Source organism: Pseudomonas sp. LBUM1668 (assembly GCF_059695715.1).
The window spans coordinates 2,230,791-2,344,955 of the sequence record NZ_CP166787.1; the positions used below are offsets into that span (position 1 = coordinate 2,230,791).

General features: G+C 60.0%; 106 protein-coding genes and 1 pseudogene (2 of these 107 running past the window's edge). 59 read left to right on the forward strand and 48 right to left on the reverse strand.

The window, feature by feature from the left end:
• A protein-coding gene (locus ACA061_RS10035; protein ID WP_497301350.1) for a cell wall hydrolase crosses the window boundary here: on the forward strand, positions 1 to 48 show its 3' end. 378 nt of this gene lie to the left of the window's left edge; 48 of the gene's 426 nt are visible here — the last part of the coding sequence; its start codon lies beyond the left edge, outside the window; it ends in the stop codon at positions 46 to 48.
• 85 nt (positions 49 to 133) lie between these two features.
• Here ACA061_RS10035 and ACA061_RS10040 read toward each other — a convergent pair whose 3' ends face one another.
• Positions 134 to 598, reverse strand: a complete 465-nt coding sequence (locus tag ACA061_RS10040) for a hypothetical protein (protein WP_497301352.1) — start codon at positions 596 to 598, stop codon at positions 134 to 136.
• 199 nt (positions 599 to 797) lie between these two features.
• The gene (locus ACA061_RS10045) at positions 798 to 1,253 is read right to left on the reverse strand and encodes a hypothetical protein (protein WP_497301353.1); all 456 of its coding nucleotides are present in this window, start codon (positions 1,251 to 1,253) and stop codon (positions 798 to 800) included.
• 202 nt (positions 1,254 to 1,455) lie between these two features.
• Here ACA061_RS10045 and ACA061_RS10050 point away from each other — a divergent pair, with 202 nt between their 5' ends.
• Positions 1,456 to 2,559: a transketolase-like TK C-terminal-containing protein gene (locus ACA061_RS10050; protein ID WP_497301354.1), complete on the forward strand. Its 1,104-nt coding sequence runs from the start codon at positions 1,456 to 1,458 to the stop codon at positions 2,557 to 2,559.
• An 11-nt stretch (positions 2,560 to 2,570) separates the two neighbouring features.
• Here the strand turns inward: ACA061_RS10050 and ACA061_RS10055 are convergent, their stop codons facing one another.
• The gene (locus ACA061_RS10055; protein WP_497301355.1) at positions 2,571 to 3,023 is read right to left on the reverse strand and encodes a MarR family winged helix-turn-helix transcriptional regulator; all 453 of its coding nucleotides are present in this window, start codon (positions 3,021 to 3,023) and stop codon (positions 2,571 to 2,573) included.
• Between the two features lie 173 nt (positions 3,024 to 3,196).
• Between ACA061_RS10055 and aceE the strand changes: the two genes are divergently transcribed.
• The gene (gene aceE / locus ACA061_RS10060; RefSeq protein WP_497301356.1) at positions 3,197 to 5,866 is read left to right on the forward strand and encodes a pyruvate dehydrogenase (acetyl-transferring), homodimeric type; all 2,670 of its coding nucleotides are present in this window, start codon (positions 3,197 to 3,199) and stop codon (positions 5,864 to 5,866) included.
• Positions 5,867 to 6,396: 530 nt separating this feature from the next.
• Here the strand turns inward: aceE and ACA061_RS10065 are convergent.
• The gene (locus ACA061_RS10065) at positions 6,397 to 7,485 is read right to left on the reverse strand and encodes a polyamine ABC transporter substrate-binding protein (RefSeq protein WP_497301357.1); all 1,089 of its coding nucleotides are present in this window, start codon (positions 7,483 to 7,485) and stop codon (positions 6,397 to 6,399) included.
• A 41-nt stretch (positions 7,486 to 7,526) separates the two neighbouring features.
• Positions 7,527 to 8,828, reverse strand: coding sequence for an NAD(P)/FAD-dependent oxidoreductase (locus ACA061_RS10070; RefSeq protein ID WP_497301358.1), 1,302 nt, complete (start codon positions 8,826 to 8,828; stop codon positions 7,527 to 7,529).
• A gap of 135 nt (positions 8,829 to 8,963) precedes the next feature.
• On the opposite strand from ACA061_RS10070, the gene ACA061_RS10075 reads away from it, so the two are divergent.
• Positions 8,964 to 9,881 (forward strand): LysR family transcriptional regulator, encoded by a 918-nt coding sequence (locus tag ACA061_RS10075; protein ID WP_497301359.1) that lies wholly within the window; start codon positions 8,964 to 8,966, stop codon positions 9,879 to 9,881.
• Between the two features lie 260 nt (positions 9,882 to 10,141).
• On the opposite strand, the gene ACA061_RS10080 is transcribed toward ACA061_RS10075, so the two are convergent.
• On the reverse strand, positions 10,142 to 11,578 hold the full coding sequence (locus ACA061_RS10080) for an IS1182 family transposase (protein WP_497301360.1): 1,437 nt from the start codon (positions 11,576 to 11,578) through the stop codon (positions 10,142 to 10,144).
• Between the two features lie 75 nt (positions 11,579 to 11,653).
• Positions 11,654 to 12,115: a hypothetical protein gene (locus tag ACA061_RS10085; RefSeq protein ID WP_497301361.1), complete on the reverse strand. Its 462-nt coding sequence runs from the start codon at positions 12,113 to 12,115 to the stop codon at positions 11,654 to 11,656.
• Positions 12,116 to 12,381: 266 nt separating this feature from the next.
• Between ACA061_RS10085 and ACA061_RS10090 the strand changes: the two genes are divergently transcribed.
• Positions 12,382 to 12,621, forward strand: coding sequence for a hypothetical protein (locus ACA061_RS10090; protein WP_339434227.1), 240 nt, complete (start codon positions 12,382 to 12,384; stop codon positions 12,619 to 12,621).
• A 240-nt stretch (positions 12,622 to 12,861) separates the two neighbouring features.
• Here the strand turns inward: ACA061_RS10090 and ACA061_RS10095 are convergent, their stop codons facing one another.
• The gene (locus ACA061_RS10095; RefSeq protein WP_497301360.1) at positions 12,862 to 14,298 is read right to left on the reverse strand and encodes an IS1182 family transposase; all 1,437 of its coding nucleotides are present in this window, start codon (positions 14,296 to 14,298) and stop codon (positions 12,862 to 12,864) included.
• Positions 14,299 to 14,373: 75 nt separating this feature from the next.
• Entirely contained in the window at positions 14,374 to 14,835 is a 462-nt protein-coding gene (locus ACA061_RS10100) for a hypothetical protein (protein WP_497301361.1), read from the reverse strand.
• A 316-nt stretch (positions 14,836 to 15,151) separates the two neighbouring features.
• Here ACA061_RS10100 and ACA061_RS10105 point away from each other — a divergent pair, with 316 nt between their 5' ends.
• Complete coding sequence (locus ACA061_RS10105) at positions 15,152 to 15,961, forward strand: hypothetical protein (RefSeq protein ID WP_497301362.1); 810 nt, start codon at positions 15,152 to 15,154, stop codon at positions 15,959 to 15,961.
• A 188-nt stretch (positions 15,962 to 16,149) separates the two neighbouring features.
• Here ACA061_RS10105 and ACA061_RS10110 read toward each other — a convergent pair whose 3' ends face one another.
• Positions 16,150 to 16,359 carry a hypothetical protein gene (locus ACA061_RS10110; protein WP_210555498.1) on the reverse strand — a complete coding sequence of 70 codons (210 nt, stop codon included), beginning with the start codon at positions 16,357 to 16,359 and terminating at the stop codon, positions 16,150 to 16,152.
• A gap of 520 nt (positions 16,360 to 16,879) precedes the next feature.
• Between ACA061_RS10110 and ACA061_RS10115 the strand changes: the two genes are divergently transcribed.
• The 7 genes from ACA061_RS10115 to ACA061_RS10145 all read left to right on the forward strand — a co-directional run bounded on the left by ACA061_RS10115 (position 16,880) and on the right by ACA061_RS10145 (position 23,272).
• Positions 16,880 to 17,860 (forward strand): quinone oxidoreductase family protein, encoded by a 981-nt coding sequence (locus ACA061_RS10115; RefSeq protein ID WP_497301363.1) that lies wholly within the window; start codon positions 16,880 to 16,882, stop codon positions 17,858 to 17,860.
• 14 nt (positions 17,861 to 17,874) lie between these two features.
• Positions 17,875 to 18,723 carry a TauD/TfdA dioxygenase family protein gene (locus tag ACA061_RS10120; RefSeq protein WP_150616582.1) on the forward strand — a complete coding sequence of 283 codons (849 nt, stop codon included), beginning with the start codon at positions 17,875 to 17,877 and terminating at the stop codon, positions 18,721 to 18,723.
• An 86-nt stretch (positions 18,724 to 18,809) separates the two neighbouring features.
• Positions 18,810 to 19,862 carry a beta-keto acid cleavage family enzyme gene (locus ACA061_RS10125; RefSeq protein WP_150602347.1) on the forward strand — a complete coding sequence of 351 codons (1,053 nt, stop codon included), beginning with the start codon at positions 18,810 to 18,812 and terminating at the stop codon, positions 19,860 to 19,862.
• 92 nt (positions 19,863 to 19,954) lie between these two features.
• Positions 19,955 to 21,283, forward strand: coding sequence for an MFS transporter (locus tag ACA061_RS10130; RefSeq protein ID WP_210555502.1), 1,329 nt, complete (start codon positions 19,955 to 19,957; stop codon positions 21,281 to 21,283).
• Positions 21,280 to 21,942: a DsbA family oxidoreductase gene (locus ACA061_RS10135; protein ID WP_210701712.1), complete on the forward strand. Its 663-nt coding sequence runs from the start codon at positions 21,280 to 21,282 to the stop codon at positions 21,940 to 21,942. Before ACA061_RS10130 ends, ACA061_RS10135 begins: the two co-directional genes overlap by 4 nt.
• Positions 21,939 to 22,265 carry a Rieske (2Fe-2S) protein gene (locus ACA061_RS10140; RefSeq protein WP_150616579.1) on the forward strand — a complete coding sequence of 109 codons (327 nt, stop codon included), beginning with the start codon at positions 21,939 to 21,941 and terminating at the stop codon, positions 22,263 to 22,265. The genes ACA061_RS10135 and ACA061_RS10140 overlap by 4 nt, the downstream gene beginning before the upstream one ends.
• Positions 22,262 to 23,272, forward strand: a complete 1,011-nt coding sequence (locus ACA061_RS10145; protein WP_210701713.1) for a YeiH family protein — start codon at positions 22,262 to 22,264, stop codon at positions 23,270 to 23,272. Before ACA061_RS10140 ends, ACA061_RS10145 begins: the two co-directional genes overlap by 4 nt.
• 152 nt (positions 23,273 to 23,424) lie before the next feature.
• On the opposite strand, the gene ACA061_RS10150 is transcribed toward ACA061_RS10145, so the two are convergent.
• On the reverse strand, positions 23,425 to 24,474 hold the full coding sequence (locus tag ACA061_RS10150; RefSeq protein ID WP_150616577.1) for an AraC family transcriptional regulator: 1,050 nt from the start codon (positions 24,472 to 24,474) through the stop codon (positions 23,425 to 23,427).
• 355 nt (positions 24,475 to 24,829) lie between these two features.
• On the opposite strand from ACA061_RS10150, the gene ACA061_RS10155 reads away from it, so the two are divergent.
• From ACA061_RS10155 to ACA061_RS10175, 5 genes are all read left to right on the forward strand, one after another.
• A complete protein-coding gene (locus tag ACA061_RS10155) occupies positions 24,830 to 25,396 on the forward strand; it encodes an RBBP9/YdeN family alpha/beta hydrolase (RefSeq protein ID WP_210555506.1) in 567 nt (188 codons plus the stop codon).
• A gap of 127 nt (positions 25,397 to 25,523) precedes the next feature.
• Positions 25,524 to 27,527: a DUF1302 domain-containing protein gene (locus tag ACA061_RS10160; protein ID WP_210555507.1), complete on the forward strand. Its 2,004-nt coding sequence runs from the start codon at positions 25,524 to 25,526 to the stop codon at positions 27,525 to 27,527.
• A gap of 41 nt (positions 27,528 to 27,568) precedes the next feature.
• Positions 27,569 to 28,927 carry a DUF1329 domain-containing protein gene (locus ACA061_RS10165; protein WP_150616574.1) on the forward strand — a complete coding sequence of 453 codons (1,359 nt, stop codon included), beginning with the start codon at positions 27,569 to 27,571 and terminating at the stop codon, positions 28,925 to 28,927.
• A 148-nt stretch (positions 28,928 to 29,075) separates the two neighbouring features.
• Entirely contained in the window at positions 29,076 to 30,149 is a 1,074-nt protein-coding gene (locus ACA061_RS10170; RefSeq protein WP_210555508.1) for a WD40/YVTN/BNR-like repeat-containing protein, read from the forward strand.
• A 31-nt stretch (positions 30,150 to 30,180) separates the two neighbouring features.
• Entirely contained in the window at positions 30,181 to 32,733 is a 2,553-nt protein-coding gene (locus ACA061_RS10175; protein ID WP_497301365.1) for an efflux RND transporter permease subunit, read from the forward strand.
• Here the strand turns inward: ACA061_RS10175 and ACA061_RS10180 are convergent.
• Positions 32,730 to 33,008: a hypothetical protein gene (locus ACA061_RS10180; RefSeq protein WP_210555510.1), complete on the reverse strand. Its 279-nt coding sequence runs from the start codon at positions 33,006 to 33,008 to the stop codon at positions 32,730 to 32,732. The genes ACA061_RS10175 and ACA061_RS10180 overlap by 4 nt on opposite strands.
• Before the next feature lie 153 nt (positions 33,009 to 33,161).
• On the opposite strand from ACA061_RS10180, the gene ACA061_RS10185 reads away from it, so the two are divergent.
• The 3 genes from ACA061_RS10185 (at position 33,162) to ACA061_RS10195 (ending at position 35,966) form a co-directional block, all read left to right on the forward strand.
• Entirely contained in the window at positions 33,162 to 33,491 is a 330-nt protein-coding gene (locus ACA061_RS10185) for a hypothetical protein (protein WP_150616570.1), read from the forward strand.
• An 80-nt stretch (positions 33,492 to 33,571) separates the two neighbouring features.
• Positions 33,572 to 34,036 (forward strand): anti-virulence regulator CigR family protein, encoded by a 465-nt coding sequence (locus ACA061_RS10190; RefSeq protein WP_497301366.1) that lies wholly within the window; start codon positions 33,572 to 33,574, stop codon positions 34,034 to 34,036.
• 118 nt (positions 34,037 to 34,154) lie between these two features.
• Entirely contained in the window at positions 34,155 to 35,966 is a 1,812-nt protein-coding gene (locus ACA061_RS10195; RefSeq protein ID WP_210701719.1) for an ABC transporter ATP-binding protein, read from the forward strand.
• Here the strand turns inward: ACA061_RS10195 and ACA061_RS10200 are convergent.
• From ACA061_RS10200 to ACA061_RS10210, 3 genes are all read right to left on the reverse strand, one after another.
• Entirely contained in the window at positions 35,963 to 36,907 is a 945-nt protein-coding gene (locus ACA061_RS10200; RefSeq protein WP_497301368.1) for an alpha/beta hydrolase, read from the reverse strand. The two genes, ACA061_RS10195 and ACA061_RS10200, sit on opposite strands and share 4 nt — an antisense overlap.
• 112 nt (positions 36,908 to 37,019) lie before the next feature.
• On the reverse strand, positions 37,020 to 38,018 hold the full coding sequence (locus tag ACA061_RS10205) for an NAD(P)H-quinone oxidoreductase (protein WP_497301369.1): 999 nt from the start codon (positions 38,016 to 38,018) through the stop codon (positions 37,020 to 37,022).
• 61 nt (positions 38,019 to 38,079) lie between these two features.
• Positions 38,080 to 39,270 (reverse strand): YbfB/YjiJ family MFS transporter, encoded by a 1,191-nt coding sequence (locus tag ACA061_RS10210; RefSeq protein ID WP_497301371.1) that lies wholly within the window; start codon positions 39,268 to 39,270, stop codon positions 38,080 to 38,082.
• 111 nt (positions 39,271 to 39,381) lie between these two features.
• Between ACA061_RS10210 and ACA061_RS10215 the strand changes: the two genes are divergently transcribed.
• Together ACA061_RS10215 and ACA061_RS10220 are read left to right on the forward strand one after the other, a co-directional pair.
• Complete coding sequence (locus tag ACA061_RS10215; RefSeq protein WP_150616566.1) at positions 39,382 to 40,257, forward strand: LysR family transcriptional regulator; 876 nt, start codon at positions 39,382 to 39,384, stop codon at positions 40,255 to 40,257.
• A 251-nt stretch (positions 40,258 to 40,508) separates the two neighbouring features.
• A complete protein-coding gene (locus ACA061_RS10220; protein WP_150616565.1) occupies positions 40,509 to 40,937 on the forward strand; it encodes a hypothetical protein in 429 nt (142 codons plus the stop codon).
• Between the two features lie 47 nt (positions 40,938 to 40,984).
• Here ACA061_RS10220 and ACA061_RS10225 read toward each other — a convergent pair whose 3' ends face one another.
• Entirely contained in the window at positions 40,985 to 41,707 is a 723-nt protein-coding gene (locus ACA061_RS10225) for a pirin family protein (RefSeq protein ID WP_150616564.1), read from the reverse strand.
• Positions 41,708 to 41,926: 219 nt separating this feature from the next.
• Here ACA061_RS10225 and ACA061_RS10230 point away from each other — a divergent pair, with 219 nt between their 5' ends.
• Together ACA061_RS10230 and ACA061_RS10235 are read left to right on the forward strand one after the other, a co-directional pair.
• Positions 41,927 to 42,877 (forward strand): GlxA family transcriptional regulator, encoded by a 951-nt coding sequence (locus ACA061_RS10230; RefSeq protein WP_150616563.1) that lies wholly within the window; start codon positions 41,927 to 41,929, stop codon positions 42,875 to 42,877.
• A gap of 90 nt (positions 42,878 to 42,967) precedes the next feature.
• Positions 42,968 to 44,437 carry an ATP-binding protein gene (locus ACA061_RS10235; RefSeq protein ID WP_497301376.1) on the forward strand — a complete coding sequence of 490 codons (1,470 nt, stop codon included), beginning with the start codon at positions 42,968 to 42,970 and terminating at the stop codon, positions 44,435 to 44,437.
• Here the strand turns inward: ACA061_RS10235 and ACA061_RS10240 are convergent.
• Together ACA061_RS10240 and ACA061_RS10245 are read right to left on the reverse strand one after the other, a co-directional pair.
• Positions 44,402 to 47,326, reverse strand: coding sequence for an ATP-binding protein (locus ACA061_RS10240; protein ID WP_497301378.1), 2,925 nt, complete (start codon positions 47,324 to 47,326; stop codon positions 44,402 to 44,404). The genes ACA061_RS10235 and ACA061_RS10240 overlap by 36 nt on opposite strands.
• 134 nt (positions 47,327 to 47,460) lie before the next feature.
• Complete coding sequence (locus ACA061_RS10245; RefSeq protein ID WP_150602324.1) at positions 47,461 to 47,892, reverse strand: helix-turn-helix domain-containing protein; 432 nt, start codon at positions 47,890 to 47,892, stop codon at positions 47,461 to 47,463.
• Between ACA061_RS10245 and ACA061_RS10250 the strand changes: the two genes are divergently transcribed.
• The 6 genes from ACA061_RS10250 (at position 47,891) to ycaC (ending at position 52,816) form a co-directional block, all read left to right on the forward strand.
• Positions 47,891 to 48,049, forward strand: coding sequence for a hypothetical protein (locus ACA061_RS10250; RefSeq protein WP_191626412.1), 159 nt, complete (start codon positions 47,891 to 47,893; stop codon positions 48,047 to 48,049). The two genes, ACA061_RS10245 and ACA061_RS10250, sit on opposite strands and share 2 nt — an antisense overlap.
• A gap of 55 nt (positions 48,050 to 48,104) precedes the next feature.
• Positions 48,105 to 49,028, forward strand: coding sequence for a LysR family transcriptional regulator (locus ACA061_RS10255; protein ID WP_497301380.1), 924 nt, complete (start codon positions 48,105 to 48,107; stop codon positions 49,026 to 49,028).
• A 186-nt stretch (positions 49,029 to 49,214) separates the two neighbouring features.
• A complete protein-coding gene (locus ACA061_RS10260) occupies positions 49,215 to 49,631 on the forward strand; it encodes a DoxX family protein (RefSeq protein ID WP_497301382.1) in 417 nt (138 codons plus the stop codon).
• Positions 49,624 to 50,250 (forward strand): antibiotic biosynthesis monooxygenase, encoded by a 627-nt coding sequence (locus tag ACA061_RS10265; protein WP_497301383.1) that lies wholly within the window; start codon positions 49,624 to 49,626, stop codon positions 50,248 to 50,250. Before ACA061_RS10260 ends, ACA061_RS10265 begins: the two co-directional genes overlap by 8 nt.
• A gap of 31 nt (positions 50,251 to 50,281) precedes the next feature.
• On the forward strand, positions 50,282 to 52,120 hold the full coding sequence (locus ACA061_RS10270) for an amidohydrolase (protein ID WP_497301384.1): 1,839 nt from the start codon (positions 50,282 to 50,284) through the stop codon (positions 52,118 to 52,120).
• A 72-nt stretch (positions 52,121 to 52,192) separates the two neighbouring features.
• The gene (gene ycaC, locus ACA061_RS10275) at positions 52,193 to 52,816 is read left to right on the forward strand and encodes an isochorismate family cysteine hydrolase YcaC (RefSeq protein ID WP_150602319.1); all 624 of its coding nucleotides are present in this window, start codon (positions 52,193 to 52,195) and stop codon (positions 52,814 to 52,816) included.
• An 87-nt stretch (positions 52,817 to 52,903) separates the two neighbouring features.
• Here the strand turns inward: ycaC and ACA061_RS10280 are convergent, their stop codons facing one another.
• Entirely contained in the window at positions 52,904 to 54,331 is a 1,428-nt protein-coding gene (locus ACA061_RS10280) for a mechanosensitive ion channel domain-containing protein (protein WP_497301388.1), read from the reverse strand.
• Positions 54,332 to 54,559: 228 nt separating this feature from the next.
• Complete coding sequence (locus ACA061_RS10285) at positions 54,560 to 55,579, reverse strand: alpha/beta hydrolase (protein ID WP_497301390.1); 1,020 nt, start codon at positions 55,577 to 55,579, stop codon at positions 54,560 to 54,562.
• A gap of 132 nt (positions 55,580 to 55,711) precedes the next feature.
• Between ACA061_RS10285 and ACA061_RS10290 the strand changes: the two genes are divergently transcribed.
• On the forward strand, positions 55,712 to 56,611 hold the full coding sequence (locus ACA061_RS10290) for a LysR family transcriptional regulator (RefSeq protein ID WP_497301391.1): 900 nt from the start codon (positions 55,712 to 55,714) through the stop codon (positions 56,609 to 56,611).
• A 126-nt stretch (positions 56,612 to 56,737) separates the two neighbouring features.
• Here ACA061_RS10290 and ACA061_RS10295 read toward each other — a convergent pair whose 3' ends face one another.
• From ACA061_RS10295 to gspG, 3 genes are all read right to left on the reverse strand, one after another.
• Positions 56,738 to 57,250 (reverse strand): hypothetical protein, encoded by a 513-nt coding sequence (locus tag ACA061_RS10295; RefSeq protein WP_497301392.1) that lies wholly within the window; start codon positions 57,248 to 57,250, stop codon positions 56,738 to 56,740.
• A 75-nt stretch (positions 57,251 to 57,325) separates the two neighbouring features.
• Complete coding sequence (locus tag ACA061_RS10300; protein ID WP_497301393.1) at positions 57,326 to 58,513, reverse strand: type II secretion system F family protein; 1,188 nt, start codon at positions 58,511 to 58,513, stop codon at positions 57,326 to 57,328.
• A gap of 14 nt (positions 58,514 to 58,527) precedes the next feature.
• Entirely contained in the window at positions 58,528 to 58,956 is a 429-nt protein-coding gene (gspG, locus tag ACA061_RS10305) for a type II secretion system major pseudopilin GspG (protein ID WP_150602313.1), read from the reverse strand.
• Between the two features lie 205 nt (positions 58,957 to 59,161).
• Between gspG and ACA061_RS10310 the strand changes: the two genes are divergently transcribed.
• The 20 genes from ACA061_RS10310 to ACA061_RS10405 all read left to right on the forward strand — a co-directional run bounded on the left by ACA061_RS10310 (position 59,162) and on the right by ACA061_RS10405 (position 82,085).
• A complete protein-coding gene (locus ACA061_RS10310; RefSeq protein WP_150602312.1) occupies positions 59,162 to 59,770 on the forward strand; it encodes a lytic transglycosylase domain-containing protein in 609 nt (202 codons plus the stop codon).
• Positions 59,771 to 59,972: 202 nt separating this feature from the next.
• The gene (gene mnxG / locus ACA061_RS10315; protein ID WP_497301394.1) at positions 59,973 to 65,810 is read left to right on the forward strand and encodes a manganese-oxidizing multicopper oxidase MnxG; all 5,838 of its coding nucleotides are present in this window, start codon (positions 59,973 to 59,975) and stop codon (positions 65,808 to 65,810) included.
• A gap of 873 nt (positions 65,811 to 66,683) precedes the next feature.
• Positions 66,684 to 68,606 (forward strand): YncE family protein, encoded by a 1,923-nt coding sequence (locus ACA061_RS10320; RefSeq protein WP_497301395.1) that lies wholly within the window; start codon positions 66,684 to 66,686, stop codon positions 68,604 to 68,606.
• 12 nt (positions 68,607 to 68,618) lie between these two features.
• Positions 68,619 to 69,269, forward strand: coding sequence for an SCO family protein (locus ACA061_RS10325; RefSeq protein ID WP_210701735.1), 651 nt, complete (start codon positions 68,619 to 68,621; stop codon positions 69,267 to 69,269).
• Positions 69,266 to 69,886, forward strand: a complete 621-nt coding sequence (locus tag ACA061_RS10330) for an SCO family protein (protein ID WP_339480839.1) — start codon at positions 69,266 to 69,268, stop codon at positions 69,884 to 69,886. The genes ACA061_RS10325 and ACA061_RS10330 overlap by 4 nt, the downstream gene beginning before the upstream one ends.
• Positions 69,887 to 69,895: 9 nt before the next feature.
• Complete coding sequence (locus ACA061_RS10335) at positions 69,896 to 71,446, forward strand: ABC transporter substrate-binding protein (RefSeq protein ID WP_497301398.1); 1,551 nt, start codon at positions 69,896 to 69,898, stop codon at positions 71,444 to 71,446.
• 15 nt (positions 71,447 to 71,461) lie between these two features.
• On the forward strand, positions 71,462 to 72,223 hold the full coding sequence (locus tag ACA061_RS10340) for a SurA N-terminal domain-containing protein (protein WP_497301401.1): 762 nt from the start codon (positions 71,462 to 71,464) through the stop codon (positions 72,221 to 72,223).
• 221 nt (positions 72,224 to 72,444) lie between these two features.
• Positions 72,445 to 72,978, forward strand: a complete 534-nt coding sequence (locus ACA061_RS10345) for a response regulator (RefSeq protein WP_150602305.1) — start codon at positions 72,445 to 72,447, stop codon at positions 72,976 to 72,978.
• Between the two features lie 83 nt (positions 72,979 to 73,061).
• Positions 73,062 to 74,768, forward strand: a complete 1,707-nt coding sequence (locus ACA061_RS10350; protein WP_497301402.1) for a GspE/PulE family protein — start codon at positions 73,062 to 73,064, stop codon at positions 74,766 to 74,768.
• Positions 74,749 to 75,552, forward strand: coding sequence for a hypothetical protein (locus tag ACA061_RS10355; RefSeq protein ID WP_150602303.1), 804 nt, complete (start codon positions 74,749 to 74,751; stop codon positions 75,550 to 75,552). The genes ACA061_RS10350 and ACA061_RS10355 overlap by 20 nt, the downstream gene beginning before the upstream one ends.
• A gap of 1 nt (position 75,553) precedes the next feature.
• Positions 75,554 to 76,099, forward strand: a complete 546-nt coding sequence (locus tag ACA061_RS10360; protein WP_150616546.1) for a PilN domain-containing protein — start codon at positions 75,554 to 75,556, stop codon at positions 76,097 to 76,099.
• Complete coding sequence (locus ACA061_RS10365) at positions 76,086 to 76,634, forward strand: GspMb/PilO family protein (protein WP_497301403.1); 549 nt, start codon at positions 76,086 to 76,088, stop codon at positions 76,632 to 76,634. Before ACA061_RS10360 ends, ACA061_RS10365 begins: the two co-directional genes overlap by 14 nt.
• Complete coding sequence (locus tag ACA061_RS10370) at positions 76,634 to 77,152, forward strand: hypothetical protein (protein ID WP_497301405.1); 519 nt, start codon at positions 76,634 to 76,636, stop codon at positions 77,150 to 77,152. Before ACA061_RS10365 ends, ACA061_RS10370 begins: the two co-directional genes overlap by 1 nt.
• Positions 77,149 to 78,996 carry a secretin GspD/PilQ domain-containing protein gene (locus ACA061_RS10375; RefSeq protein WP_150616543.1) on the forward strand — a complete coding sequence of 616 codons (1,848 nt, stop codon included), beginning with the start codon at positions 77,149 to 77,151 and terminating at the stop codon, positions 78,994 to 78,996. Before ACA061_RS10370 ends, ACA061_RS10375 begins: the two co-directional genes overlap by 4 nt.
• Positions 78,997 to 78,998: 2 nt before the next feature.
• Entirely contained in the window at positions 78,999 to 79,472 is a 474-nt protein-coding gene (locus tag ACA061_RS10380; protein WP_150602298.1) for a type II secretion system protein, read from the forward strand.
• A 5-nt stretch (positions 79,473 to 79,477) separates the two neighbouring features.
• Positions 79,478 to 79,852 carry a type II secretion system protein gene (locus ACA061_RS10385; RefSeq protein ID WP_150594830.1) on the forward strand — a complete coding sequence of 125 codons (375 nt, stop codon included), beginning with the start codon at positions 79,478 to 79,480 and terminating at the stop codon, positions 79,850 to 79,852.
• The gene (locus tag ACA061_RS10390) at positions 79,827 to 80,366 is read left to right on the forward strand and encodes a type II secretion system protein (protein WP_497301407.1); all 540 of its coding nucleotides are present in this window, start codon (positions 79,827 to 79,829) and stop codon (positions 80,364 to 80,366) included. Before ACA061_RS10385 ends, ACA061_RS10390 begins: the two co-directional genes overlap by 26 nt.
• Complete coding sequence (gene csgE, locus ACA061_RS10395) at positions 80,363 to 80,755, forward strand: curli production assembly/transport protein CsgE (protein WP_150602296.1); 393 nt, start codon at positions 80,363 to 80,365, stop codon at positions 80,753 to 80,755. The genes ACA061_RS10390 and csgE overlap by 4 nt, the downstream gene beginning before the upstream one ends.
• Positions 80,752 to 81,183 carry a curli assembly protein CsgF gene (locus ACA061_RS10400; protein WP_150602295.1) on the forward strand — a complete coding sequence of 144 codons (432 nt, stop codon included), beginning with the start codon at positions 80,752 to 80,754 and terminating at the stop codon, positions 81,181 to 81,183. The genes csgE and ACA061_RS10400 overlap by 4 nt, the downstream gene beginning before the upstream one ends.
• A 29-nt stretch (positions 81,184 to 81,212) precedes the next feature.
• On the forward strand, positions 81,213 to 82,085 hold the full coding sequence (locus ACA061_RS10405; protein ID WP_497301409.1) for a CsgG/HfaB family protein: 873 nt from the start codon (positions 81,213 to 81,215) through the stop codon (positions 82,083 to 82,085).
• Positions 82,086 to 82,440: 355 nt separating this feature from the next.
• On the opposite strand, the gene ACA061_RS10410 is transcribed toward ACA061_RS10405, so the two are convergent.
• On the reverse strand, positions 82,441 to 82,686 hold the full coding sequence (locus ACA061_RS10410) for a hypothetical protein (RefSeq protein ID WP_497301412.1): 246 nt from the start codon (positions 82,684 to 82,686) through the stop codon (positions 82,441 to 82,443).
• A 90-nt stretch (positions 82,687 to 82,776) separates the two neighbouring features.
• Between ACA061_RS10410 and ACA061_RS10415 the strand changes: the two genes are divergently transcribed.
• From ACA061_RS10415 to ACA061_RS10425, 3 genes and pseudogenes are all read left to right on the forward strand, one after another.
• A complete protein-coding gene (locus tag ACA061_RS10415) occupies positions 82,777 to 83,493 on the forward strand; it encodes a hypothetical protein (protein ID WP_150616540.1) in 717 nt (238 codons plus the stop codon).
• Positions 83,494 to 84,152: 659 nt separating this feature from the next.
• Entirely contained in the window at positions 84,153 to 84,530 is a 378-nt protein-coding gene (locus ACA061_RS10420; protein ID WP_497301414.1) for a DUF6124 family protein, read from the forward strand.
• Between the two features lie 19 nt (positions 84,531 to 84,549).
• Positions 84,550 to 84,690: pseudogene (locus ACA061_RS10425) on the forward strand (CopG family transcriptional regulator); the annotation flags it as partial.
• Between the two features lie 102 nt (positions 84,691 to 84,792).
• Here the strand turns inward: ACA061_RS10425 and ACA061_RS10430 are convergent.
• The 6 genes from ACA061_RS10430 to ACA061_RS10455 all read right to left on the reverse strand — a co-directional run bounded on the left by ACA061_RS10430 (position 84,793) and on the right by ACA061_RS10455 (position 91,184).
• Positions 84,793 to 85,062, reverse strand: a complete 270-nt coding sequence (locus ACA061_RS10430) for a type II toxin-antitoxin system RelE/ParE family toxin (RefSeq protein ID WP_150602292.1) — start codon at positions 85,060 to 85,062, stop codon at positions 84,793 to 84,795.
• On the reverse strand, positions 85,052 to 85,258 hold the full coding sequence (gene relB / locus ACA061_RS10435; protein WP_150594836.1) for a type II toxin-antitoxin system RelB family antitoxin: 207 nt from the start codon (positions 85,256 to 85,258) through the stop codon (positions 85,052 to 85,054). The genes ACA061_RS10430 and relB overlap by 11 nt, the downstream gene beginning before the upstream one ends.
• Positions 85,259 to 85,561: 303 nt before the next feature.
• Positions 85,562 to 87,013 (reverse strand): curlin, encoded by a 1,452-nt coding sequence (locus ACA061_RS10440; RefSeq protein ID WP_497301415.1) that lies wholly within the window; start codon positions 87,011 to 87,013, stop codon positions 85,562 to 85,564.
• 28 nt (positions 87,014 to 87,041) lie between these two features.
• On the reverse strand, positions 87,042 to 87,506 hold the full coding sequence (locus tag ACA061_RS10445) for a curlin (RefSeq protein ID WP_150602290.1): 465 nt from the start codon (positions 87,504 to 87,506) through the stop codon (positions 87,042 to 87,044).
• 67 nt (positions 87,507 to 87,573) lie between these two features.
• Positions 87,574 to 89,802: an Ig-like domain-containing protein gene (locus ACA061_RS10450; protein WP_497301417.1), complete on the reverse strand. Its 2,229-nt coding sequence runs from the start codon at positions 89,800 to 89,802 to the stop codon at positions 87,574 to 87,576.
• A 35-nt stretch (positions 89,803 to 89,837) separates the two neighbouring features.
• Entirely contained in the window at positions 89,838 to 91,184 is a 1,347-nt protein-coding gene (locus tag ACA061_RS10455; RefSeq protein ID WP_497301419.1) for a hypothetical protein, read from the reverse strand.
• Between the two features lie 376 nt (positions 91,185 to 91,560).
• Here ACA061_RS10455 and ACA061_RS10460 point away from each other — a divergent pair, with 376 nt between their 5' ends.
• From ACA061_RS10460 to ACA061_RS10470, 3 genes are all read left to right on the forward strand, one after another.
• Positions 91,561 to 93,009: a sensor histidine kinase gene (locus ACA061_RS10460; RefSeq protein ID WP_497301420.1), complete on the forward strand. Its 1,449-nt coding sequence runs from the start codon at positions 91,561 to 91,563 to the stop codon at positions 93,007 to 93,009.
• 323 nt (positions 93,010 to 93,332) lie between these two features.
• Positions 93,333 to 94,826: a sensor histidine kinase gene (locus ACA061_RS10465; protein WP_150602495.1), complete on the forward strand. Its 1,494-nt coding sequence runs from the start codon at positions 93,333 to 93,335 to the stop codon at positions 94,824 to 94,826.
• Entirely contained in the window at positions 94,795 to 96,252 is a 1,458-nt protein-coding gene (locus tag ACA061_RS10470; protein WP_497301421.1) for a sigma-54-dependent transcriptional regulator, read from the forward strand. Before ACA061_RS10465 ends, ACA061_RS10470 begins: the two co-directional genes overlap by 32 nt.
• 156 nt (positions 96,253 to 96,408) lie before the next feature.
• On the opposite strand, the gene ACA061_RS10475 is transcribed toward ACA061_RS10470, so the two are convergent.
• The 3 genes from ACA061_RS10475 to ACA061_RS10485 form a co-directional block, all read right to left on the reverse strand.
• A complete protein-coding gene (locus tag ACA061_RS10475) occupies positions 96,409 to 96,756 on the reverse strand; it encodes a hypothetical protein (RefSeq protein WP_210555539.1) in 348 nt (115 codons plus the stop codon).
• A gap of 68 nt (positions 96,757 to 96,824) precedes the next feature.
• Positions 96,825 to 97,133, reverse strand: coding sequence for an addiction module antidote protein (locus ACA061_RS10480; protein WP_150602284.1), 309 nt, complete (start codon positions 97,131 to 97,133; stop codon positions 96,825 to 96,827).
• 2 nt (positions 97,134 to 97,135) lie between these two features.
• Positions 97,136 to 97,429 carry a type II toxin-antitoxin system RelE/ParE family toxin gene (locus ACA061_RS10485; RefSeq protein ID WP_150602283.1) on the reverse strand — a complete coding sequence of 98 codons (294 nt, stop codon included), beginning with the start codon at positions 97,427 to 97,429 and terminating at the stop codon, positions 97,136 to 97,138.
• A gap of 281 nt (positions 97,430 to 97,710) precedes the next feature.
• On the opposite strand from ACA061_RS10485, the gene ACA061_RS10490 reads away from it, so the two are divergent.
• Positions 97,711 to 98,517 (forward strand): class I SAM-dependent methyltransferase, encoded by an 807-nt coding sequence (locus tag ACA061_RS10490; RefSeq protein ID WP_497301422.1) that lies wholly within the window; start codon positions 97,711 to 97,713, stop codon positions 98,515 to 98,517.
• Positions 98,518 to 98,669: 152 nt separating this feature from the next.
• On the opposite strand, the gene ACA061_RS10495 is transcribed toward ACA061_RS10490, so the two are convergent.
• The 15 genes from ACA061_RS10495 to ACA061_RS10565 form a co-directional block, all read right to left on the reverse strand.
• Positions 98,670 to 99,362, reverse strand: coding sequence for an N-acetyltransferase (locus ACA061_RS10495; RefSeq protein WP_497301424.1), 693 nt, complete (start codon positions 99,360 to 99,362; stop codon positions 98,670 to 98,672).
• Positions 99,359 to 100,549: a GNAT family N-acetyltransferase gene (locus ACA061_RS10500; RefSeq protein ID WP_497301426.1), complete on the reverse strand. Its 1,191-nt coding sequence runs from the start codon at positions 100,547 to 100,549 to the stop codon at positions 99,359 to 99,361. The genes ACA061_RS10495 and ACA061_RS10500 overlap by 4 nt, the downstream gene beginning before the upstream one ends.
• Before the next feature lie 4 nt (positions 100,550 to 100,553).
• Positions 100,554 to 101,243: a GNAT family protein gene (locus ACA061_RS10505; protein WP_150616529.1), complete on the reverse strand. Its 690-nt coding sequence runs from the start codon at positions 101,241 to 101,243 to the stop codon at positions 100,554 to 100,556.
• 62 nt (positions 101,244 to 101,305) lie between these two features.
• Positions 101,306 to 103,225, reverse strand: a complete 1,920-nt coding sequence (locus tag ACA061_RS10510) for a hypothetical protein (RefSeq protein ID WP_497301428.1) — start codon at positions 103,223 to 103,225, stop codon at positions 101,306 to 101,308.
• Entirely contained in the window at positions 103,222 to 104,529 is a 1,308-nt protein-coding gene (locus ACA061_RS10515; protein WP_497301429.1) for an oligosaccharide flippase family protein, read from the reverse strand. The genes ACA061_RS10510 and ACA061_RS10515 overlap by 4 nt, the downstream gene beginning before the upstream one ends.
• Positions 104,526 to 105,527, reverse strand: coding sequence for a polysaccharide deacetylase family protein (locus ACA061_RS10520; protein ID WP_150602276.1), 1,002 nt, complete (start codon positions 105,525 to 105,527; stop codon positions 104,526 to 104,528). The genes ACA061_RS10515 and ACA061_RS10520 overlap by 4 nt, the downstream gene beginning before the upstream one ends.
• Positions 105,528 to 105,541: 14 nt before the next feature.
• Positions 105,542 to 106,678, reverse strand: coding sequence for a glycosyltransferase (locus tag ACA061_RS10525; protein WP_497301430.1), 1,137 nt, complete (start codon positions 106,676 to 106,678; stop codon positions 105,542 to 105,544).
• Positions 106,671 to 107,639 carry a glycosyltransferase gene (locus tag ACA061_RS10530; protein WP_210555544.1) on the reverse strand — a complete coding sequence of 323 codons (969 nt, stop codon included), beginning with the start codon at positions 107,637 to 107,639 and terminating at the stop codon, positions 106,671 to 106,673. Before ACA061_RS10530 ends, ACA061_RS10525 begins: the two co-directional genes overlap by 8 nt.
• Positions 107,636 to 109,003 (reverse strand): O-antigen ligase family protein, encoded by a 1,368-nt coding sequence (locus ACA061_RS10535; RefSeq protein ID WP_095188418.1) that lies wholly within the window; start codon positions 109,001 to 109,003, stop codon positions 107,636 to 107,638. Before ACA061_RS10535 ends, ACA061_RS10530 begins: the two co-directional genes overlap by 4 nt.
• Complete coding sequence (locus ACA061_RS10540; protein WP_497301431.1) at positions 109,000 to 110,085, reverse strand: glycosyltransferase family 4 protein; 1,086 nt, start codon at positions 110,083 to 110,085, stop codon at positions 109,000 to 109,002. Before ACA061_RS10540 ends, ACA061_RS10535 begins: the two co-directional genes overlap by 4 nt.
• Before the next feature lie 2 nt (positions 110,086 to 110,087).
• Positions 110,088 to 111,680 (reverse strand): GumC family protein, encoded by a 1,593-nt coding sequence (locus tag ACA061_RS10545; RefSeq protein WP_210555547.1) that lies wholly within the window; start codon positions 111,678 to 111,680, stop codon positions 110,088 to 110,090.
• Between the two features lie 16 nt (positions 111,681 to 111,696).
• Positions 111,697 to 112,719: a polysaccharide biosynthesis/export family protein gene (locus ACA061_RS10550; protein ID WP_150616521.1), complete on the reverse strand. Its 1,023-nt coding sequence runs from the start codon at positions 112,717 to 112,719 to the stop codon at positions 111,697 to 111,699.
• Between the two features lie 21 nt (positions 112,720 to 112,740).
• Positions 112,741 to 113,388 (reverse strand): CpsD/CapB family tyrosine-protein kinase, encoded by a 648-nt coding sequence (locus tag ACA061_RS10555; protein WP_150594859.1) that lies wholly within the window; start codon positions 113,386 to 113,388, stop codon positions 112,741 to 112,743.
• Positions 113,388 to 114,134 (reverse strand): sugar transferase, encoded by a 747-nt coding sequence (locus ACA061_RS10560; protein WP_150602269.1) that lies wholly within the window; start codon positions 114,132 to 114,134, stop codon positions 113,388 to 113,390. The genes ACA061_RS10555 and ACA061_RS10560 overlap by 1 nt, the downstream gene beginning before the upstream one ends.
• Positions 114,135 to 114,152: 18 nt before the next feature.
• A protein-coding gene (locus tag ACA061_RS10565) for an NAD-dependent epimerase (protein WP_210555548.1) crosses the window boundary here: on the reverse strand, positions 114,153 to 114,165 show its end. It continues 1,025 nt past the right edge of the window; the window shows 13 of its 1,038 coding nt (coding positions 1,026–1,038); the start codon falls outside the window, past its right edge; the stop codon is at positions 114,153 to 114,155.

Genomic DNA, 114,165 nt, shown 5'->3' on the forward strand with positions numbered 1-114,165 from the left:
CAGACGCTAAAGCTCGGTTATCACATCTTTTTCAGAGACGTCCCGTAAGCGAGATTTCCTGTAAGAATTTGAATCTAGGTGATATTCCCACGGTATAAGTTACAAATATCGCGTCGATAGATGCGCAGTAAATCTACATAATGACCACAAGCTTTTTAGACTGACATACATACAGCGCATTTCCTTTTGGAATCTCTAGAGCGATTGCGTAAGCTCCCGGTACAAGCGCTGTAGTGTCTAAAACAAAGTTATACCCTGAATTAGTAAGCTCCTTGTTATTATAGGCCTTAGCTACATCAGGACGGTCGATTCGCACAGGGTCCTTGGCAGTTGCTTCGCCTTGTGCGCCAGTTAGGCGTATTTGCAGGTTTTGCGCTGTAACTTGTCTGGCGTCGTCAAATGCCCAGCCCTGAATTTCAACTTTGCCTCGCTTAACATATACAATAGCGTCGGGTTTTCCAGAAATTACATCCACGCTGCATTTATCTGTGCCATTCATAGTTACGGTTTTACTCACAGTGTTGTCGTCGCAGCCTGAAAGAAAGACCGCTGTGAGAGACATAAAGGCTGCCGCACTGATTTTGCTCATGGTTTTCATGTTAACCGTCTAGGCCTGAAAATGGCGCATTCTACGTCAATCCATCCCATTTGTTATCTTTGGCTACGCCTTATTGACGACCTATCCCCTCCGGGATTCTTGCGACTAACAGCCTTGAAAGAGCTTTAATCGTACGTTAGCTCTGTCAGCTAATCGCCTGCGTTGCGTGAGCGCAGTCTGCTTATCCGGATTATGTACGCTATTCTCGCTCCGCCTTCTCATTGAGCAGTCGCTGGTTCTCATGGAGCGGACGGTCACACTGGTCTGCGACCTGCGTGAGGTTCCTGACTTGGCTGAGCAACTCCGTGCTCTCGCTTTGTATGCAGGCAATTTCAGACCTTCGGTCAGCCAGTTGCGAGCGCAGCGCATCTCGCTCGCCGGCAACCTCGTTATTCATCTCCACCAATCTGAAAATTTTGTGCCGAGCCTGGCGCAGTTGTAGGTTCAGCTCCGCAACTTCGTTCTCGTAGAGCAGGGTTTGATGCCGGCAGGTTTCGATTGGCGTTGGGCTTCCGAGCCAATCGTCGGTGTCTTCTATATAGAGGGGGTCCACGGGAATGCCTTGCTGAGTACTGTTTGTATATACAGTAATCGACCCGCGGCGGGTGGACGAGGGTGACGCGACGAGCTGCATTGAGAGGCGGGTGTCGGCCAATTGCAGTCCTTCGCGAGAGGCATTAACCGGCCGAACAAGACGGTCGCACAAGCGCTGCGCACACTGGCTTCCGTCTATAGGGCAATGGGTAAGACGCGTTCATGATGAGACTCCATTCCATGACGATCTAATTGCATTTGCAATCATATTGAGGCGTGCAGTATGGTGCAAGCATGACGGAACGCACGGAGATTTTCGGAATATGATCCGCTTTTCCAGCTTCAGCAAAACACCAGATACCCGCCTTGCCGCTCAGGCCTGCATCGATAAAATCCGAACCCCGGCACAGCAACACACCGCTGGCTTCTCCTCTCCGCTCTACACCATGATCGATATCGCCAACCGACTGGAAAGGGATCCGGGAACGGCCAAGCATGTCTGGGTCATCCGGTCCGACAAGCAGTCTCAAGTCGAGAGCTGTCACACACGTATCAGCGCCTGGCCTCTGCGCTTTAGCCCTACTGCCTGCGCCAGCGAAAAACCATTGTTGTACCTGACCAGTTCTGCGACTTCAGCCGAACTTTACGCACTTTCAAACGAGTCCGCTCGCCGGGGCATTCTGTGCAATGACATAGAAACCCGGCCCTCCCGTTGGCCTAAAGGCGCTCACCCTTGGGTTCCGCTTTGGCTGGCCGCCAACCCGCACTGCCTGCCCTTTGACCCCGCCAGCGGTGCCGAAGCGCACGCCATTGCGCTAGCCGGGTTGCAAAGTTTGTATGTGGAAGGCAATGCCGGCTTCTATTACATGGCGCTTCACGATGAACCCGATGATTTCGTTGCACCCATCAACCACCTTAGTGCAAGCCAAGCCTTCAACGGCATGTACAAACTCAACGAGATTGGTGCAAATGCCGGGCAACCCCGGGTCCGCTTGTTAGGCGCGGGGCTGGCCTTGCGGTCGGTAGCCTCAGCGGCGCAGATGTTGCGTGATGACTGGGGCGTCGAAAGCGAACTCTGGAGCTGCCCCAGCTACACCCGCCTGGCCCGTGATGCAGACAAGGCACAACGCTGGAACCGAATTCATCCTGACATGCCGCGGCGGTCGTCGCATTTGCTCGACTGCCTGAGCGCCGATGATTGCCCGGTGGTAGCTGTGACCGGTTATGCCCAGCATGTCGCCGATCAGATCGGTAGGCATATCCAGGCACGATTCGTGGCGCTCGGCGCGGACTCAACCGAAACATCTTCGGGAAAATCGGTGGATAAACGCTGGATCGTGGCACTCGCTCTGCGAGCCCTGGCCCAGGAAGGTGTTATCCCGCAGGCGTGCGTCGAGCAGGCCATGGGGCGTTATCTGCTGCAATGACAGGACAACGCTCAGCGCGCTCGCCCACTGTTGCGCGCTGCCATTGCGGCCCGCTCAAGCGCGTCACTGAGGAATCGCTGTTGCTCGTCGTCGAACTGCGACAAAAACAACTCGTCCACCGCCCCTTCATAGATCTTCCACATTTTTTTACGCAACACTTTCCCGCTCTCGGTAATGGCGGCATACGCACCACGGCCGTCATCGCTTGCACGGCTGCGTGTGACCAGGCCTTCGATCTCCAGACGGTCCACCAACCGGGTGAGGTTGTAGCGCTCGATCGCCATCACGTCAGCCAATTCGTTCATGCGCCGAGTGCCGTCAGGGCCGCTTTCCAGGCCCCATAACGCGTCGTACCACGCGTAAGCCGGCAGCCCGGCGGCCGCCAGCCGACGCTCGATTTCCCGGATCAGGCAGCGGTGAGCCCTGACGAATCTGAACCAGGTATCCGGATCGCTTGAAGACATGCATCACCCTTTTCATGAAATCTATTTAGTTGCAATTGTAGCGTGCGGCAGGCTAAGTTCTCGCATGTAGTTGCAAATGCAACTACAAAAAATTCTTTAAGGCTGGCATCGACCCAACCCCCTTATTCAGGCACCCAACGACTCGGTGCTGCTGCACTGTTCAGGAGACGACGATGGCACAACAACCCCTGTTTCTCGACGAAGATCCACAAGAAACCCGTGAATGGCTCGAATCCATCGAATCGGTGGCGAGCGTCGAAGGACGTACCCGCGCCCACTATCTGATCGATCAGATGCTGGATTTCGATGCCAGCCGCCATGGTAATTTTTATGGGCGCGTCACCACGCCTTACGTCAACACCATTGCGGTCGACCGTCAGCAGCCCTACCCCGGCGACCTGACGATAGAGCGCCGGATCAATGCTTACATCCGTTGGAACGCTTTGGCCATGGTGCTGCGCGCCGGCAAACATTCGAACGTGGGCGGGCACATCGCTTCCTATGCCTCGGCGGCCATTCTGTACGACGTCGGCTTCGAGCATTTCTTCCGTGGGCGCACCGAGCAGTTTGGTGGCGACATGGTGTATATCCAGGGCCACTCTTCACCGGGCATCTACGGGCGCGCCTATCTGGAAGGTCGCCTGAGCGAAGAACAGCTGGACAACTTCCGCCGCGAGACTGACCGCGACGGTGTCTCGTCATATCCACACCCAAGGCTCATGCCGAACTTCTGGCAATTTCCGACGGTGTCCATGGGGCTTGGTCCGATCACCGCCGCGTACCAGGCCAGGTTCATGCGCTACCTCGAAGACCGTGGCCTGAAAGAACATCAAGGACGCAAAGTCTGGGCGTTCCTAGGTGACGGCGAAATGGACCAGCCGGAATCCCTGGCGGCGATTTCCCTGGCGGGTCGGGAGAAGCTCGACAATATTATTTTTGTCGTCAACTGCAACCTTCAGCGCCTGGACGGACCGGTGCGCGGCAACAGCAAGGTTATTCAGGAATTTGAAAGCCTGTATCGGGCAGCCGGCTGGAACGTTATCAAAGTGATCTGGGGCAGCGGTTGGGATGCCTTGCTGGAGAAGGACACAAGCGGCCTGTTGCGTCAGCGGATGATGGAATGCGTGGACGGCGACTATCAAAACTACAAATCCCAGAACGGCGCTTACGTACGTGAGCATTTTTTTGGCAAATACCCTGAGTTGCTGGAACTGGTCAGCGACCTGAGCGATGAGGACATCTGGAAGCTTTCTCGCGGCGGCCATGACCCGGAAAAAGTCTACAACGCCTACGCCGCCGCCATGCGCCACACCGTAGGGCCGACGGTCATTCTGGCGAAAACGGTAAAAGGCTTCGGCATGGGCGAAGCCGGCGAAGGCCAGAACATCAACCATCAGCTCAAGAAAATGGGTGAGGACGCGGTCAAAGCGTTCCGTGATCGTTTCGCGCTGGACCTCACCGACGATCAACTGGGCGACATGCCCTACCTCAAACCGGCAGCGGACAGTGTCGAGGCCCTTTATCTGCAAGCCAGGCGCACCCAACTGGGCGGTTACGTGCCTGCACGCTTCAGTGCGGTCGAGCCCTTGCAGATCCCACCACTGTCGGCTCTGGACAACCAGCTCCAAGGCACCGGCGAGCGCGAGATTTCCACCACCATGGCGTTTGTGCGCATCCTCGGCACTTTGCTCAAGAACCCGAACATCGGCAAGCTGATCGTGCCCATTGTCCCGGACGAATCACGCACCTTCGGCATGGAAAGCCTGTTCCGTCAGATTGGCATCCATTCCCACGTCGGCCAGTTGTACACACCTCAAGACGCCGGCCAACTGAGTTATTACAAGGAGGCGCGCGATGGGCAGATCATGCAGGAGGGGCTGAACGAGTCCGGCGGCATTTCTTCGTGGATCGCGGCGAGCACTTCGTACAGTACGCACGGCGTTACGACAGTGCCCTTCTACATCTTTTATTCAATGTTCGGCTTCCAGCGTGTCGGCGATCTGGCCTGGGCGGCAGGCGATGCCCGCGCCCGAGGTTTCCTGCTGGGCGCCACGTCCGGCAGGACCACGCTGATGGGCGAAGGCCTGCAACACGACGATGGTCACAGCCATGTACTGTCCTCAACCGTACCGTGCTGCGTGTCCTACGACCCGACTTTCGCCTATGAGCTGGCCGTGATCATCCAGGATGGCATGCGGCGTATGTATGTCGAAAACGAAGACATTTATTACTACATCACGTTGCTGAACGAAAACTACGCCCATCCGCCCATGACCGAAGGTATCGAGCAGGACATTCTTAAAGGCATGTATCTGCTCTCAGCCCCGGCGCAGCCAATCGAAGGCAAGCATGTACAACTGATGGGTTGCGGTTCAATCCTGCAAGAAATCATCGCCGCCGCGCAGTTACTGGAGCAGGACTTCGACGTCAGCAGCGAAGTGTGGAGCGTTACCAGCCTGACCGAACTGCGTCGGGACGGCCAGGACGCCGAACGCTGGAATTTGCTGCACCCTGATGAGGCGCCACGTATCGGTCACGTTGAAAGTTGCCTGCAAGATAAGCAGGGTCCGGTGGTGGTAGCGACTGATTACATGAAGATATTCGCCGACCAGATCCGCCCGTTCGTGCCCATGCGGCGCTTCGTGGCATTAGGCACCGACGGTTTCGGCCAATCGGATACCCGAGAATCGCTGCGCAGGTTTTTCGAAGTGGATCGTCACTTCATCGCGTTGGCGGCCTTGAAAGCGCTCGCCGATGACGGAGGGGTGCCAAGGGAAAAAGTAGCTGAGGCGATTGCGCTTTATGGGATTGACCCGGAGAAACAGAACCCAGCGAAAGTTTGAGTCTTATCTGTTGTAACTGCCTCCCACTGTAAAACGGGAGACGGCTTCTGGCCGCTGCCTTTGCAGCGGCCTTTTTATGGACTCTATTAACCTACCTGCTATTTCTTCGCGCAGATACGAAACTTCAAACCAGCCCCCCCTCAGCCCGGCGATTCGACAGTTTGTTTTTGAGGGGACCTCGGCAAACTCAAGCCAACAGCTCGGTGACCCACCGGGGCCTGCCGGGCGATATCCTGCACCTTCTCCTTGTTTGCGGCCCCTCGCCACAGGCAGAAAACGGCCAAGAGCGGACGGTCGCATTCGACCGCTTACGTCCCTTAGCCGTCATTGCGTCAATGGTTACCATGTGGCAGAAAACGCTCGGAAAACGTTTCTTCACTCGTGGCTGGTCCTGCCTGTAGACGTCGTACCCCATCGGATCTCAGCCAAGGCCGCCAAGTCACTTCTTCAATCACAACCGGAGCCGCTCGGCGGATTATCGTGGGAGTAGGCCAATTCCATCAGGAATTCTATTCCCGCCGATCGCTGCATCACGTCCCACTTGTCACTCGGGTCCATAGCCGGGTGCTCAAGCGCATCCCCGCCAGCGACAAGGTCTTGATCGGGAACAGCGTATCGAGTACCGATTCCGACGGGTAAATCGCCGGATTGTCGCGCAGATCAGGTGTGATGTACTCCAGCGCTGCCGCATTCCCGTTAGGGTACTTCACCGCATTGCTGATGTTGGCGATCACCTTCGGCTCTAACAGGTAGTTCAGGTAGGCATACCCATTCTGCCGGTGCGGAGCCCCCTTGGGCATCACTACCATGTCCACCGCCACGGTCGAGCCTTCACGTGGAATGCTGTAGCCCACATCCACTCCGTTCCCGGCCTGCTTGGCACTGCTCATGGCCTGTAATACGTCGCCACTGAAACCGATAGCCACGCAAATATTGCCGTTGGCCAGGTCGCTCACATACTTGGACTGGTGGAAGTAGCTGATGTAAGGCCGCACCGCCAGCAACGCCGCCTCGGCCTTCTTCAAGTCTTCTGGCTTCTCGCTGTGCGGGTCCAGGCCCAGTGTCTTGAGGGTGATGGATACGATCTGCGTCGGGTTGTCGAGGAAAGCCACGCCACACTGGCTGAGCTTCTGGATGTTTTCCGGTTTGAACAACATATCCCAGGACTGCGTCACCTCGGTGCTGCCGAAGATCGCCTTGATCTTTTCCACGTTATAGCCAATGCCGGTGGTCACCCACATGTACGGCATCGCGTATCGGTTGCCAGGGTCGCTGGCCTCCAGGATTTTCATCAGCTTTGGATCAAGGTTATGCCAGTTGGGCAGTTGGCCGCGGTCCAGCTCCTCAATGGCTCCCGCCTTGATCAGGCGCTGCAGGAAATGGTTAGACGGGCTAGCAAGGTCGTAACCGCTATTGCCGGTCATCAGCTTGGCTTCTGTGGTCTCGTTGCTGTCGATCAGGTCATAGGTGGTCTGGATGCCGGTGCGCCGGGTGAACTCAGCCAGGGTGTCATCGGCTATATAACCGCTCCAGTTGGCGATATTGACCCGCTCTTCAGCATATGCCACACCGGCCAGCAACGCCGAGGACAATAGGGCCATACAAGTATGTTTGATCATGGGTTTGCTCTCTTGTTCTTGTTTGCAAAGTAATTGAAAAATCAGCGTTCGCCCTGGGCGCGGCGCACTTCCCAGGCCATGCGAACGCTGGCGCCGAGGTCGAAAAACGGCCGTGGCGGTAGGTAACCCGGACGGGCCTGGCCAAGCACATCGCTCAGCAAAGCCGAGTCGGCGCCAATAGCCATTTCCACCAACAAGCGGCCCCACAAAGTGCCACGGGCGACACCGGAACCATTGCACCCGGCCACAGCATGCAGGCCGTCCTCGATCCGGGCGAAGTACGGCTCGCCGGAGCGGGTGCCACTGAGGTGGCCTGTCCAGGTGTATTCGAGATCGTGCGCCGCAATGCCAGGGAAGCGCTTTTGCAAGCCCAGCAGGTGCTCGCGCTGGCGCAGCGCGAGGCCCGCGGCATCAATATCGCGTCGGCGGTACTCCACGGTGTTGCGAATCAGCAGTCGGCGCCCTGGCAACAACCGCAAAGTGCAGCCCCCCGCCAAGGTGGACAGCACGCCCCAGCCCTGGTCGTCGAAGACTTGCTGCCAGTGCCCTTCAGTCAGCGGGCGGGTGATGCTGGCGCTCAGCTCAAGCGGGAAGGTACCGCTGCGCTTGAGCCTGACCCTGGGCAGGAACGCACCGACACACACCAGCACCTGGCGGGCCTGCACCTCACCTGCTTCGGTTAGCGCAGTCCAGCCTTTGCCGGGCCGACGGCGCAGGTCGGTGACGGCACTGTGCTCGAAGACTTCCAACTGCTCCGGCAAGCTGTCCGCCAGGCCTTTGACATAGCGCGCCGGTTGCATCAGGCCGTTGCCACCTGCGCAGTGAATGCCGCGGGTATAGAACGACGTGCCGAGCCGCTGCTGCAACGGTTGGCCATCCAGGAACTGCACCCGGGCACCCACGGCGGCCAGCGTTTCCAGGGTCTGCTCGACCTGCTGCAGATGCGCTGGCTGATGCACTGCAAAGTGATAGCCGTTTTCGCTGAGTTCGCAGTCCAGCTTGAGTTCGGCGACGCGCCGACGCACCTCTTCCCCCGCCGCCACGCCAATCCGCGAAGCGATCTGGTAACTGGCGAACCCCGCCGTACCGATCAGCTCACCTGCTCCCGGCAGTTCATGACTGACCACAAACCCGGAATTGCGCGCTGAAGCCCCTTGGGCGACGCGCTGGCGGTCGAGCAATACCACGCGTTGCGAGGGAAAGCGCCGCGCCAGGGTATGGGCAGCCGAGAGGCCGGTGATGCCGCCGCCGATGATCAGCCAGTCGACCTGCTGGACGCCCTCTAGGCGCGCTTTTACCGACGACTCACCGGCCAGGGCGATCCAGCCACAGTGGTTGTTCATTGTCCGTCACTCCTTCACAATCGATGCGCAGGCGTGATTGACCGATTATCCGCAAGCCCGCCATGTGTCTTTAATCTACGGGCATGAGGTCGAGCTTTCTAACGTTATTAATTCATCCGTCTATTCGGAATTTGCATGGATAGAAACTTTCGCGTGCCCTCACTGCAAGCCCTGCAGGCGCTGGTCCGAGTGGCTGATACCCATAGCTTCACCGAAGCCGCCCGCCATTTGCACCTGACTCAGAGCGCGATCAGCCGGCAGATCCAGCAGTTGGAGGAGCACTACCAAACCGTGCTGTTTGATCGAACCAGTCGCAAGGTCGCGCTGACGGAGCACGGCTGCGAGGTGTACAAGGTGGCGGGGGACCTGCTCAAGGCCCTTCGCACATTGGAGCAGCGGCTGGCACCGGCTCCGGACCGCCCTTTCCGCGTCCGTATTTTCGTAACTCTAGCGGTGCGCTGGCTGTTGCCGCGGCTGAGTTCTTTCTATGCGGCGAACCCCGAGCTCACCCTGTCCATCGAGACCGTCAGCGGAGAACTGGTGGACGAAGGCGGTGATTGCGATGCCTATGTGCTGTACCTGCCCGGCGGCCTGGACGATCGCCGGCTGACGCTATTGTTTGACGAATACCTAATCCCGGTGTGCGCCCCGCAGCTAAACGACGGCCGCGCCCCACCCAGTTCGACCGAGGCACTGGCGGGGCATTCGCTGATCCATGGCTCTACCTCACGCTATGAATGGAGCCTGTGGCTGAAGGCGCAACAAGACCCGCCTGGGCGTAGCTACCAGCATCTGCTGTTCAACCTTGACGACCTGGCCCTGGACGCCGCCGCCCGTGGCCTGGGCATCGCCATGACCGACCAGATGCTCGCCCACGACGCGATGGCGCGCGGCGACCTGGTGGTGCCCTTCGGCGAACCGCTAAGGACCGGTGGCGTGTATGCCTTGTGGCTACGGGACAGCGGCGTTGGGCACCCTGCGTGCCAGGCGGTGTTGAAGTGGTTTGAGGAGCAGGTGGAGCAGACGGTGCTGCCGGAAAAGCTTCTACGGTAATAGTTCGGGCGGAGGCCGAGCTGTTGCATGAGCGCCCGCCTGAAGCAGTGCTTGGAAGTAAGCAATTGACCGTCCGCTATGGGTCCAGGCTGTGTGAAAACGCGCTAAATACCTCGAAAACTGAGAGTCGCGAGGGTTGCCTATGGAATCAGCGGGCGGAAGCGCGAATTAGCTTAGTCAGTGACATAGACGTTCGTAATGCCGTTTGGGCCGCGTCAGCGGCCCAAACGGCTTCTAACTGGCAGGCCAAGCGGCTGGGTTCATGCCCTGATCGCCTCAATCAGTCCTGCGATGCCGAAGATGCTCATCATTCGTTTGAGGTTGTAGGCGAGCACATGAAGGCTCATCTCAGTGCTCACCCTCGGCAGGGTTTTCGTCAGGAAGTGGGTACTTCCCATCCAGTACTTGAGCGTTCCGAAAGGATGTTCAACAGTCTGTCGACGAACCCTCATCATCGCTGGATCATGTTCTAGCCGAACCTGTATCGCGTCGACTACAGCCTCATGTTCCCAGCGCTTCACACGGCGCTCCTTACCCGTCGTACATTGCTTTTGCATTGAGCAGGACTGGCAGCCCGAGAAGTAGTAACAATGCAATAACATGCCGTCTTCCATCGACGAATGCCGCCTGGTTAGTAACTGCCCCGCAGGGCATCGATACTCGTCCGACGCCGCAAGATAGATGAAGTCCTGCTTACCAAATCGGCCTTCGGCTTTGCTGCCAGATGTGAGGGGTTTCGGTACGAAGGTAATGATGCCGGCTTGCTCGCAAGCAAGGATTTCCAGACCTTTGTAATAGCCTCGGTCGGCCACCACCGTTAGCGATTCAGCCTCGATTTCTTCACGCGCTTGGTTCGCCATATTGCTCAGTTGCCCACGATCATTACCAACGTTGGTCACCTCATGGGCAACGATCAGATGGTGTTTGTCGTCGACAGCTGTTTGTACGTTGTAGCCAACCGTTCCGGTGCCTCGGCCGCTCGTAGCCATTGAGCGTGCATCTGGGTCTGTGAGGGAGATCTGCTGGTCTGGACTTTCGTGGAGCTGCGCCTCGATGTCCTTGAGTTTCTGCATCTGCTTTTTCAGTGTTTCTATCTTTTCTTTAAGCCGCTCTGCTTTGGCCTCGGCCACTTCGGGCGTTGCCCGATCCGCCGAATCCATCGCCGCCAGATATCGATCAATGCTCTGCTCGATCTGCTGCATGCGTGCCTTCACCTTGCCCTGAGTGAAGTTGCGGTCGCGATTATTGACGGCTTTGAATTTGCTGCCGTCGATGGCGATGATCGATTGGGAGAAGAGATTGAGGTTGCGACAAAGAACTACGAACTGGCGGCATACGCTGCGAATGGCTTTGCCGTTGTCTTTGCGAAAGTCGGCAATGGTTTTGAAGTCCGGAGCCAAACGCCCCGTTAGCCACATTAACTCGACGTTGCGCTCGGCCTCACGCTCAAGCCGGCGGCTGGACTGAATCCGATTGAAATAGCCGTAGATATAGATCTTTAGCAAGACCGCTGGATGATAGGCCGGACGACCCGTTGCAGCAGGATCAACACCTTCAAATCCAAGTGCCCCCAAGTCGAGTTCATCGACGAAAACGTCGACCACTCGGACTGGATTTTCTTCGGTTACGTAATCGTCCAAGCACTCCGGCAGCAGAGTCACTTGCGTCCGGGCCTCGCCTTCAATGAATCGCTTCATGATCGCCCCCCGATACGATCTAGACGATCAGAAGCTTAGATCATCCTCGCTGTATTTCGGCTTTTGGCCTTAAAGCTAAGCTTGCTTTTCATCTGGATTGAGGACATTGCCGGTGGGGATTGGACATAAATTGGCGAGCTGGGGAACAATGGATTTACCCATGCAATTGACTGCCGCAAAGTATTTACGGCCGCTTGAATGGGACAACCTTGCGTGACATTCGCAACAATACTCGTCGTGGTATTGGCCATCAGGTTTGAAAAATAGTTTGGCCTCGTTGAGGTCGGTTATTAAAAATCCTTCAGATTTCAAAATTTGTTCAAAACGATCACGTAATGAAGAGAGGGCGGTGGGAAGGTGGGGATGACTGCGAAGCTCCTTCGGGTATGGGGTCGCACTCAGTAGATCCACCGTCGCGATAGGCTCCCCGGTTACTTTGAGCGCTTGCAACAGATGTGGGTGTACGTACGACAGACCGCTGGCAGCGTGATGCGCAATACTTTGACAGACACTACTGAGGCGGCGACGGGAAGGCATTCATTCTTCCTGATTTGGTTTGCGAGCTGCGTCGAGCTGCTGGATTCCTAGAGACTATATGGTGCCTCAAAACCTGGACAAATGCCCCCATGGCCGAATCGTTATAAAAATGTGTTTTCACACAGCCTGGGTCGATTGCAGCCCTTCGTTACAGGCAGCAATCGGCCAGAAGCAGCCTCTGTGTCCGACGCGCAATTACCGGCCGAGAGTGGCCATTCGATCTACTTTCCGGACACCATAAAGACGGGCAGAAACGAGCTATGAGTATGAAACATGAACTTTGGCTGGAACCCGATGGTTGCCAGACTTTCTGCCTGGCAGGTATTCACGGTGATGACGCGCGCAATCTACTTTCAGCAAACTCCCAACTGATCTGGACAGTCGAAGCTGACAGTCACTTCGAGGCGATGACCAAATACTATTCCTTCATGGAATGGGGTGAATACCAGACAGACTTCCCCGAGCATGACCAAATGTCCTACGCAGAGCTAGGATGGGATGAGTAACGGGGGCCAAGCGATAGGACAAGCAGCCGCGTTTTGAGCTCTAGACCCAACGTCCGCATTGGGTCCAGGCTGTGTGAAAACGCGCTAAATACCTCGAAAACTGAGAGTCGCGAGGGTTGCCTATGGAATCAGCGGGCGGAAGCGCGAATTAGCTTAGTCAGTGACATAGACGTTCGTAATGCCGTTTGGGCCGCGTCAGCGGCCCAAACGGCTTCTAACTGGCAGGCCAAGCGGCTGGGTTCATGCCCTGATCGCCTCAATCAGTCCTGCGATGCCGAAGATGCTCATCATTCGTTTGAGGTTGTAGGCGAGCACATGAAGGCTCATCTCAGTGCTCACCCTCGGCAGGGTTTTCGTCAGGAAGTGGGTACTTCCCATCCAGTACTTGAGCGTTCCGAAAGGATGTTCAACAGTCTGTCGACGAACCCTCATCATCGCTGGATCATGTTCTAGCCGAACCTGTATCGCGTCGACTACAGCCTCATGTTCCCAGCGCTTCACACGGCGCTCCTTACCCGTCGTACATTGCTTTTGCATTGAGCAGGACTGGCAGCCCGAGAAGTAGTAACAATGCAATAACATGCCGTCTTCCATCGACGAATGCCGCCTGGTTAGTAACTGCCCCGCAGGGCATCGATACTCGTCCGACGCCGCAAGATAGATGAAGTCCTGCTTACCAAATCGGCCTTCGGCTTTGCTGCCAGATGTGAGGGGTTTCGGTACGAAGGTAATGATGCCGGCTTGCTCGCAAGCAAGGATTTCCAGACCTTTGTAATAGCCTCGGTCGGCCACCACCGTTAGCGATTCAGCCTCGATTTCTTCACGCGCTTGGTTCGCCATATTGCTCAGTTGCCCACGATCATTACCAACGTTGGTCACCTCATGGGCAACGATCAGATGGTGTTTGTCGTCGACAGCTGTTTGTACGTTGTAGCCAACCGTTCCGGTGCCTCGGCCGCTCGTAGCCATTGAGCGTGCATCTGGGTCTGTGAGGGAGATCTGCTGGTCTGGACTTTCGTGGAGCTGCGCCTCGATGTCCTTGAGTTTCTGCATCTGCTTTTTCAGTGTTTCTATCTTTTCTTTAAGCCGCTCTGCTTTGGCCTCGGCCACTTCGGGCGTTGCCCGATCCGCCGAATCCATCGCCGCCAGATATCGATCAATGCTCTGCTCGATCTGCTGCATGCGTGCCTTCACCTTGCCCTGAGTGAAGTTGCGGTCGCGATTATTGACGGCTTTGAATTTGCTGCCGTCGATGGCGATGATCGATTGGGAGAAGAGATTGAGGTTGCGACAAAGAACTACGAACTGGCGGCATACGCTGCGAATGGCTTTGCCGTTGTCTTTGCGAAAGTCGGCAATGGTTTTGAAGTCCGGAGCCAAACGCCCCGTTAGCCACATTAACTCGACGTTGCGCTCGGCCTCACGCTCAAGCCGGCGGCTGGACTGAATCCGATTGAAATAGCCGTAGATATAGATCTTTAGCAAGACCGCTGGATGATAGGCCGGACGACCCGTTGCAGCAGGATCAACACCTTCAAATCCAAGTGCCCCCAAGTCGAGTTCATCGACGAAAACGTCGACCACTCGGACTGGATTTTCTTCGGTTACGTAATCGTCCAAGCACTCCGGCAGCAGAGTCACTTGCGTCCGGGCCTCGCCTTCAATGAATCGCTTCATGATCGCCCCCCGATACGATCTAGACGATCAGAAGCTTAGATCATCCTCGCTGTATTTCGGCTTTTGGCCTTAAAGCTAAGCTTGCTTTTCATCTGGATTGAGGACATTGCCGGTGGGGATTGGACATAAATTGGCGAGCTGGGGAACAATGGATTTACCCATGCAATTGACTGCCGCAAAGTATTTACGGCCGCTTGAATGGGACAACCTTGCGTGACATTCGCAACAATACTCGTCGTGGTATTGGCCATCAGGTTTGAAAAATAGTTTGGCCTCGTTGAGGTCGGTTATTAAAAATCCTTCAGATTTCAAAATTTGTTCAAAACGATCACGTAATGAAGAGAGGGCGGTGGGAAGGTGGGGATGACTGCGAAGCTCCTTCGGGTATGGGGTCGCACTCAGTAGATCCACCGTCGCGATAGGCTCCCCGGTTACTTTGAGCGCTTGCAACAGATGTGGGTGTACGTACGACAGACCGCTGGCAGCGTGATGCGCAATACTTTGACAGACACTACTGAGGCGGCGACGGGAAGGCATTCATTCTTCCTGATTTGGTTTGCGAGCTGCGTCGAGCTGCTGGATTCCTAGAGACTATATGGTGCCTCAAAACCTGGACAAATGCCCCCATGGCCGAATCGTTATAAAAATGTGTTTTCACACAGCCTGGGTCTATTGCAGCCCTTCGTGACAGGCAGCAATCGGCCAAAAGCAGCCACTGGATGGAGCAACGAAAAATGCGAGCTAAGATTGCTTCTACTGTGTAATTTGGCAACAGCCTCAGCCCGTCACCAATGGCTGCGCTCGCTAGGGCAAGCGATCAATACCGCCAAGCAAATGCATTCAAGGAGGCTGCATGAAAGAACTCCCAATTCTATTCTGCGCTTCGGTAGTGCGTGCGATCCTGAGCGGTCAAAAGACTGTGATTCGTAGTGCGGTGAAGCACGATCCGGTAAACGTGATCGCGCTCCTCGATCGATTCGATAAGCCCAAGTTTAAATTTGGACTGTGCCTCACGGACCACAACGTTATCAACAAGCACTACTCATGCCCGTATGGGACGCCGGGAGACCGACTATGGGTACGCGAGACCTGGGCTGACGCGAACATAAATGGGGCGCCTGTTTTGGCTTATCGGGCCGATGGAGACATTCGCGATCTGATGGAAGAGGAAAGCTTCCTCAATGACAGCGGTGCGTTTAACTACGATGACCCACGATCCAGGCCATACCAGTTCTGTTGCTGTGTCGATGACTTGATGACTGGTGCGGAAGCCCGCTGGCGCCCACCCGCCCATATGCCGCGCTGGGCCAGCCGAATTCTGCTGGAGATAACCGACGTCCGCGTTGAGAGACTGCAAGATATCAGCGAAGAGCAGGTGGCCGCCGAAGGTATCGGCATGTCAAGTGGTCAGCATTCCCTAGGAACATCTCAAACCAGGCACCAAAGTAAGTTGGCGGCAGTCCATGATTTTTCCGGACTATGGGACTCCAGCAATGGCGCTGGTGCCTGGGACTCAAATCCATGGGTCTGGGTCGCAGAGTTCGAGCGGGTGATGCATGATCCCCCTCGCTTGGCGCTCCTACGTATACTGCTACAAGGGGCCGCGATGAATATAACCGTCCCATCGACCACTGAGAGGAGCCCGGGGGGGGGCGGCAACTGATGGGTCGGACATCTCAATAGTAGCTCACCCCGCCAACCACTTTAGGACGGGAACTGCGAAAACTGCAACTGGCGAGGTGAACGAACAAACCATAGCTCACACCCGCTCAACGTGCCTCTTTCACAAATGAATGACAGCTATGAGTCGGTTACTGCCATTCGTGACAGGCAGAAATTGGCTGATAGCAGTTAGTCGGGCGTCATCAAAACCGCTAGCGTCATCTTGATGAATTCTTCGTTCTTGTCGATTACCCATAGTGCGCCGCGGACGTTCTCCGCGACGTCGGCAGATCCGCGCTGTTCGACCCAGTTCGTCAATTCCATGATGGCGGCTTCGAGCGCGAGTTGGTTTTCGTTGATCTTGAAGAGTAGGGAAGGGAGCAGATCAGAGTTCGGCATTTTGGTTTCCTCCGTGGACGAAACCAGAGTAGCAGGGAGATTGATTGTTGGCAGAACGCCGGGGAGAGCGCCAAATAGGCGCGGGGACTTTTTCGGGGATTCGTAAATTTCAGTGAAGGTCAGTGCGGCACCGTTTGCAGCGAGCGCCGATAGAAGACTCAACAAATACTGGGGTTTCATCCCGTTTTCAAGCATGGGGTGCTAGGGGTCGAGTGTTCGAATCACTCCGTCCCGACCATTATTCCTGAGTAAACTCAGACACTTAAGCCGATCAGTCAGATCGGCTTTTTTGTACCCGCGCAAAACTGCCCGTTGTCTTCTCAGATCCTTAAGAAGGTCGGGCCACCCAACAAGCTCGACAAGCCCCCCAAACATCTCCCAAGCCCCCATCTCCCCAGTTGTCACCAAATGAAAAGCCATTGTCGTCTGATGAGAAGCGGTTCGTCAGGCTGCGTCCTACAGTCCAGTCAGCGTTAATCGACGCTGCACGCCAAACTGGCAGACTGGAGAATAAGAAAACATGGCCAAAGCCGTACGCTTTTACGAAACCGGTGGTCCCGAAGTCCTTCGTTATGAGGAGGTCGACGTTGGCGACCCAGGTCCAGGCGAAGTTCGGCTGCGTCATGTGGCGGTTGGCCTGAACTATGCCGATACATACTTTCGCAATGGTACTTACCCGATCCCGATGCCAAATGGTATGGGGGTTGAAGCCTCCGGTGTGGTTCAGGCTATTGGCGAAGGGGTTACCCATGTACAAGTGGGTGATCGTGTCACTTACACCGGTTTTCTCAATACCCTGGGTGCCTATAGCACTGAGCGTTTGATCCCCGCCGCGCCGCTGATCAAGCTGCCGGAAACCATCAGTTTCGAGACTGCCGCCGCCATGACGATGCGCGGCCTGACGTCGGCGTACCTGATGCGGCGCATTTATGATTTCAAGGCCGGCGACAGCATTTTGCTGCATGCCGCTGCTGGTGGCGTGGGCCTGATCGTTTCGCAGTGGGCCAAGCTGCTTGGCCTGACTGTCATCGGTACGGTGTCCACCGAGGCCAAAGGTGAAATCGCTCGGGCCCATGGCTGCGACCAGGTCATCAATTACAGCCATGAAGATGTCGCCTCGCGCGTTCGCGAGCTGACCGATGGCGTCGGCGTCAACGTGGTGTTCGACAGCGTCGGCAAGAACACCTTCATGGGCTCGCTCGATTCGCTCAAGCGCCGTGGTCTGATGGTTTGCGTCGGCACGGCATCTGGTCCGATTCCGGCTCTCGATCCGGTGATGCTGGCGATGAAAGGTTCGCTTTTCCTGACGCGTCCGGCCCTGGCCGATTACATCGCCGACCCGGCGGAAAAAGCCGCGTTGGCGGGTGAGTTGTTCGACCATGTTGGCAGTGGTCGGATCAAGATTGGGATTAACCAGCACTACGCTTTGCAGGACGCTGTCCAGGCTCATCGCGACCTGGAATCACGCAAGACCACAGGCTCGTCGATTTTCGTCATTTAAGGGAGTCGCCTGCCATGAAAGTCGAACAATTGACCTGCAGCATTGGCGCCGAACTGGTCGGCGTGAACCTCGCCGATGCGGTGCATGACGACGGTCTTTTTGCCGAGATTCGTGCCCAGTTGCTCAAGCATCGGGTGGTGTTCCTGCGTGATCAGGACATTACTCGCGCCGAGCACGTAGCGTTCGCCCGTCGCTTCGGCGAGCTGGAAGGTCATCCGGTGGCGGGCAGTGATCCGGAGCATCCCGGGCTGGTGCGCATCTACAAGAACCCCGATCAGCCGATGGATCGCTACGAAAATGCCTGGCACACCGACGCAACCTGGCGCGAGGCGCCACCGATGGGGTGCGTGCTGCGTTGCGTTGAGTGCCCACCGGTGGGCGGCGACACGATGTGGGCCAACATGGTCGAGGCTTACGCGCGTTTGCCGGAGGACGTGAAGGTGAAGATTGCCGACCTGCGTGCCCGTCACAGCATCGAAGCGAGCTTTGGCGCCGCCATGCCGATCGAGAAGCGTCTGGCGCTCAAGGATATGTACCCGGATGCCGAGCACCCGGTCGTGCGCACCCACCCGGAAACCGGGGAAAAGGTGCTGTTTGTCAACGCGTTCACCACGCACTTGAGCAACTACCACACCCCCGACCGGGTGCGCTTTGGTCAGGACGCCAACCCCGGCGCGAGCGAGTTGCTGCGCTACCTGATCAGCCAGGCCTATATCCCCGAGTATCAGGTGCGCTGGCGCTGGAAGCCCAACAGCATCGCCATTTGGGACAACCGCAGCACCCAGCACTATGCCGTCATGGATTACTCGCCGTGCCATCGCAAGATGGAGCGTGCCGGAATCATCGGCGACAAGACTTACTGATCGACCTCTTTTGCATCGCACTCGTAAACACGTCTGCCCGGCATGATCGAGGGTGGGCGCGACAATCATAAGAACAGGAGTAACCCATGCAATTCTTCGACGATTCCCTGCACCCGGAAAACATGGAAAAGGTGGTCATCACCGTGGCCCCGTACGGCCCGGAATGGATGCCGGAAGATTTCCCCGAAGACATCCCGCTGACCATGGACGAGCAGGTGCAAAAAGCGGTTGAGTGTTATGAGGCCGGTGCCACGGTCTTGCACTTGCACGTGCGCGAATTGGACGGCAAGGGCTCCAAGCGTTTGTCCAAGTTCAACGAGTTGATCGCCGGCGTGCGTGAAGCCGTGCCGGACATGATCATCCAGGTCGGTGGTTCGATTTCCTTTGCCCCTGAAAGCGATGGTGAAGCCGCCAAGTGGCTGTCGGACGATACGCGACATATGCTCGCCGAACTGACGCCAAAACCGGATCAGGTCACGGTGGCGATCAACACCACTCAGATGAACATCATGGAGCTGCTCTATCCGCAATACCTGGAAGGCACGTCCCTGGCCAACCCGCTGGTTCAGGCCGCCTACAGCGAAATGACCGTGCCGGCCGGCCCGGCCTGGGTTGCCGAGCACCTCAAGCGTCTGATGGACAACGGCATCCAGCCGCACTTCCAGCTAACGGGCATGCATGCCATGGAAACCCTTGAGCGTCTGGTGCGCAAGGGCGTCTACAAGGGCCCGTTGAACCTGACCTGGATCGGCATCGGCGGCGGTTTCGATGGCCCCAACCCGTTCAACTTCTTCAACTTCATCCACCGCGCGCCGGACGGTTGCACCCTGACCTCAGAGTCGCTGCTCAAGAATGTGATGCCGTTCAACACGATGTCGATGGCCATGGGTCTGCACCCGCGTGTGGGCAATGAGGACACTATCATTGATCACAAGGGTGATCGTTTCGGCTCGGTTGCACAGATCAAACAGACCGTGCGGATCGCGCATGAACTGGGTCGCGACATCGCCACCGGCAAAGAAGCGCGTGAGATCTACCGCATCGGCGTGCAGTACCAGAGCATCGAAGAAACCCTGTTGGCCAACGGTATGGCGCCCAACCGCAAGGCTGGGCAAAAAGGTGTGCCGCAACGCGGCTGATTGGCAGTAGAGGCGGAAGGTCCATGGCCTCCCGCCCGCTGCACTGCAACACGCTTGATAACAACAATAAGACAAAGCTTTGAGGAGGCTGAATGGCCTTTCACCCAATCGCCGCAGACGATGACGACGATGCTGTCGGCGTCGCGCGCCCGTATGCCTGGATCGTCTTTGCACTGACGTTCGGGCTGTTGATTTCCGATTACATGTCGCGCCAGGTGTTGAATGCGGTGTTCCCGCTGCTCAAGGGCGAATGGGCGCTGAGCGACGGCCAGCTCGGCCTGCTCAGTGGCATCGTCGCCCTTATGGTGGGGCTGCTGACTTTCCCTCTGTCGTTGCTGGCGGACCGCTTTGGCCGGGTCAAGAGCCTGGCGCTGATGGCATTGCTGTGGAGTCTGGCCACATTGGGTTGCGCCTTCGCGCAGGACTATCAACAGATGTTCATTGCGCGATTCATGGTTGGCGTCGGCGAAGCGGCGTACGGCAGCGTCGGCATCGCGGTGGTGATCTCGGTGTTTCCCAAACACCTGCGGGCAACGCTGGCCAGTGCCTTCATGGCGGGCGGGATGTTCGGTTCGGTATTGGGTATGGCGCTGGGCGGGGCAATCGCGAGCAAGCTTGGCTGGCGCTGGTCGTTTGCCGGTATGGCGCTGTTCGGCCTGCTGCTGGCAGTGCTTTACCCGATCATCGTCAAGGAAGCACGCATTGCTCCGCAGCGTGCATCCCTTGCGGCGAACAAAGCGGCGGCAGCAATCAAGCGGCCATTGCGCACGCTGTTTTCCAGCCGCTCGGTGATCGCGGCCTATATCGGCAGTGGCCTGCAACTGTTCGTCGCCGGCACCGTCATTGTGTGGATGCCCAGTTATCTCAATCGCTATTACCACATGGCCACGGACAAGGCGGGCGGGGTCGCGGCGATCATCGTGCTGTGCAGCGGCGCGGGAATGATTCTGTGTGGCGTGCTCAGCGATCGACTGTGTCGCCATTCGCCGGAACGCAAAGTCGCCCTGGCCATCGCCTACTGCCTGGGCAGTTGCCTGTTGTTGTCGGCAGCGTTCGCCCTGCCGGCGGGGCCGGTGCAATTGGCGCTGATCGGCCTCGGCATGTTGATCGCGGCCGGCACCACTGGGCCTTGCGGCGCCATGGTCGCCAACCTCACGCATTACTCGGTCCATGGCACGGCTTTCGCCACGTTGACCCTGGCCAACAACATGCTCGGGCTGGCGCCTGGGCCGTTCATCACCGGCAGGCTGTCCGATGTGATCGGCTTGCAGGCAGCTTTCCAGTTTGTGCCATTGCTCAGCATCGCGGCGGCCGCCGTGTTCTTTTATGCCAAGTGTCATTACCACAAGGACATTGCCCGGCTTAAGGGTGAGCGGATCGATGATCTGGTGGACGAATCCGTCGTAGGGGTGAAGTTGTGAGTGGTCGTTTACGTATTGATGTGTTCTTCGATTTCATCTGTCCCTGGTGCCTGATCGGCAAGCGTCAACTGGAACATGCGCAGGTACAGTTTCGCAGTCGCCATCCGGGTGTGCAGATCACCACGGTGTGGCATGGCATGCAGTTGTTGCCGCAGTTGCCGGTACAAGGTGAGCCCTTCGCTGATTTTTATCGCAAGCGCCTGGGCAATGCCGATGCAGTACTCATGCGTCAAACCCAGGTGCAGCAGGCTGCCGCAGCGGTTGGGTTGGCCATCGATTTCAGCCATATCGCGACAATGCCTAACACCGCAGACGCGCATCGTTTGTTCCAGCGCGCCAGTGAGCTGGGCAATCTTGCCCATCGTGACATCTTGCTTGAGCGCCTCTTCGCCGCTTATTTCCAGAGAGGCGAAGACCTTGGATGCCGCGAGACCTTGCTCGCGATTGTCCGCTCCTGCGGCATGAATGCGGAGGCCTTCGCCGATTGCCTGACGGGCGATGGCACGGCATTTGGCGGATCACCCGGAGCGAGCAGTGGCGTGCCGAGTTTTCAGTTCGACCGCCGCATGACGGTGGTAGGCGCGCAACCTGCTGCGGCATTGCTTGGGGCCATGAGTCAGTCACTGAAAGAAAGTGATCGCGAGCGGCAGCCGACATGAGTCTTCGTATCCCTGTGCCTGCCGGAAAACTCCCGCGCGTGGGCGCTCGTGCACTGTTCGAATTCGATGACAAAAGCCTGGCGATTTTCAACGTCGAGGGCGATCTGTTCGCCATCGACGACAGTTGCCCGCACCAAGGCGCCTCGTTGTGTGGCGGGCGCCTTGATGGGCGAGTGATTCAGTGCTGCGCCCACGGTCTGCGCTTCGATCTGCGCAGCGGTTACTTGCTCAATTCCAGCGCAGTCAAAGTTGCCAGCTACCCGGTCGAACTCATCGACGGTCAGGCATACATCGTTGTCGTTGCCGAGGAGTCCGCGCCATGAGCGCCATTGCTCTGACTCGTATTCACAGCCGAACACGGGAGCTGGCGCCAGGTTTTGTCGTCAGCTTGATCGTTGCCGCCGCAGCCTCTTTTTTGTCCGAGCATTACGCTGCGCCGGTGATGCTGTTCGCTTTGTTGCTGGGCATGGCGCTCAATTTTCTTGCCGGTGATGGTGTCTGCAAGGCCGGCATTGAGTTCACTGCGCGCACGGTGTTGCGCATCGGCGTGGCGCTGCTGGGCATGCGCATCACCCTCGAGCAAATGGCGGCGTTAGGCTGGAAGCCTGTGGTGCTGGTGGTGATTTTGGTGGTGGTGACCATCGGCGTCTCGGTGATCGCGGCCAAGGCGCTGGGCTTTCAGCGTTTGTTCGGCATGCTCACCGGTGGCGCCACGGCGATTTGCGGTGCCTCGGCCGCGTTGGCGCTGGCGGCGGCATTGCCGAACCATCCGCAGAAAGAACGCGCGACATTATTCACGGTGATCGGGGTGTCGGCGCTGTCGACCCTGGCGATGATCGTTTACCCGATGATTGCCAATTGGCTGTCGTTGTCACCGCAAGTGGCAGGCGTATTCCTCGGGGCGACCATCCACGATGTCGCCCAGGTCGTCGGCGCCGGTTACAGCATGTCGACCGAAACCGGTGATACGGCAACGGTGGTCAAGTTGATGCGGGTCGCCATGCTGCTGCCGGTGATCGTGTGCGCGGCGATGATTACTCGCATGCAGGGCGCTGACCCCACCGGCAAACGGCCGCCGCTGCTGCCTTGGTTCGCCGTCGGGTTTCTGATTCTGGCCTGCATCAATAGCACTGGATGGATAGCCCCGGTGGTACAGGGATCGGTCAATGAGTTGTCGCGCTGGTGCCTGGTGGTTTCCATCAGTGCCTTGGGCATGAAAACCCAGCTCAAGGAGCTGGCGGCTGTCGGCATCAAGCCGATCCTGCTGATGGTCGGGGAGACGATGTTCCTTGTTGTGCTGGTGCTGTTGTTGCTGCGTTGGGGCCTCTAGAGCCTGACGCGAACGCTTATGGCAGGGCTGCACTGCGTTTGACTCTGATCGCAGTGGGGCTTCGACCGGAGTGATGAACACCGGTCTTTTGCGGCGATTGCACCAGCAATTGCCGTTTTTTTTGTCAGTTGCGCGAGGGGTTTTCAGTCGTCTCAGGGTTCCGTGTGGCCGGGCAGGGGGCTCGGCGTACTGGCTGGCTTGGGTTGTTTTTGCGCGCTGCGCCAAGCTGCCGGCGGCATGCCGAACTGGGTGATGAACCAACGTGTGAAGGAACTTGCCATTGAATAGCCGAGCATGTCCGCGATCCGGCCCAGCGAGTAATTCGGGTTTTCCAGATAGCGCAGCACCAGGTCACGGCGCACGTCGTTGATCACGTCATTGAAGGCGCAGCCGTCATCTTTGAGACGGCGCTGCAACGTTCGAACGTTCATGCCGTGGGTCTGGGCGATTTGCTCGATGGTGGCGCGTCCCATCGGCAACAAAAGGTAGATGGCTTTGCGCACCTCGAACAGCATCGAAGGGCCTTCGTGGTTCAGCAATGAGTCGAGGTAGCTCTGGGCATAGCGCGCCATTGCCGGGTCAGCCAAGGGGTTGGGCACGTCAAGGCTGGTATTGGGGCAGACAATGCCATTGAACTCGCTACCGAACTCCAGCTTGCAGCCGAACAGGCGACGATGCAGTTGCAGGTTGTCGGGGGGCTGATGCGTGAAATTGACACTGTAGGGATGCCAGTGGGCGCCGAGCAGGGCCGCGCACAAGCGGAACATCACCCCGATTGCCAGTTCATTGGCTTGTCGGCAGGGCATCGGCGATTCAGTCACCACCTCTTCGCGAATGATCACCATCTTGCCGGCCTCCTCGATGAAGAGGGCCAGCGAATCGTTCATCAGATGGCGGTAGTGCACCAACACTTGCAACGTGTCGCGCAGCGTCCGCTGATGGCTGAGCAGCAGGCTGACCACGCCAAAGTCCGAGAGCTGGCGTGACTCGGCCATGCTCAGCCCGAAGCTCTGGCAGCCACTGGCCGCTGCCGAATCCTCAAGCAGGCGCACGGCGGCGTCGATCGGGATGCGATGTTCAGGGGCTTGCAGTTTGGCCTTGCTCAAGCCGACACCGGCCAGCACATCACCCGGATTGAATCCCAGGTATTGAGTGACCTCCAGGTAGTTGGTCAAGACGGCGGCGCGAACAAGCTTGGGCATGCGAAGGTCTTTCCTGAGCCGGTTGCGATTCAAATTTGCGTGGCGACTATAGCCAGCACATCAGCAATTGAACAGTTGTGACGTTGTCGAAAACCGTCGCCCGATGCTGTCCAGAATCACCCCGCCGTTGTGCCGCAGTCGACGCTCACCCATTGATTACAGTGAGCTGTGGAGAACCTGCGGGGATATTCGACCAATGGTCGCTTCGCGCCAATACCTGAAACTTTGTCATGAAAAGAAAAGAGCCTGACGTCCAATGAAAAGCGCTTCGGGCGGGCGCTATCTAATGTCGGAACTATAAAAAGCCCCTGGCGAACAGAGCCAGTCGAGTCATCGAGAAAGCGAAGGTGTTGAAGTGGACAAACTGCAAACTGTCGCAACCGTTCTGATCGTCCCGGGTCTGCGCGAGCACGTTGCCGAACATTGGCAGACGTTGCTGCACACCCGACTGTACAAGGTGCGCAGTGTGCCGCCGCTGGAAGCCGACAAACTCGATTGCAGCAAGCGGGTCGAAGCGATTCAACACACATTGGCGCAGATCGACGGGCCGGTGATTCTGGTCGCTCACAGCGCCGGCGTGTTGATGGTTGCGCACTGGGCTGCCCGACACAGTCGGTCGATCAAGGGCGCGCTGCTGGTCGCGCCGCCGGATCTTGATGCCGAGTGGCCGCAAGGTTACCCATCCGCTGCAACCCTGCGCAGCCAGGGTTGGGCTCCTCTGCCCAACGGTCGATTGCCGTTCCGCAGTCTGCTGGTCGCCAGTACCAACGACCACCTCGCCAGCCTGGAAGCTGCCACGCACATGGCCGAAGGCTGGGGCAGCGAACTGCTCAATTTCGGCGAAGTCGGTCATCTCAATCCTGCTGCCGGTTACGGGCACTGGCCACAAGCCGAAGCACTCATCCTCGAGCTGGATCGCTAGTTCAGGCGCCGGTTGGCCCGCGCCATCCGGCATTTGCCCTCACTCCTGAAAATGTAAATCCCTGGAACAAGGGGTTGCACGAGGGCGGCTGCGCTTAAAACAAATACAAAAAGGCGGAGACAACGCAATGCATAACAATAAGAGTCACGGGTTTGCACCCTCGCGTTACACCCTGTTGGCCTCGGCGATTCTGGCTGCCGCCATGCCGGTCGCGCAGGCCGTCGAGCTCGACACCGGTAACCCGGACTGGACCGTGCGCCTGGATAACACGGTGAAGTACAACTACGGCGTGCGCACCGAAAGCGCCGACAAACGCATGCTGGCGACGCCGAACAACAACGATGGCGACTACAACTTCCGCAAGGCCGGGACCAACATCACCCAGCGTGTCGACCTGCTGACCGAGATGGATGTGGTCTATCAGAACCACATGGGCTTTCGCGTCAGCGCGGCCAGTTGGTACGACAAGGCCTACGAGAACACCGGCTCCAATTCCAATCCGTTCGTTAACGGCAACGACGCAAGATCGGGTCTGGTCGCCAATGATCCGCGCCTGGCCGGGGTCACCGCTGACAACGTCGGCAATGGCAGCCCGCACCTGAGCAACTACACCCAGCGTTACTACGCAGGTCCCTCCGGCGAAATACTTGATGCCTTCGTGTTCTACAGCACCGAAGTCGGCGAGGAGTCGCTGCTGAGCGTCAAGGCCGGACAGCACAACGTGTTCTGGGGCGAGACCATTCTCAACCCGGTTCATTCGATCAGTTACGGCCAGTCCGGCCTCGATCTGGCCAAACTCGCGGCCTCGCCCGGTACCGAAGCCAAGGAACTGTTCGTGCCGCGCAACCAGTTGTCGATGTCGTTCACGGTCAATCCCGAATTGACCGTAGGCGCGCAGTATTTCCTCGACTGGGACGCCGCGCGCCTGCCGGAAGCAGGCACTTATTACGGTGGTTCCGATCTGGTCGGTTTCGGTGGGCAATCGTTCCTGTTGGGCAACACCAATAGCGTGGTGCCGGGCAGTCCGCTGGGTTGTGGTCTGGCGCCGTGCAACGGCTTGACCAATGTGCGTCGCGGTCATGACCTGACGCCGGACAAGCGCGGGGACTGGGGCGTCATGGCCAAGTGGTCGCCAGCCTGGCTCGACGGCACCCTCGGCGTTTACTACCGCGAAACCTCGGAAATCCTGCCGCAAGCCTGGCTGGATGCCAGAGGCCTGAGTTCGGCCAACCCCAACGGCACTCGTCCGGCAGGGCAAGTGCCTGCGGTGATCAATACGCTCAACTCGCTGAGCACCGCCACCTATCAAATGGCCTATGCCGACAGCATCAAGATCGTTGGCCTGAGCCTGTCCAAGGACTTCGGCGGGGTTAGCGTCGGTTCGGACCTGAACATCCGCCACAACATGCCGCTGGCGAGTATTCCGGCGGTTGTCAGCACTAACAGTCCGCTGGGGCTGGGCGCGGGGCTTGGCCTGTTGCCGGCGCGTACGGCGGCCACCGGTGTGATTTACGACACGCCGCACAAGGGCGACAGCATGGCCGCCACTGGCGACACCTTGCACTGGACGCTCAACGGTTTGATGACCTTCGCCAAAACCCCGGTGTTCGATTCGGCAGCCCTGCTCGGTGAGCTGTATTACAGCAACCTGCTCAAACTCGATAACCAGAACGAAGCGCTCTACAAAGGCAAGGACACCTATCGCGGTATCGATCAGCCGACCCGCGACAACTGGGGCATCGCGGTCAACTTCACGCCGACCTGGTACCAGGTGTTTCCCGGCGTCGACCTCAATGCACCGATGTCCATCAACGTCGGTCTCGACGGCGTCTCACCGGTCTCCGGGGGTGGCGCCAAAGACACCGGTAACTACGCCATTGGCCTCGGGGCCGTTGTGTACAACAAATACTTTGTCGACCTCAAGTACGTGGACGCTTTCGGCAAGGCCGACAAGTGCAGTGTCAGCGGTGTGAGTACCGGCCCGACCGGAGGTGACGGCGCTGCGCCGAACGCCTTTAGCGGTAACGAAAACTACGCCTGTTACGCCGGTGGCTACTCAGCCTTTTCCGGTGGTGGTGCCACGACTGAAGATCGTGGCGCCGTGTACCTGACGATGAAAACCACTTTTTGATTCACCACTGATTTGCTCAATGCAAGCAGGAGAATAACAAGATGACATTCGCCAAAACCGTGTTGGCCGCTTCGCTGGCCATGGTCCTTGTCGCCCAGGCACAGGCCGCTGTTTCAACTCAGGACGCTGCCAGACTCGGCAACAACCTGACCCTGGTTGGTGCCGAAAAGGCCGGCAATGCTGACGGCTCCATCCCCGCCTATGACGGTGGTCTGACCACGCCGCCGGCCAGTTTCAAATCCGGTGACAGCATGCGTCCGGATCCTTTCGCCAACGAGAAACCGTTGCTGGTGATCGACGGCAAAAACGTTGATCAGTACAAAGGCTTGCTCAGTGCGACCACGGCGGAACTGGCCAGGCGTTTCCCGACTTTTCGTGTCGATGTATACCCGACTCATCGCACCGTTTCTCTGCCCAAAGCCATCCTCGATAACGGCGTGAAGAATGCCAGCGGGGCCAAGTCCCTTGAAGGTGGCTTGGCCATCGATAACGTGCTGCCGGGCGTGCCGTTCCCGATCCCGCAATCGGGCAATGAAGCGATGTGGAACTTCCTGCTGCGCTATCAGGGCGTGAGCATCAATTCCAAGTACGACTCCTGGAACGTCGACTCCGCCGGCGTGCCGAGCCTGGCGACCACCGGGCAGGCGTTCATTTCGTATCCGATCTACGAAAACCTCGCGCAGCCGATCAGCAGCGCCGACGTGTACTACCAGATGAAATTGTCTTACACCGGCCCCGCACGCCGGGCCGGTGAAGCGGTGATGCTCAAGGATGCCGCCAACCCGTTGCAACAGCCGCGCCGTGCCTGGCAATACTTGCCAGGCCAGCGTCGGGTCAAGCTGGCGCCGAACCTGGCCTACGACACGCCTAACCCCGGCACTGCCGGTGCGGGCACCTACGACGACGTTTTCGTGTTCAACGGTGCACTTGATCGCTACGACTGGAAGCTGGTCGGCAAGCAGGAAATGATCGTCCCCTACAACACCTACAAACTGACTTACGCCCAGGATCCGAAGTCGCTGACCACCGCCAATCACTTGGCTCCGGACTTCGTGCGCTGGGAAAAACACCGCGTCTGGGTAGTGGAAGGCAATCTCAAGGCCGGTGCGCGACACATCTATCAGAAACGCCGCTTCTACCTCGACGAAGACAGCTGGACCGCTCTGGCCTCTGATCAATACGACGCCCGTGGCCAACTGTACCGTGGCTCCTTCGCGTTCCTCAGCCAGAGCTACGACAAGCAGATCCCGGATTCCACGCCTTTCATGATCTACGACCTGGTGGGGGGCTCGTACAACATCAACGGCGTGGTCGGGCCTTACGGCGGCATCAAGTACATCGATCCGCTCTCCAAGGCGCAATGGTCGTCGGAATCCCTCGCCGGCAGCGGCATTCGCTAAGCCGGCCGCAAGCAAGCGCTCGCAAGGTCCACTGCTCACCAGCATGGGCCGTGTGGCGGTCGGTGCACGCCGACCGTCGCGGCGTCAGGTGTGAACGCCAGGCACACGCAAGTGTGCCCCCGGCGCGGTTTTTCGAAGAGGACGCGGTATGTGTTCGTACAAGAATTATTTACAGGTGGCATTGGGTGTCGTGCTCGGCCTGTTGCAGGGCGTCACCTGCGCGGCTGATTATTTCGATGTCCTGGACCTGCCCGCCAAGGTCAGCGCCTTGGCCATCCACAGTCCGTTGTCCGGCACGGCCCGTGCGGGCGAACGCGTGATTGCCGTCGGTCAGCGTGGCCACATTCTGTTTTCCGATGACGTCGGTCAGCACTGGCAGCAGGCCGCGGTGCCTGTCAGTGCCGACCTCAATGCCGTGAGTTTTCCTTCGGCCACCCAAGGCTGGGCGGTGGGTGGCGACGGCGTGATATTGCACAGCAACGACGCCGGTGCGACCTGGCGCAAGCAACTCGACGGCCGCGAGATCGGTACCTTGCTGGTCAAGCACTACAGCGCGTTGGCCAGTGCAGAACCGGCCAACGAGCAATGGTCATTTCTCGTTGCTGAAGGTCAGCGCCTGGTGGCGCAGGGTGCCGACAAACCCTTGCTCGATGTCTGGTTCGCCAATGATCGCCTCGGCTATGTGGTCGGCGTGTTCAACCTGATCCTGCGTACCGAGGATGGCGGCCAGAGCTGGACACCGTTCCAGGACCGCACCGACAACCCACAGGGTTTTCACCTCAATGCCATCGCCTCTACCGGCGATGCGCTGTACATCGCCGGCGAGCAGGGCTTGTTGCTGAAATGGGACGAGGCACAACAGCGCTTCGCCGCTGTGCCAACGCCTTATCAGGGCAGTTTTTTCGGCGTGCTCGGTAAGCCCGGGGAAGTGCTCGTCTACGGCTTGCGCGGCAATGTTCTGCGCAGTACCGATGGCGGTTTCAGCTGGGTTGCGCAGAACACAGGCCTGCAAGTCAGTATCACCGCCGGCGTCGTCGATGCGCAGGGTAATTACCGCTTGTTCACTCAGGGCGGGCAGAGGCTGGTAAGCCAGGGTGCCGCTGCGCAAATGCATTGGGTGCGGCAAGCCGAGCCGTTCCCCGTGACGGGCGTCACGCGCGCCGCTGACGGTGCGCTGATGGCGGTTGGCAGCCGTGGTGCCCGGACGCTGTCGATTGAATAAGCCCTCGAACCCTTAGAGCGAGACCCCAGACATGGGCAATATCAAACAAGAAACCATGCCGGTGATCCGCGACCTGCGCGACTTCGACCGACAGTCCGGCAATCTGCTGGAACGGTGGGTGTTCAACTATCGTCCGCTGTTCATGCTGCTGATGGCGTTGGTCACCGTGGTGTTGGGCTACATGGCAGCGACTCGGCTGGAGCTGCGTCCAAGCTTCGAAAAGATGATTCCGCAGAGCCAGCCGTACATTCAGAACTTCCTCGAAAACCGCCAGTCGTTGCGCGGCTTGGGCAACTCGGTGCGGGTGGTGGTAGAGAACACTCAGGGCGATATTTTCGACCCCGGTTATCTGGACGTGCTCAAGCAGGTCAACGACAAACTGTTCCTCACCGAAGGCGTCGACCGCGCCTGGATGAAGTCGCTGTGGAGCCCGGCGGTGCGCTGGACCGAAGTCACCGAGGAAGGTTTTCAGGGTGGTCCGGTGATGCCCGATACCTATGAAGGCAAGCCTGAGCAGATCGAACAGCTGCGCCAGAATATTTCCCGCGCCGGTATCGTCGGCAGCCTGGTGGCCAGCGACTTCCGATCGAGCATGCTGATCGTGCCGCTGCTGGACAAGGCCACGGCCAGCGGTCAACGCATCGACTACCACGCTTTTTCGCAGATGCTCGAAGAGCAGTTGCGCGACAAGATCGAGTTCGCCGGTGACACCGCTGCACGCAAGGCCGGGGAGGAGGGCAAGGGTCAGTACAAAGTCCGGGTCATCGGTTTTGCCAAATTGATGGGCGACCTGATCGACGGGCTGATTCAGGTGATGATGTTTTTCGGCCTGGCCGTCGTCACTTCGCTGATCATCATTTATGCCTACACCCGTTGCGTTCGCAGCACCTTGCTGGTGGTCGGCTGCTCGCTGATCGCAGTGGTCTGGCAACTCGGCATCGTCGCCTGGCTCGGCTATGCCATCGACCCGTACTCGGTGCTGGTGCCGTTTCTGATTTTCGCCATCGGTGTGTCCCATGCGGCGCAGAAGATGAACGGAATCATGCAGGACATCGCCCGCGGCACGCACAAACTGATCGCCGCACGCTACACCTTCCGTCGTCTGTTTATTGCCGGCGTCACCGCGCTGCTGGCCGACGCCGTAGGGTTCGCGGTGTTGATGCTGATCGATATTCCAGTGATCCGCGACCTGGCGATCACTGCCAGTATCGGTGTGGCGGTGCTGATCTTTACCTCGCTATTGTTGATGCCGGTGTCGCTGTCTTATGTCGGCGTTGGCCACAAGGCTGCCGAGCGTGCGCTGAAAATCGACACGCGCGCAGAAGGGCACAAAGGCTTTGGCAAACTGTGGGACCTGCTCGACCGTTTCACTACACGCAAGTGGGCTACCGGCGCGGTGTTGGTCGCGGGGCTGATGGGCATCGGCGGCTTTGTCGTCAGCCTGCAACTGAAGATAGGCGATCTGCAAAGTGGCGCGCCGGAGTTGCGTGCCGACTCGCGCTACAACCGTGACAACGCCTACATCACCAGCCATTACGCACTGTCCAGCGACCTGTTCGCGGTGATGATCAAGACCGCACCGGAAGGCTGCCTGAACTACAAGACGTTAATACTCGCCGACCGTCTGGCTTGGGAGCTGCAGCAATATCCGGGCGTACAGGCGACAGCGTCATTGGTTAACGCGGTGCGCCAGATCACCGCCGGCACTTACGAAGGCAACCCCAAACTCAACAGCATCCAGCGCAATCAGGACGTGTTGAACTACGCCGCGCAGCAAGCCTCGGTCAACTCCCCGGAGCTGTTCAATACCGATTGCTCGCTGATGCCGGTGATCACTTTCCTCAAGGATCACAAGGCCGAGACGCTCGATGCCGTGGTGGGAATCGCCGAAAAATTCGCGCGGGAAAACACCAGCGAAGATCGACAGTTCCTGCTGGCGGCCGGGTCGGCCGGGATTGAGGCGGCGACCAACATTGTTGTGCGCGAGGCAAATCGTACGATGCTGCTTTACGTCTACGCGGCGGTGACGTTGTTCTGCCTGATCACGTTCCGCAGCTGGCGCGCTACCTTGGTCGCCCTGTTGCCACTGGTACTGACTTCGATTCTTTGCGAGGCATTGATGGTGATCATGGGCATTGGCGTGAAAGTCGCGACCTTGCCAGTGATCGCGTTGGGTGTGGGCATTGGCGTGGATTACGCGTTGTACCTGCTCAGCGTCCAGTTGCATTACCAGCGCCAGGGTCTGCCGTTGTCTCAGGCTTACCGCAACGCCGTGTCGTTTACCGGGCGGGTCGTAGGTCTGGTAGGCATCACCTTGGCGGCCGGCGTGGTGTGCTGGGTCTGGTCGCCGATAAAGTTTCAGGCCGACATGGGCATCCTGCTGACCTTCATGTTCCTGTGGAACATGCTCGGCGCGCTGGTGCTGATTCCTGCCCTGTCTTATTTCCTGCTGCGCGAGCGGGCGCTCCAGCCGGAACCTGATACGCCGCTCTTAAGCACGGAGATCTCTCAACCTCCGGGCATTTCCCAGGCCCTGACCACTTCCGCTCCGGGCACGGCGCGAATGTCAGTCAATGAGCCCTAAGGTTTCGGCGCCTTCTTGATGTCCTCTGAATCACTCGAAGTCGCCGCATCCTTCTCAGTCTCATGCGACTCTGCGCCCGCATTACCTCCGGAAGATTCTTCACCTTTTTTGTCGGCCTTGTCATCGTGGGCGCTCGAGCTCTTCGAGTGATTGACGCCCGGCAGGGCATTCGGCGGGGCGGCAGATTCAGCAGTGTTTTGCTCTGTCGCCATGGCGCTCATCGGACCAATAATGAGCAGGCTGGCAAGCGATAGCAGCGCAATTTTCTTGTTCATCATCTAAGCCTTCACGCGAGGGGATGTACTGGCTTGGAGGTGCGAGAGAGGCAAAGGTGCAGGGTACTGGACAAGTGGTAGGGCAAACTGCTGGCCCCCGAGTGCCATTTTCATCGTCAAACTCGTCTTTTTTCAAAAGGTTAGGTTGGCTATATGCGGACGATTGTCATCACCGTGGCAACGCTTTCCCTGGCAGTCTTTGCTTCTGGAGCCCAGGCGAAAGAGTTGAGCAAAGGTCATCGTTTTGCCTGTACCTGGGGTTCGGATATCGCCGCAGGTGCGCAGCATTCCAAACTGTCGGGAGTTTCTTTGTATGGCGCGCGCAAGCAATTGCAGGTGCGCAAATTCCAGCAACCGTGGATGCGCATGACCGCGATGGGAATTATCGAGCAGACTTATAACAGCACCTCGAAGCTCAAGCCGGCGGCGGTCAAGCAGACCTACTATGAGCAATGTGTGCGCCACGAGCTGGCTCAGCGCTAGGGATGAATCAGCGCGGTCAACGACTGCGGGAATCGCGATCTACTATCCTGTGAATAACGCCATTGTCTGAGAGCACGGATATGTTCAGATCAACTCGATTCATTGCAGGTGTGATGTCGCTGGTTCTGGTCGCCGGCCCGATGGCCGCGCTCGCGGATCCCGGCAACGGTAAGGGACAGGGGCAGGGGCAGGGCAATAGCAAAGGCAACCCGCACAATGCACAAGGGGCAGGAAACAAAGGCAAAAACGCTAACCACGGGGATTACAGCCATGGCCCGAGCGTCGACCGCAGCCACGTCATCGGCCTGGTCGGTGGATATCGTGACTATTGGCAACCCGGCCCTGCATTGCCCCCCGGAGTCCAGAAAAATCTCGCGCGTGGCAAACCGTTACCTCCGGGCATTGCGAAAAAACTCGACAATCGTCTGCTCGGCCACCTTCCGCACTACGACGGTTATGAATGGCAGCAAGCCGGTACGGATCTGATACTGGTTGCCCTCGCCACTGGCCTCATCTATGAAGTCCTCAACGGCGCGTTCGATTAAGCGCTTGCGGCATCGAGCCCGACTTTTTCAAGTCGGGCTTTTTCTTGCCTCGAAGATTCGTAACGTCGGCGCTGGAGTACCATGACGCACTCTCATCCCTTGCCGAGCTCAATGCCCTATGCCTGTTTTATCGCGCGTCATTTCGTTGCTCGACCAGGCGCAGCGTGCCTTGCGCCTGGTTTGGGGCACATCGCGCAGTTTGTTTCTGGGGCTGGTGCTGGCGACATTGGTTGCCGGTGTGTTGCCGGCGCTGGCGGCGTGGCTGGGCCAACGGATTGTCGATGCGGTGGTGACGGCGATGCAGTTGCATGCGCAGCAGGGCGATGCGCCGTTGTGGCCGGTGTTGCGTTACGTGCTGATGGAGGCCGGGGTGCTGGCGTTGTTGTCTGCGACGCAACGGGCGCTGTCGGTGCAGCAGTCGTTGTTGCGGGTGCAGCTGGGGCAGAAGGTCAATACGTTGATTCTGGAGAAGGCGCAGACCCTGTCACTGGTGCAGTTCGAGAATTCCGAGTTCTACGACAAGCTGGTGCGTGTACGCCGCGAAGCCTCGACACGGCCCCTGGCATTGGTCATGAAGTCACTGGGGCTGGTCCAGAACCTGATCATGTTGATCAGCTTCGGTGTGCTGCTGGTGCATTTTTCGCCATGGGCGCTGGCCTTGCTGGTGATCGGCGCGCTACCGGTATTCTTCGCCGAGGCACATTTTTCCGGCGACGCCTTCCGACTGTTCACCCGTCGGGCGCCGGAGAGCCGTCAGCAAAGTTACATCGAAACCTTGCTGTCCCACGAGGCGTACATCAAAGAGGTCAAACTGTTCGGGTTCGCGCCGCTGCTGTTGCAGCGCTACCGGGACACCTTCGCCAGACTGTACGCCGAAGACCGGCAATTGACGTTGCGTCGCGATGGTTGGGGCTTCGGTCTAGGATTGCTCGGCACGGCGGCGTTTTACGTGGCGTACGCCTGGGTGGTGATCGATGCCGTGCACGGCAATATCAGTCTGGGCCAGATGACCATGTATCTGGTGCTGTTCAAGCAGGGGCAGGGCGCGGTCAGCAGTAGCTTGAGTGCGATCAGTGGGCTGTACGAAGACGGCCTCTACCTGTCGAATCTTTACGAATACCTGGCTGAGCCGGTGTTGGCCGATAGTGGTCATCTAACCGCTGGCGTGCGACCGGGCGATGGTCTGCGTTTTGAGAACGTCGGCTTCCGTTATCCGGGGGCTACCCGTGCGGCACTGGAGGGCATCGACCTGCATCTGGTGCCCGGCAAAAGCATGGCACTGGTCGGTGAAAATGGCTCAGGCAAGACCACACTGATCAAATTGCTGACGCGACTTTATCGGCCTGATCAGGGGCGCATTCTGCTCGATGGCAGCGATTTGCAGGATTGGGAGGAGAACACGTTGCGTCGGCGCATCGGGGTGATCTTCCAGGATTACATCCGTTACCAGTTCACCGTCGGTGAAAACATTGGTGTTGGCGACACTTCGGCATTCAGTGATGAACAGCGCTGGAAAGACGCTGCTGCCGAAGGCATGGCTGCGCGCTTCATTGAGGGGCTGGAACGCGGTTATGCCACACAACTCGGCCGCTGGTTTGCCGGTGGTCAGGAGTTGTCGGGCGGGCAATGGCAGAAGATCGCCTTGTCTCGGGCATACATGCGCCGTGAGGCCGATATCCTGATCCTCGACGAGCCGACCTCAGCCCTTGATCCGGCAGCGGAGGCGGCGGTATTTGAGCATTTCAGCCAGCACACCGAAGGGCGCATGACGTTACTGATCTCGCACCGATTTTCCAGTGTGCGCAATGCCGATCACATCATTGTGTTGGAACAGGGACGGATTCTGGAGCAGGGCGACCACGATGATTTGATTGAGACTGCCGGGCATTACGCGCAGCTCTTCGATTTACAGGCTCGCGGTTACCGTTAGGAGTCGCGTGCGCTGCGCAGCGGCGCCGGCCCCGCGACACGTGGCAACGGTTTGGTCTGCATCAAAGCATCAAGCGCCTTGCGATAATTCTGCCCGCCCAACGCCATGCTGTTGTTGTGCGTTGCGCCGGGTACCAACAACAAGCGTTTAGGTTGTTGAGCAGCGTTGAACAGTTGCTCGCTGAAACGCGGCGGCACGAACGCATCGGCCATGCCATGCACCACCAGCAACGGCATGTGAATCTCGGCAATCTTGTCGATGGAATCGAATTTCTGTGACAGCAGCCAGCGCACCGGCAACGAGGTGTTGGCCACGGCGGCAGCCACATCCGCCAGCGAGGTGAAAGTGGATTCGATCACCAAACCGCGCACCGCAAGCGGCGTCTTGTCACGCGCGGCGTCCTGGCCAAGTTCGGCCGCCAGATCAACCGCCACGGCACCACCCAGGGAGTGGCCGTAGATCAGGCGTTTGTTCGGATCCGGTTGCAGCAGTTTGAAGCGCTCCCACGCCACCCGCGCGTCTTCGTAAACGCTGCTTTCCGACGGCAGATCGCCCTTGCTCTGGCCGAATCCGCGGTAATCGATGGCCAGTACCGAGTAACCCGCCGCGCGCAATTGCTCGATGCGGAACAACTGCCCGGTGAGGTTCCAGCGCACGCCATGCAGATAGAGGATCGCCGGGGCGTTGGCTTTTTCCGCCGGCCACCACCAGGCATGAATGTTTTGTCCGGCCTTGAAGTTCTTGGGTTGCAGATCGAGTTCCTGCACGCTGCCCGGCAAACCGCGATACCAGCCGGCATTGCCCGGCTCGATGCGAAACAACAGTTTGCGCTCGGTATGTTCCAGCACGGCACAACTCGTCGGCACGCCGATAATCAAAGCGGCCATGCAGGCAAACGCCAAGCGGCGACGGCGCAGACGAGTCATGAAGGACAGGAACATTAAACGTTTCACCACGGCGCAGACAAAGAACGCTTTTTACCAGATGCCTCGGTCTGCGCGCGATATTTTCGACCACCGCCCGTACGCAACGATTACAAAATGCTGCAACGGCTCAGTTCACCTTCAGCACGATCTTGCCGATATGATCGCCGGCCTCCATGTGTGCATGGGCCTGTGCCGCCTCTTCAAGTGCATAGACCTTGTCGATGATCGGCAGGCAGCGACCGGCACTCAGTACCGGCCAAACGTGCTCGCGCAATTGATCGGCAATGGCTGATTTCTCCGCCGCAGTGCGTGCGCGCAACAGCGAACCGGTGACCACCGCGCGTTTACCCAGGATCGCCAGCAGATCGACGTCGTTTGCCTTGCCGCCACCAAGGAAGCCCAGCATCACCAATCGCCCATCCATCGCCAGAGCGCTGACGTTACTGTTGAAGTAGGAGCCGCCCATGATGTCGAGAATCACGTTCACGCCCTGACCGGCGGTTTTCTCGGCGATCACCGCAGCGAAATCCTCTTCGCGGTAGTTGATCGGTTGGCCGCCGAACTCGCTGATCGCTGCGCATTTTGCCGGGCTACCAGCCGTGGCGAAGGCTTCGATGGCAAATTCGCGACAGAGCATCAGCGCCGTGGTGCCGATGCCGCTGGTACCGCCATGGATGAGCGCGCGCTGCCCTCGGCTGGCGCCACCGAGACCGAACAGGTTGGCCCACACGGTAAAGAAGGTTTCCGGAATCGCGGCGGCCTGCACCCAGTCGATTCCATCCGGAATGGGCAGGGTCTGGCCGGCCGGAACGCTGCAGTATTCGGCGTAGCCGCCACCATTGGTCAGCGCGCACACGCGATCGCCGAGGGCGAATTGGCTGACACCAGCGCCGAGCGCCACGACTTCGCCGGCCACTTCCAAGCCGGGAATCGGGTTCATCCCGGGCTTCATTGGGTACTTTCCGGCGCGCTGCAAGGCATCCGGCCGATTGATGCCGGCAGCGTGCACGCGGATCAGCACCTCGCCTTCGGCGGCCACCGGCAACGGCACGCGCTTGGGTTGCAGAACGTCCGGGTCACCGGGTTGGGTAATTTCGATTCGGCTCATTTCATTGGGTAAAGTCATGTCGACTCCTGTGATTAAAGGTTCTGTAGATGGGAGCGTGGTTTGAAGGCAATGATTCCCTTCAGTGAGTGCAAACACGCGATTCAATGGAAGAGGGCAGCCACCTCATTGCCTGCTCCAGCAACAACGCCACGGCAATCGCGCCGGCGGCAATCACGAACAACAACGTGTGATGCCCACCCGAGGCATTGAACAACGCCGAGTAGGCAAACCCGGCCAGTGCCTGGAACGTGGCAAACGATACGGTGGCCCGGCTCCAGGCGATTTGCTGGCGATGATGTTCAGGAATCAATTCATGCACGCGGGCCAGAGCCAGTGGCACGATGCCGGGCGGGAATGAACCGAGAATTACCGCCAGCACTGCCAAGGCTATAAATGAATGGGAGGTCGCCAGCAGCCCGAGCGTGATCGCCTGCACTACCAAAACCACACGAATGCTCGTCCGCGCGCCCAACTTGTCCGCCAGGAAGCCATAACTCACCGGCCCGACAATCGCGCCCAACCCGTACATCACCCATACCAGTGCGCCGATGTGTGCTCCGGCTCCGAGCCCGCGCGCCACGTAATCCACCAGAAACACCATCGCTGGCACCAGACCTGCGGCCATGAAGGCGTATTGCGCGAACAGCAAATACACGCCCGGCGGGGTTGGCTGAGCCGCCGCGCTCGCTTGGGGCGCAACCGGATGCGGCAAGTCGGCAGGCCAGCCGAACCAGCTCACCGCAGTCAACAGCAACGACAATGCGCCCAAGCCCAACCAGGTTGATTGCAGGCCGAAGTTCAACAGTGGCGGGACAATCGTCCCGGAGCCGGCAATCCCCAGGCCGATGCCCAGGAAGATCGCGCCGCTGGCCAGTCCTTTTCGGGTTGCTGGCACATGCGGCAACACCGTCGCTGCCACCAACACCATGATCGCGCCACCGGTAATTCCCGATAGCAACCGCCAACCAAAAAACCAACTCACCGACAACGGAAACGCACAGGCAAAAAACGCAGCGGTGACAAGCAGCATCATCAGCCGCAACGCGTTTTTATTGCCGAGGTAGCGTGCGATTGGCCGCCCGAGCAGGGCGCCGATCAGGTAACCGACCAGATTGGCCGCGCCGAGATAGACCACGTCGTTGGCGGAAAACCACTGCGCCTGAATCAGCGCGGGAATCAGCGGAGTGTAAGCAAAGCGTGCCAGGCCGATGCTGACCAGACTGGCGCAGAGTCCGGCGAAGATTGCAGATGCAGAGGATGAAGTACGCATGAGCGCGATCTCGAGAAGGTTTATGGCGCCCAGCATATCGGCTATGTTTGCTGCATTCGCGCAGCGAATCGGCTGCGCAGCGATGCAAATCTGCATCACAAGGGGGGCAAGATGAATTGGGACGATGCACGGGTATTTCTCGCGGTTTGTCGTGAATCGACATTACGTGGCGCGGCGCGGGTTCTGGGTGTGGATCAGGCCACCGTCGGGCGGCGGATCACAGCGCTGGAAAAGTCCCTCAGCGCGACGCTGTTCTTGCGTACCTCTGAAGGTTACGCGTTGACGGCAGTTGGCGAGGCGGCGCTCAAAAACGTAGAGAAAATGGAGCACTCGGCGCTGGAGCTGGAGCGGCAGATTCAGGGCCTGGATGATCGCCTGACCGGTAACGTGCGGGTCAGTACCACCGACTCGCTGGCCATCGACTTTCTGATCCCGGCCATCGCCCGTCTGCACCAGCAGCATCCAGACGTGCGCGTGCAACTCGATGCCTCGACGCAGATCCTCAGCCTGGCCAAGCGCGAGGCGGACATCGCCGTGCGTAATACCCGACCTGACAATCCAGACCTGATCGCACGGCGGATTGCCCGATGGCCGGTGGGGTTATTCGCTTCACAGGCTTATATCGACACTCATGGCATTCCTGCTCAGGGCGCGGCTTTCGAGGGCCATGACCTGGTGGTTTACCAGCCGTATTTGCAGAGCAACAAGGACATGACGCTGGTCGCCGAGCCTCTGCATCGCGGGCGTATCGTCGCCAGTCTCAGTTCCAGCCTGTTGGTGCGCCGCTCGATTGCGGCAGGTCTGGGTGTAGGAGAAATCCCGGTGTACATGGGCGAACGCGATGGCTTGGTCAGGCTCTGGCCGGAGCGTAATCGCCCGCAGCCCTATGAAGTGTGGCTGGTGACCCACGCGGATTTGCGCCATACCGCAAGGGTTCGGGCGGTAATCGAGCAGATTGTCGAAGGGTTTGCGCTGGAGAATGAGTGAGTGTCTGACGTGCCTTGGAGAAGCTACGTTACCTGACGAAACGGCCTACAACTCAGGCAGAATCCGCTGGCTTGCGGGCTTGGTTGATGGGCTCTATTGTTGCTGCAACTCACCGCGATAGAAATCACGCTTGTGAGTGATAAACCAGGGACGGGTATCGGTAACCATGGAAGGGGATCGGATTGAAAGCCAGTGAGTTACATCAATATCCAGTCAGTGAGACATCGAGCAAAGGTCGGAATACTCAAGTCATGAGCACGGTAAGCCGCGAAGAATTCAATGCCAGGATCGAGACCATTGAAACCAGAATGGATGCTCGAATCGACGGTGTACGCGCAGAAATCCGCGAGTTCCTTGCGATTCAGAGCGAGCGGGACAAGGCGCGAGATCAGACTCAAATTGAACGAGACAAACGCTACGACCTGATTTCGCAGGAGATGCGAAAAATTTCCCGGGGAGCTGAGGAAGCCGCGAGGCAAGGGGCTACCGTCAAGGCTAATGTCTGGGCAGCCACTGTCGTCCAGTTGCTTGGAATTGTTGCCATCGTCGCAGGGGCCTATTACGCGAATCAAGCCAACATGTATGTCGCGATACAAACCACCCTGGCGGCGGTTCAAGCGGGCAAGGATATACATGCACCGTCACCGCTGGCATTACCCTCACTTACACCACCGCCATAAAAAACGGCCTTCAAAAGAAGGCCGTTTTTTGTGGTCGTCAAGCAACCTCATGGCATCTGCGGCAACTCCTGCGGCCGCAAGTCAAACACCAGCACCTCGGCGTCCACGCCATTGCTCAACGTCAGCGCCTGTTCTTCGCGAACCCGCACGCCGTCACCTTCCTGCAATCGCTGGCCGTTCAGTTCAACGCTGCCGCTCGCCACATGCACGTAGGCGTAACGATTGGCGGGCAGTTCCAGCGTAGCGCTCTCTTTGCCGTCGAACAGCCCGGCGAACACTCGCGCATCCTGACGTACTTTCAACGAACCGTTGCTGCCGTCAGGCGAAATGATCAATTGCAGCCGACCGCGTTTTTTCTGGGTGCTGAAGTGCTCCTGTTGATAGCGCGGTTTGGCGCCGCTGACTTCCGGCACGATCCAGATTTGCAGGAAGTGCACAGGTTTGGTGGCCGAATGGTTGAACTCACTGTGCGCCACGCCACTGCCGGCGCTCATCAGTTGTACGTCGCCGGGGCGGATTACGGAACCGGTGCCCAGGGTATCTTTATGTTCCAGCGCGCCTTCGAGTACGTAGGAGAAGATCTCCATGTCGCGATGCGGATGCTGGCCGAAACCTTTGCCGGCGGCAACGCGGTCATCGTTGATTACCAGCAGGTCGGAAAAGCCCTGTTCACGCGGATCGCGATAGCTGGCAAAGGAAAAGGTGTGGAACGACTTCAACCAGCCATGATTGGCGAGGCCACGATCGGAGGCTTTGCGAAGAGTCAGCATGATGAAATCTCCTGGCGGGACGTGAATTCGTCCGAGTGAGGAGAAGCTTACTGTTAACCGTTTGAAGCAATAAGTAGATGGAAACTGAAACACTGTCGCGATGAGGTTGACAGTTCTGCTCGCCAGTTCACGCATTCTTTTCCGACGTTCAGCGCTCGCTTGGCCATAATGCTCAGCCTGACTGTTGTGTTTATTTTTTTTGATCAGTGACGTAAACCCATGAAAACCGTGGCAATGGTGTTGTTCCCCGACTTTCTGCTGCTTGATATGGCCGGGCCGATGGAAGTGTTTTCGGTTGCCAATCGTTTCCTCAAGGCAGAATCACATTATCAATTGATCACCCTTGGGACCGAGCGCGGCCCGCTGCGCGCCTCCAATGGCGTATGCGTGCACGCTGACCTGCCTATCGGTGACAACGACGAGCGCTACGACTTGCTGCTGGTGCCGGGTGGCCCGGGTGCCTATAACGAAAAATTCCCGACACTGTTCGCCTGGTTGCCCGGTGCCGTGCAGCGTGCCGAGCGGTATGGCTCGATCTGCACGGGCGCCTTCGTGCTTGGCCATGCCGGATTGCTCGACGGTTACCGCGTGACCACGCACTGGAATTACACCGAACGCCTGATCAAGGGCTTCCCGAAAGCCAATGTGACGACCGATCAGATCTACGTCGAAGACCGCAAGCTGATTACCTCGGGCGGCGTTACTGCGGGTATCGATATGGCGTTGGCCGTGGTCGCCCGGGATCATGGCAAGAAACTCGCCCAGGATGTGGCCAAAGTGTTGCTGGTGGTGATGAAGCGCCAGGGCGGTCAAGCCCAGTTCAGTCCGTTGATGGCGGCTGTGGCACCGCAGGAAACCCCCGTCACCCGGGCGCAGAACTATGTGCTGGAACACCTCGATGAGGCGTTCACCGTCGAGCGCATGGCGGGGCTGGCAAATATGAGTGCGCGGCATTTCGCCAGGGTGTTTGCCCGCGACGTCAACATGACGCCGATGGAGTTTCTGCAAAGTGCGCGCATCGACTGTGCACGTAATTTGCTCGAAACCAGCGATCTGCCGCTGAAAACCGTGGCCTATAAAAGCGGTTTCGGCAGCGTGCGGCACATGCGTTCGCTGTTCGCTGAAAAGCTTGGCCTGACGCCTGCGCAGTACCGCGAACAGTTCAGCTAGAGCGGTTCTGTCCGTCCAGAGCACCCGGATGTCCGTGCGGCGTCCTGTGTGGCGGTTGTGCCGTCATCTGAGGCTGCCAAGATAGTTGGCATGGACAATCTCAACGATGTGAACTCGGCGGCGGTGCTGCGTTTCGGCCCTTACGCGTTTCATTTGCGCCAGCGGCTGATCCTCGAAGGGGATCGGCAGTTGCGCATGGGCGGTCGTGCGCTGGATATTCTCCAGGTGCTGGTCGAGCGGGCCGGCCGGGTGGTCAGCAAGGAGCAATTGATTGCTCAGGTCTGGCCGACGTCGGTGGTTGAAGAAATCAACTTGCGCGTGCACATCGCTGCGCTGCGGCGGGCGTTGGGCGATGGTGAGAATGGGCAGCGTTACATCGTCAATGTGCCGCAATGCGGGTATAGCTTTGTCGCCCCGGTGCATTACGACAGCGTGCCGCCAGTAGTCTTCGAACGGCTGCAAGCACCGCAACACAATTTGCCCGCGCGGCTGACCCCGATCACTGGCCGTGATGCGCTGGTTGGCGGTATGGTGCGGCGCCTGCCCCTGTGTCGGTTGATGACGGTGACCGGGCCCGCCGGTGTCGGCAAGACCACCGTGGCGCTGCGCGTGGCAGAACTCCTGCTGCAACATTTTCGTGATGGCGTGTGGTTGGTCGATCTGGCACAGGTCGATGTCGAAACACCTTTGCTGGAGCATCTGCTGCACGCCCTGAATTGCGATTTCGCCACGCTGCGCGCGCGCCATGCATTGCTGGTACTGGACAATTGCGAACACCGGCGCGAGGCCTGCAAGGCAGTGGTCGAGACACTGCTGGACGCCGCGCCGCAACTGACGATTCTTGCCACCAGTCGTGAGGCCTTGCAGTCCAGTCTGGAAACCGTTCAACCGTTGTTACCGCTGACTTTTCCTAACAGTTCGGCAGTCGATTGCGTCGCGCAAGCCATGGGCTATCCGGCGTTGCAGCTGTTTGTCAGCCGTGCCCGTGCTCGCCAGCATGACTTCAGTTTGCGCGAACAGGATCTGCCCACCGTGCGCGAGATCTGTCGTCAGCTAGACGGCCTGCCGCTGGCGATCGAACTGGCGGCGGCGCAGATTGACGCATTGGCATTGGTTGGACTGCACACGCAACTGACCAATGGCCTGCAATTGCTCAACCACGGCCGGCGCACGGCGGTGCCGCGTCATCAATCCATGCAGGCCGCACTCGACTGGAGTTATCAGCGCTTGACCGAGCAGGAGCAGCGCGTGCTGCAACGCTTATCGGTGTTCAAACTGGCCTTCACTTTGGAAGCGGCGCTGGGCGTGATCAGCTGCCCGCAACTGCCTTCGTCGCGACTCACGGCGGTCATCGAGCAGTTGGTACACAAGTCATTGCTGGCGGTGGAGCAGGGCGCTGGCGCGGGCAGATACCGGATGCTCAATACCACCCGGCGTTACGCCCGCGAACAACTTGAGCGCAGTGGTGAAGGCATTGATCTGGAGCGCCGACATGCGCGTTTTATCAGTCGTGTGCGTCATGCATCAAGCGAGTACGGGATCGCGCAACTCGTCGAGTAGCTGGCGCACTTTGCGCAGGTCCGGTGTGGCGTAGCCTTCGGTGAAACGTTGGTAGATCGGCGTTAGCAGATCCAGCGCCTCATGATGGCGGGATTGACGTTGCCAGAGCTGGGCGAGCGAGGTGGCGCTGCGCAATTCCCAGGCCAGGGCACCTTGGGTGCGAGCGATGGACAGGGCTTGTTGCAGGATGGCTTCGGCTTCCTGAATATTTGCGGCGTCCAGACGGGCCTCATCGCGGGCAAGCCCGCTCCCACAGGATTTCAGGGTATACCGATATTTCGGGTTCAATATAGATCCACTGTGGGAGCGGGCTTGCCCGCGATGAGGCCCGCCCAGATGATTCAAATCTCCAATCAATAACGCATTCGCCCGAGCCCGCAAAATCTCCGCCGTGCTCCACCCCGCATCACCGGCCAGCGCCCGATTCAGCAAATCATCATCAACAAAGCGCTCATCCAGCGTCACCATGATTTCTCGGACCAGCCCGCTGCCATCCGCCGGCACGGGCATAGCGGCTTCAGCGTCGATCACCTGCGCGTAATGCAGCGCCCAGCGATAAAACAACAGCACCGAATGCTTCTGTGCTTGCTCAAGCAACAGATGCAATAGCGCCCGGGCGTTCTGCTTGTCGCCGTTGTAATGGGCGATCAGGCAACTGGCCAACGCCAGGGTGTAGCAGATCGAGGTGCCGTGATTGATCTGCACGGCAATGTCCAGCGCCTGTCGCGCCGTGCGCCACGCTTGCTCGGGAAATCCTTGCAGCCACAGCACCCGGGCGAGCACGGTCAGCGAGGCGACGCTCTGGTCGTACTGCACGCCAAAACCGTGGGTAAAGCGGTTGAGATGGCCACTGTGCGCCATGCGCTCAAGCACTTGCTCGGCATGAATACGCGCCTGTGGCTGGTCGCCAGCGTAATGCAGGGCCAGCACCCGCAAGCGGTGCGTGCTCAGCGACAGCAACGGGTCGCCATGCAGGCCGAGGCGGTCGAATTGTTCGCTCTGCTCCAGCGCCATCCGGTAATGGCCGCAACTGAGATTGACCGCCAGATGCCCGGATATTGCGCGCAGTTGGCCGGCGATATCCGCGTGGGCGTGGGCCAGTTGGCGGGCGTCGACAAAAGCCTCGATGGTCTCCGGGGTGGCGCCCCAAGTGTGATAACAGGCACTGCCCAGAGCCAGTTTCAAAGCGATTTTCAGGTGTGGGCAGGGGTCGTCGAGTTCATCCAGCAAATGCAACGCCCGGCGCACGTAGCCGCCGTATTCCTTGAGTAGCGACAACTCTTGCCACAACGGCGCCGAGGCCGCGGTCAGCTGAATGCCCAGATCATCCGCCCCGTCTCTGGCCAGGCTCCACTCCAGCGCTGCGCGCAAATCCTCCAGACCTCGGGCATAGCGCTCGATCCACAACGTAGTGGGAGTGTTTTCCCAGTGCGATTGCGCCTGCTGCATCAGGGTCAGGCAACGTTCGGCGTGGCGCTGGCGGGTCTCATCGAGTTCAGCCGCGACATCGAGTTTTTCCAGGGCATAGCGGCGTGTCGTATCGAGCAGGCGATAGAACACCTCTTCATCACCCACCTCGACACTGAGCAGGGATTTGGCCACCAGTTGCGTGATCGAGGCGAACACCGCAGCGGGGTCGATCTGCTGACCGACGATGACGGCCGCCGCCGACTCCAGAGTAAACCCGCCGCGAAACACACCGAGTCTACGCAAGCAGGTTTGCTCGCAGCGATCGAGCAGGTTGAAACTCCAGTCCAGCGTGGCGCGCAAAGTCAGGTGGCGCTCGGCGCTACTCTGGTTACCCGCCGCCAAGGGTGGCAAGCGGCCCTGCAACTGCGTCAGCAAGCCGTCCAGCCCCAGTTCGGCGACTTGCGCTGCTGCCAGTTCCAGTGCCAGTGGAATACCGTCCAGTCGGTGGCAAATCTCGATGGCTTGCGGCAACTGGGCGTCGCTCAACTCGAAACTTTCCTGCGCGGCCATCGCCCGTTCGACAAACAGCTGCAACGCGGAAAAGCCCAGCGCCTGGGTCCGATCCAGTTCACCAGGCAACGGTGGGTAGTCGAGGGATTCCAGACGCTGCACAAATTCGCCTTCCGCTCGCAGGCTTTCGCGGCTGGTGGCAAGAATATGCACCTGCGTTGCGCCGCGCAGGATGCTTTCACTGAGCGCTGCAACGGCGTCGATCAGGTGTTCGCAGTTGTCGAGCACCAGCAGCATCTGGCGCTCGCGCAAACCATTGACCAGACACATCAGCGGATCGCCGTCGAGCAGTGACAGGTCGAGCAGGGCCGCCAGGTGCGAGCAAATCAGCTGTGGGTCGTTGAGCGGCGCCAGATCCACCAGCCGAATGCCGTCGCGATAATGCCCGATCAACTGTTCAGCCACGCGCAAGGCCACCGTGGTTTTACCGATGCCACCGGGGCCGACCAGGGTGATGCAGCGTCGGCGCGGCAGTTGCGTCATCAACTGGTCGACCAGCGGCTGACGGCCAATCATTCGCGTGCGCCGCAGGGGCAGATTGTGCCGGCCGACGGCATCGCCCGCCGGTCGCTGCTCGATAGACTCGTGCAGGATCGGCGCGACAAAACTGTAACCGCGTTGCGCCACGGTCACGATATAGCGCTGGCCTGCCTGACCGTCGCCCAAGGCCTTGCGCAGCGCTGCCATGTGCACGCGCAGGTTGATGTCTTCGACGACGCTGTCCGGCCAGACTGTGGCCATCAAGTGCTGCTTGCTCACCACCTCGCCGGCGTGGCCCAGCAGAGTCAGAAGAATGTCCATCGCTCGCCGACCCAGGCGCAATGGCTGATCGCCCTCGAGCAGCAGCCGTTGCCCGGGATGAATCCGATAGGGGCCGAAACCGAGGGCCTGATTCGGGGGAAGACTCAACAACTCACTCCTGCGGTGCTGCGACGGGCATGCCGGAACAGGGCTTGGCATGCGCGCAGGCCGTCTATTCCGGAGTGTCCGGGCATAATCCTCAGGTTTGAGCGTCAGTGCAACGGGCAAGGCAGGCGTCAAGATCAAAACGTGGTGGGTTGTGGGCGCTGGTTTTTCAGTTCACGCATGGCCTGACAGCGCCAGGCAAAAGGGTTGATGCCTTCGCTGCGGGTGAACATATGGCAGAAATGCGCCTGATCGCAGAAACCGCATTCCAGGCTGATTTGCGTCAGACTCAGGCCAGTGTGCTGGATCAGCAGTTTGGCGCGGGCGATGCGTTGGGTGCGGATCCAGTCTTGCGGCGAGAGCCCGGTGCTGCACTTGAATGCCCGGGAGAAGTGGCTGCGTGACAGTGAGCAGGCTTGCGCCAGTTCGGTGACTTCCAGGCTTTCGCCGAGGCGTTCGAGGATGAGTTGTTTGACGCGTCGTTCGCGTTGCGGGCTGAGTCCGCCGATCCCGCTTTTGCGCGGTTCGCTGGCAGGGGCGAGGGCGACGGTGAGGTGTAATTGAGCCATGGCCAATGTCCGTGTCGGTGGGGAAGGCACGGTCAGCGCTCTCCCTCAATCAAAAAAACAACGCTGCGCAGAGGCATTCATTGTTGAGTGGGGCGCTGTGACTGACGAGTTAATCGTTGTTAATTTCGCGCTGGCGCGGCGTTTACAGCGCCATTGATCGGGTAAAGTGCGTAGCACTTGCGTGTGGCTGGCCATAGAAGGAAACCGAGCCGATGAACCGTAACGATCTGCGTCGCGTCGACATGAACCTGTTGGTGATTTTCGAAGCGCTGATGTTCGAAAAGAACCTGACCCGCGTCGCCGAAAAACTGTTCATGGGCCAACCGGCGGTGAGTGCGGCGCTCGGGCGTCTGCGTGACCTGTTCGATGATCCGTTGCTGCTGCGCAACGGTCGCGGCATGGAACCGACCGCTCGCGCCCTGGCGATCCTCAAGGAACTGCAACCGGCGATGGATGTGATTTCCGGGGCCGTCAGTCGCGCCAAAGAGTTCGAACCGTCGAGCAGTTGCGACGTGTTCCGCATCGGTCTGTCAGACGATGCCGAGTTCGGTCTGTTTCCACCGCTGTTGCGCCAGTTGCAGCAAGAGGCGCCGGGCATCGTCGTGGTGGTGCGGCGTGCCAATTACCTGCTGATGCCGGCCCTGCTGGCCTCCGGAGAAATCTCCGTCGGCGTCAGCTACACCACGGATCTGCCCGCCAACGCCAAACGCAAGAAACTGCGCGACATTCCCTGCAAAGTCCTGCGCGGCGATGATCGCCCGGGGCCGCTGACTCTGGACGAGTATTGCGAGCGGCCGCACGCAATGGTGTCGTTCTCTGGCGACTTGAGCGGCAATATCGACCTCGACCTGGCCAAGCTTGGCCGCTCGCGCCGTGTGGTTCTTGGCGTGCCGCAGTTCAGCGGCTTGCGCGCCTTGCTCGCCGGCACCGAAATGATCGCCACCGTACCGGATTACGCCGCGTGTGCATTGGTCGAGGGCTGTGGCCTGCGCGCCGAAGACCCGCCGTTCCCGATTGATGCCGCGCAATTGTCGATGGCCTGGAGCGGTGTGCACGACAACGATCCGGCCGAAAAATGGCTCAGGGCGCAGATCAGTAAGTTCATGTCGGCAGCGCTGGACATCCCCTCAATCTGAAACAACCCAAAACCCTGTAGGAGCTGCCGAAGGCTGCGATCTTTTGATCTTTTTTTCAAACCAAAGTCAAAAGATCGCAGCCTGCGGCAGCTCCTACAGGAGTTGTCGAAAGTGAGCACACCCATCCAATTTCCTCGCGCCCGGCATCGGCATTATTCAGGCCAATGACATTTCAAGGGTCGGGTCATGAACGCTTCACAATGCGATGAACGGGCGGGCGACGTCGGTTTGCTGTTCCTGCGGGTCAGCGGCGGGTTGTTTCTGCTTTGCGTGCACGGCATGCCCAAGTTGCTCGACTTCACAGCGCAACTGCAACTGATCGAAGACCCGTTCCACCTCGGTGCCCACCTCACATTGATCCTGGCGATCTTCGCCGAAGTCCTCTGTCCGCTACTGATCGTCGCCGGGGTGCTGGCGCGATTGGCCTGCTTGCCTATTCTCTTTGTGCTGCTGGTGGCCTTGCTGATCGTGCATCCGCAATGGAGTGTGGCTGAAGGGCAGTTCGGCTGGCTGCTGTTAATCCTCTTTACCACTGTATTCATCGCCGGGCCCGGACGGCTGGCGCTCAATACTTGTCTGCCCGGAGTGCTGCGTTATGCCTGAAGTCCTGAGTCCAACAGCACCGGGGGCCGGTGAGACCGTCACGCTGATCGTCAAGCACCGGGTCAAGGCCGGGTTTGAAAAGCCCTATGAAGCCTGGCTGCGCAATATTGTCCGGGTGGCGGGGCTGCGCGAAGGGCATCTGGGCGTTGACGTTGTGCGCGGCAAGCTGGCGGGACTCGACGCGTACACCTGCGTTTTGCGTTTTAGTTCGACCGAAGCCATGCAAACGTGGCTGGAGTCGCCGCAGCGCCAGGCGCTGGTCGACGAAGCCGCGCCAATGCTGGCCGATGGCGACCAGATCGAAGTCGCCCCAATCAACGAATTCTGGTTCGCCCCGCTGGCCGATGCCGCCGCGCCGCCGCCGCGCTGGAAGCAAGCGGTCGTGACCCTGTTGGTGATTTTTCCGCACACCCTGCTGGTGCCGCTGATCTGGGGGCCGCTACTCGGGTTGCATCCACTGCTTTCCAACTACGTGGTCGCCACGTTCCTGATCACCCTGACCATCGTGCTGTCGGTGGTCTACGTATTCATGCCCCGCGTGACCCGTTTGTTCGCGCCCTGGCTGGAAGCCGGTCAGGCCCATGCCCACGTCGAACCCACAGAACACCCGTCACGCTGAAGCCCATTCATTTTTTGTCGAAGGAACTGCGATGAGCGCCGATCTGATTCTGTTCAATGGCCAATTTCATACCGTAGACCGCACTAAGCCGCTGGCCAGCGCGGTGGCGATCAAGGACGGCCGCTTCGTGGTCGTTGGTAACGACACGCAAGCCATGGCCCTGCGCGGTCCGGGCACGCAAGTCGTCGATTTGCACGGCCGCTGCGTCATTCCCGGCCTCAACGACTCGCACTTGCACCTGATTCGTGGCGGTTTGAACTACAACCTCGAACTGCGCTGGGAAGGCGTGCCATCGCTGGCCGATGCCTTGCGCATGCTCAAGGAGCAAGCCGACCGCACGCCGATCCCGCAATGGGTGCGCGTGGTGGGGGGCTGGAACGAATTCCAGTTCGCCGAAAAACGCATGCCGACCCTCGAAGAGATCAATCAGGCCGCGCCGGACACCCCGGTGTTTATCCTGCATTTGTACGACCGCGCGCTGCTCAACCGCGCCGCATTGCGCGTGGCCGGCTACACCCGTGATACGCCGAACCCGCCGGGTGGTGAGATCGTCCGCGATGCCAACGGCAACCCGACCGGCATGCTGGTGGCCAAACCCAACGCAATGATTTTGTACTCGACCCTGGCCAAGGGGCCGAAGCTGCCGCTGGAATATCAGGTCAACTCGACGCGTCAGTTCATGCGCGAACTCAATCGCCTCGGCCTGACCAGTGCGATCGATGCCGGCGGCGGTTTTCAGAATTATCCGGACGATTATCAGGTGATCGAACAACTGGCCAAGGACGACCAGTTGACCGTGCGCATCGCCTACAACCTGTTCACTCAAAAGCCGAAAGAAGAACTCACCGATTTCCAGAACTGGACCGGCAGCGTCAAGTTGCATCAGGGCGATGATTTCCTGCGGCACAACGGCGCCGGCGAAATGCTGGTGTTCTCGGCGGCGGACTTCGAAGATTTCCTCGAGCCACGCCCGGACCTGCCGCAGACCATGGAGCAGGAATTGGAGCCGGTGGTGCGCCACCTCGTCGAACAGCGTTGGCCGTTCCGCTTGCACGCCACTTACAACGAATCCATCAGCCGCATGCTCGACGTGTTCGAGAAGGTCAACCGTGACATTCCGTTCAACGGTTTGCCGTGGTTCTTCGACCATGCCGAAACCATCACCCCGCAGAACATCGAACGGGTCAAAGCGCTGGGCGGCGGTATCGCGATTCAGGATCGCATGGCGTTCCAGGGCGAGTATTTCGTCGACCGTTACGGTGCAAAAGCCGCCGAAGCCACGCCACCCATCAAGCGCATGCTGGCCGAAGGCGTGCCGGTCGGCGCCGGCACCGACGCCACGCGGGTGTCCAGCTACAACCCGTGGACCTCGCTGTACTGGATGGTCAGCGGTCGCACCGTCGGCGGGCTGGCACTTTACGAAGAAGGTTTGCCACGCACCACCGCGCTGGAATTGTTCACCCACGGCAGCGCCTGGTTCTCCTCCGAACAGGGCAAGAAGGGCCAGATCAAGGTCGGGCAACTGGCAGATCTGGTGGCGTTGAGTGCGGACTTCTTCCACGTTGAGGAAGAAGCGATCAAGTGGATTGAGTCGGTGCTGACCGTGGTTGGCGGCAAGATCGTCTACGCCGCTGGCGACTTCCAGGACCTCGGGCCGGCCAGCGTGCCGGTGCTGCCGGACTGGTCGCCCGTGGTCAAAGTCCCGGGTCACTGGCGGCCGAATTCGCCGTTGCAGGCGCAAGTGCACCAGTGCAGCGGCCCCTGTGGCGTGCACTCGCACAGCCATGAAAAAGCGCGTTTGTCGAATGCGCCGGTCAGTGACTTCGCCGGTTTCTGGGGCGCGTTCGGTTGCTCCTGCTTCGCCTTCTGATCTCTTTCAAAAGCGTCGGCCATGCGGTCGGCGCTTCACGCAACATCCATCCGTCCATCAAGGAGTTTCCCCATGAGCGTTCCTTACACACGTTTGAACAAAGACGATGCGGTTGTGCTGTTGGTCGATCATCAGACCGGCCTGATCTCGCTGGTGCAGGATTTTTCGCCGAACGAGTTCAAGAACAACGTGCTGGCGCTGGGCGACATCGCCAAGTTCTTCAAACTGCCGACCATCCTCACCACCAGCTTCGACGCCGGCCCCAACGGCCCGATCGTGCCTGAGCTGCTGGAGCAATTCCCGGACGCGCCGTTCATTCAACGTCCAGGCCAGATCAACGCCTGGGACAACGAAGATTTCGTCAAGGCGATCAAGGCAACCGGTCGCAAGCAACTGATCATCGCCGGTGTGGTGACTGACGTGTGCGTGGCATTCCCGACCCTGTCGGCGATTGCTGAAGGCTTTGAAGTGTTCGTGGTAACGGATTCGTCCGGCACCTTCAACACCACCGTGCAGCAAGCAGCGTGGGCGCGGATGTCGGCGGCCGGTGCGCACCTGATGAACTGGTTCTCGGTAGCCTGCGAGCTGCAGGGTGACTGGCGCAACGACATGGAAGGCCTGGCGAATCTGCTGTCCAATCGCCTGCCGAACTATCGCAACCTGATCAACAGCTATACCAAGTTCACTGCCAAGTAAGAAGATCAAAAGATCGCAGCCTGCGGCAGCTCCTACATTTGGAATGCGTTCCTCTGTAGGAGCTGCCGCAGGCTGCGATCTTTTGCTTTAACGCTTCTGCAACCAGCCCAGAAACCCACCTTTTCTGACCGGTGCCGCTTTGGCCAACAACGCCAGTTGACTGCTCTGCTGCCGTACGGCCTGCAATTTGTTCAGCGCCGTCCCCACCTCTCTGCGCTTTTCCATGCACTGGCGCGTGAGGGTCTTGTCGAGACGGTAGATGATCGAAGACGTCAGCGCCGTAAACGTCGCCTGCGAAGGTGTGTCCGCCAGAATGCTTTGCTCACCCATGACCTCGCTCGGCCCCATGCGCCCGGCTTCAGTCTGGTCAGCGCCATCCGGCACAGTCGCACTGACTACCCCTGTGGCGATCACAAACAGACTGTCCGGCACTTCATTCAAATCAAGCACGACCTGGCCGGCGCTGTACTGCTGCGCGACCATCGATTCTGCCAGTCGGTCGCGTTCATCAGGACTCAGCGAACGGAAGATCTTCACTTCATCGAGCAGTGCGCGGGCGCGGGTCGTAGGCTCGATCACGCCGTCCGGATGCCGCGAAATTCCGGCAGCCTCAAGATGCCGATGAGCAAGGTCGAACAGTTGATTGCGCACTTCGCTTTTCTTGCCCAGCTCGGCAATAAAACCGCTGGCCACGTATTCGGACATTTCCTCACCGGCTTCTTTCAACACCACTTTCGGCGCCGGCGACAACAGCAGGCTGCTGCTGCCTTGCAGCGTGCGATCGAGGGCATCCAGTACGCGGCGCGGGCGAATGTGGTTGGGGACTTTGATGCTGATCGACACACCGTGCATGTTGTTCGGGCGACTGAGATTGACGATCTTGGCCTTGGCCGCCACCGAGTTCGGCACCACGGCCATGGTGCCGGCACTGGTCAGCAAGTGCGTGGCGCGCCAGTCGATGTCGAGCACCTTGCCCTCGACGCCGTCGATCACCACGAAGTCGTCGACTTGATACGGTTTTGTGGTGTTGAGCACGATCCCGCTGAACACATCAGCCAAGGTGCTTTGCAGCGCCAGACCGACGACGATGGCGACCACACCGGAGGTTGCGAGCAAGCCTTTGACCGGCAACTCCAGCACGTAACCGGCCGCCGCGACAATCGCGACCAGAAACACCAGCGCACCGATCACGTCCTGCAACAAGCGACCGCTGTGGCCGATGCGGCGCATCAGCACCAGGCCGATCACCTCCGTCAGCACTCGCGCCGCATACAGCCACCAGAGAATGCCCAACGCCGTCGCCCCGAGCTGCGCCACCCGGTCATCGACGAACAGCGGCGCCTGCAAAGGGCTGACACCGGCATTGATGACCAGCGCGCTAAACCCCAGGAACAGCGCCAGCCGCACCCCGACCCGTGGCGCACGATGGGTAAATGGCGTGAAGTGCCAGAGCACGGCGTCAACCACCAGCAGCAGGGCACTCCAGGACAGCAGGTGGGCGAAGAGGAAGGACATTGGGCATTCTCCGAGGCGGATGGGAGTCTGAGGCGAGGGGATTTAGCGAAACGTCGCACCGACCCGTTGGGTTGCGAAGCGACCCCAAAAATCCTTGTATCAACTCAGATTTTTGCCAGTGCTGCGCACTGGATCGGGGATGAATCCCCTCGCCACAAGATCAGGCACAAAAAACGCAGCCCCGGCACGTCCCCTGTAGGAGTTGCCGCAGGCTGCGATCTTTTGCCGTCAAGGCTGCAAGTGAGTCTTGAGTTCAGCCGCCGCCTGACGCACCGCCGCCTTCACCTCAGGAATCTGACTCAGCGGATTGAGCAAACCAAAGTCATGAATCATCCCGTTGTAGCGCACCGACGTCACCGCGACACCGGCAGCATCCAGATGGCGGGCATAACCTTCGCCTTCGTCACGCAGCACGTCGAACTCGGCGGTCTGCACCAGTGCAGCGGGCAGGCCTTTGAGCTGTTCGGCGCTGGCGTTGAGTGGCGAGGCATGGATCTGCGCACGCTCGGCGGGGTTCGTGGTGTAGTTGTCCCAGAACCACTGCATCATGCCTTTGGTGAGGAAGTGGCCCTCGGCAAATTGCTGGTACGAGCCGTCGTCGAATTGCGCGTTGGTCACTGGCCACATCAACAACTGGAAGCGCAGGGCCGGGGTTTTCTGTTCCTTGGCCATCAGCGCGACGACCGCCGCCATGTTGCCGCCGACGCTGTTGCCGGCCACCGCCAGGCGCTTGCCGTCGACGCCGATGTCCTTGCCGTGCTCGGCCACCCATTTTGTGGCGGCGTAAGCCTGGTTGATCGCGGTCGGGTACTGCGCTTCCGGCGACGGCGTGTAATCGACGTACACCGCTACCGCGCCAGAACCCACAACCAGATCACGGATCAGGCGTTGGTGAGTCGGGTAGTCGCCCAGCACCCAGCCGCCGCCGTGGAAGAACATGAATACCGGCAGTTCACCTTTGACCTTGGCCGGACGCACCACTTTCAGGTTGATGGTCTGGCCATCGACCTTGATTGCCTTGTCGCTGACTTCAACACCGGACAGGTCCACTTTCACCGAAGCCTGAGCACCGGTCAGCACTGCACGGGCGTCTTTCGGGCTGAGTTGCTCCAGCGGTTTGCCACCGCCAGCGGCGAGGGCGTCGAGGAAAGCTTGGGTGTTGTGCTCGACACCACTAGTCTCGGCGGCGAAAGCGTTGCCGATGGACAGGGCGAGGAGGGTAGCGGTCAGCGTCTTTTTAATGATCATGTTCAATTCCTTTTTCAAGTGTGTTCGCGATTGGCTTGTGGGTTGGTTTCAACACCGTGGACACAGATTAATAGGGTGCCGTGAAGTGAAAAAGCGGCTATAAAGCGTTTAACTGTCCACCAGAGAGTGACAATGAACCCGTTCGAAGACATGCGTATTTTTTGCCAGGTCATGGACTCCGGCAGCTTCACCGCGGCGGCCGATCAGTTGGGCCTGTCCAAGCAATTCGTCAGCCGCCGCTTGATGCAACTCGAAGACCGCCTCGGCGTGCGTTTGCTCAATCGCTCGACCCGCCGCCTCGACGTTACGCCGCTGGGCCAGAGCTATTACGAATCAGCGCTGCGCCTGCTCGGCGAAGTCGAACAGGTCGAACAAGGCATCGCCGGGCAGACCGCCGAACCTCGCGGCACGATTCGTCTTAGCGCGCCGTTGTCGTTTGCCGTGGCGCATCTCGGTTGCTTGCTGCCGGTGTTTTTGCAGCGCTACCGCGAGGTCACGGTGGAAGTGGATTTGAGCGATCGTCCGGTGGATCTGCTCGGCGAAGGCTACGACCTGGCGCTGCGCATCGGTGTGCTGGAAGACTCGACGCTGATCGCTCGCCGTATCGCCAGCATCGAGCGGGTGTACTGCGCCAGCCCTGCGTACCTGGCCGAACGCGGCACGCCGGTCAAACCGGAAGATCTGCTCGGGCATGACTGCTTGCCGTATGGCCATGGGCGTTCAGTGCAGTGGCGGTTCAACGCGGGGCAGGGCAAACCGCTGCTGGTGAATGTCGCCGGGCGCATGCGCGTCAACAACGGTGAGTTGCTCAGGGATGCGGCGGTGCAGGGGATGGGGATTACCTATCTGCCGACGTTTATTGTTGGCGCGGCGTTGAAAGAGGGGCGATTGGTGGCGGTGCTGGATGATCTGCGGCCAGAGCCGCTGACCTTGTCGGCGGTCTACCCGCAGCACCGTCAGGCCTCACGCCCGGTGCAGGCGTTGGTCGAGTTTCTGCGGGAACGGTTGAATCAGAGCAGCGTCGCCCTTTAAACCGAACGCAAATCAACTGTAGGAGCTGCCGCAGGCTGCGATCCTTTGATCTGGTCTTTAAAAACAAGATCAAAAGATCGCAGCCTGCGGCAGCTCCTACAGGGATTGCGGTGTTTTCAGAATGGTTTAGTTAGTGCGTTTGTCATCGCCTGGTTCGCCACCGACATGCACGCCGCGATCGTCACCGACCTCACCGGCACGGTGTACACCATGATCGTCGCCTGGCTCTGAGTGTGTGCCGCTGCGTCCCGAGGAGGATGCGGAACTGCCGGAGTGTCCGGCGCCCTGACCACCGCTGTCACCGCTGCCACTGTGACCGCCGCCGTCGCCATGGCCGCTGCCTCCACTGCCGCCATGTCCACCACCGTTACCTCCGCTGCCGCCACCGCTTCCTCCATGGCCTCCGCCGCTACCGCCGCCTCCGCTTCCTCCATGGCCGCCGCCGCTGCCGCCACCACCGCTCCCTCCATGGCCGCCGCCGCTGCCGCCACCACCGCTCCCTCCATGGCCACCGCCGCCACTTCCGCCTTCCTTCGCCTGAACACTGGAAATGCCCGACAGGCTGTCTGGAATCATTACCGTAGACGCCGACAGAACCGCGCCGATGGCCATCGCGAGCATGAGCTTTTTAATGTGCATATCGTTCTCCGTTTTGTTGTCTGGGGTGGGAACGTGGATGTGCTTTGTTGCGATTGATCCGACCCGTTCCCGCGGTCAGTGAATGCTGGAAGCCAGTTCGAAAATCGGGATGTACATCAGGATCACGATCACCCCGATCAGCAGGCCGATGAAGGTCATCAACAGCGGTTCGAACAACCTCACGAACCACTCGATCCAGCGGCTGATTTCTTCGTCGTAGAAGTCGGCGCTGCGTTCCATCATTTGCCCCAGGTTGCCGGATTGTTCACCGGCGCGCAGCAGGCGTAGAGACACCGGTGTCACTAGACGATTGAGCTCCAGCGCGGTGGACAGCGACTGTCCCTCGCGCACGCGTTCGCAGGCCTGATCGAGCCGCGCCCGTGACGCTACAGTGAGCAAGCCGCGCACCATGCCCATGGCAGTCACCAGTGGAATCCCGCCTTGCAGCAGAATCCCCAGCGAACGGTAAAAACGCGCCAGTTCATACATGAAAATTCGTTGGTGCACGGCGGGCAGTTTCTCCACCAGTCGATCCAGCCCACGGCGAAACCCAGGTTGTTTCTGCACCACGGCGAGGGCGGTGACGATCGCCGCCAACCCGCCAAAAAACTCCAACTGATGCGCGTGCAGAAACAGGCCGCCGCTCATCAGGATCTGCGACAGCCACGGCAGATTCGAGCCCAGTCCTTCGAACACCAGACTGAAGCGCGGCACCACGTAGCCCATCAGAAACAACACCACACCCCCGCCGACCACCAGCAACAGCAACGGGTAGATCGAGGCGCTGACGATCTTCTGCCGCACCTCGTCCATGCGTTGGCGGTAGCTGACGTAACGGCCCAACGCCTCGCCGACCGCGCCGGTCTTCTCGCTGGACTGCACCAGCGCCACGTACAGCGGTGGAAACACTGCCGACAACTGACCGAGGGTCTGCGAGAAGGATTTGCCTTCATACAGCAGGCGCACCAGTTCACTCAGGGTTTTGCGCGCAGCGGGGGCGGTTTCTTTTTCAGCGAGGCTTTCCAGCGCATCGATCAACGGCAGGCCGGCATTGAGCAGGGTGGTCAGCTCCTGGCTGAACAGCACCAGATTGAACGTTTCGCGCTGACGCAGGCGCAACGAGCGCCAGTGTTTTTCGGCATGCAGGCTGAGCACACGCAAGCCTTGATCCTCGGCAATGTGCCGCGCTTCGCTATGCCCCGGCGCCTCGATACTCAAGGAAACCACGCCCGCCTTGCCGACGGCTTTCAAATGAAATCGCATGGGCCGCGCTCCACTTACTGCCAGTTGGTCACTTCGGCGTTTTCGCCTTCACCGCCGGGTTGGCCGTCCTTGCCCATCGACAGCAAGTCGTACTCGCTGTTTTCGCCGGGGTAGCGGTAGGCGTAGCTGCGGCCCCAGGGATCCTGCGGGAGTTTTTTCTGCAAGTACGGGCCGGTCCATTTCGCCTCGTCACTCGGCGCAGCCACCAAGGCTTGCAAGCCTTGTTCGGTGGACGGGTAGTGGCCGACTTCCAGGCGATACAGATCCAGCGCCTTGCTCAGGCCTTCGATCTGCGCCTTGGCCACTTTCACTTCCGAGCGGCCAAGTTGAGCGAAGTATTTCGGCGCGACGATCCCGGCCAACAGGCCGAGCACCACCAGCACCACGAGCAATTCGAGCAGGGTGAAACCGCGTTGGGCACGCGGACGAAAATGCAGCTTCATGATGACCTCCCGTGAGTGGCAGTCGAGTCGCCTGAAGGGTCTATGCAATTGCCATGCTCAGCCTCGACAAAATTCGTCTGATGGCCGCAAGCCCTTGCATTACGGGGTTTTCACGAGTCGGCACAGTGCTTGCGTATGGCTCAAACGTGATCGGCCATTGGGGCATTTCCCCCAATTTATCGGGGTCGGTCCGGGGAGGCCCGACATGAAATTTCTGACTGGCGGATTGCTCGGTTGTGTACTGCTGAGCGGTGCCGCGCAAGCCGATGTATTCATCTCCGTGGACGCCAAGGGCAGCTATGTTCTGTCCAATGTGCATCGTCCCGGACGCACTTATGAACGGGTGATTCACGAGGCGCAAGCGCCCCTGGTCAGCCTTGATCAGCAGCCGCAAATGATCGCCAGACAGCCCTACGCGGAACTGGTCTCGGCGGCGGCCAAGGTCAATCAATTACCTGAAGCGCTGCTGCACGCGGTGATCAACGCCGAGTCGCGTTACAACCCCGGCGCCACCTCACCCAAAGGAGCGGGCGGGCTCATGCAATTGATGCCGGCCACCGCGCGGGAAATGGGCGTGACCGACGTCTACGACCCCAAGGCCAACATCCAGGGCGGGGCCAAATATCTCAAGCGCCTGATGACCCTGTTCGACAACGACATCACCCTCGCCGTGGCGGCTTACAACGCCGGGCCTGATGCGGTGCTCAGCCGGGGACGGGTGATCCCGCCGTTCGCCGAAACCCAGCGTTACGTGCCCAGCGTATTGCGCCAGTACCGGCGCTTGCAGGGGCTGGCCGTGGACGCGCCGTTGTAAAGGATGTCCCCGGTTTCCCCCACTATCGGGGCAATCCCGGCAAGCGCGAAGAGTGGGGAATCGGGTGGGGAATATCCCCCGGAATCTCAAGTGATTTAAGTAGACGATTGAAAACAAACGGATTTTTTTGTGGCACGCGGATTGCTCCAAGGGTTTTGTCGAGCATCGTTCCCTGCGAGCACCCATTTCGAGGTTTCTGATCATGGCCGGCCTTCATTCCGCTCCGTCCCTCATCAAACTGCTGCTGTTGCTGGCCCCGATGCTCAGCGTCGACGTGGTCAGCGCGGCGGTGCGCTGCGAACGAAACCTGGTGGCCAACGTCGTGGCGTTCGATCAGCCGCTGATGTTCAACCGCCTCGGCGCGCAGAACGCCAACGGCATGATGTTCGCGCTGCGCCGCGACGTGGTCGATGACCACGACGTCTCGCTGGCTTTCGGCGGCGCGGCAGTGCCGGGCAAAGTCTCGTTGCGCGCCGACAAGCGTCCACGGCCACTGGTGTTGCGCGTAGCCGCCGGGGATTGCCTGACGATCAATCTGCAGAACCTGCTCGACTATCAGGCCAACCCGAACAAGCACTTCGAAGTCGAGGGTGAAGAGGAAGGCGAAGACGGCGTACAGAACGCCAATGCCGGCGAACAATTCAAGGTCGATGAGCAGGTCGCCGACCGCCACGTCGGGTTCCAGGTCAACGGCCTGCAAGCGGTGAACAGCATCGACGATATTTCTTCGTACACCGGCCGCAACGCCAATAGCCTGGTGGTGCCGGGGGCCAGCCGTTCCTATACGTTGTTCGCCGAACGCGAAGGCGCGTTTGCCGTCAGCAGCCGTGGCGCAACTTTCGGTGGCGAGGGCGCCGCGGGTAACGTTGCCAATGGCCTGTTCGGTCAAGTGGTCGTGGTGCCGAAGGGCGGCCGCACTTACCGCAATACGCTTACTGAAGAAGAAATGCGTCTGGCGACTTCGGGGCGCACGCCGGCCGGTCATCCGATCGTCGATTACCAGGCGCGCTACCCGCAGCGCGAACCGTGGCTGCGCGAAGGCAAGGCCGGCACACCGATCATCAATATGGTCGATGGCAACGAAATCATCTCCAGCGAAAGCGATGCCATCGTGATGGGCAGCAACGCTGACGGCAGCTTTCCAGCCAGCACTTATCCGCTGGAGTCGGTGGGCAAACGCAACCCGGCGATCCCCAATCGACTGGAGCCGTTCCGCGATTTTGCCTCGCAGTTCCAGGACGAAACCGCTGCGACTCAAGCCTTTCCTGCCTACTGGGCCGACCCGGTGATGGCGCATGTGCTGGAGCCGACTCGCGACTCGTTCATGATCAACTACGGCTCCGGCGGCATGGGCGCGGAAGTGGTCGCCAACCGGTTGGGCGTGGGGCCGATGCACGACTGCCTGTCTTGCGCCTACGAAGAATTCTTCCTCAGCTCGCACACCGTCGGTGACGTGGCGATGCTGGTCGACGTACCGGCCAACGCCGGGCTTGAGAACATCGCGCCGGGGCAGATCCCGCGCGCCGATCAGATTGGCGTGAAAGCGACCATGGCCCTGTATCCGTCTGAACCATCCAACGTCAACCACAGCTACATCGGGGACTTCGTCAAATTCCGCAACACCCATAACGGTCATGAGCAGCACATTTTCCACCTGCACGGCCATCAGTGGTTGTTCAATCCCAATGACGACAACTCCGATTACGTCGACGCCCAAGGCATCGGCCCGGGCGCCGGTTACACCTATGAAATCGCCAACGGCGGTTCGGGCAATCGCAATCGGGTCGCCGGTGATGCGATCTATCACTGCCACTTCTACCCGCACTTCGCGCAGGGCATGTGGGCCATGTGGCGCGTGCACGACGTCTTTGAAGAAGGCACTCGCCTGGAAGTCTCGCAGCAAGGTGAAGACGGCTATCACAGCGAACCGTTCGCCTTGCGCAGCGGCAAACCGGCAGCGGGTGCACGCGCCTTGCCGGACGGTGAAATCATCGCCGGCACGCCGATCCCGGCCATTGTGCCGCTGCCCGGCAAAGCCATGGCGCCGATGCCCGGCAAAGTAGTGGTGGTGCCGAAAATCGGCGAAACCCTGATTGCCGGCAATGACGACGAAGAGGAAGAAGAGGGCGACGACGGCGAACATCACGGCGGCAACGCGGCTGGCCAAGCCATCGGTTCGCTGGCGCTGGTGGACCGCAGCGAAGCCAACCGCAACGCTGACGGCACATTGAAAAACCCTGGCTACCCATTCTGGATCGGCGGCATGGAAAGTTCGGTCGGCCAACGCCCACCCACTCCACCGCTGGACATGCTTGACGCCGCCACCGCACAAGCACTCAAGGCCAGCGGCAAAGCGCTGTGGGCCAACCTCGATCCTGCGCAATCGGGCGGCTGGGACGGCGGTTTGCAGCGCCACACCCTGGACGGCGTATCCGCTGGTGGCGAGGCGAACACCGTGACCACTTCGCTGGATTTCTCCAAGGAAGTCACTCGCGCCAAGCCCATTTATCTGCCGGAAGAAGGCACCGAAGTCGAGCAATCGGCGATGGCCTTCCACGCGAAAAAAGATCACCCAAGCTTTGCCTTGCTGCCCGGCAACCAGGTGGTGGCCAAGGCTTTCCGTACCAACGGCGCCTTGCCGATGGCGGGCGCGCCTTACTACGAACCCTGCATGGATGATCGGGCCAAACGCCTGACCAGCAGCGCCGGCACCGGTGAATTCAACAGCGGCGAACGCATCGACGGCATGTCCTTCACCGGCGCGTCGACCTTTACCGCCGACCGTCCGCGCATCTACAAAGCGGCGAATATTCAGTTCGACGCGGTGTACAACAAGGTTGGCTATCACTTCCCGCAGGCGCGCATTCTGGCGCTGTGGGAAGACGCCTGGCCGGTGATCACCAAGCAGCGTCCGCCAGAGCCGCTGGTAATGCGCATGAACACCTTCGACTGCGTGCAATACCAGCAAACCAACCTGGTGCCGGCCACTTATGAGATGGACGACTATCAGGTGCGTACGCCGACCGACGTGATCGGCCAGCATATTCACCTGCCGAAATGGGACCTGACCTCGGCCGACGGCTCGTCCAATGGCTGGAACTACGAGGATGGCGTGCTCTCACCAGGCGCCGTGCAGGAGCGCATCCACGCGATCCGCGAGTTCAACCAGTGCGAAGGCACCGACCCGCGCGATGGCACGCAAGCATGCCCGAAAGCCAAGGCGCACCCGTTCTTCGGTCAGTACGGACGTAGCGACTGGATGGGCGCACGCACGGCGATGCAACGCTGGTTCGTCGACCCGGTGGTCAATGCCAAAGGCGTTGATCGCGGCCTCGGCACCATCTTCACCCACGACCACCTCGGCCCATCGACGCACCAACAGATCGGGCTGTACGCCACCGTGCTCGCGGAACCTGCCGGTTCTACCTGGTTCCACGCCGAAACCGGCGAGCCTCTGTACAGCGGCGCACGTCAGGACGGCGGGCCGACTTCGTGGCAAGCGGTGATCAACACCGGCGACCTCGACGGCGACGGCAAGAACGACAGCTTCCGCGAGTTCTTCCTCGAATACAGTGACTTCCAGCACGCCTATGAAGCCGGCGTGTATGTAGGCGCCGGGCCGAACGGCGTGCCGAACGCGCAAAGCTTCCCGGCCACGGCCGACAGCTTCCGCTACGCGATCAACCCGCCGGTGCGCAACAACGCCAGCACCTTGCTCGACGGCATAGTGGAAGTGCAGGGCGGTCAGGTCCCAGGCTGCCCGAGCCGGCCGTGCCCACAGGCGATCTCGGTGGATGACCCAGGCATGTTCGTCGTCAACTATCGCAACGAGCCGCTGGCCCTGCGCGTCTACGACCCCAACAAACTCGGCCCGGACGGCAAGCGCGGCATGCAGGCTGACGGCCTCGGCGGTGATCTTTCATTTGCCATGCACAGCCGCACTGATCGGGCGATTCCGGCGATGAACCTGGCGCCGAACCTGATCACTTCCGCCACCGGCCCAACCGGCGGCACCACGTTGTTCCCACCGCACATCAACAAGGGCGGCGCGGAACCTGGCGATCCGTTCACGCCGATGTTGCGCACTTACACCGGCGACAACGTGCGGCTGCGGGTGCATGCCGGCGGCCACGAAGAGGAACACAACGTCACCCTGCACGGCGTGAAGTGGCTGCAAAGCGGTTCCGGCTTCGGCAGCAGCTCCAACTCGGGCTGGCGCGCCTCGCAGATGATCGGCATCTCCGAGCAGATGGGCTTCATTGCGCCCGTGTCGATGCTGTCCAGTTCGGCGGCTACCACCGGGGATTATCTGTACTCGATGGACGCCTCGATCGAAGGCTATTGGAGCGGCATCTGGGGCGTGATGCGCAACTACACTGCGCAGCGCAGCGACCTGTTCGCCTTGCCGAACAATGCCAAACCGATGGGGATGCGTAACACCGTGGCGTTCGACGGCAGTTGCCCACGAATCAGCGCCAACCCCAACGGCATCGGCACCCGGCCGACTGTGCAGCGCAATTATGAAGTGGTCGCGGCACTGGCCAACGACATCCTCGGCAACTCGCTGGGCCTGACCATCGGAGACCCGGACGGTATCGGCCAGCATGTCGGCGGGCCATTGAATCCGGCGGGCGGCACCCTGGTCCTGAACTCGCGCACCGTGAGCATTCCACAGGTCACGGTGACCGATCCGGAGGATGGCGAAACCATCACCATCGGCGGCCAGAGTGGACCGTTGCATGATCCGACCGCGATTCTGTACGTGCGCAAATCCGACCTCGATGCGGCCACCGGCAAGCTCAAACCCGGTATCCCGGTCGAACCGCTGGTGCTGCGCGCAGCCGCCGGTGACTGCATCAACATCACCCTGGAAAACCGCCTGCCGAGCATGATGCCCGACCTGACCCAGACTGCGGTGATGCAAGGCATGGTCAAACGCGACCGCAACAGCGGCCAGGGTTCGACCACCTTCAGCAATAACCTGATGCGGCCGTCCAGCCATGTTGGCTTGCACGCGCAACTGCTGGCCTATGACATCACCAAATCCGACGGCGTCAACGTCGGTGCCAACCCGATCCAGACCGTGCCACCGAGAGTCGGCAGCAGCGGCGCGTACCCGACCCGTACTTATCAGTACTACGCCGGGCACCTGGAGCGTGAAGGCAAACCGGTGACTCAGTTGGGCCGCAGTGTCGACAACATCAACGCCACGGCCATCGAGTTCGGCGGCTTGAATTTCACGCCGGCTGACGTGATCAAGCAATCGCAAAAAGGCCTGGGCGGCGCGATGAGCATCCTGCCGATCGGCTCTACCTGGGTCGACGATGCGCGCAAGGCCAATGCCACGGTCACCGCGCCGGGGCAAACCGTCTACCGCGACTTTGCGATGGTCTGGCACAAGGCGTTGAACACTCGCTGGGCCAATGGCCGGCCGGTGGAAGGCATTGCCGCCGAGGGCTTCGGCATGCCGACCGATCCGCAGGACAACTCGAGCATGGCCATCAACTACAAGACCGAGCCGATGTGGTATCGCTTCGGCCTTGCCCCGGATGCACCGTTCGGACATGCCGATGGTGCCGGTTATGGCGACATGGTCAACGCGCACATGGCCTACAGCAACGCGCTGGTCGGCGGTGATCCGCAAACGCCGGTGCTTTACGCCAAACCGGGGCAACCGTTCCGTACGCACATTCTGATGCCAACCGGTGGCAGCCGCGGCAGCACCTTCCAGATGGATGGGCACGTGTGGTCGGTCAACCCGTTCCTGGCCGAGAAGAGTGATGTCGGCGGCTATCCGACGGGGACGCCGGGCGTGGGATCGGTGCGCTTCGGTTACAACCCGATGTCGATGTACATCGGCGCCCGTGAAAGCGTGCTGCCGGCGGCGCACTTCAGCTCGATGATCCCGAGCGCCGGGGGCAGCAACGCGATACCGGGTGATTACCTGTTCCGCGACTACGGCGCCTACGGCAACACCTCGGGCCTGTGGGGATTGTTGCGAGTGACCAACGAGCCAGAACCGGCACCGCCTGCGCAGTAGCTGGATGGTGAAGCGGATGCCGCCATCGCTGGCAAGCCAGCTCCCACAGGTTCAAGGGTTACCTGAGAAAGTGCGGGATGAATGCGATTCCTGTGGGAGCCAGCCTGCTGGCGATTGGATCGACGCGGTTTTGGCTGGTGAAGCAGATGCCGCCATCGCTGGCAAGCCAGCTCCCACAGGTTCAGGGGTTGGCAGAGGGAGTGGGGGATGAATGCGATCCCTGTGGGAGCCAGCCTGCTGGCGATTGGAATCGACGCGGTTTTTGCTGGTGAAGCAACTGCCGCCATCGCTGGCAAGCCAGCTCCCACAGGTTCAGTGGTTGGCAGAGGGAGTGGGGGATGAATGCGATCCCTGTAGGAGCCAGCCTGCTGGCGATTGGATCGACGCGGTTTTGGCTGGTGAAGCGGATGCCGCCATCGCTGGCAAGCCAGCTCCCACAGGTTCAGTGGATGCAGGGAGAGTGCGGGATGAATGCGATCCATTGTGGGAGCTGGCTTGCCAGCGATTGGGATCGACGCGGTTTTGGATGGTGAGGCAGATGCCCCCATCGCTGGCAAGCCAGCTCCCACAGGTTCAGGGGTTGGCAGGGAGAGTGCGGGATGAATGCGATCCATTGTGGGAGCTGGCTTGCCAGCGATTGGATCGACACGGTTTTGGATGGTGAAGCAACTGCCGCCATCGCTGGCAAGCCAGCTCCCACATGTTCAGTGGATGCCGGGAAAGTGCGGGATGAACGCTTTCATTGTGGGAGCTGGCTTGCCAGCGATTGGAATCGACGCGGTTTTTGCTGGTGAAGCAACTGCCGCCATCGCTGGCAGGCCAGCTCCCACAGGGGACGGCGGTGTTTTGCAATTAGAGTCAGGGGAGAGCGACATGGACAGGATCATCAATTTCATCGGTGTTTGTACGCTAGCCATCGCAGGCGCTTTGCTGACGCTTGGCGAGGTTGCGCTGGCGCAGACCGAGCCCGGCCAGACCCTGGCCCGCGACGGCGTATCCATCGCCTTCAACCTCCAGCCGCTGGCCAGCGACGGCAAGTTGCGTGAAGGCGAGTTTGCCGACGTGCAGTTCCGTGTCACTGACGGCGTGTCAGGCCAGCCATTGTCCGGCGTGGCGCCGGGGGCGTGGATTGATGCGCAGGCGCTGGCCGCCGATCAGGCCCAGGGCCGCGACCAAAGCTGCAAATCCCGCGTCGGCGTGTACCTCAAATCCAACATCGGCGCGCGGCCACTACTCGACCTCAACAGCTATTTCCTGCTGGTGATGAACCGCGATGCCAGTGTGGCGGTGGTCGACCCCTCAGTATCGGTCGGCGGCATCACCAGCACCCTGGCGCGCATCGAACTCAAGCAGCCGCCGATGGATTGGGTCACGCCCAAAGACAACAAACGCGTGTTCATCTCGATGCCAGCGGCCGGCGAAGTGGCGGTGATCGACAGCGAACAATTCAAAGTCATCGATTCGATCAGCGCCGGCAGCCAACCGGTGCGGGTGGCGCTGCAACCCGATGAACGCCTGCTGTGGGTTGGCAACAACGCCGCCAAACCCAAAGAATCCGGCGTCACTGTGATCGATGCCCAAAGCCTGAAACCGCTCAAACACCTGGCAACCGGCCTCGGTCACCACGAAATCACCTTCAGCAAGGACAGCCGTTTCGCCTTTGTCAGCAATCGCGACGACGGCACCCTGAGCGTGGTCGATGTCGCCAGCCTGAGCATCGTCGAGCAAATCAAGACTGGCTCCAGCCCGCTGTCGGTCGCGTACTCGCCATTGTCCGGCGCGGTGTACGTCGCCGATGGCAAGGACGGCACGGTGACGGTGGTCGACAGTGCCAGCCACAGCGTGCGCCGGGTGATCAAACTGCAACAGGGGCTCGGCCCGATGGGCTTCAGCGCCGACGGGCGTTTCGGTGTGGTGCTCAACACCGTGGAAAACCGCGCGACGGTGATTGATGCCTCCACCGATGCCGCTATCCACGACCTGGACGTGTCCGCTGAACCCTATCAAGTGGTGTTCACCAAGGCCTACGCCTACGTGCGCGGACTGGCCTCGCCAAAAGTCACCATGATCAACCTGGCCTCGCTCGGTGAGGGCCGCCAGCCGATCAGCCAAGGCTTCGAAGCCGGGCCGCAAGCGCCGCGCATGGCCGGTGACTTGCCGCTCGCCTCAAGCCTCGCGGTGTCGCGCGATGACAACGCGGTGTTCGTGGTCAACCCGGTGGACAACACCACCTATTTCTACGCCGAAGGCATGAACGCGCCGATGTCCGGTTACCCCAATCGCGGGCAGATCGCCCGTGCCGCGATGGTCATCGACCGCAGCCTGCGCGAGGTCTCGCCGGGGCTGTACAGCGCGCGAATTAAACTGCCGGCGGCGGGGCGTTTCGACGTGGCATTCCTGCTCAATCAACCGAACATCATCCATTGCTTCACCGCGCAGATCGAACCAGACGGCATGCCGGAAAAACATGTCGGCGTGCCAAAGGTCGAGTTCCTTCTGGACAAGACCGCCGTCGCGCTCAACGACCCCTACGTGGTGCGTTTTCGCATCGTGCAGGGCAAGCAGAAAATCCAGCGCAGCGGCGTCAAGGATGTGCAGTTGCGCTACTTCCTCGCGCCGACTTCACACCCCCGCGAAGTGGCCGCGCAGGAAGTTGCCGATGGCGTGTACGAAGCGCCCGTGACCCTCGACCGCAGCGGCGCCTGGTATTTGCATGTGCGCGCGGCATCGCTGGGTGCCGGGTTCGATGACAAGACATTTGCCAGTGTTCGGGTCACCCCCGGCCAGACTCAGTGAGAGGACATCACCATGAAAGACATCACTTGCCGTGGCTTGCTCAGCCTGTGTCTGCTGGCCGTCAGCGTCCAGCAAGTCCAGGCGCATTCGGCGGATGAACACGCCGGCCACACCGCGCCCGCCAGCAGTACGCAGGAACACGCCCAGGTGAAATTCGCCAACGTGCCGCTGCTCGATCAGAACGGCAAAACCGTGCGTCTGGAGCAAGATCTGGTGCAGGACAAAATCGTCGTCATCAGCTTCATCTACACCAGTTGCACCACGGTCTGCCCGGTGGTCTCGTCGATTATGGGCAAGGTGCAGAAACAGCTCGGTGCGCGGGTTGGCAACGAAGTGCAGTTGGTGTCGATCAGCATCGATCCGCAACGCGACGACCCCAAGCGCTTGCAGGATTACGCCCGCGCGTTCCAGAAAGGCCCGGGCTGGAGCTGGCTGACCGGTTCGCCACAATCGATCAATGAAACCCTCAAGGGTTTGGGCAGTTTCAGCGGCGACTTGAAGAGCCATCAGCCGCTGATCCTCGTCGGCGACGGCAACAGCCGACACTGGATGCGCTACTACGGCTTCACCGACCCGACAGTGCTGGCCAAGGAAGTCGAGAAACTCAGCGGCCAGCGCACTCATGCCAAACACACCGCCATCGCCATGGAGCAACAGCCATGAGAATGCTCGACTGGATTTCTCTGACCGTGTGTTTCTGGGTGTTCAGCAATGTCGCGTTCGCCCACGAGGAGCATGCAACCGAGCCGCCAGCCGCGGTTGCCGCCGCACCCGCCAAGGGTACCCACGACGCGCAAGCCTGGTTCACCGATACGCCGCTGCAAAATCAGCACGGCGAAACCCTGCGTTTTTACAGTGATGCACTGCAAAACCGCGTGGTGCTGCTCAACGTGATTTTCACCAGTTGCAACGACGCCTGCCCTTTGATCACGCGCAAGCTCAAGGAAGTCCGCGAGCTGCTCGGGGACAAGGCCGACGGCATCACCTTCATTTCCCTTACCAGTGATCCGCTGCGCGATACGCCGGCGGTGCTCAAGGCTTACACCTTGAAACAGGGTTCCGATGACCCTCATTGGCTTTTTCTCACCGGCGACAAGGCGCAGATGGATCTGGTGCTGAGCCGTATCGGCCAGATCGTGCCGACGCCTGAGCAACATTCCACACAGTTGATCGTCGGCGATGTCGCCAACAAACGCTGGAGCAAGATTCGCCCCGATGCGCCGGCCGCCGCCATTGCCCAGCGCCTGCAATTGCTGACAATGCCCGTGGCCGGTCGCTGAGCCCGCGCCATGAACAGCGCCCGCGTCCTCGCCCTGATCCTGCTCGCGAGCGTCAGCCTCGGCGCGGCGGCATTGCCGCTGACGCCGGAGGAGGCGGCCGGCAAACGCCTGTACCGTGAAGGTCTGTCGGCCAGCGGTGAAGCGATCATGGCGCGGGTCGGCGCGGCGGATATGTTGCTGCCGGCCACCAGTCTGCCGTGCGCCAATTGTCATGGCGCCGACGGCCTCGGTCGACCCGAAGGCGGGGTGCGTCCGCCGCAGTTGAGTTGGTCGCGACTGACCAGCGCTTACGGCCAGCAACAGGTCAACGGCCGCAACTATCCGGCCTACAACGATGCAAGCCTTGCGACAGTCATTCAACAGGGCCGCGACCCCGGCAACAACCGCCTCGACCCGAGCATGCCGCGCTTTATGCTGTCGATGAAGGATCAGCGCAATCTCACCGCTTACCTCAAACGCCTTGCCGATGAACGCGACCCCGGCCTCGATGCCGAGACCTTGCATCTGGGCACTTTGCTGCCCAGCCAGGGGCCACTGGCCGAGGAGGGCGCGACGGTCGCAGCGGTGCTCAACGGCAGCGTGGCGCGGATCAATGAGGCTGGCGGGATTCACGGCCGGCAACTGCGCCTGACCATCGCCGATCCTGGCGCTGATCGCACCAGTGCCGAACAAGCGCTCAAACGCCTGATCGACGATGAACAAGTGTTTGCCCTGATCGCGCCGATGGCCCCGGCATTGGGCAGCGAACTGGCCCCACGGCTGGAACAGGCTGGCGTGCCGCTGATCGGCACTTTGTCGTTGCTCGGAGCGGTGCAGGCCAGCCCGCAAATTTTCGAGCCGTTGCCGGGCTTGCGTGAACAGTTGATCGCTCTGGCCGATTACGCGACCGCCAGCCTGCGCGTGTTGCAAGGGCCGACACTCATCGCTTATCTCGACGACCCGGCGCAGGCGCAGACAGCCAAAGTGCTTGGCGAGTATTTGCACAGGAACGGCTGGCAGAACGTCCAGATTCAGGCCTACGACCCGACAGGTGACAGCTTGCCGCTGGGCTCGCGCTCGGTGTTCTACCTGGGCAGCGGCGGCGGCTTCAGCCATTTGGCGGCGGGTTTGCAGCGTGCCGGGCAGGTGCCGTATCTGTTCGCGGCGTCGAGCCAGGTGGCCGGGGATCTGTTGAACGTGCCGCAAGGATTTTCACGGCGGGTGTTCCTCGCCTATCCCTTCGTTCCCAGCGACTGGACCCAGACCGGCCGCATGGCCCTGACGCTGCTGCGCGAGCATCAAGGCCTCGGCGCCCAGCATGCGGTGCTGCAAGTCGGCGCATACGCCTCGATGCTGCTGCTCGGCGAAGGCATGAAGCAGGCCGGACGTGACGCCAGCCGCGAGAAACTGGTGGCAGCGCTGGAAGGCCTGCACGACTTCGACACCGGCCTGACCCCGCGCATCAGCTTCGGCCCCGGACGACGTCTGGGCTTGAGCGGCGCACATGTGGTCACCGTGGATTTGCCCGATCAGCGTTTCTATCTGGTTGCACCCTACAAACCGATTGTCGCCAGCCCCTGAATGGAGGCTCTGCTCATGAAGCTCAAGATGCTGTTAATACTGCTGACGTGCTGGTTGCCGATGGCTTTCGCCAGTAATGGTCCGGCGGCTGCGCGGGTCAATGGCGAAGAGATTTCCGAGTTTCGTCTTGAGCGATTTTTTGCTGAATACCTGGAGGATCAGGGCCGCGCAGTGGCGAGCATTCGCAGTCCCAAGGCCTATAAACAGCTGCGTCAGGCCGCACTCGATGCGCTGATCGACAAGGAATTGCTCTGGCAGGAATCACGCAAACGCGGCCTGCAAATCGATGACCAAACGGTGCAGCAGCAAGTCGAGCAAACCCGCCAGGCCATCGGCGGCAACGAACGATTCGTGCGGCGTTTGCAGGATGCCGGTTTCGATGAAGCCTCGTTCACCGAGTACACCCGCCGTGAACTGGCCGCGCAGCAAATGTTCGCCCAACTGATCCGCGCCAACACTTTGCAACCGCGGCACCTGCTGGTTCGGGTCGAACCGCAAGCGGATGCCGCCACAGATGCGGCGGCGCGTCTACGCTTGATGAAGATGCGAGCTTCTATCATTGATGGCGCAATCTTCGCCAGCGATGCGGTACGCTCGCCATTCGGCTGGCATTTGATCTATGTGGCGAACCACTTGGAGGTGGGCGATGTCCCAGATTTGCAGGGGCTTGAAACAGCTCGGACGCAGCGCGCCCGACAGCAACAGACCCAGGCTCGTCGCCAGGTGCTCGCGCAATTACGGGCGCAGAACAGGATTGAACGAACTGACGACGATTGAAGGTTCCCCCCCAACAGTGGGGAATGGCTTCGATGCCCATTCAGGTGCTTCCCCGTTTCTGGGGAACGGGGTACCGGGACGAGCGGGCATTGTCATGAAATTCAAGGACATGAAGACTTAAATTTACCGGCACTCAGCCTGGCATGAAGTGTGCGTTAGCCATTGTAAGGCGCACTTCAGCGGGTTCAGTTTTCGGACTTGCAGGTTTCAAGGAGTCGACCTTGGTTAACAAAGTACTGGTTGTCGAAGACGAACAGCTGCTTGCACAGAACCTGCAGGATTATCTGTCGGCGCAAGGGCTGGACGTCCGGATTGCACATGACGGCGCGACGGGTATCGGCTTGGCCGAGGCGTTCGCTCCCCAAGTGTTGGTGTTCGATTACCGCTTGCCCGATATGGAAGGCTTTGAGGTGCTCGACGCGGTCCGCCAGAACAGGACGTGCCATTTTGTGCTGATAACGGGTCACCCGACCGCTGAAGTCTGTGAGCGGGCGCGGCAACTGGACGTCAGCCACATCCTGTTCAAACCGTTTCCATTGGCGGAACTGGCCCGAGCTGTCTGCGACCTTCTGGGCATCCAGCGCGAAGCGAAACCCGGTGCGAGCCCTTCCGAGGGCTTCGTCGAACGACGCCAGAGCAGGACCGAGAGCTTCCCGTTGCAGTTGTACGATGGCAGTTGGGTGCTGGCGGATCGCCGAAGAAACAGGTTGGCGACCCTGGCACCGGACGACGATCAAATGCTCACCGGGGAGTAATGGCGCGATAGACGTTCCGGCACTCGCCGCAATTGCCTCCCGCGCCGTCAGGGCCTCAAGCCCCGGGTGTTGGAGAGCAAGCCATGGATCGTCTGTCCGTTGTCGTCGAACCGCAGGTTGCGCAAAGCGTTGCATCCAGTTTTTCAAGTGAACAACTGTCCCAGGCCCGGGCGCGGGCCGCCAGTTCCGGCGAACGGGTGCTGGATGCGCTCGGCGTGCTCTGCGAACTGGCGCCGATGCCGTTCATTGATTGCCTCGGCGCGACCCTGCATTACCCGGTGCTCGACACCGACGGCCTGTTTGCCGCGACACCGGTGTTCGACCGGGTCACCCTCGCACAATGCCTCAAGCGTGAATTCATCCTGCTGCGCCACAACGACGAAGTCATCGGTGTGTTCGCCGACCCCTTCGATTCGGCGCGGCTGGCCTGGATCGACGACTGCCTGCACGGCGCGCCGCTGTATCTGGTGCACGCCGACGACCTCAAGGCTTATCTGGCTCGCCACGAAGAAAGCTTCCACGCCGTCGAATCGCTGAACGCCCAGGGCGACACCCACAGCGAAATCGACACCCTGCAATGCCTGTCCCTGACCAGCATCAGCGAAGACGCCAGCAGCGTGGTGAAACTGGTCAACTCGACCCTCTACGACGCGCTGAAAATGCACGCCAGTGACATCCATCTCGGCACCACCGGCCACGGCCTGGTGATCAAGTACCGCATCGACGGCGTGCTCAACAACATCAGCAAGGTTCAGGGCGCCGAGTTCGCCGAGCAGGTGATCTCGCGGGTCAAAGTCATGGCCGAACTGGATATCGGCGAGAAGCGCGTGCCGCAGGACGGTCGTTTCAAGATCGGCATCAGTGGCCGGCAGATCGATTTTCGCGTGTCGATCATGCCGAGCATCTTTGGCGAAGACGCGGTGTTGCGGGTGCTCGACAAACAGGATCTGGCCGACAAGGTCTGCGGCGTGCAATTGCAGGCGCTGGGCTTTGAAGACGAGACCCTGCGCCAGCTCCGTCGCCTCGCCGCCGAACCCTATGGCATGGTGCTGGTGACCGGCCCCACCGGCAGCGGCAAGACCACCACGCTGTACGCGATGATCACCGAGATCAACCACGGTGTGGACAAGATCATCACCATCGAAGACCCGGTCGAATACCAGTTGCCCGGCGTCCTGCAGATCCCCGTCAACGAGAAAAAAGGCCTGACCTTCGCCCGTGGTCTGCGCTCGATCCTGCGTCACGACCCGGACAAGATCATGGTCGGTGAAATCCGCGATCCGGACACCGCACAGATCGCCGTGCAATCGGCACTCACCGGCCACCTGGTGTTCACCACCATCCACGCCAACAACGTCTTCGACGTGATTGGCCGCTTCACCCAAATGGAAATCGACCCCTACAGCCTGGTCTCGGCGCTCAACGCGATTCTCGCTCAGCGCCTGATCCGACTGGTGTGCGCCAGTTGCAGCACGCCGGTCAATCCGAGCGATGAAGAACTGCGCGCCTCGGGCCTCGATCCGCAGAAAGTCGATCACTACCACTTCGTCCACGGCAAGGGCTGCGGTCATTGCCGGGGCAGCGGTTATCGCGGGCGCACGGCAATTGCCGAGCTGCTGCACCTGGACGACGAACTGCGCCAGATGATCGTCGAGCGCCAACCGATTACCAAAATCAAAGCCCTGGCTTGTGCCCGTGGTTTGCGCCTGTTGCGCGAATCGGCGCTGGAGCTGGTGGAGCAAGGTCGGACCACGCTGGAGGAGATCAATCGTGTCACTTTTATCGCGTGATCAATTTGTCGCCGTGCTCGGCGCCAGCGGTGTCGGCCTGGGGCAGCGGCGGGGTAGCGAAACCTTGTGGCTGGGCAGCGTCGGTTACATCGACGAAGGCTTCCAGAGCTACGCGGTGGCGCTGGATACCCTTGACCGTCTGCTCGGTGAACACGCCCGCGCCGGTGCCGAGTTGAGCGTGGTGATTTCCAGCCACTTCTGCCGGTTCTGCCTGGTGCCATGGAGCGCGCACATCAGTAGCCCTGAAGAACTGCGCGGCTTCGCACAACTGTGTTTCGAAGACCTGTTCGGCGCACCGACGCAAACCTGGGGGTTGGTGCTGTCCGCCGAACCGGCAGGGTGCGACCGCATCGCCAGCGCCTTGCCGCAAGACTTGCTTGATCGCCTGCGAGCCCTGGTCAGCGGTCGCCGTCTGCGCCTGCATTCGGTGCAGCCGTATCTGATGACGGCGTTCAACCGTTTCGATAAAAGCCTCGAGGCCGGCGACTTCTTGTTCGTTGTCGCCGAACCGCAGCGCAGCGTCTTGCTGCTGGCGCGGGAAGGGCGCTGGGCCGGCGTGCGCTCGGTGGGCGGCAGTGACAGCGACGCAGCGCTCAATGCCTTGATCGGCCGCGAACGGCAATTGCAGGCGTCGACCAGCGAACGCGCCTTCAACGTTTATCTGCATGCACCGGCGCGCCTCGATGCGCAGCCGCAAGTGGCGGGCGTGCAATTGCGCACCCTCGAAGACAACGCGATGACCGTGCGTGACGGCTTGTACGTCATGTCCCGGGCGGTGGCCTGACATGCGCGCCCTGAATCTCGACTTTCAGCCACGTCGCCGTTCCGGCCCGTTGGGCTGGAGCCTGCTCGGCGGCGGTGTGTTGCTGGCGCTGCTGTGTCTGGGCGTGCAACAGCATCTCGATACCCAAGCCGAACAGCAGCAAGGTCATTTGCAAACCACGCAACGCCAGCTCACCGGCGATAGTGCAAGTAAAAGTACCTTGAGCCCGGCCGAAACCCGCGAGCAAGCGCAGAACCTCGCCGAAATGCGCAAGGTCTCGCAGCAGTTGCGCCGCCCTTGGGAACGTCTGTTTGCGATGCTCGAAAGCATGCCGCGCGACGATGTTGCCTTGCTGACCCTGACCCCGGATGCCCGCAAGGGGCAAGTGCGGATCAGCGCTGAAGCACGTGATCTGCCAGCGATGCTGGATTTCCACAAGCGCCTGGAGGCCAGTGACGAGCTGTCCGACGTGTCGCTGCTCAGCCATGAAATCGTCGTCAAATCGCCGGAGCAACCGGTGCAGTTCAACCTGTCGGCGACTTGGGAGATTGGCGATGCGAATCCCTAGACTGATCGTTCACGAATATTTGCAAGGCCTCGGCCTGCCGGGCCTGGCCGGGCTGGCGCTGGTATTGATCGCGCTCGCCTGGGCACTGGGCGGCTTGCTGCCGGGCTGGCAATCGTTGCAGCACCTCAGCCAACAGACGCATGAAGCCAGTGCCTACCTGGCCAAAGTCGAGGATGGCAGCATCGCGCCGCCGGTGGTGCCGCAACGCCAACTCGATGATTTTCGCAACAAACTGCCGTCGCAGCCGCAGGCCACCGTGGCCATCGACCGCATCTACGCCCTTGCGGCGCAAGAACACATCACCCTGGCGCGCGGTGAATACGCCCTCGGCATCGATCCGAAAACCCATCTGGCGCGCTATCAGATCCTCTTGCCGGTGCGTGGCAGTTACCCGCAACTGCGCCGCTTCCTGCACGCCTTGCTCGGCCAGTTGCCGGCGGTGGTGGTGGAAGACGTCGAGTTTCAACGCAAGAAGATTGGCGACACCGACCTTAACGGCCGGATCCGTATGACCCTTTATCTGTCGAGGTCGTGATGAATACCAAGCGCGTGACGGGTTGGGTGGCGTTCTTCGGCGTGACGGCTGCGCTGGCCTGGTTGCCGGAATATTTTTCGCCGAGCGACGACGCGGATTCGACGGATGTTGCCGTGGCCACCCCGGCGAAAACCGCAGCCCGTGGCGCCTTGCCGGCAAACACCACAAAGGCCAAAACAGCAGTCATCAAGGACCTGACCCCGGCGGGCGATCTGTTCGCCGGGAAATCGTGGAAGGCCGCGCCAACCCTGGCCACGGTCACCGAAACAGCCGTCAATCTCACACCCGTGGTGCAAGCCCCGAGCCTGCCACCGGTGCCGTTTCAGTTCGTCGGCAAGCTGCATGACCGCAGCGACCTGCAAGTGTTTTTGCAGAACGGCGAAAAAATCTACGTCGTGCGCAACGGGGATGTGATCGACGACACCTGGAAGATCACCGGCATTTCCGATCTGGAACTGAGTCTGGTCTACCTGCCTTTGCATTTGTCGCAGACCTTGTCTGTGGGGAGTACGCAATGAACCGATCCCGTTTGCTGATGAGCCTTGGCCTGTGTGCCGGGCTGACGGCGTGCAGCTCCGCGCAAGTGGCCAACAAGGAAGCCGCCGACCTGATCGAACAGGGCCAGTACGAGGCGGGTCTGGCGCGGGTCGAGGAAGGTTTGCGCGAAAATCCGCGTGATACCGAACTGCACCTGTTGCTCAACAGCGGCCGAGCCAAGGCAATCACCGCACTGCTGACCTCGGGCGACACCGACCGCTCACGCCGCGATTTCGCTTCGGCCCGCACCGCTTACAGTCGCGTGCTGACCATCGAGCCGAACAACCGCCGCGCCCAGGATGCGCTGCGTCAACTCGAATACCTGCGCAGCATGGACGAGAAGCTCGAACTGGCCCGGGGTGACCTGCGTCGCGGCGACATCTACGGCGCCGACCGCCAGGTCAAACAGATCCTCGAACTCGACCCGAAAAACGACGGCGCGCTGGAGTTGCAAGGCAACATCCGTCTGGTGCAGAGCCGCAACGTGATTGCCTATCCGCAACTGCGCACCAAGCTCGACCGGCCGGTGACCCTGGAGTTTCGCGACGCCAACCTCAAGACCATTTTCGAAGTGCTGTCGCAGGTTGCCGGGTTGAATTTCATCTTCGACAAAGACCTGCGTCCCGACATGAAAGCCACAATCTTCGTGCGTGACGTGCGTATCGAAGATGCTGTGGCGTTGCTGCTGCAACAAAATCAGCTGCATCAGAAAGTGGTCAACGAAAACACCTTGCTGATCTACCCGGACTCGCCGCAGAAAGTGAAGGATTACCAGGAATTGGTGATGCGCACCTTTTACCTGACCAGCATTGACGCCAACACCGCGCTGAACATGGTCAAGACCATGCTCAAGACCCGCGACGTATTCGTCGACGAGCGCCTCAACACCCTGACCATGCGCGACACCGAAGACGCCGTGCGCATGGCCGAAAAACTTCTGCAATCGCAAGACCAGTCCAACCCGGAAGTGGTGCTCGAAGTTGAAGTGATGGAGGTTGCCACCCAGCGCATTCTCGACCTCGGCCTGCAATGGCCAAACACTTTCGGCGTGGTCAACAGCGACGGCTCGGCGGTGACGCTGCTCGATCAGCTCAAGGGCATCAACTCCAGCCGCATCAGCATCTCGCCATCGCCGCAAGCCAAGATCAACGCGCAGGACAACGACATCAATACCTTGGCAAGCCCGGTGATCCGTGTCAGCAACCGTGAACAGGCGCGTATCCACATCGGTCAGCGCGTGCCGATCATCAGTGCCACTTCGGTGCCGTCGACCCAAGGCCCGGTGATCACCGAAAGCGTCACTTATCTGGATGTCGGTCTGAAACTCGAAGTGCAGCCGACCGTGCATTTGAACAACGAAGTGGCGATCAAGATTGCCCTCGAAGTGAGCAACGCCACGCCGCTGGAACCGACCCGCCAGGGCACGATTCCGGTGCAGGTCGACACCCGCAACGCACAGACCACACTGCGCCTGCACGACGGCGAAACACAGATCCTCGCGGGGCTGATGCGCAACGACCACGGCGCGACCGGCAACAAAATTCCGGGTCTGGGCGATATTCCGGGTCTGGGCCGCTTGTTCGGTAGCAACAAGGACACCGTCGGCAAGTCGGAGCTGGTGCTGTCGATCACCCCACGGATCGTGCGCAACCTGCCGTACCAGAGCCCGTCGGACATGGAGTTCTCCACCGGCACCGAAACCAGCATGCACATTCAGGCGCCGGATCGCTCGATGCAGACCTCCACCACGCCAACGCCAGCCACACAGCCGCGCGCTGTCGGTGAGTCGGCCGTGGCGACCCGTGTCACTGTCGAGAAGCCTTGATCATGAACGCCTCTCAGCGCGGTTTTACCTTGATTGAAGTCGTGGTGACGCTGGCCCTGATTGGCTTGCTGGCGAGCATGGCCGCGCCGTTGACCGAGACCCTGGTGCGGCGTGGCAAGGAGCAGGAATTGCGCACCGCGCTGTATCAGATTCGCGATGGTATCGACGCCTACAAACGCGCATTCGATGCCGGTTACATCGAGAAGTCGCTGAACAGCAGCGGCTACCCGCCGAACCTGAAAATACTGGTCGAAGGCGTGCGCGATGTGCGCAGTGCCAAAGGCGCCAAGTTCTACTTTCTGCGCCGTATCCCGCGTGATCCGCTGGTGCCGGCCAAACGTGATGACGAAGGGGGTTGGGGCGTCCGCGCCTACAACAGTTCGGCTCAAAACCCGCGCGATGGCGAGGACGTTTTCGACGTCTACTCCGTGGCACGCGGCAAAGGCCTCAACGGCATCGCCTACCGCGAGTGGTGAACCTCATGCGCCGCGAAAAAGGTTTTACCTTGCTGGAGCTGATGGTGGTGATGGCGATTATCGCCACGCTGATGACCATTGCGCTGCCGCGCTACTTCAACAGTCTCGAGGCATCGAAGGAAACCACCTTGCGCCAAAGCCTGTCGGCGATGCGCGAAGCGCTGGACCACTTCTACGGTGACACCGGTCGTTATCCCGACTCCATCGAGCAATTGATCGAGCAACGTTACCTGCGCAACGCACCACTGGATCCGATCACCGAACGCAAAGACCAGTGGGTGCTGATCGCGCCACCGGACGGTGTGGCGGGCGGCGTGGCCGACATCAAGAGCGGTGCTACCGGGAGGGCGCGTGATGGCAGCCAATATGCCGAGTGGTAAACACGCGCAGCAGGGCGGTTTCACCTACCTGGGCGTGCTGTTTCTGATCGTCGTGATGGGCATGGGTCTGGCGAGTGCGGGCGAATTATGGTTGACCGCATCGCGCCGCGACCGCGAGAAGCAATTGCTCTGGGTCGGCACCCAGTATGCCCAGGCGCTGCGCAGCTACTACCGCAGTTCGCCGGGCCTGGCGCAGTACCCGAAAGAGCTTGCTGACCTGCTCGACGATCAGCGTTTTCCCGAAGCGCGGCATCACCTGCGTCAGCTCTATCCGGACCCGATCGGCCAAGGCGAATGGGCATTGCAGCGCGGTTTTGACGGACGCATCACCGGTCTCAACAGCCCTTCGACCGAGGTGCCAATGAAGCAATCGGGCTTCCCCACGCAGTGGTCGGATTTCGAAGGCATGCAGCGTTATTCGGACTGGCAGTTCGTCGCTGAAAAAGCCTTCCTCGACGGCACCAGTGGCCCGGCCAAGGGACAGTCGAACTTGCCGCAGGCGTTGCAACCATGACTCGCCAATGGTGGTGCGCGCTGGCCCTCACCGTGGTGGCGTGCTGCGCCCATGCCGGTGAAGAAGATGAATTGATGGGCTTCATCGTCGACGACACGATCTCGCACATCGGCCACGACTTTTATTACTCGTTCAGTGAACGCCTGCGCGACACCAGCAAGATGGATTTCAACCTGGTGGTGCGCGAGCGGCCCGACGCGCGCTGGGGCAGCCTGGTGACCGTGGAATATCAGCAACGCCTGGTTTATCGGCGCTTCCTGCCGCCGAATACCGTGGAACTGAAGGACGAGGCCTACGCGGCCGCCGACTGGGTTCGACGCCAGGTTGTCCAGCGCAAGCTGGAGGCACTGTTGCAGGACACCACCGACCTTGAGAAGGACGAATTATGAAAACCACAACGTTCTCACGGCGCAGCGGATTCTGGATCTCGGGGTTGTTGGTCGGCCTCGCCAGCGCTGCCGCCGTCCAGGCCACCGAGCTTGTCTACACGCCGGTCAATCCGTCGTTCGGCGGCAACCCGTTGAACGGCACCTGGTTGCTCAACAACGCCCAGGCGCAAAACGATCACGACGATCCGGACCTCAAGAGCCGTTCGAGCGTGGCCGGCACTTCGGCGTTGGAGCGCTTCACCAGTCAATTGCAATCGCGGCTGCTAGGGCAGTTGCTGGACAACATCTCCACCGGCAACACGGGGAGCCTGTCCACTGACTCTTTTATCGTCAACGTCATCGACGACTCCGGGGCACTGAGCATTGAAGTGACCGATCGGGTGACCGGTGAAATTTCGGAAATTCAGGTGAACGGCCTCAACCCATGACGGGCTGACGGTTCCGGGGAGTGCTGGACATGAAAAAAATAATCGCGCTAGGGCTGATGTTGGCGACATTACAAGGGTGCAGTCTGCGCGAGCCGATGTCGGCCGAGCAGGACACCGAAACCCCGACCCTGACACCACGGGCGTCGACCTACTATGACTTGCTGAAGATGCCGCGGCCCAAGGGGCGCTTGATGGCGGTGGTGTACGGTTTCCGTGATCAGACCGGGCAGTACAAGCCGACGCCGGCCAGTTCGTTTTCCACCAGCGTGACCCAGGGCGCGGCGTCGATGTTGATGGACGCGATGCAGGCCAGTGGCTGGTTTGTGGTGCTGGAGCGTGAAGGGCTGCAGAACCTGCTGACTGAGCGCAAGATCATTCGCGCGTCGCAGAAAAAGCCCAATACCCCGGTGAATATTCAGGGTGAGCTGCCACCGTTGCAGGCGGCGAACATGATGCTTGAGGGCGGGATCATCGCTTATGACACGAACGTGCGTAGCGGTGGGGAAGGGGCGCGGTATCTGGGGATTGATATTTCCCGGGAGTATCGGGTGGATCAGGTGACCGTGAATCTGCGCGCGGTGGATGTGCGTAGCGGGCAGGTGTTGTCGAATGTGATGACCAGCAAGACGATTTATTCGGTGGCGCGCAGTGCCGGGGTGTTCAAGTTTATCGAGTTCAAGAAGTTGCTTGAGGCCGAGGTGGGTTACACGACTAACGAGCCGGCGCAGCTTTGTGTGTTGTCGGCGATTGAGGCGGCGGTGGGGCATATGGTGGCCCAAGGGATCGAGCGGCGGTTGTGGCAGGTGGCGGGGGACGCTTCTGTGCCTGGGCAGGATGATGTGTTGAATCGGTATTTGAGTCAGAACAAAGTGGATCCGGAGGCTGAGGCTGACGCTGAGTGAACATGGCGGCCTTTGGGCCGACCAGGTTCTTGTTGATTGAGTACATATCCGTTGCTGCGGTAATGGCTGCTTAGGGTTTCGCCCTTACGGCGACTCACTTTTTTTACAAACGCCTAAAAAAAGTAAGCAAAAAAACGCTTGCTCCTACGTGCGGCCCGCTCGCTGAGGCTCGGGGTTCCTTCGCTCCGGGATCGATCCGGGCGCAGCGCCTACGGTTTGCTTCGCTGCACCTCCTCTCGCTGTGTTTGGCTGCGCCAAACGGTCGCTGCGCTCCCACGCCCGGATCAATCCCGGAACGAAGCCTTCCGACGTCGCTGGTGGATCAAGATCAAGAGCAGGCGAGCTGACACTCGGCCTAATGGCGGGCGCGTTTACTGTAGGAGCTGCCGAAGGCTGCGATCTTTTGCTCTTGCTCTTGCTCTTGCTCTTGCTCTTGCTCTTGCTCTTGCTCTTGCTCTTGCTCTTGCTCTTGCTCTTGCTCTTGCTCTTGCTCTTGCTCTTGCTCTTGTAGGAGTGAGCCTGCTCGCGATAGCGGCTGACCGCCGCCCCATTCCTGTCTGAATACACCGAATCCAAACTGTAGGAACCAGTCTGCAGGCAATGCCTCACCTGCAGGCGCAGGCGAGATTTTTGGGAGGGGTGACGTTAGAATGCCATCACTTTCGCAACGCAAATCAAAAGGAATGAATAAGTGCTCATATTGTTCGGGCTGGTGTTTGTGCTGACCGTCGTGTTTGCCGTTTATGGGGTGGTTGGCCTGATAGCACCGAAGGTATACAGGAACAAAAAAACCGGCAACGTCCCTGGCCGGTTGAGCAGTTTTCTGACGGGGATATTGCTGACGTCGCTGTCCTTCGCTCTTCTGACCTATCTCTCAACCCAAATTCAGCACGCCGGTAGATCTGAGGTGGTGTCCGCCAGCGCCAACCGCAACGCTGCACCTTCAGCAACCTCGTTGGGGCTGACTGCTCCCGAATTCCATGATGCGTTCAACGCTGCCATTGGCCGATACGATAAAAGTTTTAAAATCGCCGACTTTGAAGTACGGACAGGTGGAGCCCAGCCGACGTTCTTGTATCAATTGAGCAAGGATCTGCTGATGCAGGGAACCATTGATACTAATGATGCCAATGTAGATGGCGTGACCCTGATGATTTTTTCGCCGAGCGGAAGCGAGGAAGAGCAACGGCGGATATTGACCGTTTTGCTTGCGACGACTGAGGCACTCAACCCTGATATCCCGGTGGAGGAAAACAAGAAAATCGTCATGGACGTGTTCCATGACTCTATTGCGAATTTCAACTCCAAGCTGGGCGTCCAGCGGATAGTCGGCGACCTGACTTACTCATCGATCACGCTTGAATACACGGGAATGTGGTTCGTTATCACAAAGAGCAACAAGAGCTGAGTGTTCACCAGCACATAAACATCCGCGACCTTTTCATCAGGAAGTCGCGGATTACCAATATCAAATTTCCCGCTATCGCAAAGCGTTTGCCTGGCACCGCCCATCCTTTATGAATGCATCCAATCGGTGTGGGTTCTGATTTTGCTTTTCTGTCGGAGCTGCGGTGTGACGATTCGACTTGCCAGCGATGGCGGCCTGACAGCCGGCCAATTTCTTGGGGTTGTACGCATCCCTGTAGGAGCTGCCGCAGGCTGCGATCTTTTGATCTTGCTTTTGAAAAATCAAAAGATCGCAGCCTGCGGCAGCTCCTGCCTTTGCGTATTTCAATTCTGGATGTTTAACGGTGTTTCGAATTCGCGGAACCTTCCCACAATGTTTTCAGGTTGTCCGTCGGACGTCCGGTCTCTAGCCTGTGTTCGTCGCTGCCAAATCAGCGACCGGGCGTGGAAACCCGAGTAACTACAGAGCGCACAAGCGCCATTCATAACGTATCCTTGCGCACCTTCACTGTGTGCACTTTGTTATGGCGGCTGTGCGTGGGAGACCTTGTGTCTGCCGGGTTGCCTCTGTCCCGGGTTTCCAACCTGCGTACAGCTGCCACCTATTCGCTTGGAAACCGAATGGGGGCCAGCTATAACCGTCATACAGGGTAAATAATCATGAAAAAACCAACACCCAACCCGCCAGAATCCGAAACCACCCCCGACACCACATCCCCCTACGTCTCAGTCGACAGCAAGAAACTCCACGAAGCCGCCGACCGCGCCCTCGATTACTACCTCCGTCCCGACCCCGGCATCATGGCCAGCACCAACGAGCCGGAAGCCATGTACTTCGCTAACCCCAGGTACAACACCGAATCCCTGCTAGCCAACGCCAGCGAAACCCTCGGCTCGGCCAGTGAAATGCTCAACAACTTCGCTGCTTTGCTGCCGCCCTCACACCGCAAGACCGCGCTCGGTATTGCACAAGTCGTGATGCTGGGCGAACTGGCCGTCAATCAAGCCCTCGATCACGTCGAGTTGAAGGATGGCTAATTCCCCGAAGATCCAAAACGATCAGGAAGTAGAAAAGCGCCGTCTGACCTTGGAAGCGTTGGCCGATGTGGATGCTGGTCGCGTTATTGATGATCAAGCAGTGCAGGACTGGGCTGAATCTTTGAGTTGCCCGGAATCACCATCCAAGAGTCCCCCATAACTCAGGAAGGATGGGAAACAAAAAACGCGATCCTCGAAAAGGTCGCGTTTTTGTCGTTAACAAAATAATTACGTTTGATCTGCCGGCATTTTTCGGTCTGCGTTATGGATATTCCTGACGCGCATGCAAAATGCTCAAAATATTTATCCGACCCACCACTTGATAAATGATCAGGTAGTTGGGGTGCACAACCATCTCGCGAGTGCCGGGCGCTCGACCTATTCGATAGAGGTGTGGATGTTGAGCAAGGGTAACCGTAGCACCTTCGATAGCTTGGGAAAGTCTGTCAGCCGCTACTAAGTTCCGGTCACTGATGTAATCAAGGATTTTCAGGAGTTCAGCCCGAGCTTCGGGCTGCCACTCAACCTGCATCGTATTTTTTACGCTTTGCTTCCATTAGGGCACGCATCTCGACCATAACCTGATCATTTGGAATGCTCGGTCGTGGATCATTCATAGAAGCCTGCACTTTGGCGATCAACCAGCGATCATAGCTCGCAGCTTGCTCTTCAAGGTCAAGATCTGAAACGACTGGGCACAGTGGGTCGATTAAAGACGGGTCGATCATGGCACCTCCGGGTTTAATGCCTCGAAGTCTATTCGGTAAAGCATTTGCTGTCGTCGCTGGCTGGATGAATAGCACGTTGGTCAAGCTCCATGAGGATCAATTTGTCCCGAAGAATCCTAGACGCCGTACTTCCGACGGCCAACCGCCAGAAGTGGTAGGAAAACACCACCGATTTACTAAAAGCTTTCTTTTTTCTGTAGGACTCGGCTGATCTGACAAGCCTCGCGTGTGGTTACGTCAGCCTACAAAAAAACCGCGACCCCCCCCTTAACCAGAGAATCGCGGCCCATCAACACCCAACCCTTACTGCTGCAAAACACTCGCCTGGTTAGCCGACCCAAACTGCTGAATATTCGCCGTCTGCGTAACCCCACTCTGATCGACATTGGCGATGTTCCCCATCCCCCCCTGGGTCACATACGCCACGTTCATCGTATCCGCCTGCTTAACAGTGATCATGTTGTCGCTGCCATACAGCTGCGCGGTGTACGCCTGGTTGCCAGTCCCGGATTGATCAAACTCAGCACTGTTGCCGGTGCCGTTCGACGAGCCCTGCACCAGGTTGGTAGTCCCGCGCTGGTCGGCGATGAGGATGTTGTCGCTGCCGTTCTGATCAAAATACAACTCGTTGTAGGAATCAGCCTGACTGACCGTGGTTTTGTTGCCGGTGCCAGTCTGGCTAGTGTTCATGATCTGGCCGACCCCATCCTGAGTGAAGTTGGCGATGTTGCCACTGCCGGCCTGGGTGACCGTCGCGCGTTGGGCGCTGCCGAACTGGCCACCCGATTGCGGGCCTTTCCAGTTGCTGGCGTAGACCTTGTTGTCGTTGCCAACGGAGGTGGCGGTCAGCACGTGGCTGTCGCCGTTCTGGTAGGTGAAGTGCACGTTGCCGTTGCCGACTTGATAGAGCGCCAGCGTCGAGTTGACCGACTCGAACTGGTCGGCATAGATCGCGTTGGTATTGCCGATCTGGGTGACGGCGGCGTTGTTGTTTTCGCCGAAGCTTTGGTCGACCACCGTTTCGTTGCTGTCGCCGTATTGGTTGATGGTGGCTTGGCTGGCCAGTTGCGAGTCTTGCCAGACTTCGCTGCCGTTCATGTTGCCCAACTGGTTGACGGTGATGTTGCCGCCCGTGCCGTTGCGCTGGTCGGCGTAGGCGTAGTTACTTTCGCCGGCCTGGTTGATGCCGATCTGCCCGCCGTTGTGGAGGACCTGCTCGGCGGTGCCGTAGTTGGCGGTGCCGTATTGGGTGATCACTGAGCTGTTGCCCACGCCTTCGTAAAGTTGTTCGATGTTGGCTTCGTTGCCGTCGCCGAACTGCAAGGTTTTGCCTTCGCTGCCGTTCTGCGAGTCCTGATAGACGAACGAGAAGTTGCCGGTGCCTTGCTGTTGTTGCAGCGCCTGGTTGCCGGCGCCGAAGCCGAGCGACTGGCTGGCGTGGCTGGTGTTGAACGCGCCGACCTGTTGCTGGGTGATCACACCGTTGTTTTCGAACAGTTGCTCGGCGTAACCGGCGTTGTAGTCACCGACGGCATCTTGGGTGATGACGCTGGTGGCGTTGTCTTGCACGGCAGCGGCGTCGTTGCCTTGACCGAGCTGGGTCTGGGTGGCGGTGCTGAACGGGGCCTGTAGCTGTTTCACATCGGCGATGTTGGCGGTACCGGCCTGGTTCTGGGTGGAGAGGCTGTCGTCGGCCATGGCCTGGGCACTGATCATGACCAGGATCGCGGCGGTGAGGGGCGTCAATTTGAACATGATGATATCTCCAAGGGGTTGCAGTGCTTTAGCGGTATTGCTTGACCGAGACGCTCATGCCGTTGCCCGACTGGGTCACGGCGCTTTGCAGCCCCGCGCCGGCCTGGTCGATGCTGGCGTCGTTGTTGTTGCCGTTTTGCGAAATCTGCGCGCGGTTGTGGCTGCCGTTTTGCGTGATCGAAGCGGCGTTGCCGGAACCGTTCTGGGTGATCAAAGCCATCAGGTCGCTGCCTTGTTGCAGGATGTACGCCTCCTGATTGCTGCCTGACTGAACGATCCGCCCAAGCAGCGACTGACCGTTCTGAGAGAGCAGGGCGACGTTGGCCTGGCCGATCTGCTCGATCAGGGCTTGCTGGCCCACGGGGGGTGGCAGTTCGCCGAGGTCGATGCTGGTGGGCGCCAGGTCATCGTTTTCCATTAAGTCGTCGGCGCGTACACCCGCACTGGCGCACAAGGCGAGCAGGCAAAGCAGGGCGGCGGTCGGCGTGTTCATGGCGTTGTCCTGTGTTGATGTGGCCGAGCCTTTGCCCCACCCACCGGAAGGTGGGCGGGGCGCAGGGTCAGAGTGTGTTTACCGAGACCGTGCGCACGGTGCCTTGGGACGAACGGATGGTTGCGGTCGGATTAGCCGATGGCACTATCAACGTGTTCGCCAGCGTCAGCCGCCAGCGTCCGGTCAACGGCACCGTGGTCGTGCCCAGCGTTACCAGCCCGGTCGGGGTGGTGACTTGCACAGTGATGGTGTTGCCAGTGGTCACTGAAGAAGTGCCGGTGAAGTCCCAGTTGAAGCGACCGCCGGAACGCGCCTGCACGGTAGAAACGGTGACCGCGAAGTTTTCCGTCGCTGGCCGTGGCGACACTTGCACCGTGACCGTGGCCGGCGTCGACAGGGCGCCTACGCTGTCCCGGGCGATGTAGGTGAAGGTCGTGGTGAACGCCGTGGTCACGGTGGCCGGTGGGGTGTAGGTGACCACCGCGCCGTTAGTGCTGACCGTACCGCGGCCGGCGGCCGGTTGAGTCAGGCTGTTCACTGCCAGTGGTACGTTGCCTTCCGGATCGCTGTCGTTGGCGAGCACGTTGATCGGGATGGCTACCCCTAATGTGGCGATGCTGTCGGCTACGGCGGTCGGTGCCTGGTTCGGCGCGACAGTAATCGTCACGGTTGCCGGGTTGGCCGAAGCCAGGCCCTTGGCGTCCTGCGCCTTGTAGGTGAAGGTGGTGGTCAGCGGTGCATTCACTACGGCTGGCGGGGTGTAAACCACCGATGTGGTGCCGTTGAGAACGACGGTGCCTTGGCCGGCCGCCGGTTGCGTCAACGCGGTGATACCCAGCGGTGTGTCGCCGTCAGGATCGCTGTCGTTGGTCAGCAGGTTGAGGGTGACTGGCACACCGAAACTGGTGGCGCCTGCGTCAGCGACGGTCAGCGGGGCCTGGTTTTCACCGGTGTCCGGCGCATTGCCTACGACCACGACGGCTTCGGTGTCACTGCCGCCAGCGGCGGACTTCACCGTCACGGTGGCCGGTGGCTGAGTCAGGTCGGCGACGGTGATGCGTTGCAGGGTGCCGGTTTTCGACAGGCGTCCGTAGCCCTGGGCAACCATGTCCGGGATCGCCACTTCATCGGTCGATGTCGCTTCGATCAGCAGGCTGTGGTTGGCCCAGTTGTAACGTGCAGTCTGCACTTTCACCACGTCGGTAAGTTTCGCCGACACGGCGGTTGGACGGGTCGTTCCGGTCGGGTTGGTCGCGGTCACAACCACCACCGGTGGGACTGCGCCAGTACCAAGGCGTTGGCCGAAGAACAGTCCGTTGTTGTCGCCCAACAGATTGGTCTGGCATGGCGTCAGCGGCGGACCAGGGAGCAGCGCGACGCTTTCGCGAAAGCACAGGGTCGAGCTGTTATCAGCCTTGGCAAACACTTCAGCGCGCACGCCCGCGGCGGTGCGACGATAGGTGGCGCGGTCGATTTCGACCTGGGTTTGCTGACGGTTGTCGAGCACTTTGCCGGACAGGCTGAACACGGTGGACTGGATCGTCCCGGCAGGCCCGGTGATGCGCAGGAAGTTGGTGTTGAAGGGGCTGCCGGTCACCGCTTCGTTGAGGTTCGGGTCGCCGACGAAGGTTTCGGTGGCGCCGGTGTCGGGGTTCACTTCGGTGTAAGGGCCGTTGACGCTGCGCAGGAACGGCCCGATTGCGCCACCGACGGCGCCGCTGAAATTGCCCGGCGCACCAATGCCGATGTCGCGAGTGATGTTGATCGCGCGGCGGCCTGGCGTGGTGACATTGACCGTTTCGACGCCGTACGGGTGAGTGATGGTGTAGGTGCCGGCAACCGGGACGTTCACCCGGATGCGGATCCGCGCGAAGCTTTGCTGATCACCGTCCGCCGGATTTTCCGAGGCGAACGCCGCTTCGATCCCGGCCACGTAGGCGTCCACGCCATAACCGGCGCCATTGTCGGCGATGGTGGTTTCGGCGAGAAACCAGAACGCTTCCGGCGGCCAGTTATCGGGGAAGATCATCGGCTGGGCATCGTCGTAGATACCCGGCTCAGCCAGCAGAATGCACATGTACGACGGTGGGTTGCTGGCCGGTACCCGCGAGCTGGCAGCGCGCGACTGGCAAAGCTCCATCGAGAGCTGGTTTTCGTCCTGATACCACATCGGGAATTTCCCGGTGGCGAAGGTGTAGGGGCCTGGGTCGACGGCGGCCAGTTGCGCGTACGCACTGCCGGTCAGTGAAAGAGCAAGCCCGAGCGCGTTGAGCGCGAAGCGTGGCCACTTGTTCATGATGCCTCCTGATACGGATCTGGGCATGTGAGCGTTCATTGCACGATGACCACTTCTTCGGTATCGCTGCCGCCGTTGGACGACGTCACCAACACCCTGGACGGTGGAATCGGCGAGATCCCGGTGGCCAGGGTTTTCACCGCGCCGTCGCCGCCCAGCGCACCGATGGCGGCGCCGCTGCCGGAGGTGGCGGTGAGTACGGGTGGCGACGTTTCGTCACTGGTCGAAGCGACCACGGTCAGTTGCCCGGAGCTCAGGCTGTACTGGGCGCTCTGGATAATCACCAGATCGGTCAGGACCATCGGCAGGGTGGTCGGCGTGCTGCTGGCGATGGCCAGGTGGTTGTCGGCGGTCACTTGCAAGGTGGTCGGCAAGGTCGGGTTGAGCGAAGATTGCGCGTACCAGCTGCCGGTGCTGTTGGCTTCGGTCATGTTCAGCACTGGGGTGCTGCTGGTGATTGCTGCGGTGCCGGGAGCTGGCGGTGCGAGGACAAACACGTCTTGCTGGGCCACGGGTGCGCTTTCACCGGCCTTGCGCGAATAGGTGCTGCGCTGTGGGATCATTGGCGTTGGTCGCACCACGGTCGACAGCTTGCCGGAGACGGCAAACGTGGTCGTGCGCAAATCCAGACCGTTAGGCCCTTCGATCCGTACGTAATTGGTGTTGAACGGGCTGCCGGTGACCGCTTCGCTGAGGTTCGGGTCGCCAACGAATTGTTCGGCGGCGCCGGTCAGCGGATTGGTCTCGGTGTACGGCCCGTTGACGCTGCGCAGGAACGGGCCGATGTCGCCCTTGAGCGCGCCATCATAGGTTTTCGGCGAGCCGATGCCGATGTCGCGGGTCATGTTGATCGCACGCCGGCCGGGGGCGTCGATGTTGAACACATCGACGCCGTAGGGGTGGGTGATCACGTAGGTGCCGGCGGTCGGCACATCGACGCGAATGCGGATTCGCGCGAAGCTGACCTGATCGCCTTCGACGGGTTCTTCAGCGGCGAACGCGGCTTCGATGGCGCTCACGTAACCGAGGTCAATCCCGCGTGCCGCATCGACCAGTGCAGTTTCACCGGTGAACCAGAACGCTTCATCGGGAAAGTTGGTGGGGAAGACAATCGGCTGCGCGTCATCGAACACACCGGGGGTCGGCAGCAGCGAGCACATGTACGAAGGCGCGCCGGGTGCGCTGGGCACCCGGGAACTGAGCGCTTTGGACAGGCACAGCTCCAGCGTGCGACCGTGGGTGTCTTGATACCAACTGGCGAAACCGCCGGTGGCCGGGGCGTATGGGCCGGGGTCAACAGCAAACAAGGCGGCCTGGGCAATGCCCTGGGCCAATGCGCTCACGACCAGGACGGTCGCGGTTTTGGACAGTAAAGGGTGCATGAGTTAAGCCCTCTATCGAAGTACCTGCCCCTTGGGGGTGGGTCAGTTGCAGAGGGCCTGTACACCTTCCATGCCAAGGTCTGGCGAATGGGCTTGAAAGGCTCGGTTTAGAGGGGTTTGTCAATAAGCGGCCGGGCGATACAGCATTCGGGGGATAGGGCATGAGTCCCCAGCATTGGGGCCGGTGGGGCACCCCTGTAGGAGCTGCCGAAGGCTGCGATCTTTTGATTGTGAAGATCAAAGGATCGCAGCCTCGTTTCACTCGACAGCTCCTACAGAAGGTTTTTGGTTGATCGGGAAATTGGGGCCCCCGCATCCGGGCAAACACCCAACCGTGGGCTATAACCCTATAGGGAAGTTTCGGGAAGTCGCCGCCATGAACATGCAGTCGAAATCACTTCCAGTCGATGAGAGCAGCCTGCGGCTGGGCTCGCGCAAGCAGCCGTTCAATCTGTTGCGCTGGTTTTCGTTGATCAGCATGGCGGTGATCGGCACAGTCGCCGTCGCGCTCGGAGCGGTGTCGACGCGATTTGTGATTGAGGAGAGCGTGCAGCGCGATGCATTGCTGACGGCTCAGTTCATTCAGGCCATCGCTTCGGCCGAGGTGCGCCACGTTGCGATTCCCAATGTGCGGACCATGGGCGAATTGCTCGATCCGCGTCAGGACAAGGATTTTCCAGACGTCAATCCGCAAGCCCGGGCCGATGCGCGGGGCGAGTTTCTCGATCACATCGAGCATTTGCCGGATGTGATTCTCGCCAATATTTACGCGCCCGACCGGCGAGTGATCTGGTCAACCAACCGCGAGCTGATCGGCACCAGCATTCATGCCGATGAAGACCTCGATCGGGCCTTCAACGAGAAGATTCCGGTGTCGGCCAGTTACCACGACGTCGACAAGGACCGCGCCGAGCAGAAATTCCTGGTTCCGCCGCAGTACATCTTCATCGAGAACTACATCCCGCTGTTCGACGCCGAAGGCAAAAATGTCACGGCGATGGTCGAGATCTACAAGGAACCCAAGGACCTGATCGCCCGCATGGAGCGCGGCATGGTGCTGATCTGGCTGGCCACGGCGCTTGGCGGCGGGCTGATTTACCTGGGTTTGTACTGGATCGTGCGGCGCGCGGCGATATTGTTGGCGGCGCAGCAAAAGCAACTGATCGCCAACGAAACCTTTGTCGCGCTGGGCGAGATGTCCTCGGCAGTAGCGCACAGTCTGCGTAACCCCCTGGCGACCATCCGCTCCAGTGCCGAGCTGGCGCTGGAGTTCGATGCCGGGCCGGCGGAGAAAAACATCAAGGACATCATCGGCCAGGTCGACCGCATGTCGCAGTGGGTGCGTGAGCTGCTGCAATCCCTGCGCCCGCTCAACGATGATCCTGAGCCGGTAAACCTGGTGGCCGCGCTGTACGAAAGTCTGGTCGCCTTCGAACAGCAGATCGCCAAAAACCAGGTACACGTGGCGTTTCATCCGCAGAACACGCCGATGGTGCTCAGCCAGCCGGTGCAACTGACGCAGATCCTCAACAGCCTGCTGGCCAATGCCCTGGAAGCGATGGACAAGGGCGGAACGCTGACCATCAGCCTCGAACCTGCCGACAACCGCAGCGTCTGCGTGGTGCTCAGCGACACGGGCAAAGGCATGAACGAAGAACAACGCAGCCTGGCCTTCCGTCCGTTCTTCACCACCAAACAGGGTGGGCTCGGCGTTGGCCTGGTACTGGTCAAACGGATCATGGAGCGCTTCGGCGGCGGCGTGACCCTCGACAGCCGCGAAGGTGAGGGCACCACCGTGCGACTGGCGTTCCAGCTCATCCATTAACGCCCATCGGGTGCTTGTCGGGTTGCCCCCGCGGGTGGCGATGAAGTGGGCAGATCTGCTTTCTCGACACTTGCCCCACTATCGGGTGATCGTCCCCATTCGTCGCGTGGCGAAATTGGGTCCGTTCCGCTAACTTAATGTTTTATAAGCAATTACTGAAGTGGCGAGTTAGTTGCAAGGCGTCATTAACGCAATCTCGGCCCGGTGCGCAGCCAATAGCGGCAAAATAGAATCATCAGGCCGTGAGTCACGTTCATTGCCGCCTACACTGATCAGTGATGGCGGCAACGAACGGATTGATGCACAACCTCCAGGGCACGGCCATGCAGCGACAGGAATCACAAAAAATACCTGCGCCGAGCGCAACGGCAGCAGTGTGCACAGGCTGGCGCGGGCAGTTCAATTTGCTGCGCTGGTTTTCGCTCGGCAGTTTTCTGATCATCGCGGCCGTTGCGCTGGGGTTGGGCTATATCTCCACGCGCTTCGTGGTCACCGAAAGCGTGGAGCGCGATGCGTTGCTCACTGCGCAATTCGTCCAGGCCATCGGCGAGGCCGAAATGCGCCACGCCAAAATCAATCCGAACCGCACCATGGGCGAAATGCTCGACCCACGCGAAGACAACAGTTACCCCGACGTCGATCCGGCGGTGCACGCTTCGGCACGCATTGAGTTTCTCGACCATGTCGAACATTTGCCCGACGTTCTGCTGGCCACCGTTTATGCGCTTGATCGCACGATCATCTGGTCAACCAACCCGGAGCTGATCAACGTCAAGATTGAAGACGATGACGAGTTGCACGAGTCGTTCGAAATGAAAGTCCCGGTGTCCTCGAGCTACCACAAGATCGACGACGAGAAGCCTGAGCAGCGACTGTCGCGCGAGCCGAAATACCTGTTCATCGAGAATTACATTCCGATGTTCAATGCCGACCAAAGCAAAGTCGTCGCCATGGTCGAGATCTACAAGGAACCGTCCGATCTGGTCGACCGGATCGACCGTGGATTCGCCTCGATCTGGGCGGCGACCCTGCTCGGCGGCGCAGCGATTTATCTCGGGCTGTTCTGGATCGTGCGCCGCGCCGCAACGCTGCTGCAAAGCCAGCAACAGCAACTGATCAGCAACGAAACCTTTGTCGCGCTGGGGGAAATGTCCTCGGCGGTGGCGCACAGTTTGCGCAACCCGTTGGCAACCATTCGCTCCAGCGCCGAACTGGCTCAGGAAGTCGCCAGCGACGGCGCCCAGCGCAATATAGGCGACATCATCAGCCAGGTTGACCGCATGTCACGCTGGGTGCGCGAGTTGCTGGTGTCGTTACGGCCAATGAGTGACGACGGTGAGGCGGTGGACTTGCTCGCGACGGTCGAAGACACCCTCGGCGCGTTCGAGGCGCTGATTCGACGCAACGGGGTTGTCGTGCGATTCACCCCGCAAGATTGCCCGCCCATCGTCAGTCAGCAGGTGCTGCTCACGCAAATTCTCAACAGCCTGTTCGCCAACGCCCTCGAAGCCATGCCCAAGGGCGGCGTGTTGACCGTGGAGATCGAAACGCTGCAGCCCGATCAGGTAAGCATGATCCTGGGCGACACAGGCAAAGGCATGAGCGCGCAGCAGCAGCAACTGGTGTTCAAACCGTTTTTCACCACCAAGCAGGGCGGGCTCGGCGTAGGTCTTGCTTTGGTCAAAAGAATCATGGAACGGTTTCAGGGGTCGGTCGTCTTGACCAGCCGCGAGCAGGAGGGAACCCGCGTCAGTCTCAACTTTAAGGTGGCATCGGGAGGGGAATATGGAACACAGCATTCTGCTGGTCGAGGATGATGAACTGCTGGCCGACAATATTCAGACCTACCTGGAGCGCAAAGACTTCGAGGTGACCGTCTGCCACTCGGCTGAAGACGCGCTGGAGCAACTGGAAACCTTCATGCCGGACATCGTGCTGACCGACAACTCGTTACCGGGCATGAGTGGTCATGACCTGATCCAGAAGCTGCGCATCAGCGCGCCGGATCTCAAGGTGATCATGATGACCGGTTACGGCAACGTCGAAGATGCGGTGGTGGCGATGAAGGAGGGCGCCTTTCATTACGTCACCAAACCGGTCGCACTGCCGGAACTCAAACTGCTGCTCGACAAGGCCCTGGCCACCGAGCGAATGGAACGCACGCTGTCGTTTTATCAGGAGCGCGAGGCGCAGAAGTCCGGGGTGCAGGCGTTGATTGGCGAATCGGCGCCGATGCAGTACCTGAAAAACACCATCGGCCAGTTGCTCGACGCCGAACGTCGCATGGCCAACACCGATCTACCGCCGGTGCTTGTCGAGGGCGAAACCGGCACCGGCAAGGAACTGGTGGCCCGCGCGTTGCACTTCGACGGCCCGCGCAGCAAAGGCCCGTTTATTGAATTCAACTGTGCGTCAATTCCGTCGAATCTGGTCGAGTCGGAGCTGTTCGGTCACGAGAAAGGCGCGTTCACCGACGCCAAGGATCGCCGTGTCGGTCTGGTGGAAGCGGCGGACGGCGGCACGCTGTTTCTCGATGAAGTCGGCGAAATGGACCTGCTGTTGCAGGCCAAGCTCTTGAAGCTGCTGGAAGATCGGACCATTCGCCGCGTGGGTTCGGTGAAGGAGCGCAAGGTCAATTTGCGGGTGATCAGCGCGACCAACTGCAACCTTGAGCAAATGGTGCAGCAGGGCAAATTCCGGCGCGATCTGTTCTTCCGGTTGCGGATCATTTCGATCAAGGTCCCGCGCCTGCATGCGCGGGGCGAAGACATTTTGCTGCTGGCCCGGCACTTCCTCGCCAGCCATGGCAAGCGCTATGGCAAACCGAATCTGCATTTCAGTGATCAGGCCGAAGAGTTGCTGCTCAGTTACACCTGGCCGGGCAATGTGCGCGAGCTGCGCAACATGCTTGAGCAAACCGTGCTGCTGGCGCCGAACGACACCATCGCCGCGCACCAGTTGAACGTCTGCATGAGCCTTTGTGACGAGTTGCCACCGCAACATCAGCATCAGCAGCATCAACATCAACATTACGAACCGGCGCCGCATTACGAGCCGCGTCCGGCCAGCAACATGGAATCAATGAACCTGCCGGAAGTCGAGCGCGACATGGTGCGCAAGATGCTCGACAAGACCGACTGGAACGTCACCAAGTCCGCCCGCTTGCTGGGCCTGAGCCGCGACATGCTGCGTTATCGCATTGAAAAGCTCGGCCTGGCCCGACCGGATAAACGCCAGTGGTGAGTCCAGTCTCACCGTAACTCCGCTGTGCGAACGATGGAACAATGGATACGCACCCTGTAGGAGCTGCCGCAGGCTGCGATCTTTTGATCTTTAAAAATCAACATCAAAAGATCGCAGCCTGCGGCAGCTCCTACAGGAGGTGTTCAGGGCTCGGTCTCAATGCTGCTGGCGGCTGAGGCAAGCCAACAGGCACGTCGGATCCAGCACCTCGTCATTCACATAAATCCCACGCTCGGCATCGTACGTGCGAACAAATACCCGCACCGTCGCATCCGCCACGGTCGGCAGTTGCGAATCACGAAACACGTGGCGATCCGGGATGACCACGAAATCCTGCGGCGCGGTGTCATCAAACGGCCGTGGCGGCTGCGCGGACAACGACGGCGGAGCGGGGTGGGCGAAGGGCTGGTTCGGCCCGTAGTAGATAAAATTGCTGTCCAGCGCGTGCGCCTGTGTGGCGGCGAGCAGACAACCGGTCAACAACAGCCGTTCGAACATTTGCATGGCGGCACCTGCGAGTGCGGTTTTCCCCAAGGCTATTAACTATAGCTGCCCTGCGGCAGGTCCCGCATTCAAGACGCCGATTGATTGATCACATGCCCCGGCTGTGCGCAAAGATCGATTCCAAGGGCATGGATGATCTTCAAAACCGTATCGAAACGCGGTTTTGCGCCTGGCGCGAATGCCTTGTACAGACTTTCACGACCCAATCCTGAGTTTTTGGCTATTTGCGTCATTCCGCGGGCCTTGACCACATAGCCGATTGCTCGAAGAAACTCTTCGTTATCCCCGTCCAAGAGGACTTGAGACAGGTATTCGCTGATGGCTTCGTCACTGTCCAGCAGCGCTGCCATGTCGAAACTCGTCAAGGTCTGGCTCATGGTTAAACCTCCTTTGCCATTTTTTTTGCGCGTCGGATGTCTGCGCTTTGTGAGGATTTATCGCCTCCGGCCAACAGGACGATCATTGCACCGTTACGCATTGTGAAATACACCCGGAACCCCGCGCCGATATCTACGCGCATTTCGGACACGCCATCGCCCACTGATTTAACATCGCCGAGATTACCTGTAGAGGCTCGATCAATGCGACGTGCGATGGCCACCTTGGCCCGCAGGTCGCGAATTGATCGATGCCAAGCGTGGAAGACTGCTGTCTGTTGAATAAGATAATTCATTGCCCGACTGTATCCAAGTGGATACGAATAAGAGGTCGGCCGAATCCTTTATCAATATTGGAAGCATCGGCAGCGTATGTAGGCAGAAAGTCCCGAACGTGTAGGAGCTGCCGAAGGCTCGGGCCGCGATCGGACGATCTTTTGATTTTTAAAAGCAAGATCAAAAGATCGCAGCCTGCGGCAGCTCCTACAGAGTTGGCTTACAAGTTTGCAACAACCGCAACTGGCGGGCTGATCTAGACTCGGATCTGCTCAATCAGGAGCATCGTCCGGAGTGCGCCATGGAAGTGCCAAACAATAAAACCGCCATCGAAAGCAATCGTCAGGCGTGGAACGATTCTGCTCGTCATCACCAGGATTCGCCGGACTGGCAGGCATTGCTCAGCGAAGTCGCGCAGGCGGATTTTTCCTGCCTGGACGACACTTTGTGTGGCGTGCTGGAACAGGTCGGTGTCGACGGTAAAGAGGTGATTCAACTGGGTTGCAACAACGGCCGTGAGAGCCTGTCGCTGTTTGCCCTCGGTGCGCGGCAAGTGGTTGGAGTCGACCAGTCGAGCGCCTTTCTCGAACAGGCCCGCGAACTGAACAGTCGGTCACCGCACAGCGCCGAATTCATCGAAGCCGATATCCATCGACTGCCGGCGACGTTGCGCAACCGCTTCGACGTCGCACTGATCACCATCGGCGTGCTGAACTGGATGCCCGACATCGGCGAATTCTTTCGCCACGTCGCGCAGGTTCTGAAGCCGGACGGACAACTGGTGATCTACGAAACCCATCCGTTTCTGGAAATGGTCGATCCTGATGGCGAAGACCCGTATCGCCTCGCGAGCTCGTACTTCCGCGCTGAGCCGTTCGTGCAGGAAGAGCCGATCGTCTATGTCGGCAAGGTCGAACAGCAGGCGGCGAAATCCTACTGGTTCGTGCACACCCTCGGCGCGATCTTCAGCGGCGCCATCGGGGCAGGGCTGAACATCGCGCACTTCAAGGAGTATGCGCATTCGAATCGGGAAGAGGTGTATGACCAGTACCTGAACCAAGAAGCGCAGTTGCCGATGTGTTTCACCCTCATCGCCGTCCAGAACTGAGGTCTGTATTGCCCTGACTGGCCTCATCGCGAGCAGGCTCACTCCTACACTGGATCGGCGTCTACACAAAGTTTGTGCTCGCCGAAGCCCACTGTAGGAGTGAGCCTGCTCGCGATGGCGGCCCAATAGCCGCCATCAATCTCGGGACTGAATCAAGCCTGCGCCGCCGCCGTCACCACCGGTCTTTCCGGCTTGCGTAAAGCCTCCAGTCTTGAACCGCTGTAGCGTGTTTCGCGGTAGAAACGCCAGTGCCCGAACAGGTCGTAGACGTGGGTGATACGCCCCTGTTCCTGATAGCCCAAACGCATATGCATCTTCAGGGCCTGTACATTGGCGCCGTCGCAGATATCCACCACTTTTTCGAAACCTCGGGTAGCCATGACTTGCCAAAGTGCGGTCTGTGCATCGACGGTCAAGCTACTGCCGAAATACTGCCGGGTGATTTCGGCACCGAACTGAAAGTATTCACCGGGCTTGACCGGGAACGTGCAGCGGTAGAAGTGGCGGTCGTAATAGTCGCGAGTGCTGGCCCAGACGAACCCGACGGTGTGATCGTCCTGGTCCAGGTACATGTGCCCCGTATGCCCTTCAGCGGCCAGCTCGGCCATGGTCTGCACGCGGTCACCAAAGTACTTGCTGAATGCCTTGGCGTTTTCTTCGGTGATGTCGACTCTGCGCAAACCTTCACAAGGGCGCAGTTTGTTCGGGGCAATCGGCGTGACCAGATCGCGCTCCATCCACAGCAATTCACGGTGAGCGAATACGTAACGTTTGCCCAACGCGCCAAGGGTGCGGCGCAGGCCTCTTTCTCTGATGCGCAGAAGCACTTTTTCGATGACTTTCATGATGCCCTCCGAGGCGCTAGCCCAGGTGTGGTGGATGGTGTTGCCGGTTGAGTTTCGGATGTGTTCGCCGCTGTCGACTTGCCGGCACGCCGTGCGCGCCATTTTTGCAGGGACGGTTTGACGTGGTGCCAAAGGCGTAGCCCCAGGCCCAGCAGCAAGCCGCTCGGGCGCCACGAGTAGAAACTCCAGCGCCAGTGTTCCAGTTGTCCGGTCATGCGTTCGTGCAGTTGGTGGCTGGAGCTTTCCAGGCTGACCCGGGACGCATCGATCCAGCGCCAATGCTCATCCAGCCCCCAGCGAATCCATTCCTCCAGCAACACCCGGCCGCTACCGAGGTCGGCGTACTGTGGCAAAAACGCCAGGTTGTAATCGTAGAGCCGGCCCTGTTCGAGCAGGCCGAGGCGATAGCTGATGCAGCGGCCGTCCAGCTCCAGCGTAACGACCCGCACCAGGCCTTGGTCGGCGAGGGCGGTGAAGGCGCATTCGATCCATTGGCGACTGCGCGGCGTGGCGAAGATCCCGACGCCCTCGTCACCTTTCCAACTGACCGACTCAACTTCCTGCAGCGCTTCTAAAATCGTAGGCATCGACAGCGCATCGGGGGTGATTCGCCGCACTTGCGCGCCGCATGCAGCTATCCGTTTGCGCGCCCGACGCAGCTTGTAGCGCGGGTCGCCGGAGACCTCGCGATGATCGGCATCGCTGATCAGATGCACCGGCACCCGGCAACTCAGGCGTCGTTCAGCAGTGGAACTGCGCGCCATCCATTCGGTGAGCGCACTTTCTTCACCGGCAGGTTCTGACAGTTCATTGAGTTGCAGCAGCGCATGGGGCAGACGCTCACGGATCAGCACCAGCGCTTTGTGCATGTCTTCGCTGCCGAGCAACGACAGCAGGGCCAGGCGATCGGCCAGCGGATAACCCAAGTGATGCAAAACACGAAACGGCACGCCAGCGAAGCGTTCGCGGCTGGCCACCAGTGGCAGGCACAGATGCAATTGCTCTGCTTCCCAGCCGAGCAGAATGTGCAGGCGCTGATCTTCGCCCAAGGCCTGTTCTGCCGCGCACAACCAGCCAAGGTTGTTGAACGGCGTGTGGTCGGCCACACGCAGACGCAGTACCTCGTAGGCCGCTGCCGGGAAATCGGCAGCGCACAGGGACGTGCGCCATTCGAATCGCATCACCATAGGTTCAGGCCGCCGTTGCTGTGACAGGTGGACGGGAAGGTTTACGCAGTTCTTCCAGGCGCGAGCCGCTGTAGCGGGATTCGCGGTAGAAGCGCCAGCGACCGAACAGCGTGTAGATATTCATGATCCGCTGTTGTTCGGTATAGCCCATGCGCACGTGCAGCTTGAGCGCCGGGATGTTTGTCGACTCACAGACATCGACCACTTTGCTGCAGCCTTCCTCGGCCATGGCTTTCCACAGGCGCACTTGCACATCGACTGACAATTCGGTGCCCCAGTAGGCGCGGGTCATTTCGCCACCGAATTCGAAGAACTCGCCGGGTTTCACCGAGAACCGGCAACCGTAGTAATGCCGATCGAAATAATCGCGCGGCGTGCCCCAGATAAACGCCACGGCATCGCCATGCTCGTCGACATGCATATGCCCGGTGCGACCTTCATTGGCCAGCTCGGCCATGACGCCGACACGATCGCCAAAGTAACGGGTGAAGGCACTGGCGTTGTCTGCGGTGATCTTCATTACGCGCAGCGGTGGGTAGGGTTTGAGGTTGTGCGGCGGCACGGGGCTGACCAGATCACGCTCCATCCACAGCAATTGCTGATGGGCGAAAATGTACTTTCTGCGGATCTTGGCCAAGGTCGCTCGCAGGCCGTTACGACGGATATGTCCGCTGAGTTTTTGCAAAAGATCCATGGTCTCTTCTCCTGATGAAGGTAGCCACGCGCGGCATGACGCTCGCAGGGCAGAAGGGCGGTTCATGAAGCGCTCCAGCTCAGGGCAAACAGGGTTTGCCCCGGCAATTCGAAACGCACACGCCCGTTTTCACAGACAAACGGTGCGTCCTGTCTGCGATTGTCGGCGCCGAAGTAACGCAGGGCGCCATGTTTCAGCGGGCATCTGGCACCGCTTAGTTCAACCCGTTGCAGGCGCGTGCCTTTGTTCACCCCAAGCAGTGCGCGCTGCTCGTCGCCGGCCATCGCCAGGACATCCACCTCAAAAGCGTCGTTATCCAGTTGCAGCACTTGCGGCAGCCAATGCCGCGCGATGAATTGCTGGGCAAGGCCCACCGGTTTCAATTCCAAACGACCATTGTCCAGCACCCGCACCATGCCTTTGCCGTAGGGCGGTTCATCGGCTGCCTGAAACCAGTTGAGCATGGTCAGCAGCCCATCCTGAGACGCGTTGATCACCACCGAGGCCCACCACAGCGAGGTGAAATGGGTTTCCTGATCGTAGGGGCTCAGGGCTGAGCCACTGGACAGATTGGTCTGATCCAGCAGCAACGCTTTGCGTGGTTGCCCTTTGGCGTCCAGCCCCACCAGGTCTGCTGCGCGGCGCACGCTGTCGCGGTAGACCCGGGTAGCGAGCAGGTCGCGAATCATCCATTCATGCCAGGCCAAGGCATCGACCTGATCGGCAGATTCACCGAGCAGACGCCGCGCCCAGTCGATACCGCGCTTGTCCGCCGCGTTTTCGGTGAACGGTCCGTTGACCAAGCGTGAGCTGGCCGGTATCGCGATGCGCACGCCAGCCTTGGCGTTGGCCGGATCGCTGCGCACCTGCCGCGCCATGCTGTTGAAGATCGCCCGGTATTGTTCGTAGCTTGAATAGTTGAGGTTAGGCTCGTCGGCGAAACCGATGTAATGCGTGCCTTTGCCACCCAGGGCACGGGTGCCGGCGAGCCAGGCGTCGAGGCCACTGTTGCTTTGTACATCGGCGCGCAGATCGGCCTGTCGCCCGGTGCCGGCGAGCAGGGTGATGTCCTGGCGAATGCCGAAGCGATTTTGATAAAGCTGACGGAAAGCGTCTTCGAAATGCGGATTCTTCGAGGTGACATCAACGAAGCTGTAGTAACTCGCAGCGCTGGGTTTCAAGGCATCGAGTAGGGCGTGACTGGACGGCGGCGGTACGAGGTAAGGCAGTGCGATTCCCAGATCCGGCGTGCGTCCGAGGACTTTGTCGTGCAGGGTCAGACGCGTCTGCCCCGGTTCTGACTGCAAGGGTTTGAGCTGCTGCGGATTCTGCGCAAACAGATTCGCCGTGCCGTCGAGCCAGAATGCTGCTTTGCCCCTGCCTTGCAGAAGCAGGCGCCAGACCTGCGGTTGTTCGCTGACGGGCAGCGCGACTTGATCGAACTGCCAATAGGCACGATAGGGTTTCAGTGCCAATGACAGTTGCTGTCCATCGCCAACCCGCTGTGCCTGCAAACCGCTGACGCCACCATGGAACTTGCCGGCCAGCACCGCGTGTTCGCCGGGTGCGACTCTGAAATACAGCTCAGTGCCGTTACGCACCTCCGCGCTGAAATGCACCTTGGCCGGGGCAAACAGCGCCACGGTTTTTTCGTCATGTTCGATCCGGTAACCGCGGAAACTGTAGCCGGGAATCTCCAGTTGATAACTCGCCGCGCCAGGCGCCAGCGGCCAGCTCTGGCTGCCACGGGTTTCATTGGCCTTGATCAACCGTTCGCCCTGCAACTTGCCCTGACCGTCGAGCAGGTACAGATGCTCTTCGTTGGCCTCTGCCTGCCACGCCGGCACCCAACTGACGGTCACGGTGTCGGCGCGATCGGCCTGCAGGTACAAACTGCCGTCGCGGATATCGCCCCAGCGCATCGACGCCGCGTAGGCGTCCAGCGACAGGCCGAGACCGAGCAGCAGGGCCAGGCGTTTCATGCTGCCTTCCGGCGTTGCAACATCAGCCACATCGGGGTGATGTCGCTGGGCAGAATGATCAAGGTTTGCCAGAACGGCACGCCACTCAAGCGGCAATAAAGCACCAGCATCGCCACGGTGACAGCCAGATAGGCGATTGAAGAAGCCGCCGCTGCACCGACAATGCCGTAGGCCGGAATCAGCAGCAGATTCAGCGCCAGATTGAACACCGCGCCCAAGCCCATCAGTAGCGACACCGTGCCGGGGCGGTCTTTGCCAATCAAGTCCAGACGCAGAATGCTCGCGTAGCACAGGCCCAGCAGGCCGGGCAGCAATGCGAGCAGCGCCGGATAGGCCGGCTGGTAGGCAACGCCGAACAGGGTGACGATCAGCCATTCTCCGATCACCGCCATCGTGATGCAGGCGCCCAACATCACTGTGGCAGTCAGACGCAGCGCCAGCGGGGTGACTTTGTCCATGCCTTTGTCCTGTTGCAGCAGGCGCTTCATCAGCGGTGTGGTCACCGCTTCGGGGACGATCAGCAGCAGTTCGGCGGCGGCGCTGGCCATCGCGTAATGACCCAGCGCGGTGCTGCCGAGCAGGGCGCCGATGAACAAGTAGTCGGAGCGCAGGATGACTTGCTGGAACAGCAGATCCGGATGGCTGCGTGCACTGAAGCGCAGCAGTTCGTTCTGGCTGGCGCGGTCCCATTGCAGCTGCATCGGTTGCGCGCGTTTGAGCCACATCCATCCCACCAGCACCACCAGGCTGATCCCGGCCAGCCAACTGATCAGCGCCGCTTCCAGCGCAGCACTTTTCCACATCCAGAACAGCGCAAGAAACAGCAGCAGCGGCGCCAGCGATTCGATCAGGCGCAGCACGTTGAACGCGACCACGCCGCCAGAGGCGTTGTGCAATGTCAGCAGGCCGCTTTTGAGTACGGTCAGCGGCACCGCCAACAGCAACAGCCAGGCCAGCAGACCGAGTTGCATCGTTATATCCAGTTCGCCGCCGAACTCACGCACCAACGCAACCACCAGCAAGGTCAACAGCCCCGCCAGCAGACAGCCGAACACCAGCACCTGAGCGAGTAGCAAACCCATCGGCCGCTGCTTGGCCGCTTGATAGCCGACCGCTGAATTCAGCCCGCCGCTGGTGGCGGCGCTGATCAAGTCCGGCAGGGTGCTGAGCAAGGCAAACAAACCGCGTTCACTCGGCCCGAGAATCCGCGCGAGCAACACGTTGCGCAACAGACGCAAGGCGATCATCGCCAGTTTGGTACCCATGCTCAGGGCCAGATGCTTGAGGTAGTTGCCTCGGCTCATGTGCGTGCCCCGCGAAAGATTCGTAACGACAGCAGTTCGGGATTGCGTGCGGTGCGTTGACTGACGCCGAAGCGCGGCAGGTTCAAAGGGTCGCCGGCCCCACGATAAAGACCGGTAGCGGTGCCGAGGGCAAACGGATAATCGTGATTGGCGACCTGCTCGCGCACGCGCTCATCGTTATCGCCGTTGGGGTAGCAATACACCGGTAACGGCCGATTGCAGCCGTTGTTCAAGGCGTCGCGACTGCGGCTGATTTCCTGGGTCAGGCGCGCACTATCAAGGCCTGTAAGAATCGCGTGGCTGGCGCCGTGCGGGCCGAACCGAATCAGCCCCGAAGCTTCCATTGCGCGCACCTGATGCCAGTCCAGGGCCTGCGGCAGAGAATCCTGCGGGCACTCGTCGGTGAGCCGTTCCAGCACCTGCGGGTCGAGATCTTTCAAACTCTGCAGATAATGCAAAAGGGCCAGACTGCGCCGCTGCACATCGATGTCATCGACCAGCACCGGCAATGGCTTACCGATCGAGCGCAGGTATTCGATCAAATGCATCCGCGCCTTGTCGCCATGGCTGCCCCACAGCGTTTCGCCCAGGCTTTCCCACCAGAATCGTTGACGACTGCCAATGAAATCGGTGGAGAGAAAAATACTCGCCGGCACCTGATGTTTTTGCAGCAGCGGGAAGGCGTTGACGGCGTTGTCGCGCCAGCCGTCATCGAAGGTCAGCGCCACTTGCGGGCGCTCGGTGCGCAGCGAATTTGGCTGAAGGATTTCCATCAGCGGCACGCAATCGAAATGCTTGCGCAGCCACACCAGCAAATGCTCGAAGGCCTGGGGCCCGACGCACAGTTCATTGCGGTGCGGCAGATCGGCGGCGCGGTCGTTGGCCAGCACCCGATGCAGCATCAGGATCACCCCGGCGCCGTGCAACTGATTGCGGCCCACGGACGAGTTGAGATAGAGCCAGCCACTGGTGCGTTTTAGAAGTTGTTTGATCGCCATGGCCTCAGTCCTTTTTATCGGTTCTGTTCCGGATTCCACTGGGCATACCGCTGGCCGCGCAGAAACTGCCACAGGCCGAGGCTCATGCCCGCCAGGGTGACCAGCAAAAACGCCGCCAGACGGAATGGTTTGGGCAAACGGTGTTGCGAATCGAGCAGGCCGGCGATGGCGATCGTGTAGCCGGTCAACTGCGCGATCAGGCTCAAGCGATAAAAGCCGTGTTCTTGCCAAAGCCAGAAGTTGCTCAGCAGTAACGGTAGCAACAGCACCGGCGCCAGTCGGCGGATCAATTTGTGGCTGATCAAGGCGATCGAATACAGGCCGTGCTTGAACGGATTGAGCAGCTCGCTGCGTTGCGCCAGGCTTTGCAAGCCGCCAACGGTGACGCGCTGACGCCGGCGAAATTGTTTGCCCGCCTCATCGACGCCATGGTCGATCACTTGCGCTTCAGGCACGTAGACGATGCGTTTGCGTGCCACCGGAGCACAGGTGCTGATAAAGAAATCGTCGTTGACCTCGGCCGGCACGTTCTGGAACAACTCGCGGCGCAAAGCGAGCAGGGCGCCATCGGCGGAAACCATGCAACCGGTGCGATTCTCCACGCGGCGCAGCCAGCCTTCGTAGTGCCGGTACAGGCTGTCACCGACGCTCAGGCCCCCGCCGGTGACCGGAATCACCATGTGCCCGGCACAGGCGCCAACTTGCGGATCGCTCAGCGGCGCGAGCAAGTGGCCGAGGGTGTCGCGTGACCATTGATTGTCGGCATCGGTGAACACCAGAATGTCGCCGGTACTCAGCGCTGCGCCGGCATTCAGCGTAGCGGCTTTGCCCTGGCGGGGCAGGTCGAGCACGGTAATGCGTGGATCAACCACTTTGTGCGCGCAGGCCACGGTGTCATCCGTCGAGCCGTCGCTGGCGAGAATGATCTGCAGCGTCGCCGGCTGATAATCCTGAGCCAGCAGCGTGCGCAACTTGTGCTCGATGTGTCGCGCCTCGTTATGCGCGGCAATCACGATACTGATGTTCAGCGGCGGCGCCGGCGTATGGCGCCAGGCCGGGAACAGCGGCGCCAGCAAGGTCAGCAGCAGCGGATAACCGACGTAGGCGTACACCGGCAGCAGCAGGCACATCCAGAAAATGAATTCAGCCACGGGCAGGCCTCCTGGCGTTCCAATGACACAGACTGAGAACAAGTGCCGCGCTGGGCAGGTGCAGGCGTAACCAGTGCAGACCCCACAGTTGCAAGGTGAGGCGAACGTTGTGGTGCTTGATACTCTGCCGCACGCTGAGCACCAGACTCGGCAGCAGGGTCAGCACCAGCAGGATCACCGCGAGCTGCGCGAGGCCGGCGAGCAAGGCAACGATCAAGAGAAAATCCGTCACCCAGACCAGCAGCGACAGCAGCGGAAAACGCAGCAGGCGCAGGCTCATGCCATGGGTGCGCAGCAACTGCAGGTGACTGCCCTGACGCCACAGTTCCTTGCCCATCCACTCGCGCCAATTCATTTCGTAGCCCCAATGCAGGGCGATGCTGGTATTGATCGACAGCAGCCGTGCGCCCTGTTTGCTCAGGCGCAGGGTGTATTCCTTGTCCTCACCGGTGCGCAGGGTTTCGTTGAAACCGCCGACGACATCGAACCAGCGTTTGCGCATCAGCAGGTTGGCGCTGGGCAGCCAGTCCACGGTGCGGCTGGCGTGCGCTGATGGCCGCAGCATGCGCCGTTGCCAGGCGGTCGCGTACCACGGCGCGGCGGCGGGGGTGTGCAGGTCCAGGCCGAAGATGTCGCCCTGAGCGTCTGCTTCGAGGGCGAACAATTGGCTCAGCCAGTCTTCGGGCATTTCAATGTCGGCATCGATGAACGCCAGCCATTCACCACTGGCAACCGTTGCGCCACGATTGCGCAAGGCGCCGATCAGCAGGCCGGGCAACACCAGAACCTGTGCGCCGAATGCGCGGGCGATCTGTGGCCCGTCATCAATGGAGCCGTTGTCGACGACAATCAGTTCACAGTCGATGTCGGCGGCGTTCGCGGCTTTGCGAGCGGCCAGGAGGGTGCGGCCGATGTGCCGTGCCTCGTTGTACATCGGAATGACGATGCTGATCCGGCTCATGCCCTGGCCTCCGTCAGCGGTGCTTGCTCGGCTTTCAGGCGCAGCACCCAGGTCAGGGCAAGCATGATCCACAGGTATTTCAGGTTCGGCGCGCTGAGAAACATCAGAAACAACGTCAATGACAGAAAACTCATTCCAAGATGAGTCACCACGTCCGCGTGCTGCCACTCGCGCCGTTGCAGCCACGCGCGTCGTGCGCGGATCAGGTTGTAGAAACCCTGCACGAGCATGCCGACAAACAGCAGGCCGGCCGGAATCCCCAGTTCGCTGAAAATCTCCAGGTAAGTGTTGTGCGCCCGGCGATACAGGTCACCGATCTTGCGGTTGGCCGAGAATGCCTTGGCGTAACCGGTGGTCGCGTAGTGCAGCGGGAAGGTCCCGGGGCCGGAGCCGAGCAGCGGATGTTCGCGGATGATCTGGCTGCCGACGACAATGTAGGAGGCGCGACGGCCGAGTGATTCGTCCTGAGCCTTGGCCCCGGCGCTCAAGATACTCAGCGACTGGATGCGTGCCAGATAACCGGCAGGCATCGCATAAATCGCCAATGGCAGCACGATGGCGGCGCCGAGCATGGCAAAGCCGAAATGCCGGGGACGGATGCGGGTGAGGTGCTGGCGGTAGTGCCAGACACCGATCGCCAGACTCAAGGCCAGTACCACCAGCCCCGAGCGCGATTCTGTCTTGGTCATGCCGCCGAGCAGCAAAAGGCAGCAGCCAGCCCAGAACAAACGCTGCAAAAGGTTCGGACTGCGAATCACCAGCAGCAGGCCCAGCGGCACGGCGAAGGCGATCAGCAGAGCAAAGGCATTGGGGTCATCGAGCAGGCCGGCGGCGCGGCCCTTGTCCTGGAATCTGCTGGAAAACATCGCCATGGCGCAGGTGGCGCTGACGCTGAGCGTGACCAGCCGGGCGAACAGATCGAGGTTCAGCTCGCGCCCGATCAACAAAGTGATCACGAACAGAATCAGGCCCACGCTCAGTTCACGCAGATGACTCTGTGACATGCCCAGGTTGTCGGTGGCGAGCAGGCTCAGCATGTACAGCGCCATGAAACCGATCAGGTAGCGCCACAGATTGCTGCGCAGGCGCTGCGATGGAATCTGGTGCAATGCCAGTTGCAGCATCAGGATCAGCGCCAGCGAAGCACCGAGGAATTTGCTCCCGGAAAACATGCTGTCCTTGAAGAACCCTTCAAACGGCACCAGCGCGGCAATGCCAAGCAGGCCCCAGGACGGTTTGCGGTACAGCACCGTGAAACCCAGCAGCCCCAGCACTGCCCCCGGCGCCAGATACGGATAAGGACTGACCAGCAAAGCCATGCAGACCAGTGCCAGCAGACTGACGATCGAGAGCGGGAAAATCATGCGCGTGCCTCCCGTGCGGTGCGGATGTACAGCTGCGACCAGTGTTCGGCCAAGGCCTTGAGGTCGTAGCGATCCTGTTGCGTGCGTTTCGCGTTGTCGCGCAGTTGCCGGGCCAGGCCCGGTTGCATCAGCAACGTATCGAGCTGGCGGGCGAGGGCTGCGCTGTCGGTGGGCGCGGCGAGCAGGCCGTTATGCCGGTCTTCCAGCACATCGGGAATCCCGCCGACCGCGAAGGCCACCACGGGCACCCCGGCCTGCATGGCCTCCAGCAAAATCATCGGCGTGCCCTCGGTGCGCGAGCTGATCACCAGCGCATCGAGTTGCTGCCACCAGCGGCGCATGTCGGTCTGGTAACCCGGCAAACGAATGCGCTGCTGCAAACCGGCGGCATCAATGCGCGCCTGCAACGCCTCGCGTTCCGGGCCATCGCCGAGCATCACCGCGTCCAGTTGCGGGTGTTGCACGCACAGCGCAATCAGCGCGTCGAGAAACAGATCCGGGCCTTTCTCGCTGCTCAGGCGTCCGACGTAACCGGCGAGCCAGCGCTGGCGATCAGCATGGGGAATCATCTCGGCGTGAGCCGGCAAACCGTTGGGAATCACTTGCAGCTTGTCGGCCCGCACACTGGCCTGGCGGTGGATGGCCGCGATGCTTTCAGCCACGCACACCACCCGATCAACCGATGCGGTGCGGCACAGTTGCAGGCTCAGCCAGGTGTAGAACTTTTGTTTGCGGCTGCGCGGGGTGAAACCGTGTTGGGTGATGACCAGCGGCAGGCGCAACAGCGTCGCGCCGAGCCAACCGAATAACAGCCCCTTGAAATTGTGCGTATTGATCAGCGGCCGTTCGCTGCGGCGTTGACGCAAGTGCCGCAGCAAGGTGCCCAGGCCAGTGCAACCTTGCGCGTCGACCCCGGCCTCACGAAAGCGCGCGATCAGTTCCGGCGGCGCGTCGAGGAACAGCACTTGATGCTGTCCCGGCGTCGCCAGGCAATGATCGAGCAACATGCGCTCGGCGCCATAGAAGCCACCGCTGCTGAGCAAATGAATGATCGGCAGGGCGGCGTTCGGCGGGGTCGACATGTTCAATTGCGCACCCAGTGCACAAAGCCTGGCACCGACCAGTTTCTGTGCGGATTGCCCGGCAGCGCGTCTTGCTCGTTGATCACCAACAGCACCGGCAGCCCCAGTTCATGGCTGATTTGCGCCGGATGTTTGAAGCGATGATCAAAGAACTCCCGCACATAGACGAACGCGATCGCCAGCAGCAGGCCGGTGAGCATGCCGAACGGAATGATCAACATCGGTTTTGGGAACGCTGCTTCAGTCGGCTCGAACGGCGGACTCAACACCCGGGCGTTGGACAGGTCGTTGTCCAGCGAGCGCGTGGTGCTGCTTTCGGCAAAGCGCTGCGCGTAGGTCGAGAACGCGGCGTGCAGGGCGCCTATCTCGGTGTCCATCTGCCGCAGCTTGCTCTGGGTTTGCTGCAACTGGTGGATACGCTCCTTGAACTCGGCAATGCGCGCGGTTTTCTGCTCGATCACCTGGCTGACCACCGACAGATCGATCGTGCGCTCCTGGATGCGGTTATTGACCACTTTGAGGAACTGCTGGCGAGTGCGGGCAATTTGCTCGCGGGTCAGCAACATCGGCTCGCTACCGGGCTGGAACACCGCCAGATCATTCATGTAGCGGCTGACCTGAGTGGTCAGCGCCTCGCCCATCTGTCTGATCTCGCGGTCTTCGAACGCGATGTTGTCCACCGTGGTGGTGAAGGTGAACGGAAAGGTGTAGTCGTTGAGTTTGTTGGTGTTGGCAGCGGCCAGACTGGTTTTCAAGTAATCGAGCCAGCGCTGGCTTTGCAGCAAGCGATCGCGGTACAGATTGAGTGCCTGCTCCTCGGTGTTGATTGCATTGAGGCGAAAGGTGATTTCCTCCTTCGGGTCGGACGAACCGACACCTTCAAGCAAACTCAGCCGAGCACCTTCCAGTCCGTCGAGGCGCACTTGGTATTGATGCTTTTTGGTTTCATAAAACGAATGCGGCAGTTCGATCGATTGCAGCGCCTGACGGCTGACCAGATAGTTTTGCAGCAAGGCTGCGACAAACGTTGTGCCCTGGGCTGGATCCGGGAAGCTGTAGACAATCGAAATCACATTGGAACCCGGCAGGGTTTCGATCTTCAGATTGTCGATGGCTTCTTGCGTCAAGCCGTCGAGTACCGTGTCGCGCACGGGATCGGTTTCCAGGCCCAGCGTGCTGCGCAGCGGGTTGACCACGTATTCGCGCAACGGCGAGCTGACGTAGCGTTTGAACGGTTCACCGAGCAGCTTGCTGAGCATGCCTGGCGCTGGGGTGTACTCGCCGTTGTCGCGCAGCTCGCTGATGGTCTGACGAATCAGCGCCGGCGAACGCAGGATATTGCTTTCGGTTTCCATGTCCGCCAGCGACGGCGGAATGAACGTAGCGTTGTCTTGGGTCAGCGAGGTGGTCGCATCGCCCTGGGAGAGTTTTTTCGACTGCACGATCACCTGCGCGGTGATATCGAAGCTCTGCTTGAGCAACAGCGGCAGCACCAGCGCGATCACTGCAAAGATCAGGAAGACACGCTTCACCAGTTGCTTGTTGGCGAAGAAAATCCTGAAGAACTCGTGCAGGTAATTTTCTTTTGGGTTCATGTCGTTCACCTGAGAGTCAGTTGTCACTGCCTTTGTTGTCGACGCGGTAGCCGAAGCTGAACCCCACGCCCTGGAACAGCACCACGTCGGCCAGTTGGCGGGCGAGTTCGCCGGCGCTGGCAAGCTTGGTTTTTGGCACGTAGAGCATGTCGTCCGGTTGCAGGTAGGCGATCTGCGGAGCCTCGCCTGACAACGCCTTTTCGACGTCGTAATTCATCGCCTGCACCTGATTGCCATTGCGCCGCATGATCACCACCGAATCGAGGCGCGCCTTGACGTTGGTGCCGCGGGCGAGGGTCAGGGCTTCAAGCACCGAGACCGGACGGCGGATCGGGTAGGAGCCAGGCTGGGCCACTTCGCCCAAGACGTAGATCTCGTTGCCAGCCGTGGATTTGAGCAGCACATCGACGCTCATCCGCCCTGGCAATTGCGCGTATTTTTTGTTGAGGAAGGCTTCCAGTTGATTGACGGTCATGCCTTGCATTGGCACGGCACCGATTTCCGGGAAGCTCGCGTAGCCGTCAGTCCCCACGGTGATCTCGCGGCTCATGCCGGTGGCGGGGTGGTTGAGGGCACTTTTGAGGTTCTGTTCGTTGCTCAACGGGCTGAGGACTTGCACGCTCAGCTGATTGCGGTTGGGCTGGAACAGTTGTTTGCGTTGATAAACCCGCTGGATTTCCTGGCGCGCTTCCTCGCTGGTCAGCCCGGCGATTTTCACCGAGGTGTTGGCGCCCGGCAGTTCGATGGTGCCGTCGGGCAGCACCAGTTGCGTGCCGTTGAGCTGGCTGGCGGCGGTGAAGTTCAGGCCGATCTGGTCACCCGACTGGACGCGGTAAGCGTCCGAGCCGCTGGTGCTGATGTGGAAAATCACATCCAGCACGTCTTTCGGGCGCAGGGTCTGCTCGACCCTCGGCATATCGGTTGCCTGGGCGTTGGCCGGTGCGGCGGTGAGGATATTCACCGGCATGTTGCGGGTATCGGTATTGCTGGAGCAGCCCGCAAGCGGCAGCAACAGCAGGACAAGCATTTTGGCGTTCATGGCGTCATCCTTTGCGTTCGCTTACAGGTTTTTGTAAAGCCACTTGGGCATGTAGTACTTGCGCCGGTTGAACACGCTACCGACCACTTTTGCCCCAGCCTGGGTCAGCCGTTGCACGGCAGCCTGGGCGACTTCCCAACGGGTGTCTTCGGCGCGAACCACGAACACCACGCCATCGACCTGGGTGCTGATCACCAGCGTGTCGGCGGCGGAATACACCGCGTCACCGTCGATCACCACGAAGCGGTACTGGCTGCCCAACTGGTCGAGCAACGGGCTCAGGCGTTCGGCGGTCAGGTGTTCCATGGTGCGGATCGGCCGGCCGTTTGGCAGCACATCGAAGGGCAGGCTCGAGACCTGCACGACGCAGTCCTGCAACAGCGGCGGGTTGTCCGGGTTGAACAGCAGGTCGCGCAGGCCGCGCTCCTTGCTCAGGTTCATCTGCTGGGTAAGGTTGCTCGCCGACTGGCTGGCGTCGACCAGCAGCACCTGGCCGCTGCTCATTTGTGCCAGTTGACTGGCCAGTGCCAGCGCGCTGGTGGTGGTGCCGGCGCCGGGGTTGGCGGCGGTCAGGAACAGAATCCGCAGATCCAGATCCAGCACGGTCGATGTCAGGTTCGATTCGCTGGGGTTGGCGATGCTCAGGCTTTTATTGGTTGAACCGTCCATTAGCTTGCTCCGTGGCCGCTGAATACTTTGAAGGGGGTTTTCAACAGGATCTTCAGATCAAGCAAAAGGCTCTGCTCGGCGATATAGCTGAGGTCCAACTCAACGCGCTGGTCGAAGTCGATATTGCTGCGCCCGGAGATCTGCCACACGCCGGTCATGCCGGGGTAGATGCTCAGGCGTGCGAGGTGACTGTCCTTGTAGCGATAGGCGTTGAAGGAGGTCGGACGCGGGCCGACCAGGCGCATATCGCCGCTGATCACATTGATCAGGTTGGGCAGTTCGTCGAGGCTGGTCCGGCGCAGGAAGCCGCCGATACCGGTAATCCGTGGGTCTTTGTCGATCTTGAAATCAATGGCATCGACACCGTGTTTGTTCAGGTGGCGCAACGATTCCTTGAGGTCTTCGGCGTTGGCGACCATGGTGCGGAACTTGTACATGCCGAATTTGCGCCCGCGATAGCCGGTGCGTTTCTGCACGAACATCACCGGCCCTGGACTGGTGAACTTGACGGCCAGCGCCAGACCAATCAACAACGGCGAAAACACCAGCAGAATGACCAGCGCGCCAAAGCAGGCGACCACTCGATTGGTGCGCGACAGCTGCCATGGTCGGCCACCGTCACGGCCAGTCATCCAGCCGCGGCCCTGGCGATGAATTGCGGCATCGAGGCGCATTCGGTGCTCGGGATCAATGCGCTTGTCACGGCGCAGTTCCTGCATCGGTATTGTTTTTTCATGTCCAGTCATAAAGACCTCCACTGATGGTCAGCCGCGTGCG

Coding starts and splice junctions, on each gene's coding strand:
- ACA061_RS10040 (WP_497301352.1), bottom strand. CDS start 598: ATGAAAACCATGAGCAAAATCAGTGCGGCAGCCTTTATGTCTCTCACA.
- ACA061_RS10050 (WP_497301354.1), top strand. CDS start 1,456: ATGATCCGCTTTTCCAGCTTCAGCAAAACACCAGATACCCGCCTTGCC.
- ACA061_RS10055 (WP_497301355.1), bottom strand. CDS start 3,023: ATGTCTTCAAGCGATCCGGATACCTGGTTCAGATTCGTCAGGGCTCAC.
- aceE (WP_497301356.1), top strand. CDS start 3,197: ATGGCACAACAACCCCTGTTTCTCGACGAAGATCCACAAGAAACCCGT.
- ACA061_RS10065 (WP_497301357.1), bottom strand. CDS start 7,485: ATGATCAAACATACTTGTATGGCCCTATTGTCCTCGGCGTTGCTGGCC.
- ACA061_RS10070 (WP_497301358.1), bottom strand. CDS start 8,828: ATGAACAACCACTGTGGCTGGATCGCCCTGGCCGGTGAGTCGTCGGTA.
- ACA061_RS10075 (WP_497301359.1), top strand. CDS start 8,964: ATGGATAGAAACTTTCGCGTGCCCTCACTGCAAGCCCTGCAGGCGCTG.
- ACA061_RS10080 (WP_497301360.1), bottom strand. CDS start 11,578: ATGAAGCGATTCATTGAAGGCGAGGCCCGGACGCAAGTGACTCTGCTG.
- ACA061_RS10085 (WP_497301361.1), bottom strand. CDS start 12,115: ATGCCTTCCCGTCGCCGCCTCAGTAGTGTCTGTCAAAGTATTGCGCAT.
- ACA061_RS10090 (WP_339434227.1), top strand. CDS start 12,382: ATGAAACATGAACTTTGGCTGGAACCCGATGGTTGCCAGACTTTCTGC.
- ACA061_RS10095 (WP_497301360.1), bottom strand. CDS start 14,298: ATGAAGCGATTCATTGAAGGCGAGGCCCGGACGCAAGTGACTCTGCTG.
- ACA061_RS10100 (WP_497301361.1), bottom strand. CDS start 14,835: ATGCCTTCCCGTCGCCGCCTCAGTAGTGTCTGTCAAAGTATTGCGCAT.
- ACA061_RS10105 (WP_497301362.1), top strand. CDS start 15,152: ATGAAAGAACTCCCAATTCTATTCTGCGCTTCGGTAGTGCGTGCGATC.
- ACA061_RS10110 (WP_210555498.1), bottom strand. CDS start 16,359: ATGCCGAACTCTGATCTGCTCCCTTCCCTACTCTTCAAGATCAACGAA.
- ACA061_RS10115 (WP_497301363.1), top strand. CDS start 16,880: ATGGCCAAAGCCGTACGCTTTTACGAAACCGGTGGTCCCGAAGTCCTT.
- ACA061_RS10120 (WP_150616582.1), top strand. CDS start 17,875: ATGAAAGTCGAACAATTGACCTGCAGCATTGGCGCCGAACTGGTCGGC.
- ACA061_RS10125 (WP_150602347.1), top strand. CDS start 18,810: ATGCAATTCTTCGACGATTCCCTGCACCCGGAAAACATGGAAAAGGTG.
- ACA061_RS10130 (WP_210555502.1), top strand. CDS start 19,955: ATGGCCTTTCACCCAATCGCCGCAGACGATGACGACGATGCTGTCGGC.
- ACA061_RS10140 (WP_150616579.1), top strand. CDS start 21,939: ATGAGTCTTCGTATCCCTGTGCCTGCCGGAAAACTCCCGCGCGTGGGC.
- ACA061_RS10145 (WP_210701713.1), top strand. CDS start 22,262: ATGAGCGCCATTGCTCTGACTCGTATTCACAGCCGAACACGGGAGCTG.
- ACA061_RS10150 (WP_150616577.1), bottom strand. CDS start 24,474: ATGCCCAAGCTTGTTCGCGCCGCCGTCTTGACCAACTACCTGGAGGTC.
- ACA061_RS10160 (WP_210555507.1), top strand. CDS start 25,524: ATGCATAACAATAAGAGTCACGGGTTTGCACCCTCGCGTTACACCCTG.
- ACA061_RS10165 (WP_150616574.1), top strand. CDS start 27,569: ATGACATTCGCCAAAACCGTGTTGGCCGCTTCGCTGGCCATGGTCCTT.
- ACA061_RS10170 (WP_210555508.1), top strand. CDS start 29,076: ATGTGTTCGTACAAGAATTATTTACAGGTGGCATTGGGTGTCGTGCTC.
- ACA061_RS10175 (WP_497301365.1), top strand. CDS start 30,181: ATGGGCAATATCAAACAAGAAACCATGCCGGTGATCCGCGACCTGCGC.
- ACA061_RS10180 (WP_210555510.1), bottom strand. CDS start 33,008: ATGAACAAGAAAATTGCGCTGCTATCGCTTGCCAGCCTGCTCATTATT.
- ACA061_RS10185 (WP_150616570.1), top strand. CDS start 33,162: ATGCGGACGATTGTCATCACCGTGGCAACGCTTTCCCTGGCAGTCTTT.
- ACA061_RS10190 (WP_497301366.1), top strand. CDS start 33,572: ATGTTCAGATCAACTCGATTCATTGCAGGTGTGATGTCGCTGGTTCTG.
- ACA061_RS10195 (WP_210701719.1), top strand. CDS start 34,155: ATGCCTGTTTTATCGCGCGTCATTTCGTTGCTCGACCAGGCGCAGCGT.
- ACA061_RS10200 (WP_497301368.1), bottom strand. CDS start 36,907: ATGTTCCTGTCCTTCATGACTCGTCTGCGCCGTCGCCGCTTGGCGTTT.
- ACA061_RS10205 (WP_497301369.1), bottom strand. CDS start 38,018: ATGACTTTACCCAATGAAATGAGCCGAATCGAAATTACCCAACCCGGT.
- ACA061_RS10210 (WP_497301371.1), bottom strand. CDS start 39,270: ATGCGTACTTCATCCTCTGCATCTGCAATCTTCGCCGGACTCTGCGCC.
- ACA061_RS10215 (WP_150616566.1), top strand. CDS start 39,382: ATGAATTGGGACGATGCACGGGTATTTCTCGCGGTTTGTCGTGAATCG.
- ACA061_RS10220 (WP_150616565.1), top strand. CDS start 40,509: ATGAGCACGGTAAGCCGCGAAGAATTCAATGCCAGGATCGAGACCATT.
- ACA061_RS10225 (WP_150616564.1), bottom strand. CDS start 41,707: ATGCTGACTCTTCGCAAAGCCTCCGATCGTGGCCTCGCCAATCATGGC.
- ACA061_RS10230 (WP_150616563.1), top strand. CDS start 41,927: ATGAAAACCGTGGCAATGGTGTTGTTCCCCGACTTTCTGCTGCTTGAT.
- ACA061_RS10235 (WP_497301376.1), top strand. CDS start 42,968: ATGGACAATCTCAACGATGTGAACTCGGCGGCGGTGCTGCGTTTCGGC.
- ACA061_RS10250 (WP_191626412.1), top strand. CDS start 47,891: ATGGCCAATGTCCGTGTCGGTGGGGAAGGCACGGTCAGCGCTCTCCCT.
- ACA061_RS10245 (WP_150602324.1), bottom strand. CDS start 47,892: ATGGCTCAATTACACCTCACCGTCGCCCTCGCCCCTGCCAGCGAACCG.
- ACA061_RS10255 (WP_497301380.1), top strand. CDS start 48,105: ATGAACCGTAACGATCTGCGTCGCGTCGACATGAACCTGTTGGTGATT.
- ACA061_RS10260 (WP_497301382.1), top strand. CDS start 49,215: ATGAACGCTTCACAATGCGATGAACGGGCGGGCGACGTCGGTTTGCTG.
- ACA061_RS10265 (WP_497301383.1), top strand. CDS start 49,624: ATGCCTGAAGTCCTGAGTCCAACAGCACCGGGGGCCGGTGAGACCGTC.
- ACA061_RS10270 (WP_497301384.1), top strand. CDS start 50,282: ATGAGCGCCGATCTGATTCTGTTCAATGGCCAATTTCATACCGTAGAC.
- ycaC (WP_150602319.1), top strand. CDS start 52,193: ATGAGCGTTCCTTACACACGTTTGAACAAAGACGATGCGGTTGTGCTG.
- ACA061_RS10280 (WP_497301388.1), bottom strand. CDS start 54,331: ATGTCCTTCCTCTTCGCCCACCTGCTGTCCTGGAGTGCCCTGCTGCTG.
- ACA061_RS10285 (WP_497301390.1), bottom strand. CDS start 55,579: ATGATCATTAAAAAGACGCTGACCGCTACCCTCCTCGCCCTGTCCATC.
- ACA061_RS10290 (WP_497301391.1), top strand. CDS start 55,712: ATGAACCCGTTCGAAGACATGCGTATTTTTTGCCAGGTCATGGACTCC.
- ACA061_RS10295 (WP_497301392.1), bottom strand. CDS start 57,250: ATGCACATTAAAAAGCTCATGCTCGCGATGGCCATCGGCGCGGTTCTG.
- ACA061_RS10300 (WP_497301393.1), bottom strand. CDS start 58,513: ATGCGATTTCATTTGAAAGCCGTCGGCAAGGCGGGCGTGGTTTCCTTG.
- gspG (WP_150602313.1), bottom strand. CDS start 58,956: ATGAAGCTGCATTTTCGTCCGCGTGCCCAACGCGGTTTCACCCTGCTC.
- ACA061_RS10310 (WP_150602312.1), top strand. CDS start 59,162: ATGAAATTTCTGACTGGCGGATTGCTCGGTTGTGTACTGCTGAGCGGT.
- mnxG (WP_497301394.1), top strand. CDS start 59,973: ATGGCCGGCCTTCATTCCGCTCCGTCCCTCATCAAACTGCTGCTGTTG.
- ACA061_RS10320 (WP_497301395.1), top strand. CDS start 66,684: ATGGACAGGATCATCAATTTCATCGGTGTTTGTACGCTAGCCATCGCA.
- ACA061_RS10325 (WP_210701735.1), top strand. CDS start 68,619: ATGAAAGACATCACTTGCCGTGGCTTGCTCAGCCTGTGTCTGCTGGCC.
- ACA061_RS10330 (WP_339480839.1), top strand. CDS start 69,266: ATGAGAATGCTCGACTGGATTTCTCTGACCGTGTGTTTCTGGGTGTTC.
- ACA061_RS10335 (WP_497301398.1), top strand. CDS start 69,896: ATGAACAGCGCCCGCGTCCTCGCCCTGATCCTGCTCGCGAGCGTCAGC.
- ACA061_RS10340 (WP_497301401.1), top strand. CDS start 71,462: ATGAAGCTCAAGATGCTGTTAATACTGCTGACGTGCTGGTTGCCGATG.
- ACA061_RS10350 (WP_497301402.1), top strand. CDS start 73,062: ATGGATCGTCTGTCCGTTGTCGTCGAACCGCAGGTTGCGCAAAGCGTT.
- ACA061_RS10360 (WP_150616546.1), top strand. CDS start 75,554: ATGCGCGCCCTGAATCTCGACTTTCAGCCACGTCGCCGTTCCGGCCCG.
- ACA061_RS10365 (WP_497301403.1), top strand. CDS start 76,086: ATGCGAATCCCTAGACTGATCGTTCACGAATATTTGCAAGGCCTCGGC.
- ACA061_RS10370 (WP_497301405.1), top strand. CDS start 76,634: ATGAATACCAAGCGCGTGACGGGTTGGGTGGCGTTCTTCGGCGTGACG.
- ACA061_RS10375 (WP_150616543.1), top strand. CDS start 77,149: ATGAACCGATCCCGTTTGCTGATGAGCCTTGGCCTGTGTGCCGGGCTG.
- ACA061_RS10380 (WP_150602298.1), top strand. CDS start 78,999: ATGAACGCCTCTCAGCGCGGTTTTACCTTGATTGAAGTCGTGGTGACG.
- ACA061_RS10385 (WP_150594830.1), top strand. CDS start 79,478: ATGCGCCGCGAAAAAGGTTTTACCTTGCTGGAGCTGATGGTGGTGATG.
- ACA061_RS10390 (WP_497301407.1), top strand. CDS start 79,827: ATGGCAGCCAATATGCCGAGTGGTAAACACGCGCAGCAGGGCGGTTTC.
- csgE (WP_150602296.1), top strand. CDS start 80,363: ATGACTCGCCAATGGTGGTGCGCGCTGGCCCTCACCGTGGTGGCGTGC.
- ACA061_RS10400 (WP_150602295.1), top strand. CDS start 80,752: ATGAAAACCACAACGTTCTCACGGCGCAGCGGATTCTGGATCTCGGGG.
- ACA061_RS10405 (WP_497301409.1), top strand. CDS start 81,213: ATGAAAAAAATAATCGCGCTAGGGCTGATGTTGGCGACATTACAAGGG.
- ACA061_RS10420 (WP_497301414.1), top strand. CDS start 84,153: ATGAAAAAACCAACACCCAACCCGCCAGAATCCGAAACCACCCCCGAC.
- ACA061_RS10430 (WP_150602292.1), bottom strand. CDS start 85,062: ATGCAGGTTGAGTGGCAGCCCGAAGCTCGGGCTGAACTCCTGAAAATC.
- relB (WP_150594836.1), bottom strand. CDS start 85,258: ATGATCGACCCGTCTTTAATCGACCCACTGTGCCCAGTCGTTTCAGAT.
- ACA061_RS10440 (WP_497301415.1), bottom strand. CDS start 87,013: ATGTTCAAATTGACGCCCCTCACCGCCGCGATCCTGGTCATGATCAGT.
- ACA061_RS10445 (WP_150602290.1), bottom strand. CDS start 87,506: ATGAACACGCCGACCGCCGCCCTGCTTTGCCTGCTCGCCTTGTGCGCC.
- ACA061_RS10450 (WP_497301417.1), bottom strand. CDS start 89,802: ATGAACAAGTGGCCACGCTTCGCGCTCAACGCGCTCGGGCTTGCTCTT.
- ACA061_RS10455 (WP_497301419.1), bottom strand. CDS start 91,184: ATGCACCCTTTACTGTCCAAAACCGCGACCGTCCTGGTCGTGAGCGCA.
- ACA061_RS10460 (WP_497301420.1), top strand. CDS start 91,561: ATGAACATGCAGTCGAAATCACTTCCAGTCGATGAGAGCAGCCTGCGG.
- ACA061_RS10465 (WP_150602495.1), top strand. CDS start 93,333: ATGCAGCGACAGGAATCACAAAAAATACCTGCGCCGAGCGCAACGGCA.
- ACA061_RS10470 (WP_497301421.1), top strand. CDS start 94,795: ATGGAACACAGCATTCTGCTGGTCGAGGATGATGAACTGCTGGCCGAC.
- ACA061_RS10475 (WP_210555539.1), bottom strand. CDS start 96,756: ATGCAAATGTTCGAACGGCTGTTGTTGACCGGTTGTCTGCTCGCCGCC.
- ACA061_RS10480 (WP_150602284.1), bottom strand. CDS start 97,133: ATGAGCCAGACCTTGACGAGTTTCGACATGGCAGCGCTGCTGGACAGT.
- ACA061_RS10485 (WP_150602283.1), bottom strand. CDS start 97,429: ATGAATTATCTTATTCAACAGACAGCAGTCTTCCACGCTTGGCATCGA.
- ACA061_RS10490 (WP_497301422.1), top strand. CDS start 97,711: ATGGAAGTGCCAAACAATAAAACCGCCATCGAAAGCAATCGTCAGGCG.
- ACA061_RS10495 (WP_497301424.1), bottom strand. CDS start 99,362: ATGAAAGTCATCGAAAAAGTGCTTCTGCGCATCAGAGAAAGAGGCCTG.
- ACA061_RS10500 (WP_497301426.1), bottom strand. CDS start 100,549: ATGGTGATGCGATTCGAATGGCGCACGTCCCTGTGCGCTGCCGATTTC.
- ACA061_RS10505 (WP_150616529.1), bottom strand. CDS start 101,243: ATGGATCTTTTGCAAAAACTCAGCGGACATATCCGTCGTAACGGCCTG.
- ACA061_RS10510 (WP_497301428.1), bottom strand. CDS start 103,225: ATGAAACGCCTGGCCCTGCTGCTCGGTCTCGGCCTGTCGCTGGACGCC.
- ACA061_RS10515 (WP_497301429.1), bottom strand. CDS start 104,529: ATGAGCCGAGGCAACTACCTCAAGCATCTGGCCCTGAGCATGGGTACC.
- ACA061_RS10520 (WP_150602276.1), bottom strand. CDS start 105,527: ATGGCGATCAAACAACTTCTAAAACGCACCAGTGGCTGGCTCTATCTC.
- ACA061_RS10530 (WP_210555544.1), bottom strand. CDS start 107,639: ATGAGCCGGATCAGCATCGTCATTCCGATGTACAACGAGGCACGGCAC.
- ACA061_RS10535 (WP_095188418.1), bottom strand. CDS start 109,003: ATGATTTTCCCGCTCTCGATCGTCAGTCTGCTGGCACTGGTCTGCATG.
- ACA061_RS10540 (WP_497301431.1), bottom strand. CDS start 110,085: ATGTCGACCCCGCCGAACGCCGCCCTGCCGATCATTCATTTGCTCAGC.
- ACA061_RS10545 (WP_210555547.1), bottom strand. CDS start 111,680: ATGAACCCAAAAGAAAATTACCTGCACGAGTTCTTCAGGATTTTCTTC.
- ACA061_RS10550 (WP_150616521.1), bottom strand. CDS start 112,719: ATGAACGCCAAAATGCTTGTCCTGCTGTTGCTGCCGCTTGCGGGCTGC.
- ACA061_RS10555 (WP_150594859.1), bottom strand. CDS start 113,388: ATGGACGGTTCAACCAATAAAAGCCTGAGCATCGCCAACCCCAGCGAA.
- ACA061_RS10560 (WP_150602269.1), bottom strand. CDS start 114,134: ATGACTGGACATGAAAAAACAATACCGATGCAGGAACTGCGCCGTGAC.